This window comes from endosymbiont of unidentified scaly snail isolate Monju (assembly GCF_000801295.1).
GTDB lineage: Bacteria > Pseudomonadota > Gammaproteobacteria > Chromatiales > Chromatiaceae > MONJU.
Genome location: NZ_AP012978.1, coordinates 2,380,240 through 2,493,962 on the forward strand (window position 1 = coordinate 2,380,240; position 113,723 = coordinate 2,493,962).

The following is a 113,723-nucleotide window of genomic DNA, read 5'->3' on the forward strand; positions in this document are numbered from 1 at the left end:
CCTCGAGGACCAGGCCGAGGCCCAGCGCTATACCCGGGTCAAGCAGGTCTGGCTGGAGATCGGTACACTGGCCGGCGTCGAGATCGAGGCCATGCGCTTCAGCTTCGACGTGGTCACCCGGGGCACTCTGGCCGAACACGCGCAATTGCACATCATCGAGACACCGGGACAGGGTTGGTGCCCGCCCTGTGCCAAGACCATCAGCATCTCCCAACGCCACGATCCCTGCCCCGACTGCGGCAGCTACCAGATCCAGGTCACAGGCGGCGACGAGATGCGCATCAAGGAACTGGAGGTGGAATAACCATGTGTACTGTCTGCGGCTGCGGCGACGGCGAAACCCGGATCGAGGGCGAGGAGCATCGCCACGACGAAGGTCACGACCACGCCCATCAACATTCCCATGCCCACGACCACGCTCACGCTCATGATCACGGGCACGACCACCATCACTACGGGCAGGGGCCGGCGCGCGCGCACGCCCCCGGACTCAGCCAGGCACGCATGGTGCAGATCGAGCAGGACATCCTGTCCAAGAACGACCGCTACGCCGCGGCCAACCGCGGCTGGCTGGCCGCGCGCGGGGTATTGGCGCTCAACCTGGTCTCCAGTCCCGGCGCGGGCAAGACCAGCCTGCTCACCCGCACCCTCGAGGATCTGCGCGAAGAGATCCCCATGAGCGTGATCGAGGGCGACCAGGAAACCGCCAATGACGCCGAGCGCATCCGTGCCACCGGCGCGCGCGCCATCCAGATCAACACCGGCAAGGGTTGCCACCTGGATGCCCACCAGGTGGGACATGCACTCGAGCACCTCGACCCCGAAGCCGGCTCGGTGCTGTTCATCGAGAACGTCGGCAACCTGGTCTGTCCCGCCGCCTTCGACCTGGGCGAGGCGCACAAGGTCGCCATCCTCTCGGTCACGGAGGGCGAGGACAAACCGATCAAGTATCCCGACATGTTCGCCGCCGCCGGGCTGCTGCTGCTCAACAAGATCGACCTGCTCCCGCATCTCGACTTCGACGTGGCGCGCTGCATCGAATACGCACGGCGCATCAACCCCGGCATCCAGGTCCTCCAGGTCTCGGCGCGCAGCGGCGAAGGCCTGGACGACTGGTACCGCTGGCTGCGCCTGCAACGCGAGGCGCGACAGATCGGCCATGCGCCGACGGGAAGCGCAGCCTGAGATGGAAACCCTGCCCACCATCCTGGTGATCGACGACGAACCGCGCTCGGTCGAGGCGCTCGAGCGCATCCTCGAAGAGGAGTTCGACGTCTTCACCGCCACCACGGTGAGCCAGGCACGGCAGATCCTCGAGCGCGAATGGGTGCAGGTGGTGCTGTGCGACCAGCGCATGCCGGAGATGAGCGGCGTGGAATTCCTCGCCCAGGTGCGCGAGGAATGGCCTGAGGTGATCCGCATGATCATCTCCGGCTACGCCGACAGCGGCGACATCATCGACTCGATCAACGAGAGCGGGATCTACCAGTACATCAGCAAACCCTGGCACCCCGAGGATCTGCTGCTCAAGCTGCGCAACGCGGTGGACATGTTCAACCTGCAACGCCAGAACGAGCAACTGGCCATCGAGCTGCGGGTCAAACCCAGCACGCTGGCGCGCGCCATCGAGGACAAGCGACGCGTACTGCAATCCCGCTTCGCCGATGTGCAGGGCATCGTGCGCAGCGCCGACAGCTGCCTCAACGCGGTGTGCGAGAAGATCCGCACCGTCGCCCCCTATGACGTCAACGTACTGATCACCGGCGAGTCCGGCACCGGCAAGGAATTGTGCGCACGGGCCCTGCACTACAACAGCCTGCGTCGCGACCACCCCTTCGTGGTGGAGAACTGCGGCGCCATCCCGGACGACCTGCTCGAGTCCGAGTTGTTCGGCCACAAGCGCGGCGCCTTCACCGGCGCGGTGGAAGACCGGGTCGGCCTGCTCGAGCGCGCCAACGGCGGCACCATCTTCCTCGACGAGATCGGCGAGATCAGCCCGGCCTTCCAGGTCAAGCTGCTGCGCGTGTTGCAGGAAGGCGAAATCCGTCCTGTCGGCAGCAGCACCCGGCGCAAGATCGACGTACGCGTGATCGCCGCGACCAACCGCAATCTCGAGGAAGAAGTCCGCGCCGGCCGCTTCCGCCAGGACCTCTACTACCGCATCGCCACCTTCACCATCGAGATGCCGCCGCTGCGCGAACATCCGCAAGACATCCCGCTGCTCGCCGACCACATCCTCGCCGAGGCCATGGAGCAACTCGGCAAGCAGGTCAAGGGCTTCACCGACGAGGCCCCGTCCTGCCTCCAGGCCTACCACTGGCCGGGCAATGTGCGCGAGCTGCAGAACGAGATCAAGCGCATGCTGGTGCTCGGACGCGACGACTGGCTGGGCGCCGAACTCATCTCGCCGCACGTGCTGCGCGCCACCCCCGAGGAGGCCGCCTCCGACATGGCACTGCTTACCAGCATGCAGGGCACGCTCAAGGAACGCATCGAGTGCCTGGAAGCCATGATCCTCAAGGAAACCCTGATCCGTCACCGCTGGAACAAGACCCGTGCCGCCCAGGAACTGGGACTGTCGCGGGTAGGCCTGCGCAGCAAGCTCGAGCGCTACGGCCTGCAGAAGGTCGAACAACTCGACGCCGTTACCGAACAGACCCCGCGCAAGGAAGCAGGTGAACCCTGATGCACCGCAGCGAACCAGTCAATGACAGCACCACCTTCACCGAACTGGCCGACCAGGCCCTGTCCTCGGGCGGCCTGGGCGAAGAGGCCTGGGCGAAGAGGCCTGGGTCGAGGTCATCCGCCGCATGGACACCATCTATGCCGACCTGGTGCACTACCAGGTCGAACTCGAGCACAAGAACGAGGAGCTCGAGGAGGCCCAGCACTTCATCGACTCGGTACTCTCGGCCATGTCCGACGTGCTGGTGGTGGCCGACATCAACGGCCGCATCCAGCGCGTCAACCAGGCCATGCTGGACATGACCGGCAAGCGCGCAGAGGAACTGCTCGAGCGGGACATCACCATCCTGTTCACCGGCGACTCGGTGAATATGGTGCGCGAGTTTCCGCAGAGGGTGCGCGACCATGCCATCACCGACTGCGAGGCCGAGATGCTCGGCGCCGATGGCGAGGCAGTGCCCATCGCCATCAACTGCAGCCCACGCTACGACAGCAACGGCGTGCTCTCCGGCATGGTCATCACCGGTCGTCAGCTCGGCGAGCTGCGCCGCGCCTACCGCGAGTTGCAGGACGCCCACCAGCGCCTCAAGGATGCCCAGCGCCAACTGGTGCAATCCGAGAAGATGGCCTCGCTCGGCCGCCTGGTGGCCGGGGTCGCGCACGAGCTGAACAACCCCATCAGTTTCGTCTTCGGCAACATGCACGCACTCAAGCGCTACGAAGGCCGCCTGCTCAAGGACATCGGCCCCCTGATCGACGGCTCGCTCGAGGGCGCCGAGCGGGTCAGCACCATCGTGCAGAACCTGCGCCGCTTCGCCACGCCCAATCACCAGGGGCAGAACTGGTTCGACCTGAGCCGGCTGGTCGAGAACGCCGTCACCTGGGTAGCCAAGACCACGCGCACCACACCCGAACTGTACTTCGACATGCCCGAAGAACTGCCGGTGCACGGCAGCGAGGGCCATGTGCATCAGATCCTGATCAACCTGGTGCAGAACGCCATCGACGCCATGGAGGACCTGCCGCAACCGCGGCTCGACATCCACGTGATCCGGCAGCCAAACCGCGTCGAGGTCCACATCCGCGACCACGGTCCCGGCATCCCCGAAGAACACCTGCTGCACATCTTCGATCCCTTCTTCACCACCAAGGAGATCGGCAAGGGCACCGGGCTGGGGCTGTACATCAGCTACGGCCTGGCCACCGAGCAGTGCGGCGGCGACCTGAGCGCAACCAACCATCCCGAAGGCGGCGCCGAGTTCGTGCTCTCCCTGCCGCTGGAACACGGAGGCACGAGCACATGAGCGAGCGCCTCACTCTGCTTTGGCTCCAATCCGGCGGTTGCGGCGGTTGCGGCGGTTGCGGCGGTTGCGGCGGTTGCGGCGGTTGCAGCATGTCGCTGCTCGATGCCGAGCACCCCGATCTCTACGGTGCACTCGAACTGTCGGACATCGAACTGCTCTGGCACCCTTCCTTGAGCGAGGCCAGTGCCGAGGAGTTTCTCGACCTGCTCGGACGCATCTCGCGCGGCGAACAACGCCTCGACATCCTCTGCCTCGAGGGCTCGGTGATGCAAGGCCCGGACGGCACCGGCCGCTTCCACCTGCTCGCCGGCAGCGGCCGCCCCATGCGCGACTGGCTTCGTGAACTGGCCGGGCTGGCGCGCCACGTGGTCGCCATCGGCAGTTGCGCGGCCTTCGGCGGCATCACCGCTGCCGGCGACAACCCCGGCGAGGCCTGTGGCCTGCAATACACGGGCGAACACCCCGGCGGCCTGCTTGGCGAGGACTGGCAGGCTGCCGGCGGCCTGCCGGTGATCAACATTGCCGGCTGCCCCATCCACCCCGGCTGGGTACTCGACTGCCTGGCACAGTTGGCGCTGGATGAACTGGACGAAGACGCACTCGACGAATACCACCGCCCGCGCAACTACACCGATCATCTGGTCCACCACGGCTGCCCGCGCAACGAGTACTACGAATTCAAGGCCAGCGCCGAGAAGCCCGGCGATCAGGGCTGCATGATGGAGCACATGGGCTGTCTGGGCACCCAGGCGCGCGCCGATTGCAATATCCGCCCCTGGAACGGCGGCGGCTCCTGCCTCAAGGGCGGCTATGCCTGCATCAACTGCACCGCACCGGCCTTCGAAACCCCCAATCACCCCTTCCAGGAGACGCCCAAGCTGGGGGGTATTCCGATCGGCCTGCCCAGCGATATGCCCAAGGCCTGGTTCGTGGCCCTGGCCTCGCTGGCCAAGGCCGCCATCCCCGAACGTCTGCGCCGCAACGCGGTGGCCGAACACATCGAGGTGCCGCCCACCGGCGGCCGGCGGAGGCGACCATGAGCCGGCGGCTATACGGTCCTTTCAACCGTGTCGAGGGCGATCTCGAGGTGCAGGTCGAGATCGAAGACGGCCGTATCAAAGCCGCCTGGGTCAACTCGCCCCTGTTCCGCGGCTTCGAACAGATCCTGCACGGCCGCGACCCACGCGACGCCCTGGTCTACACACCCCTCGCATCTGCGGCATCTGCTCGGTCTCGCAGTCGGTGGCCGCGGCCTCCGCGCTGCGCGAGGCCATGGGGCTCGAGATGCCCGACAACGGCCGCCTGGCGACCAACCTGGTGCTCGCCTGCGAGAACCTGGCCGATCACCTGACCCATTTCTACCTGTTCTTCATGCCCGATTTCGCGCGCGAGGCCTACGCCGATCACCCTTGGCACGCGGCCATTACGGAACGCTTTCGCGCGCAGACCGGACGCTGCGCACGCGAGGTGCTGCCTGCGCGTGCAGCCTTCCTGCACCTGACCGGCATCCTCGCCGGCAAGTGGCCGCACAGCCTGAGCATCCAGCCCGGCGGCTCGACCCGCCCGCTCGAGCCCCAGGAGCGCATCCGCCTGCGCCAGATCGTCGGCCAGTTCCGACAGTTCCTCGAGACCACCCTGTTCGGCGACGCACTCGAATCGGTCGCTGCGCTGGACTCCCCCGACGCGCTGGACGACTGGGCCGAACGTCACGCCGACAGCGACTTCGGGCGTTTCCTGCAGGTCGCCGGGGCGCTGGATCTCGCCACCATCGGCCGCGGCCCCGACCGCTTCCTGAGCTTCGGCGCCTACGCACAGGCCGATGGCCACCTGTTCGCGCGCGGCACCTGGGCAGATGGCGAACGCGGTGCGCTCGATCCCTCGGCCATCCGCGAGGACGTGAGCTGCAGCTGGATGCGGTCGCAGAACGGCCCGCGCCATCCACGCGAAGGCGCCACCCTGCCAGCCGCCGACAAGCCCGGGGCCTACAGCTGGTGCAAGGCGCCGCGCCTGGATGGCCAGGTGATGGAGACCGGCGCACTGGCTCGCCAGCTGATCGACGACCACCCGCTGATCCGCGCCCTGGTCGCCCAGAGCGGTGGCAATGTGCGCAACCGCGTGATCGCGCGCCTGCTGGAGCTGGCGCGCCTGGTGCCGGTAATGGAAGACTGGGTGTTGGAGCTGCGCCCGCGCGAGCCCTTCTGCCTCGACGCCCCGGTCCCCGACGAGGCCGAGGGTGCCGGGCTGGTGGAGGCCGCGCGCGGCAGCCTGGGCCACTGGCTGCGGATACGCAACGGGCGCATCCTCAACTACCAGATCATCGCCCCGACCACCTGGAACTTCTCGCCGCGCGACGCCGAAGGCACCCCTGGCGCGCTGGAGCAGGCGCTCGTCGGGTTGGCCGTCGGGCCAGACGGGCGCGACGCGGTGGCCATCCAGCACGTGGTGCGCTCCTTCGACCCCTGCATGGTCTGCACGGTGCACTGAGATGAACGCCCTGAGCCGCCTCGCCACCGACCAACCGACCACCTGGCGCATCCGTGTGCGTGGCATCGTGCAGGGCGTGGGCTTCCGCCCGGCGGTGTGGCGGCTGGCGCGCACGCTGGGCCTGTCCGGCGAGGTCCTCAACGATGGTGACGGCGTGGCGATCCGCCTGCACGGCCTGGCCGCCGAGATCGACGACTTCATGACCCGGCTGCGCCGCGATCCGCCCCCGCTGGCACGCATCGACACCCTCGAGACACTGCGCCAGCGCAAGCGGCGGCCGCGCAAGCCGCTGGCGCTGATGGCGCGCGACCTCGAGGTGATCGCACGCTACCGCACCCTCTCCACCACCGAGCAGCGCGCGCTGGAGGACCGCGCCGCCCCCATCGTGCTGCTCGAGCACCCCGGCCCCGAGCAACTGCCCGAGGCCGTCGCTCCCGGTAGCGGCGCACTGGGCTTCATGCTGCCCCATTCGCCACTGCATCACCTGCTGGCGCGGCATTTCGACACCCCGCTGGTCTTCACCTCGGGTAACGCCTCGGGCCGCCCCCAGTGCACCGACAACGACGAAGCACTCGCCAGACTGGGCGCGATCGCCGACGCCTTCCTGCTGCACGACCGCGCCATCGTCAACCGCGTGGACGACTCGGTGCTGCGCCTGATCGATGGCACACCCGCGCCCCTGCGCCGTGCACGCGGCTTCGCGCCCACGCCCCTGCCCCTGCCGCCGGGGCTGGAGGACGCCCCGCCGCTGCTCGCCCTCGGCGGCGAGCTGAAGAACACCTTCTGCCTGCTGCGCGAGGGGCAGGCCACCCTCTCGCAGCACATCGGAGACCTGGAGCAGGCCGACACCTGGCGCGACTGGCAGGACCAGCTCGAACGCTTTGCCAGGCTGTTCGCACACCGCCCCCAGGCCATCGCCATCGACGGCCATCCCGGCTACCGCAGCAGTGCCTGGGGCCGCGACCGGGCCACGCGCGAGGGCCTGCCGCTGATCACCGTGCAACATCATCACGCCCACCTGGCCGCCTGCCTGGCCGAGCACGGCGTGCCGGCGGATGCCGGTCCCTCGCTGGGTATCGTGCTCGACGGCATCGGCCACGGCGAGGACGGCAGCGGCTGGGGCGGTGAACTGCTGGTTGGCGACTACCGGGACTTCCGCCGAATCGCGCGGCTGCGTCCGGCGGCCCTGCCCGGCGGCGCGCAGGCCATGCGCGAACCTTGGCGCAACTTGGCCGCGCGGCTGCTGGCCGAGCAGCTCTGCGAGCGCCTGCGTGCGGCAGATCTGCAAGTACTTATTCACCGGCAGGTACCTGCCAACGATGGGGGGCTGGCGCTCGGCCAGGCCTGCATTGCGGCGGCGCGCCTGCGCGAGCAACGGAGGTAGGAATCATGTGTCTGGGCATTCCGGGACAGATCGTGGAGATCGTCGATCACGAAAACCTGCTGGCGCGGGTGGACGTCTCCGGCGTGCGCCGCGAGATCAACATCGCCTGCATCGTCGATGACGCGCACCCGCCCGAGGCCTGCGTCGGCGACTGGGTGCTGGTGCATGTCGGCTTCGCCATGAGCCGCATCGACGAGGCCGAGGCGCGCAAGACACTCGCGCTGCTCGACCAGCTCGGCGAGGTGGAGGCCGAACTCGCGACCATGCGCGCCAGCGAGGCGCCAGCATGAACGATACCCTCGACGCCCTCTACCCCTTTCTCGCCGGCGGCGCCAAGGACCCGCAGGCCGAGCAGGAGGCGCTGTGCGAGTCGGTGCGCCGCAAGGCCACGCACAGCGTGGAGGTCAAGCAGGACTTCTTCGCGCGCAACACCGAGGCGCTGATCGCCTGTGCCCGCGACCTGGCCGCACGCTACCGTGAAGGCGGGCGCCTGTTCACCATGGGCAACGGCGGCTCGAGCTGCGATGCGGCCCACCTGGCAGTGGAGTTCCAGCACCCGGTGACCACCGGGCGGCCCGCGCTGCCGGCGATGAACCTGGTCATGGACGCCGCCATGTGCTCGGCGGTGGCCAATGACGTGGGCGTGGAGCATGTCTTCGTGCGCCAACTCGAGGCCCATGCCCGCGCCGGCGACGCCCTGGCCGGCTTCTCCACCAGCGGCAATTCCGCCAACCTGATGCGTGCCTTCGCCCGTGCCCGCGAACTGGGCCTGTTGACCATCGGCTTCGCCGGAGGTGACGGCGGCGAGATGCGCGCCTCGGGCCTGCTGGACCACTGCCTGGTGGTCGAGACCGACTCCATCCACCGTGTGCAGGAAGTGCACGTGGCCTGTTACCACATCCTCTGGGATCTGACACACACACTGCTCGCCGACAGCCGCGGGCATGCGGGAGGGAAGACATCATGAAATTCGTCGACGAGTTCCGCGACCCGGACAAGGCACGCGCCCTGATCCGCGAGATCGAGACCCTGCTGCCGCACATTCCGCGCGCAGACGAGCGGCCGCTGCAAATCATGGAATTCTGCGGGGGACACACCCACACCATCTTCCGCTACGGCCTGGAGCAGATGCTGCCCGGGGCCATCGAGCTGGTGCACGGCCCCGGCTGCCCGGTGTGCGTGCTGCCGATGGGGCGGGTGGACGACTGCGTGGCGCTGGCCGAGCGTCCCGAGGTGATCTTCTTCGCACTCGGCTTCGAGACCACCATGCCCAGCACCGCGCTCACCGTGCTGGCGGCCGAGCGCGAGGGCATCGACAACTTCTCACTGTTCTGCAACCACATCACCACGGTGCCGACCATCAAGGCCATCCTCGATTCGCCGGACATGCAGATCGACGCCTTCCTCGCACCGGGACACGTGAGCATGGTGGTCGGTGAGGCGCCCTTCCGCTTCGTCGCCGAAGACTACGGCAAGCCCATCGTCATCACCGGCTTCGAGCCACTCGACATCCTGCAATCGCTGTGGATGGTGATCCGCCAGCTCGCCGAGGGCCGCTGCGAGGTCGAGAACCAGTACCGGCGCATCGTGCCGCCCGAGGGCAACAGCGCCGGCCTGGAAGCGGTGGCCAAGGTCTTCGAGCTGCGCGAGTTCTTCGAGTGGCGCGGCCTGGGCTCGATCGACCATTCGGGCGTGCGCATGCGCGAGGAATACGCGCACTTCGACGCCGAACGCAAGTTCCCGGTGCCCAGCCTGAAGATCGCCGATCCGCGCTCCTGCCAGTGCGGCGAGGTGCTCAAGGGCGTGATCCGCCCCTGGGAGTGCAAGGTCTACGGGCGCCAGTGCACCCCGCAGACACCGATGGGCGCGCTCATGGTCTCCTCCGAGGGAACCTGCGCCGCCTACTACCAGTACGGCCGCCTGGCCGTCGAGGCACAGCGAGGGCAGGCAGGATGAACGGAACCATCACCCTGGCGCACGGCGCCGGCGGGCGGGCGATGCGTGAGCTGATCGACACGCTGTTCGTCGGCGGCTATGGCAACGACCTGCTGGCCGCGCTCGAGGACCAGGCACGACTGGAACTCGATGCCCTGGTCGCGCGCGGCGACCGCCTGGCCTTCACCACCGACAGCTACGTCGTCGATCCGCTGTTCTTTCCCGGCGGCGACATCGGCAAGCTGGCGATCACCGGCACGGTCAACGACCTGGCCGTCGGCGGCGCCCGCCCACTGTACCTCTCCTGCGGGATGATCCTCGAGGAGGGCCTGCCGCTGGACACCCTGCGTCGGGTGGTCGCCTCCATGAAGGCCACCGCCGACGAGGCCGGGGTGCAGATCGTCACCGGCGACACCAAGGTCGTGCACCGGGGCGCGGCCGACAAGCTGTTCATCAACACCGCCGGCATCGGGGTCATCCCTGCCGGGGTGGACATCCGCGCGGCACGTGCCCGACCGGGTGACCGCATCCTGGTCAACGGCTGGATCGGCGATCACGGTGCGGCCATCGTCGATGCCCGGGGCGAGCTGGCGCTGGACAACCCGGTGGAGACCGACTGCCAGCCACTCGGTGGCCTGGTGGAGGCCATGCTCGCCGCCTGCCCCGACATCCACTGCCTGCGCGACGCCACCCGCGGGGGACTCGCCGGGGTACTCAACGAGTTCGCCACCGCCAGCAGCTGTGCGCTGCACATCGAGGAGACGGCCGTGCCGATCCGCGATACGGTGCGCGGGGTATGCGAGATCCTCGGCCTGGACCCGCTGTACCTGGCCAACGAGGGCAAGCTGGTGGCCATCGTCGCACCCGAGGACGCCGAGCCCGTGCTCGAGGCCATGCGCGCCCACCCGGCCGGGCGCGACGCCGCCATCATCGGCGAGGTGACCGAGTCGCCCGCCGGCAGCGTGATCCTGCACACCGGCTTCGGTGGCGAACGCATCGTCGATCTGCTGGTTGGCGAACAACTCCCGAGAATCTGCTGAGGACTCCCCATGACCATCCTGAGCGTCCTGTTGATGAGCCTGCTGATCGGCATGCGCCACGCCCTGGAGAGCGATCACCTCGCCGCCGTGGCCTCGCTGGCCACCCGTTCGCCTTCGCTGCGCCAGACCGTGCGCCTGGGCGCCACCTGGGGCCTGGGCCACACCCTCACCCTGTTCCTCTTCGGCTCGGTGGTACTGTGGATGGATACGGTGATGCCGGAGCGGCTGGCGCACTGGCTGGAGTTCGCCGTCGGCCTGATGCTGGTGGGGCTCGGCATCGACGTGCTGCGCCGCCTGTGGCGCGAGCGGGTGCACTTCCACGTGCATCGCCACAACGACGGCACCGTGCACTTCCATGCCCATTCCCACCAGGGACAACGCGCCCACGACACGGACGCACACCGGCACGAGCACCCGCAGGGCTTCCCGCTGCGCGCCCTGCTGGTCGGCCTGGTGCACGGCATGGCCGGCTCGGCCGCACTGATCCTGCTCACCCTGCAGACCCTGCACGACCCCTGGCTGGGCATGCTCTACATGCTGGTGTTCGGGATCGGCTCCATCCTCGGCATGGGCGCCGTCTCGGTGGTCATCGCCTGGCCGCTGAAGGCCACCGGCCGGCGCCTGACCTGGGCCCACAACGGCCTGCAGGCCACCATCGGCCTGTTCACCCTGGGCAGCGGGCTGTGGATCGCGTTGGAGAGTGCGCCGGTGTAACTCCTCGATGGGCACGCTACGCTTTGCCCATCCTACAGACCCTCCTGGATTTCATATCCATTCCGAGCACGTAGGATGGGCAAAGGCCGCAGCCCGTGCCCATCAGGGCCGACCACGATCCTTCAGACGATACTCCGCCGAGCGCGCATGCGCCTCCAGGCCCTCGCCGCGCGCCAGGGTGGACGCGGTGCGCCCCAAGGTGTCGGCACCCTCGGGCGAGACCAGGATCAGGCTGGAGCGTTTCTGGAAGTCATAGACACCCAGCGGCGAGCTGAAGCGCGCGGTGCGCGAGGTGGGCAGCACGTGGTTGGGGCCGGCGCAGTAGTCGCCCAGCGGCTCGGAGGTATGGCGGCCCATGAAGATGGCGCCGGCATGGCGAATCTTCTCCGCGTATTCGCGCGGGTTCTCCACTGACAGCTCCAGGTGCTCGGGCGCGATGTGGTTGGCCACCTCGGCGGCCTCGTCGAGGTCGCGCACGCGGATCAGGGCACCGCGGGTGCGCAGCGCCGTTTCGATGATCTCGCGCCGCTGCATGCCGGGCAGCAGGCGGTCGATGGCGGCCTCGACCTGGTCCAGGAATTCGCCGTCGGGACAGAGCAGGATGGATTGGGCGTCCTCGTCGTGCTCGGCCTGCGAGAACAGGTCCATGGCGATCCACTCCGGATCGGTCTTGCCGTCGCAGATCACCAGAATCTCGGAAGGGCCGGCGACCATGTCGATGCCGACCTGGCCGAACACGGTGCGCTTGGCGGTGGCCACATAGATGTTGCCGGGGCCGACGATCTTGTCCACCGCGGGCACCGACTCGGTGCCATAGGCCAGCGCGGCCACGGCCTGGGCGCCACCGACGCGGAACACCCGGTCCACGCCGCACTCGAAGGCCGCGGCCAGCACCAGCTCGTTGAACTCGCCGCCGGGAGTGGGCACCACCATGATCAGTTCACCCACGCCGGCAACCTTGGCCGGCAGGGCGTTCATCAGCACCGAGGAGGGATAGGCCGCCTTGCCTCCGGGCACGTACAGCCCGACCCGGTCGAGCGGGGTGACCTTCTGGCCGAGCAGGGTGCCGTCGGCCTCGGTGTACTCCCAGCCGGCGAGCTTCTGGTGTTCGGCATAGGCGCGCACCCGGTCGGCGGCGTGCTTGAGCGCCTGCTGCTGCTCGGCGGGGATGGCGTGCCACGCCTGCTCCAGGCGCGCCAGCGGCACCTCGAGATCGGCCGCGTCACCAGCCTGCCAGCCATCGAAGCGGTTGGTGTAGTCGATCAGCGCCGCGTCGCCGCGCGCGCGGATCTCGGCGATGACCTCCTGCACCACCTGGTTGACCCCGGCATCCGAGACCGAATCCCAGGCCAGCAGGGCATCGAGGCGCTGCATGAAGTCCCCGTCGGAGGAGTCGAGTTTGTGTATCTCGGCCATTGGCTCTTGCCTCAGTTCAATTCGGTTTCACCACCAAGACCACGAAGCACACAAGGTCTTCGACAGCTGCAATCCCGGTCACCCTCGGGAAACTGAACAAGTGCACCTTCTCCTCCCCCATGAGATGGGGAGGCTGGGAGGCCCCCCTCCCGACCTCCCCCGCTTGCGGGGGAGGAGCCTTGTCCGGCGTTTCCTTCGTGTCCTTCGTGCTCTTTGTGGTCGGTAAAAAATCAGTCCGCCGCTTCCACCGCCTCGCGCAGGCGCTCGACCAGGGCGTGACAGTCGGCGTGCTTCATCTTCCACGAGGCCTTGTTCACCACCAGCCGCGAGCTGATGTCGTGCATGTACTCGAGCGGCACCAGGCCGTTGGCCTTGAGGGTATTGCCGGACTCGACCAGGTCCACGATCAGGTCAGCGAGGCCGACGATGGGCGCCAGCTCCATCGAGCCGTAGAGCTTGATGGTCTCGACCTGCTGGCCGCGCGCGCCGAAAAAGTCACGCGCCGCGCGCACATACTTGGTGGCCACGCGCAGGCGTCGCGCGTGCACGTCGGCGCCGGGGAAACCGGCCACCCACATCTGGCAGCGGGCGATGCCCAGATCCAGCGGTTCGTACAACCCTTCGCCGCCGTGCTCCATGAGCACGTCCTTGCCGGTCACGCCGAAATCGGCCGCGCCCCACTGCACATAGGTGGGTACGTCGGTCGCCCGGATCAATACCAGCTTTACGTTCGGGTGATTGGTGTCCAGGATCAGCTTGCGGGTCTTGTCCGCGTCTTCGGCCGGCTCGATACCGGCACGCGCCAGCAGCGGCAGGGTGTCGCGGAAGATGCGGCCCTTGGACAGGGCGATGGTGATGGGGGCCTGGAAATTCATGGTCAGCGTCCCGGCACGCGGCGGATGTCGGCACCCAGGCCGCGCAGCTTCTCTTCGATGTTCTGATAGCCACGATCGACATGATAGATGCGATCGACCACGGTCTCGCCCTCGGCCACCACCCCGGCGAGCACCAGACTGGCCGAGGCGCGCAGGTCGGTGGCCATCACCGGCGCGCCGGTCAGGCGCTCGACCCCGGAGCAGATGGCGGTGTTGCCCTCGAGCTTGATGTTGGCGCCCATGCGTTGCAGCTCGAGCACGTGCATGAAGCGGTTCTCGAACACCGTCTCGGTGATGGTGCCCACACCTTCGGCCACTGCATTGAGAGCAGTGAACTGGGCCTGCATGTCGGTGGGGAAGGCCGGGTAGGGAGCGGTGTGAATGTCCACCGCGCGCGGCCGCTTGCCCTTCATATCCAGCTCGATCCAGTCCTCGCCGGTGGTGATCTCGGCGCCGGCCTCGCGCAGCTTGGCGAGCACCGCGTCGAGCAGTGCGGGGTCGGTATCGCGGGTACGCACCCGGCCGCAGCTCATGGCGCCGGCGACCAGGAAGGTACCGGTCTCGATACGGTCGGGCAGCACCTGGTATTCCACCCCCTGCAGGCGGTCCAGGCCCTCGATCTCGATGGTCGAACTGCCGGCACCGCGGATCCGCGCACCCATGGCGTTCAGGCAGTTGGCCAGGTCCACCACCTCGGGCTCGCGCGCGGCATTCTCGATAACGGTCACCCCGTCGGCCAGGGTGGCGGCCATCATCAGGTTCTCGGTGGCGGTAACGGTCACGATGTCCATCACCAGGCGCGCACCACGCAGACGCTCGGCGCGGGCACGGATGTAGCCGTTCTCGACACGGATCTCGGCACCCATGGCTTCGAGCCCGCGGATGTGCAGGTCAACCGGGCGCGAGCCGATGGCACAGCCGCCGGGAAGGGAGACATCGGCGCGTCCGCAGCGCGCCAGCAGGGGACCGAGCACCAGGATGGAGGCGCGCATGGTCTTGACCAGCTCGTAGGGGGCCACCGGGTGGGTGATCTCGCTGGCATCGGCCTCGATGCGCATCTTCTCGTCCACCAGCAGGCGCACCCCCATCTGCCCGAGCAGTTCCATGGTGGTGGTGATGTCGTGCAGGTGCGGAATGTTGCCCACGGTAATGGGCGTCTCGGCCAGCAGGGTGGCGGCGAGTATGGGCAGGGCGGCGTTCTTGGCCCCGGAGATGCGCACATCACCGGAAAGGGTACTGCCGCCGTTGATGATCAGTTTATCCACGCATCGGGCCCCAGGTTCAGGTCGAAACGGCACACTGGCCGCGAAAAGGGGGCAATGATAATGAAAAATCGCCGGAAAAGTCGTGTCCGCGCCTCAATCGAGGCCCAGTAGACCGCGCACGCCCGAAAGCTCGGCCAACTCGCGGAGGTTGTCGGGAACCGCCTCGAAGCGCAGTTCGCGGCCACAGGACTGCGCCCGCTCGCGCGCCTCCAGCAGCAGGGCCAGCGCCGCGCTGTTGGCCTGCTCGACCCCGGCGAGCGACAGCGACAGCGGATCGCCCGGCCCCAGGTGGGCGCGCAACGCCGGCCACAGCCGCGGCACGGAATCGAAGTCCAGCTCCCCGCTCAGTTCGAGGCGCCCTTCACCGTTCTGGCGTACCGCCGCCTCGTTCATCCCGCGCTCTGCTCCTTCTTCTGGCCCGAGGCGTCGTTCTTCGCCGAGAGGGTGGCGATCAGGTGATCAATGCCCACCTGCATGCGCTGCGCCGGATTCTTCGCCTTGCGCGCACCCTCGCGGATCAGCCGCGCAAAGCTGCTGCGATAGTTGGTCACCAGGCTGACGCTGTCGATGACCACATCATAGACCAACCACTCGCCGCGTTTCTCATCCCACTTCAGGCGGTAGTCGATGGGAATGGGCGGGCCACCGGCCGCGCGGATGCGGGTGGAGACCACCACCTTGCTGGCGTCTTCGGGATAACGCCCCGTTGGGTACTCGATGGTCTGCCCGGAATAGCCCAGCAGGGCCGTCGCGTAGGTGCGCACCAGCATCTCCTGAAACTCCGCGACCAGGCGCCGTTTCTGCTGTTCGGTGGCACGGCGCCAGAAGCGCCCCATGACCGAGCGGGTCATGGCGGTGAAATCGAAATGCGGCACCACGGTGTCCTTGACCAGACTGTAGAGCTGGGAGGGATCGGCCTCCAGCTCGGTCTTGCGCGCGGTCACCTCGGCGAGCACCTTTTCCGCAGTCTCGCGCACCACCTGTTGCGGATCGATCCGCGCCTCGGCCGCGGACGCCGCCATGGTCATCACCAGCAACATCCCTGTCAGCAAGCCATGCAATCGTTTCTTCATCATTCCGTTCCCGCTCCTTCCTGGCTCTTGCCAAAGATGAACTGGCCGATGACCTCCTCGAGTACCAGCACCGACTGGGTGATGCTGATCTCGCTGCCCTCCTTGAGCGTGTCCTCGCTGCCACCGGGGTCGATGCCAATGTACTGCTCACCGAGCAGGCCCGCCGTGAGGATCTTGGCAAAACTGTCGTCCGGGATCTTGCCCAGATACTGGCCCTGGATGCCCAGCACCACCACCGCGCGGAAGTCGTCCGGATCGTAGCGGATCTCCTGCACCCGCCCGACCTCGACGCCCGCGATGGTGACCGGCGCCTTCACCTTGAGACCGCCGATATTGTCGAAGCGTGCCGTCACGTGGAACAGTTCGCCCGAGTAGGCCGTACCCAGGTTGCTGATCTTCATGGCGAGCAGAAACAGCGCCGCGAAGCCGATCGCCATGAACACCCCGACCCATATTTCGATTTGTCTCTTGCGGTTCACATCAGTTCCTCTCAGGTCAACCGAACATCAGGGCGGTAAGCACGAAATCCAGGCCCAGCACAGCGAGCGAGGAGTGCACCACGGTGCGCGTGGTGGCACGGCTCACGCCCTCGGAGGTGGGCACGCAGTCATAGCCCTGGAAAATGGCGATCCAGGTGCACACGAAGCCGAACACCAGCGACTTGATCACGCCGTTGATGATGTCGTCATTGAAATCGATACCGTCCTGCATGCCGTTCCAGAACGCCGCCTGATCCACGCCCAGCAGGCCACCACCGACCATCCAGCCACCGAGCACCCCCAGGCAGCTGAACAGGGCCGCGAGCATCGGCACCGCGATCAGGCCGGCGAAGAAGCGCGGCGCCAGTACCCGGTGTTCCGGATTGACCGCCATCATCTCCAGCCCCGAGAGCTGCTCGGTGGCCTTCATCAGGCCGATCTCGGCGGTCAGTGCAGAACCCGCACGCCCGGCGAACAGCAGGGCGGTGAGCACCGGCCCCAGCTCGCGCACCAGCGAGGCGGCGACCATGAAGCCCAGCGCCGTCTCGCCACCGAAGCGCGACAGCACGTTGTATCCCTGCAGGGCCAGCACCATGCCCACGAACAGCCCGGCCACGCCGATGATGAGCAGCGTCAGCACCCCCACCGAGAACAACTGGTCCACCAGCAGGCGCGGGCGACGCAGAATCTCGATCAGCCCGCGAAACAGCGACAGCAGCAGCAGGTGCGCGCGCCCCAGCCGGGTCAGCGCCTGCAATCCCCAGGCCCCCAGATCCCCCAGCAGGTTCAGCATGCCGCCCCCTGCAACAGGTCGTCCGCCAGTGGCAGCGCCGGGTAGTGAAAGGGCACGGGCCCGTCGGGCAGGCCCTGGATGAACTGCCGGGTCCATTCGCCACCGCTCTCGGCCAGCTCGGCCGGGGAACCCGACTCGACCACCCGTCCGCCGGAAATGACGTACACCCTGTCCGCGATCTGCAGGGTCTCGGCCACGTCGTGCGAGACCAGGATGCTGGTCAGGTGCGCGGCATCGTTGAGCTGGCGGATCAACTGCACCAAGACCCCCATGGAGATGGGATCCTGGCCGGTAAACGGTTCGTCGTACATGATCATCATGGGATCGAGCGCGATGGCACGCGCCAGCGCCACGCGGCGTGCCATGCCGCCCGAGAGCTGGGCGGGCATCAGGTCGCGCGCACCGCGCAGGCCGACCGCCTCGAGCTTGAGCAGCACCAGTTTGCGGATCATGGACTCGGTCAGGCGCGTGTGTTCGCGCAGCGGAAAGGCGACATTGTCGAACACGCTCAGATCGGTGAGCAAGGCCCCGCTCTGGAACAGCATGCCCATGCGCATGCGCAGCCGATAGAGCTCGGCGGTGGACAGGGCATGGACGTTGTGCCCATCCACCTCGATGCTGCCCTCATCGGGCACCAGCTGGCCGCCGATCAACTTCAGCAGGGTGGTCTTGCCAGTGCCGGAAGGCCCCATGATGGCGGTGATGCCACCGCGCGGGATGTCGATGTCCAGGCCATCGAAGATCCAGCGCTCGCCCCGGCGAAAGCGCAGCCCGCGGATGCGCACCAGTGGTTCTTGCCGATTGTCTGCCGGAGACTGTTCCAAGGACACTTTCCCTCTGCCGTTTGCGATAGGCCCCTGTGGTGCACCCGCCACAATGGCTGGACGTTATATCAGAGGTTCCTGAACAAATGCTGAACCCGCATTCTGTTGAACCCACCCTGCCGGGTCAAGCAATGCCGAGCAGTTCCGCGAGGGTACGCAACTCGCCAAGCCGGGCCGGCGTCACGTCCTCGAGCACCAGTGCCCGGGCCTGTGCCGGCAACACCTGCAGGCGCCGACGCAGGCTGCGCAGGTCCTCGCCGGCAATACGCCAGCGCACCAGCTGCCGCCCGCCCGGGCCTCGCCATGCGTCCTCGCCGGTCGGCCGCCACACCGGCAGGCCCGCCGGGGGCTCATTGTCACTCTCAGCCAGCACCCCACCGAGATGGTCTCCAAACGCGGCCAGCCGCGCGTCGGCCGGATCGGCGCCGGCCGGCCACTCCAGCCAGAAGCGGAAGAAGGCCGGGGCATCCTCGCACCAGTCGGCGATCGTCTCGGCATCCAGCGCCAGCCAGTCGGCCGCCGGCAGCAACAGGCAACCCGCCTCGTTGGCATAATACGCAAAGCGCCAGTCTTCAGGCAGGTCCTCGGGAAACCAGGCATCCACCCATTCCGGGTGCGGCCAGCCCGCCATGCCCAGCAACAGGCGGGCGTCATCGGTATCATCGGTTTCCATATTCATATCGCACACCAGCAGTTCGAGATGGCCGATATCCTAACCTTCAAACGCCCCAAGGCCAGCGAACGCCACAAGGGCAAGAGCCTGTGCCGCCACGGCCATCACAAGTGGGTGGTGGACAAGGAGAGCGTGTTCGACAGCAAGCAGGGACGGCTGGTGACCCGCTACCGCTGCGCGCGCTGCGGCAAGATCCGCATCAAGGCCCTTTGAATGGCCGGTCTTGGACAGGCCCCCGCGCTTCGGCCAAAATGCGCCCCCGTATCATCCGTAGAGAGACCCCATGCTGCTAGCCTCCGGCGCCATCCTTGTCGGCTTCGTCGTGCTCATCTGGGGCGCGGACCGCTTCGTTATCGGCGCGGCTGCGCTGGCACGCAACCTGGGCGTCTCGCCACTGCTGATCGGGCTGACCGTGGTCGGCCTGGGCACCTCGGCACCGGAGATCCTGGTCTCCATCATGGCCGCCATGCAGGGCAACCCCGAGCTGGCAGTGGGCAATGCGGTCGGTTCGAACATCGCCAACATCGGCCTGATCCTGGGAGTGAGCGCCCTGGTCGCGCCACTCACGGTGAAGTCGCACGTGCTGTGGCGGGAGTACCCCCTGCTCGCCGGCGTCTCGCTGGCGGTCTACCTGATGCTCGCGGACGGGCATCTGGGACAGCTCGACGGCCTGCTGATGCTGACCGGGCTGGTCGGCGCCATGGTCTGGATCGTGCACCTGGGCCGGCAACGCGCCGCGGTGGAGCCGCTGGAAGACGAGTTCGCCGAGGAGATCCCCACCGACATGGGCACCGGCGCGGCTCTGGTCTGGACCTTCCTCGGTCTGCTGTTGCTGATCGCCAGCTCGCGCCTGCTGGTGTGGGGAGCGGTCGAGGTCGCCACCGCACTGGGGGTGAGCGACCTGGTGATCGGCCTGACCATCGTCGCCATTGGCACCAGCCTTCCGGAACTGGCCGCCAGCGTGGCCGCCACCCTCAAGGGCGAGGACGGCCTGGCGGTGGGCAACGTGATCGGCTCCAACCTGTTCAACATGCTCGCGGTGCTCAGCGTCCCCGGGCTGATCGCGCCGGCGGCGGTGAGCGCCTCGGTGCTCAGCCGCGACATGCCACTGATGCTGGCGCTGACCGCGGCACTCTTCTTCATGGGCCGGGGCGAGCACGGCCACGGCACCATCAACCGCCTGGAGGGTGGCCTGCTGCTGGCGGTTTTCCTCGCCTACCAGACCTGGCTGTATCTCTCCAGCCAGCCGACCCTTCCCGGAGCCTGAACCATGGTCAACGACAGTGAACGCATGATCGAACTCGGCCGCGAGGTGGTGGACATCGAGCGTAACGCGGTCGCCGCCCTGCACGAGCGCATCGGCGAGGCCTTCGCCCACGCCTGCGTACTGATGATGAACTGCGAGGGCCGGGTGGTGGTGACCGGCATGGGCAAATCCGGACACATCGGCAGCAAGATCGCGGCCACCCTGGCCAGCACCGGCACCCCCGCTTTCTTCGTGCACCCCGGCGAGGCCAGCCACGGCGACCTGGGCATGATCACCCCCGGCGACGTGGTGCTGGCGCTGTCCAATTCGGGCGAGACCGGCGAGGTGCTGACCATCCTGCCCCTGCTCAAGCGCATGGGCGTGCCGCTGATCGCACTCACCGGCAATGCCGGATCCACCCTGGCACGCGAAGCCGAGGTACACCTGGACGTGGGCGTCGAGAAGGAAGCCTGCCCGCTGGACCTGGCACCCACCGCCAGCACCACCGCCGCGCTGGTGATGGGCGACGCCCTGGCCATCGCCCTGTTGCAGGCGCGCGGCTTCACCCACGAGGACTTCGCCCTGTCACACCCCGGTGGCAGCCTGGGCAAGCGCCTGCTGCTGCGGGTCTCCGACCTGATGCACGAGGGCGAGCGCCTGCCGGTGGTGCGCGAGTCCGACCCGCTGCGCGAGGCCCTGCTGGAGATGACCGCCAAGGGCCTGGGCATGACCGCCATCCTCGACGCCAGCGACACCTTGATCGGCGTCTTCACCGACGGCGATCTGCGGCGCTGTTTCGATGCCCGCCACGACCTGCACGACGCGCGAGTGGGTGACGTCATGACCCGCGGCGGGGTGCGTATCCAGGCCGACCGCCTGGCTGCCGAGGCATTGAAACTCATGCAGGACCGCCAGATCAATGCCCTGCTGGTCGTCGACAGCGAAGACCGCCTGGTCGGCGCGCTCAACATGCACGATCTGCTGCGCGCGGGCGTGGTCTGAGACGAGGGAGGAAGCGAGATGCAGGACCTACAGGCACGAGCCCGCCAGATCGAACTGGTGATCTTCGACGTGGACGGGGTACTCACCGACGGCAGCCTGTTCCTGGGCGACGACGGCCAGGAATACAAGGCCTTCAATTCCAAGGACGGCCACGGCATGAAGATGCTGCAACAGGCCGGCGTGAAGATCGCCATCATCACCGGCCGCACCTCCGAGGTGGTGCGCATCCGCATGCAGAGCCTGGGGATAGAGCACGTCTTCCAGGGCATCGAGAACAAGCTCGAGGCCTACGAGGAACTGAAACGGCGCCTGCGGCTGGACGACGCACAGATCGCCTACGTCGGCGACGACGTGGTGGACTTGCCGGTGATGACCCGGGTCGGCCTGGCCATCTGTGTGGCCGACGGTCACGCCCTGGTGCGGCGGCATGCACACTGGACCACCAGCCACGCCGGTGGCCGCGGCGCCGCGCGCGAAGTCTGCGAGCTGCTGATGGACGCCCAGGGCAAGCTCGCCGCCGCCCTCGACGCCTACCTGGCCTGAGCCCATGCGCCACCCCCTGTTCGTGTGGACCCTGGTGGCGCTGCTCGCCGGCCTGAGCTGGTGGCTGGCCGAACGCCCCGCCCCCCCGCGCGAGCAGGCGACCGTGCACGCCGACGTACGCCGGGTGGACTATTACCTGCGCGAACTGGGCGTCACCACCATGGGCAGGGACGGCCGACCGGCACGCACCCTGCGCGCCGCCGAGCTGCGCCACTACAGTGACGACGACACCACCGGGGTGCGCACCCTCCGCCTCACCCTCCACTCGCGCGATGCCCCACCGTGGGAGATCCGCGCGGACACCGGCTGGGTCTCGGCGTCAGGCGACCTCGTCCTGCTCGACGGCGAGGTGCACATCACCCGCGAAGGGGCGGAAGGTGTCCGCCCGATGCGCATCGACACCCGCAACCTGCGCATCCAGCCGGAACAGGGCTATGCGGAGACCGACGAACGGGTTAGGGTACGCTCGAGGCGGGACCGACTGGATGCCAGCGGCATGCAGGCCTGGTTCCACCATCCGGCACGCATCAAGTTTCTAGCCGACGTAAAGGGATACTATGCGCCACCTTGAACACTTCCTGCTCGCCCTGCTGCTGACCTGGAGCAGCCTGAGTACGGCACTGGACAGCGACCGCCGCCAGCCTGTGGACCTGGCCGCCGACAGCGTGGACATCGACGAGGGCCGCCAGGTCGCCATCTACAAGGGCAACGTCGAACTGCGGCAGGGCAGCATGCACCTGCGCGCCGACCGCGTCACCATCCACCACCGCCAGCGCAAGCCCGACCGCATCGTCGCCGAGGGCCGGCCGGTGCGCTTCGAACAGGATACTGGTCGCGGTCGCATCAAGGCGCGCGCGCGCAAGGCCGAATACGTGGTGAACAGCGAGATCCTCTACCTCATCGGCGACGCGGTACTGGTACAGAACGGCAACACCATGAAGAGCGACCGCATCGTCTACGACCGGGTGAAACACAAGGTGCGGGCCGGCGCCGCCGCCAAGGGCAAGCAACGGGTGCGCATCACCATCCAGCCCGGCCAGTGAGCCCGTGTCCCGCCTCGCCGCCCAGGGCCTGATCAAGCGCTATCGCGGCCGCGACGTGGTCGCCGGCGCCTCGCTGCACCTCGATGCCGGCGAGGTGGTGGGCCTGCTCGGCCCCAACGGCGCGGGCAAGACCACCTGCTTCTACATGCTGGTGGGGCTGATCCCGCCGGACGCGGGCCAGGTGCTGCTCGGCGAACAGGAGGTCACCGATGCCCCCATGCACGCGCGGGCGCGCCTGGGCCTGGGCTACCTGGCACAGGAGCCCTCGGTGTTCCGCGGTCTGAGCGTGGCCGAGAACGTGCTCGCCATCCTCGAGTTGCGGCGCGAACTGGGCCGTGCGCAGCGGCGCGAGGAATGCGACCGCCTGCTGCACGAGTTCGGGCTGCGCCACCTTGCAGACAATCCGGCCGCCGGCCTGTCGGGAGGCGAGCGCCGGCGCCTGGAGATCGCCCGCGCGCTGGCCGCCGAGCCCCGTTTCCTGCTGCTCGACGAACCCTTCGCTGGCGTGGACCCTATCTCGGTGGTGGATATCCAGCGCATCATCGGCCAACTCAGCGAGGCCGGCATCGGCATCCTCATCACCGACCACAACGTGCGCGAAACCCTGGGTATCTGTCAGCGTGCCTACATCATGAACCGCGGCGCCATCCTCGCCCAGGGCGCCCCCGACGAGATCCTCGCCGACCCCGAGGTGCGCTCGGTGTACCTGGGCGAACACTTCCGCCTCTGAGAATCCTCCCAAACCGCCGGCGCCTGCTACGCTTGGGAGTCCAGGAACGGTGGAGACAGGGCCATGGTCGCGAATATCGGTGTCATCGGGCTCGGCGTGATGGGCAGCAACATCGCACTGAACATCGCCGATCATGGCTACCGGGTCGCGGTGTACAACCACCACGTGGAACGGGTACACCACTTCGTCGAGCAGGCCAGCCCCGGCGAACAGTTCATCGGCTGCGAAGACTACGCCGGGCTGTGCGCCACCCTGCACACACCGCGCCTGATCCTGATGATGGTCTACCGCCGGCCCGGTGGTAGACCAGGTAATCGAACAGCTGCTGCCGCACCTGCAACCCGGCGACGTGCTCATCGACGGCGGCAATTCCTTCTACCGCGACACCGAGCGACGCCTGGCCGAACTGGCCGCACACGACATCCGTTACGTTGGCATGGGCATCTCCGGCGGCGAGGAAGGTGCGCGTCACGGTCCATCCATCATGCCCGGCGGAGATGCCGAGGCCTGGCCGCTGATCCGTGACATCTTCCGCGCCATTGCCGCGCGCGCCGAGGACGGTGAACCCTGCTGCCGTTGGGTCGGCAGCGGCGGCGCCGGGCACTACGTGAAGATGGTGCACAACGGCATCGAATACGGCGACATGCAGCTGATCGCCGAGGCCTGGGACCTGCTGTACCGCGGGCTCGGGCTGGACACCGAACGTCTGGCCGCACTGTTCGCCGAGTGGAACCAGGGGCGGCTGTCCTCCTACCTGGTCGAGATCACCGCCGAGATCCTGCACGTGCGCGATCCCGACGGCACGCCGCGGGTATTGCGCATCCTCGACGACGCCGGGCAGAAGGGCACCGGGCGCTGGACCGTGACCGAGGCCCTGGAACTGGGCGTGCCGCTCACCCTGATCGCCGAGGCGGTATTCGCGCGCGCACTCTCTGCGCGCAAGGCCGAGCGCAAACGCGCCGCCGCGCTGCACGGGGCCGCCCCGGCGAGCTTCGAGGGCGACATCGAGGCGGCTATCGCAGCCATCGGTGATGCCCTGTATGCTGCCAAGATCGTCTCCTACGCCCAGGGCTTCATGCAGCTGCGCGACGCCTCCGAGAACCACAGCTGGAACCTGGCCTTCGGTGACATCGCCCTGCTGTGGCGTGCCGGGTGCATCATCCGCAGCCGTTTCCTGAACGATATCGCCGCTGCCTTCGCACACACCCCCGACCTGCCCAACCTGCTGTTCGACGACTTCTTCGGCCGTGCAGTGCAAGAGGCCGTCCCGGGCTGGCGCGAAACGGTACGCCTGGGCGTGCAGCTCGGCATCCCGCTACCCGCGCTGTCCGCCGCGCTCGCCTTCTACGACGGCTGGCGCAGCGAGAACCTGCCAGCCAACCTGTTGCAGGCCCAGCGCGACTACTTCGGTGCGCACAGCTACCGGCGCCTCGACCGCGAGGGCGTCTTCCATACGCACTGGACAACGGATGCACGCGAGGAATGTCTCGATGAGTGATGATTGCAGCCTGGTCATCTTCGGCGCCACCGGCAATCTGGCGCAGCGCAAGCTGTTCCCGGCGCTCTACCACCTGGACGCCTCGGGACTGCTGCCGGCCGGTCTGAAGATCCTGGGCAACGGACGCAGCGAACACAGCCGCGAGAGCTGGCAGCAACATGTGCGCGGCGCCCTCGAGGCGCACGCACGGGACCCGCTGGTCCCCGAGACCTGGCAACGTTTTGCATCGCGGCTGTACTACCTGCGCGGCGACCTTTCCGCGCCCGACACCTACCACCAGCTGGGGCAGACACTGCACGGCAGCGACTGGCCGGACAACCGGGTGTTCTACGTGGCCCTGCCACCGGCGCGCTATGGCAGCATCATCGAATCACTGGGCGAGGCCGAGCTGCTGAACGAGAACGACGGGCACTGGCGCCGGGTGGTGATCGAAAAGCCCTTCGGGGCCGACCTGGAGAGCGCGCGCAGCCTGCAAAGCAAGCTCTCGCGCTACCTGAACGAGCACCAGACCTACCGCATCGACCACTACATGGGCAAGGCGATGGTGCAGAACATCCTGGTCTCCCGTTTCGCCAACCTGCTGTTCGAGCCCCTGTGGAACCGCACCCACATCGAGCAGGTGCAGATCACCCGTACCGAGACCCTGGGCGTGGGCTCACGCGCCAGTTTCTACGAGCACACCGGGGCGCTGCGCGACATGCTGCAGAGCCACCTGATGCAACTGATGTCGCTGATCGCCATGGAACCGCCGGTATCCATGCACAGCGACGACCTGCGCGACGAAAAAGTGAAGGTGCTGAAATCCATTCGCCCCATCCATCCCTCGGCGGTCAACGCGTGCGCCTTCCGCGCCCAGTACACCACCGGCCGCAACGGCGGCGAGACCGTGCCTGGCTACCTGGAAGAGCCGGGCGTCGACCCCCACAGCGTCACCGAGACCTATGCCGCGCTCAAGCTCTACGTGGACAACTGGCGCTGGCGCGACGTGCCCTTCTACCTGCGCACCGGCAAGCGCATGGCCGAAGCGCTGTCCACCATCGCCATCAGCTTCCGCCAGCCACCCAAGCACTTCTTTCGCAGGGCGCACATCGAGCGCCCGCCGCCCAACTGGATGATCATGAGCATGTCGCCCGAGGAGTCACTGCGCATCGAGATCACGGTCAAGCGGCCAGGCATGACCATGTCCACCCGACAAATCAGCCTGGATGCTCCCTTCCGCTGCGAATACCATGCCCAGACCGGCGCCTACGAGGGCCTGCTGCTCGACGTGCTCGAGGGCGACAACTCGCTGTTCCTGCGCTACGACGAGGTGGAATGGGCCTGGCGGGTGGTCGATCCGGTGCTGCATGCCTGGGCCACCGAGCGCGACTACATCGCCAGCTACCCCGCAGGCAACTGGGAACCGGCCGAGGTGGGGCGTATCTTCGACCGACCGCATCACCACTGGCGCAATCATCTGGATCCCGAGTCATGACCACCTGGATCGGCTGCGAGGACGCGGACGCCCTGGCCACCGAGGCAGCGCGCCTGATCCGTGCCGCGGCGGCCGAAGCGATCGCCCGCCATGGGCACTTCCGGCTGGTACTGGCAGGCGGCACTACCCCGCTGGCCACCTATCGGCTGCTCACCGAACAACCCGAGGGGCTGGCCGACTGGCACCTGTACTACGGCGACGAGCGCTGCCTGCCGGCGGACGATCCACAACGCAACGCCAGCCTGGTCGCAGAGACCGGCCTGCCGACACACGCCAGTCGCCACCATCCCATTCCCGCCGAGGCCTGCCCCGAGGGCGCGGCTGTGCGTTACACCGCCACCATCACCCCTGCCCTGCCCTTCGACCTGGTGTTGCTGGGCATGGGCGAGGACGGCCACACTGCCAGCCTGTTCCCCGGTCACCATTGGCCCGACCAGCCGGTGATCCCGGTCGAGAACGCCCCCAAGCCACCGTCACGACGGGTCAGCCTGGGCCCCACCAGCCTGCGCGCCTGCCGGCAGATGCTGGTGCTGGTCAGCGGCGAGGGCAAGGAAGAGGCGCTACGCGCCTGGCGCGCCGGTGAAGACCTGCCGGTGACACGCGTCGCCGACCTGCCGCAGGCGCGGGTGCTGGTCGAGCGCAACCTGCTGGAGACCGCGCCATGAGCCGACTGGCCGCCGATGTCGGAGGCACCTGGACCCGTCTGGCGCTGCTCGACGGCGGGGAGACCCGTACCCGGCACTATCGCAATGCCGGCTTTTCCGACCTCTATCAGATCATCGAACGTTTCCTGCTCGACGAACAGGTGGCAGCGACCACCATCAAGTACATGGTACTGGCCCTGCCGGGCCCGGTGGGCGAGGCGCCGATGCACCTCACCAACCTCGGCTGGGTAGTGAAGCACGAGGGCCTGCACGCCTGCTGCCCACGGGCGCACATCCGCCTGCTCAACGACTTCCAGGGCGCCGCGGTGGGGGCACTGCACGCCAGTGAGGGACGCTGGCTCAACCCACATGCCGCGGCACCGGCAAGCCGGGGCCCGGCGGTGGTCACCGGCCCCGGGACCGGCCTGGGCCTGGCCTGGTACGCGGACATTACCGAGGCCGCGCTGCCCCGGGCCAGCGAAGGCGGGCATGCCGATTTCGCGCCGGCCGAAGCACGGCAGCGCGCCTTGCACGCCTGGCTGGCACAGCGCCATGGTCACGTCTCCTGGGAGCGGGTGCTGTCCGGGCCGGGACTGGGCGAACTGCATGCCTTTCTCGCCGCGGCAGAAGACCCTTTGCCCCCAGAGCAGGTCCAGCAACACGCCGAGACCGGCGATGCGACAAGCCGCGAGGCGATTGCACTGTTCCTGCGCATCCTCGGCAACTGGGTCAGCAACCTGGCCCTGCTGTTCCGTCCTGCGGCCGGGATCTGGCTGTGTGGCGGCGTGGTCCAGCACCTGGCACGCTGGTTTGCGGGCGATGCCTTCCTCGAAGGTTTCCTGGCCCGCGGGCGCATGCAGGCCGTGGCACGCGAGACCCCGGTACGCCTGGTCGAGCAGGCCGATGTCGGTCTCGCGGGGGTCATTCATCTGGCAAGAGGTCTGACGCCATGAAGGATGAGAACCAACAACAGAAACTCTATCGCTACTATGTCGAACCCCGCATGGTCAGCGATCTCACGCGCAACACCCTCGTGCTGGTGCTCGCCGGTGGCGTGGGCTCGCGCCTGAAGAACCTCACCAAGTGGCGCGCCAAGCCGGCGGTACCCTTCGGCGCCAAATACCGCATCATCGACTTCCCGCTGTCGAACTGCGTCAACTCCGGCCTGCGGCGCATCGGCGTGCTCACCCAGTACAAGTCGCACTCGCTGATCCGCCACCTGCAACGCGCCTGGAGCTTCATGCGCCCGGAGATCGGTGAGTTCGTGGAGATCATCCCCGCCCAGCAGCGCCTGCGCCAGGAGTGGTACCAGGGCACTGCCGACGCCATCTACCAGAACCTGGACATCATCTATCGGCACAACCCGAAATACGTGCTGGTACTCGGCGGCGACCACATCTACACCATGGACTACAGCCGCATGCTCCAGCATCACGTGAAACACCGCGCGGACCTCACCGTGGGCTGCATCGAGGTGCCGCTGAGCGAGGCCAGCGCCTTCGGCGTGATGTCGGTGGACGAGAACCTCGAGATCACCCGCTTCACCGAAAAGCCGGCACACCCCGAACCCATACCGCAACACCCTGACGTGGCGCTGGCCTCGATGGGGATCTATATCTTTTCCATGGGGTTCCTCGCCGACATCCTGATCCGCGACGCCGAGGAGCCGACATCCGAACACGACTTCAGCAAGGACATCATTCCCAAGGCGATCCGCGACGCACGCGCGGTGGCCTACCCCTTCGTGGACGAGCGTGGCCACCCTGCCTACTGGCGCGACGTGGGCTCCCTGTACTCCTACTGGAAGGCCAACATCGAGCTATGCGATATCGAACCGGAACTCAACCTGTACCGGCGCGACTGGCCTATCTGGACCTACCAGACACAGAGTCCGTCCGCCAAGTTCGCCTTCGACGACGAGGACCGGCGCGGCATGGCGGTGGACTCGCTGGTGGCCGGCGGCTGCATCATCTCGGGCGCCCTGGTGCGGCATTCGGTGATCTCCTTCAACACCACGATCGAGACCGGCAGCCTGATCGAGGACAGCGTGATCCTGCCCAAGGTGAGCATCGGCAGGAACTGCACCATCCGCCGAGCCATCATCGACAAGGGCACCCTGATCCCCGACGGCATGCAGATCGGCGTGGACCTCGAGAAGGACCGCCAGCGCTTCCTGGTCACCGAAGAGGGCATCGTGCTGGTCACTCCCGGACAGATGGGCCAGCGTCTGCACTTCGAGCGCGAGTGAGATGAGCACACCACGCCTGCGCTTCGTACTCTGCTGGCACATGCACCAGCCCTGGTACCGCGAGACCCTTGACGGCGACCACGCCCTGCCCTGGGTCTACCTGCATGCGCTCAAGGACTACAGCGACATGGCGGCACATCTCGAGGCGCACCCGGCAATGCGTGTGGTGGTCAACTTTACCCCGGTACTGCTCGAACAGCTCGCACACTATGCCGAGCGGCTGCGGGCCTGGCTGAACCACGGCAGCAGCATCCCCGACCCGCTGCTCGAACTGCTCGCCGGGCTGCGCCCCGTGCCCGAAGACCCGGACCAGCGCCGGGAGTTGCTGCGCTGTTGCCTGCGCGCCCACGCCCCGCGCATGATCGACCCCCACCCGGGATTCCGTGAGCTGCTTGTCCCCCTGGGCTATCCCGAGATCCCCGAGGACGACCTCCCCCTCCTGGACTACCTCGACGACCAGTATTTCATCGATCTGCTGGTGTGGTATCACCTGGCCTGGCTGGGCCATTCCCTGCGCGCACATCCCACCGTACAAGGTCTGATGCACAAGGCCCGCCTTTTCGATCTCGCCGACCGGCGTGCCCTGCTGTCCCTGTTCGCCGAGATCATCGAGGGCCTGCCCGGCCGCTACCGTACGCTGGCCGAGAGCGGGCAGATCGAACTGTCGGCCACCCCCTGGAGCCACCCCATCGTGCCGTTGCTGCTCGACTTCGAGAGTGCGCACTGTGCCCTGCCTGGCTGCTCACTGCCCGTACACCCCGGCTACCCCGGCGGCGAGGCGCGCGCGGAATGGCAACTCGCGCACGGCCTGGCGGTGTTCGAACGCTTCTTCGGCCGCCGCCCGCAGGGGGTCTGGCTCTCCGAGGGCAGCGTCAGCGAGCAGGCAGTGGCACTGCTCGCCCGCTTCGGTATCACCTGGACTGCTTCGGGCGAGGGGGTATGGCACAACAGCCGGCGCCTCTCGGGACTGCCCCATGACACTCCCGAGGCGCGCCACGCCCTGTTCGTGCCGCACCGCATGCCCCAGGAGACCACCCGCCTGTTCTTCCGCGACGACGGCCTGTCCGACCGCATCGGCTTCGAGTACCAGCACTGGAACAACGAAGATGCGGTGACCGATTTTCTCCATCACCTGCACAACATCCGCAACTACCTGGGAAAGCACGCGGGCGAACGGGTGGTGAGCGTGATCCTCGACGGCGAGAACGCCTGGGAATACTACCCCGACAACGCCTGGCACTTCCTCGGCGAGCTGTACCAGCGCCTGGCCACCGACCCGCTGATCGAGGTCACCACCTTCGGCGAAGCACAAAGCCAGGTGCCGGAGCTGGAGCTGCCGCGGCTGTGCGCCGGCAGCTGGGTGCACGGCTCCTTCTCCACCTGGATCGGCGAGCCCGCCAAGAACCGTGCCTGGGACCTGCTGGTGGAGGCCAAGCGTGCCTACGACGAAGTGCTCGCCAGCGGCCGGCTCGATACCCACCGCCGGCTCGATACCCACCGCCGGCTCGATACCCACCGCCGGCTCGAGGCCGGCCTGCAACTGGCCGTGTGCGAGGGCTCGGACTGGTTCTGGTGGTTCAGCGACGACAACCCGGCCGACAGCGTGCAGTCCTTCGACCGCCTCTATCGACAGCAACTGGCACACCTCTACGAACTGCTCGGCAAGCCGCCCCCCGATGCGCTGGCCCGCCCGCTCGCCCATGGTGGCGGTCACGCGGCCAACGCCGGCACCATGCGCCGCGCGCCATGAATGAGCGCACAGGCGAACACCAGGCCGGGATCCTGCTGCACCCCACCTCGCTACCTTCCGGGCGGCTGGACGGTGACGTGGAGCGCTGGCTGGACTGCCTGTGCCGCGCTGGCGCCCGGGTCTGGCAGATGCTCCCGCCGGGCATCCCCGATACCACCGGCTCGCCCTACCAGAGCTGTTCGGCATTCGCCGCAAACCCGGCACTGCTCGCACCCGATCCCACCCTGCCGCTGGCCGAGTTGACCCGCGAAGACTTTGTGGCGCGCGAACGCGACTGGCTGATCGACTTTGCGCGCTTTCGCGTGCTCAAGCAACGTCACGACCAGCGCCCCTGGCAGGACTGGGCGGCCCCGCTGCGCGACCGAGAACCGGCAGCGCTGGCTCGCCTCGACCAGGAGGCACAGGCCGAGATCGACCGCGAGATCGACTGCCAACACCTGCCGCAACGGCGCTGGCTGGCGATCCGTGCCGAATGCGCACGCCGTGGCCTGCACCTGTTCGGCGACCTGCCACTGTTCGTGGCTCTGGACAGCGCCGAAGTCTGGGCGGCACGCGAACTGTTCCTGCTCGACGAGCACGGCCAGCCGATCTATGTGGCCGGCGTCCCGCCGGACTATTTTTCCGAGATCGGGCAACGCTGGGGCAACCCGCACTACGACTGGCAGGCCATGCAGGCCGACGGCTTCCGCTGGTGGCGGCGACGCCTGCGCCGCACCCTGGACTGGTTCGACCTGGTACGCCTGGATCATTTTCGCGGCCTGGTGGCGAGCTGGATGATCCCGGCCGACAGCGCCACCGCCGCCGAGGGTTTCTGGCAACCGGTACCCGGCGCCGCCCTGCTCGAGGCCCTGCACGGCGAGTTCCCCGAGCTGCCGCTGGTCGCCGAGGACCTGGGCATCATCACCCCCGAGGTACTCACCTTGCGCCAGCGCTTCGAGCTGCCCGGCATGGCGGTGCTGCAGTTCGCCTTCGACGGCCACGAGGACAATCCGCACAAACCCGCCAATATCGGGCCGGATACCGTGGTCTATACCGGTACCCACGACAACGACACGGTTCACGGCTGGTTCGCGGCACAGGACCCGGCTACTCGGGAGTTCGTCTATCACCTGCTCGGCGGGCAGGCCGAGGATGACGTGGCAGACCTGCTGATCCAGGCCGCGCTGGCGAGCCGCGCCTGGCTGGCGGTGCTGCCACTGCAAGACCTGCTGCGCATGGGCAGCGAGGCACGCATGAACACCCCCGGCACCACCGAGGGCAACTGGCGCTGGCGCGTCACCTGGGAACAAATCGATCCGGCACGTCTGGACTGGCTGCGCGGGCGCCTGCGCGAGACGGGACGCGACCATGAGTGTTGAAACCCTGCTCGAACGCCTGCACCAGGGCCACCTGCACGACCCCTTCCTGGTGCTGGGCCGGCACCGGGACGCCAAGGGCGAGGTAGTCCGCGCCTTCCTCCCGCAGGCCCGCCAGGCCTGGCTGGACGAACTGGGGCAAATGGAACGTGTCAGCGCGGACGGCCTGTTCGAATACCGCCTGAGCCCGGCACAGGCCACACAGTTGCCGCCCCATTACCACATCGCCTGGAGCGAACCGGGCGACGATCGCCGGCACCGGGTCGTCAGCCCCTGGAGCTTCGGTCCGCAGCTCGGCGACGGCGACCTGCACCTGTTCGGCGAAGGGCGCCACCACCATGCCTATCGCTTCCTCGGCGCGCGCCCCTGGCGCATCGACGACATCGACGGCGTGCTGTTCGCGGTCTGGGCGCCGGGGGCACGACGGGTCAGCGTGGTCGGCGACTTCAACGGCTGGCACGGCCTGCGTCACCCCATGCGCCTGCGCGGCGACGGCGGTGTGTGGGAGTTGTTCGTGCCCGGCCTGCACCCCGGCGATCCCTACAAGTACGAGATCCTGGGGCCGGCCGGCCAGCTGGTGCTCAAGGCCGATCCCTATGCGCGCCGCACCGGTCTGCGCCCCGAGACCGTCAGCCGGGTGCCCGACGACACGCCCTTCGCCTGGTCCGACCACGACTGGTTGCTCGCGCGCGAACGCTGGGACTGGCAACACCAGCCAATGTCCATCTACGAGCTGCACCTGGGCTCCTGGCAGCGGCGTGCCGACGGCGGCTTCCTGAACTACCGCGAGATTGCCAAGCGCCTGGTGCCCTATGTACGCGACCTGGGCTTCACCCACGTCGAACTGCTGCCGGTCATGGAGCACCCGCTGGACGAGTCCTGGGGCTACCAGGTCACCGGCTTCTACGCGCCCACCGCCCGCTATGGCGAGCCGGACGACCTGCGCTGGCTGATCGACCACTGCCATCGCCACGGCATCGGCGTCATCCTCGACTGGGTGCCGGGCCACTTCCCGCGCGACGAGTTTGCCCTGGCGCGCTTCCTCGGCGAACCGTTGTACGAACACCCCGACCCGCGCCGCGGCGAACACCGCGACTGGGGCACCCTGATCTTCGACTACGGGCGCAACGAGGTGCGCAATTTCCTGCTTGCCAACGCGGTGTACTGGCTGGAGGAGTTCCACGCCGACGGCCTGCGCGTGGACGCGGTCGCCTCCATGCTCTATCTCGACTATTCGCGCGAACCCGGCGACTGGCTGCCCAACATCCACGGCGGGCGCGAGAACCTGGATGCCATCGCCTTCCTGCGCGAGACCAACGAGGTGCTGCACGGGCGTTTTCCGGGGGCACTGAGCATCGCCGAGGAATCCACCGCCTGGCCCATGGTCTCACGCCCCACCTGGATGGGCGGCCTCGGTTTCAGCATGAAATGGAACATGGGCTGGATGAACGACACCCTGAGCTATTTCCGCGAAGACCCGCTGCACCGCAAGCATCACCACGGCCGGCTGACCTTCGGGCAGCTCTACGCCTACCACGAGAATTTCGTGCTGCCGCTGTCGCACGACGAGGTAGTGCACATGAAGGGCAGTCTGCTCGGCAAGATGCCGGGAGACGACTGGCAACAGTTCGCCAACCTGCGCCTGCTGCTGTGCTGGCAGTTCGCCCACCCCGGCAAGCAGCTCCTGTTCATGGGCGGCGAATTCGCCCAGCGCGTCGAATGGAGCGAGGCGCGCGAACTGGACTGGCACCTGCTGGAACACGACGCACACCGCGGCACCCAGGCCCTGGTGCGCGACCTCAACCGGCTGCACGCCCAGTATCCCGCCCTGCACCGCCATGACTTCGAGTCCGAGGGCTTCACCTGGCTGGACTGCGAGGACGCCAACCATTCCGTGCTGGCCTTCACCCGAGAGGGCGACGGCCAGGTACTGGTGTGCGTGCTCAACTTCACCCCGGTTCTGCGCGAGGGTTACCGGGTGCCCCTGCCCGGCCCCGGGCAGTATCATGAGATCTTCAATTCCGACTCGGCCCACTACGGTGGCACCAACTGCGGCAACGAGCCGGTGGCGGCGGAACCCCTGCCCTGGCGCGGGCAGGACTGGTCCGCGGCATTGACCCTGCCGCCGCTGGGCATGCTGATCCTCGAACCCGAACCCGAACCCTGAGGGAGACGCACCATGCCAGCCACCATGACCCGCTCCGCCCGCCCCCTCCGGGTACTGTATGCCGCCAGCGAGGCCTGGCCGTTGATCAAGACCGGCGGCCTGGGCGACGTGGCGCACGCCTTGCCCAACGCCCTGCACACCCTGGGGGCGGACCTGCGCCTGGTACTGCCCGCCTACCGCGAGGTGCTGCGCCAGGTCGAGGACCTGCAGATCCTCGGCTGGCTGGACCTGGGTGACGGCAGCGAAGCACGCATCGTGCAGGCCTGGCACCCGGCCTTCGAGATGCCCCTTTGGCTGGTGGACATCGGCGAGTTGTTCGACCGCGAAGGCAACCCCTATGTCGACCCCGACGGCCACGACTGGCCCGACAACCCGCAACGCTTCACCCGCTTCTCACGCGCCGTGGCGCTGCTCGGCGTGGATACCCTGGAAACCGGCTGGCGACCCGACATCGTGCATGCCAACGACTGGCAGACCGGTCCCGTGGCCGCCTTCCTGCACGAGATGCCGCAGGCGCCGCGCAGCCTCTATACCATCCACAACATTGCCTACGATGGCCAGTTCGACCATGCCACCTTCGAGGCCTTGCATCTGCCTGCCAGGTGGTGGTCCATCGACGGCGCCGAGTTCCATGGCCGCTTCTCGCCCATGAAGGCCGGGCTGATGTTCTCCGACCGCATCAACACGGTCAGCCCCACCTATGCGCGCGAAATCCAGACACCTGAACATGGCTACGGTTATGCTGGCATACTGCAGCATCTGCGGCACAAGCTCAGCGGCATCCTCAACGGCATCGACACCCGGGTATGGGACCCGGCGAACGACCCGCACATCGCCGCCAACTACGATTGCGACAGCGACCTGGAGGAGGTCCGCCACCTCAACCGCAAGGCACTGCTCGAAGCCCTGGGCGCAGAACCCCAGGCCGCGGCCGCCCGCGCACCGGTGATCGGTTTCGTCGGCCGCCTGGTCCACCAGAAGGGCATCGACCTGCTGATCGAGGCAATCCCCAAACTGGTGCGCCAGACCACTGTGCGCTTCGCCATCGTGGGCAGCGGCGAACGGCGCTACCAGGCTCGCCTGGAACAGCTCCGCCAGCGCCTCCCGGCTCGGGTGTTCTGCTACATCGGCTATTCCGAGCCCCTGGCCCACCAGCTCGAGGCCGGCGCGGACATCTTTGCCATGCCCTCGCGCTACGAACCCTGCGGGCTGAACCAGCTCTACAGCCTGCGCTACGGCACCCCGCCGGTGGTGCGCCGCACCGGCGGCCTGGCCGACACCGTGGAACATGCCAGCCCCCGCGCCCTGGCTGACGGCAGCGCTACCGGCTTCGTGTTCGATGCCCCCACCGCCCCGGCCCTGGCACAGGCCCTGCGCCAGGCCTTGCGCACACGCCAGGATCCGGTCCTCTGGCGTCAGCTGCAATGCGCTGGCATGCAGCGCCCGCTGGGCTGGGAACAGAGTGCGCGACGCTATCTCGAACTGTACCGAACCATCCTGCAGGACAAACGACCATGAACAACGAACTGGGTGAAGAACTCTGCCTGCTGCAACCGATCGACCCGCTGCCAGCCGACGCCGACACCATTGCGCAGGATTTCCGGCGCTATCTCGACTATCACCTGGGCCGCTTTCTCGGCTGCGACACGGTATACCTGTACCACGCCCTGGCCTATGTCACGCGCGATCACCTGATGGCCGACTGGCGCAATACCTGGTTACACTACCAGGACCCCCAACTGCGGCGCGCCCACTACCTGTCGATGGAATATCTCATCGGCCGCTCGCTGGGCAACAACCTGCTCAATTGCGAACTGGCCGAACCGATGCGCGAGGCCATGGAACGCTTCTCCATCCGTCTCGAGGACGTGGAGGCCAAGGAGCCCGACGCCGGCCTGGGAAACGGCGGCCTGGGCCGACTGGCCGCCTGCTTCCTCGACAGTTGCGCCACCCTCGGCCTGCCGGTGATCGGCTACGGCCTGCGCTACGAATACGGCATGTTCCACCAGCACATCGAGAACGGGCACCAGGTCGAGGACCCCGACCACTGGCTGCGCGACGGCCATCCCTGGGAAATCGAGCGTCCCGAGTTCGCGCAAACGGTGCACTTCGGCGGACGGGTGGAACACTTCACCGACGCGCAGGGCCACGAGGGCGCGCGCTGGACGGACACCGAGGACGTGGTGGCCGTGCCCTACGACATCCCCATCGCCGGCTATCGCAACAAGGTGGTCAACACCCTGCGCCTGTGGAACGCCTCGGCCACCAGCGAATTCAACCTGATGGAATTCAATGCCGGCGACTATGCCGAGGCGGTGGCGCTGAAGAACCAGGCCGAAAACATCACCATGGTGCTCTACCCCAACGACGCCACCGAGAACGGGAAGGAGCTGCGCCTGCGCCAGCAGTACTTCCTCACCTCGGCCAGCCTGCAGGATGTGCTGCGCCAGTGGGACGGGCGGCCGATCGAGGATTTCGCGAAGTTCAACGTCTTCCAGCTCAACGACACCCATCCCAGCATCGCGGTGGCCGAGCTGATGCGCCTGCTGGTGGACGAGAAGCGCCTGCCCTGGGAGCAGGCCTGGGAGATCAGCCGCTCGTGCATGGCCTATACCAACCACACCCTGCTGCCCGAGGCGCTGGAGCGCTGGCCGGTGAACCTGTTCGAGTCGCTGCTGCCACGCCTGCTGGAGATCATCTACCGCATCAATGCCGAGTTCCTGGCCGAGGTGCGCGCGCGCTGGCCAGGCGACATGGAGCGGGTCCGCCGGATGTCCCTGATCGAAGAAGGTCCGGTGCGCCAGGTGCGCATGGCCTGGCTGGCCATCGTCGGCAGCTTCTCGATCAACGGCGTGGCCGAACTGCACTCCTCGCTGCTGCGCCAGGGCCTGTTCCGCGACTTCTACGAGATGTGGCCCGAGCGCTTCAACAACAAGACCAACGGTGTCACCCCGCGGCGCTGGCTGGCGCATGCCAACCCCCACCTGGCCGGCCTGCTCACCGACACCCTGGGCGACGGCTGGCAGGCCGATCTCGCACGCCTGGAAGGCCTGCGCCCCCTGGCTGACGACGCCGGCTTCCGCGAACGCTGGTGCGAGATCCGTCACTACAACAAGCAGCGCCTGGCCGACCTGGTCGCACACTACGCGGGCGTGCGCTTCGACCCCTCGGCGCTGTTCGACGTGCAGGTCAAGCGCATCCACGAGTACAAGCGGCAACTGCTCAACATCCTGCACATCATCCACCTGTACAACTGTATCCATTCCGGTGACGAGGAGCGGGTGCCGCGTTGCGTGCTGATCGGCGGCAAGGCCGCACCCGGTTACGTGCGCGCCAAGGAGATCGTCAAGCTGGCCAACAACGTGGCCGCGGTGGTCAACAGCGACCCGCTGGTGGGCGAGCGCCTGAAGGTGGCCTTCATCCCCAACTACAACGTCTCCAAGATGGAGGTGATCTGCACCGGCACCGACCTGTCAGAGCAGATCTCCACCGCAAGCAAGGAGGCATCGGGCACCGGCAACATGAAATTCATGATGAACGGCGCGGTGACCATCGGCACCTACGATGGAGCCAACATCGAGATCCTGCAGGCGGTGGGCGAGGACAACTTCTTCCTGTTCGGCCTGCACGCCGACGAAGTGGCCGCGTTGCGCCCCCAGTACGAGCCCCAGCAGTACATCGATGCCGACCCCGACCTGGCCGCGGTGCTGCAACTGCTCGAGAGCGGCCATTTCAATGCCGTGGAACCCGGCATCTTCGACGGCCTGATCGGTTCGCTGAAGAGCCCGCACGACCCCTGGATGACACTGGCCGACTTCCGCAGCTACATCGATACCCAGCAGCGGGTGGAGCAGGCCTGGCACGACACCGAGCGCTGGAGTCGCATGAGCATCCTCAATACCGCGGCCAGCGGCATGTTCTCCACCGACCGCACCATCGCCGAGTACAATGCCGAGATCTGGCGTCTGAAGGCCATCGGTTGAGACCGGATTCACCGTGCGGGAATGTTTTGCACCAGATCAGCCCACCCCGGGCTCGCGGCGGTACAATTGGACTCAGCGTCAATATTGCACCCGGGCGCAATATTGGAGCTAGAATGAACATAAAAGCCACAGGCGCAGTATCCATTGGCAGTTTCAGCTGAATGAAACCCACGCTTCAACTCCGCATTGGTCAGCACCTGACCATGACCCCGCAACTGCAGCAGGCGATAAAGCTGCTGCAGTTGTCTACACTGGACCTGAAGCAGGAGATCCAGGAGGCGCTCGAGTCCAACCTGATGCTCGAGACCGAGGAGGAAGGCGCACAGAAGGAATCCGCCGATTCCATGCCCGAGGCTCTCGAATCCGCGGCGGGCGACAGTCCGGCCAACGACATCAACAACGAGCGGGAGATCCAGATCGAGACCGCCACCATCCCCGAGGAACTGCCGGCCGATACCAGCTGGGACGACCTTTACGACAACATCACCCTGCCGACCACGAGTAACGTCAACGACATGCTAGCCCAGCGCAGCGCCGACGAGTCGCTGCACGATCACCTCACCTGGCAGATGGAGTTGACCCACTTCAGCCCGCTGGATCTGCGTATCGCCGAGCCCATCATCGACAGCATCGGTGACGACGGCTACCTGCACGCCAGCCTGGAAGACATCGCCGCCAGCGTCCCCGACGCCAGTCCCGGGCTGGACGAGGTGGAGGCCGTGCTGCACCGCATCCAGGCCTTCGACCCGCCAGGCGTGGGCGCGCGCGACCCGCGCGAGGCCCTGCTCATCCAGGCGCGCCAGCTCAGTGACGAATACGATTCGCGCGAACTGGCGCTCGAAATCCTCGAACACCACTTCAAGCTGCTCACCGAGGGTCGCCAGGAAGTCCTGCTGCGCAAGCTCAAGGTCTCGCCCGAGGAGCTGGCCGAGGCGGTAGCCCTCATCCGCTCGCTCAACCCGCACCCGGGCAGCGCCATTCCCGGTCCGCCCCCCACCTACGTGGAACCGGACGTGTTCGTGTTCAAGCGCGAGGGACGCTGGATGGAGGAACTCAACCCCGACGCTTCGCCGCGCCTGCGCGTCAACCCCACCTATGCCGCGATGATCCGTCGCGCCGACAACAGCGACGACAATATCGTGCTCAAGAACCACCTGCAGGAGGCGCGCTGGTTCATCAAGAGCCTGCAGAGCCGCAACGAGACCCTGCTCAAGGTGGCGCGCGCCATCGTCGAGCACCAGCAGGCGTTCTTCGAGTACGGCGAAGAAGCCATGAAGCCGCTGGTGTTGCGCGACATCGCCGAAAAGGTCGAGATGCACGAATCGACCATCTCGCGGGTCACCACCCAGAAATACATGTACACCCCGCGCGGCACCCTGGAGTTCAAGTACTTCTTCTCCAGCCACGTGAGTACCGACAGCGGCGGCGAGGCCTCGGCCACTGCCATTCGCGCGGTCATCAAGAAGCTGATCGCCGCCGAGCCACCGGGCAAGCCGTTGTCGGACAACAAGATCGCCAACCTGCTGGCCGAACAGGACATCAAGGTGGCACGGCGCACCGTCGCCAAGTATCGGGAGTCGATGGGCATTCCCCCGTCGAACGAACGCAAGCGCCTGGCCTAGGCGCCTCAACAAAGGAGAGGAACATGCAACTGAACCTGACCGGTCACCATGTCGATATCACCGACTCCATGCGCAACTATGTCAACGAAAAACTGGCGAGACTCACCCGCCACTTCGACCATGTGACCAATGTGCACGTGATCCTCAGTGTGGAAAAGCTGGAACAGAAGGCCGAGGCCACCCTGCACGTGTCGGGCAACGACATCTTTGCCGAGGCCGTCAACGAAGACATGTACGCCGCCATCGACGCCCTGGTGGACAAGCTCGACCGACAGGTGATCAAGCACAAGGAAAAGCTCAAGAGCCACCGCAGCAACGGCCAGCAGCCGCCCCTGGAGGCCACCGAGATTCCGAACTGACGACGAGACACCACGCGGACGGTCAGCCCATGCCCACCACGGACATCCTCGGCATCGAGTCCATACGCCTGGACGACACCTCGCCGAGCAAGAAACGGGTGCTCGAGCAGGCGGCGCACCTGCTCGCACCCCACGACGCGGAACTGAGCGAACGCATCTTCGGGCGCCTGCTCGAACGCGAACGCCTGGGCAGTACCGGGCTGGCCGGCGGCGTGGCCCTGCCGCACGCACGCATGCCCGACATCACCCAGACCCGCGGCGCATTCCTGCGGCTGGCCTCCCCGGTGGACTTCGACAGCTTCGACGGCCGCCCGGTAGACCTGGTGTTCGCACTGCTGGTCCCCGAGGAGGCCACCGAGGCCCACCTGCAACTGCTGGCCGAACTGGCCCGCACCTTCAACGACCCGACCTTGCGCGCCCAGTTGCGGCGCGCCACCCCCGCGCAGGCGCTCGACCTGCTGACCCGCCGCCTCGCCCACGAGGCCGCATAAGGTCCGCGTCCGCGATCTCTACGAGGCGCTGCGCGACAAGCTGCGGCTGCAACTGATCGCAGGAGAACCCGGACTCGACCGCGCCCTGCTGGACGATACCCTGGACCCCGCCAGCTACCTGGTGGCCGGGCCGCTGAGCGACATCCACCCCAACCGTATACAGGTCATCGGTCACGCCGAGCAACGATATCTCGAAGCCCTGGGAGACGACCGCGAGCCGATGCTCGAGCGCCTGTTCCACAGTCCCACCCGGGTGGTGGTGCTGGTCGACGGGCTATCGGCGGACCCAATCCTGCTCGCACATGCCGAACAGGCCGGGGTGGTGGTGCTGGCCAGCCCGCTGTCGATACGCACCGTGCTCGACCATCTCCAGTATTTCGCCACCCTGCGCCTGTCGGACAAGACCACCCTGCACGGCGTGTTCATGGAAGTACTGGGCATGGGCGTGCTGATCACCGGCGACCCGGCGGTGGGCAAGAGCGAACTGGCACTGGAACTGGTCAGCCGCGGCAACCGCCTGGTCGCCGATGACGCCCCGGAGTTCACCCGCATCGCGCCAGACATCATCAGTGGCAGCTGCCCCCCCTGCTGCGCGATTTCCTCGAAGTTCGCGGCCTGGGCGTGCTCAACATCCGCGCCATGTTCGGCGACAACGCCATCAAGCACGACAAGTACCTGCGCCTGATCGTGCACCTGCAACCCATGACCGATCAGGAACTGGCCACCATGGAGCGGCTGGCTGCCCGCCAGGAGATCCGCGAGGTGCTCGGCGTACCCATCCCGCAGGTCACCATCCCGGACGCAACCTGGCCATCCTGGTGGAGGCTGCGGTGCGCGCTCACCTGCTGGCCCTGCAAGGCTACGATGCCACCGAGGAATTCATCGAGCGCCAGCAGCAGGCCCTGACCAACGCCGACTGATCGCGCCTGCCGGATGTTTCACCGGCACCGAACCCCTATAATCTCCACCATGAGCGCCAGCACCCCCAAGCTGATCGTTGTCTCGGGCCTGTCGGGCTCGGGCAAGAACATCGCGCTCAACGTACTGGAAGATGCCGGCTACAACTGCATCGACAACCTGCCGCTGCACCTGTTCGAGACCCTGGCGCACGACATGGTGCGCCAGGAAGGCCGGCTTCCGCCGCTCACCGCGGTGGGGATCGACGCACGCAGCCCGTGCCGGCAACTGATGGCCCTGCCGCGGCTGCTCGCCGACCTGCGCGAGAACGGCATCGTCTGCGAGCTCGTGTTTCTCGAGGCCGACAACGAGATCCTCATCCAACGCTTCAGCGAGACCCGTCGCCGCCACCCACTGAGCAACGAATACGACGACCTGGAAGGCGCCATCGAAAAGGAGCGGCAACTGCTCGCTCCATTGCGCGAGGCCGCCGATCTGAGGGTCGACACCAGCCGCACCACCCTGCACCAGCTGCGCGACATCATCCGTGCGCGGGTCGCCAAACGCCCGGCCGGCGCACTGTCGATCCTGCTCAAGTCCTTCGGCTTCAAACACGGTCTGCCACGCAATGCCAATTTCGTGTTCGACGTACGCTGCCTGCCCAATCCCCACTGGCATCCGGAGCTGCGTCCGCTCACCGGTCGTGATCCGGCGGTAGCCACCTTTCTCGAGGAGAGCCCCGAGGTCGATCGCATGTTCTACGACATCAACGACTTCATCCAGCGCTGGATCCCCAGCTTCGAGGCCGAAGGCCGTGCCTACCTGACCATCGCCATCGGCTGCACCGGCGGCCAGCACCGTTCGGTGTACTTGGTCGAACGGCTCTGTCGCAGCCTGGAAAAGCTGGGCCGCCACGTACAGTGCCGGCATCGGGAACTGGCATGAGCACCGGCATCCTCCTCATCACCCACCCCGGGATCGGCAACGCCATGCTTTCCAGCGCACGCCGCATCCTGCCCGACTGCCCATTGCGCATCCGCTGTCTCGAGGTGCCCAACGATGCGGCCCCCGAACGCCTGCAACGCGAGGCCGCCGATCTGCTCGCCCGCCTCGACCAGGGCGAGGGCGTGCTGATCCTCACCGACATCTTCGGCGCCACTCCCAACAATATCGCGCGCCGCCTGGCCGAGCCCGGTCGGGTGAGCGTGCTCGCCGGCCTCAGCCTGCCCATGCTGGTACGCCTGTTCAACTACCCCAACGAAGACCTCAACGGCCTGTGCGAAGCCGCCATCCAGGGCGCGATGCGCGGTATCGGCCAATACAATGGAGCCTGACATGCTGGAGAAGGAAGTGACCATCCCCAACAAGCTTGGCCTGCACGCGCGTGCCGCGGCCAAGCTGGTCAACGTGGCCAGTGCGCACGCCGCCGAAGTGACGCTGCTCAAGGACGGACAGGAGGTCAACGGCAAGAGCATCATGGGCGTGATGATGCTGGCCGCCAGCCAGGGTACCACCATCCACCTGCGTACCAGCGGCCCGGACGAGCAGGCGGCCATGGACGCCCTGCTGGCCCTGATCGCCGATCGCTTCGGGGAGGCCGAGTGATCGTCGGCTGCGTCGGCATCGGCGTCGGCGCCGGCGCACGCATCGCCATCGGCGAGGCCTTCGTCCTGTGTCGCGGACCGATCTGCGTCTCCCCGGCCTGGGTCCGCCCGCACCAGGTCGAAGACGAGGTCCGGCGCTTCGAGGCAGCTGTCGGGATTGCCTCGCAGCAGCTCCAGGCGATCCGCGACGAGATCCCCCCGGATACCCCGGGTGAGATCAGCGAATTCATCGACAGCCACCTGCTGATGATCGAGGACCGTGCCCTGAGCTCCGGCGTGGCCAGCCTGATCCGCCAGCGCCTGGCCAGCGCCGAATGGGCCCTGCAACAACACTGTGACGCCCTGGTCGAGGTGTTCGAGCAGATGCAGGACGCCTATCTGCGCACCCGGCGCGACGACCTGATCCACGTGGTGCAACGCATCCTGAAGGTGTTGACGGCGCGCCACGACAGCGAGCCCGACGACCTGCAGGGACAGATCGTGCTCGCCGAGGACCTGTCGCCGGCCGACGTCATCCTGCTGCACAACCGGCAGGTGGCGGGCTTCGTCACCGAGCACGGCGGCCCCATGTCACATACCGCCATCCTCGCGCGCAGTCTGGGCATCCCCGCAGTGATCGGCGCGCACGGCGCCGGCGCCTGCCTGAAACATGGCGAACTGCTGGTACTGGACACCGACAACGGCTGCGTGCTGCCCAACTGCGACCCGGCCCTGATCAGCCATTTCCAGGACCGGCGCGAATACGATTTCCAGCGCACCGCCCTGCTGCGCCAGGAGAGCCACCGCCCCGCCACGACCCGCGACGGCCTGCACGTGCGCTTGCTGGCCAACATCGAACTGGCCGGCGACGTTGCCGAAGCGGTGCGCAACGGCGCCGACGGCATCGGCCTGTACCGCACCGAATTCCTGTTCATGAACCGCAACGACCTGCCCGACGAGGAAGAACACTTCGCTGCCTACCGCGAGGTGATCGAGGGCATGCCCGAACGCGCGATCGTGATCCGCACCCTGGACCTTGGCGCCGACAAGCCGCTCGCCGGCACCCGCGACGGCGAAAGCGGCAGCAACCCCGCGCTGGGCCTGCGCGCCATCCGCCTGTGCCTCAAGGAACCGGAACTGTTCAAGCCCCAGCTGCGCGCCATCCTGCGTGCCTCGGCGCTCGGCGATGTGAGCATCATGCTGCCCATGCTCACCAACCTGTGGGAAGTGGAGCAGACCCACAAACTGATCCGCCACTGCATGCACGAGCTCGATATCGAGGGCACACCCTACAACCGAAACATCCCCGTCGGCGGCATGATCGAGGTCCCCGCCGCCGCACTGGCCACCCCGCTGTTCGCCCGCGCGCTCGACTTCCTTTCCATCGGCACCAACGACCTGATCCAGTACACCCTGGCCATCGACCGCGTGGACAACGAGGTCAACTACCTCTACGACCCCCTGCACCCGGCCATACTGCAACTGATCGCGCGCGTCATCGAGGCCGGCAGGCAGGCCGGTATCCCGGTGAGCATGTGCGGCGAGATGGCGGGTGACCCACGCTTCATCCCCCTGCTCATCGGCATGGGCCTGCACGAACTGAGCATGCAGCCGGCCGCCCTGCTCGATGCCCGGCAACTGATCCGCGAACTCGATGCCGGGGAACTGGTCGAACGCACCCGCGACTTCTTCGAACACATCGACACCGCCGACCCCCTCAGCCTGCTCAGTCACTGGCAATGAGGCCAAACGTTCGCGGCGGGGACGCCGCTCCCACATGTCCTCGGGCCGAGCCGTCGCGGCTGGGCGGTCGTCTGGCTTCCCTGCTAGAATGATGTGTTTCCCCGGAGTCTGCACACCATGAGCGCCGCCATCGACAATTCGGAAGATCTGCGCATGGCGCGCCTGCAGGAGATCCTCGAGTCCGGGGCCATGCGCTCGGCACAGCGCCTGCTCAAGACGCTCACCCCTGCCGAGATCGCGCATCTGCTCGAATCCCTGCCGCAGGCCAAGCGCGACATCCTCTGGAGCTTGATCGACCCGACCATCGAGGGCGAGGTGCTGGTCAGCCTCAGCGACGAGGTGAAGGCCGAGCTGGTCAAGGACATGGACGCCGCGAGTTGGCTGGCGGCGACCGAGAACCTCGACCTCGACGACCTCACCGACCTGGTCCAGGACATGCCGGAAACGGTGGTGGACGAGGTGATGAGCGCACTCGACGATCAGCACCGCCACCGCCTGGAAGCCATGCTCTCCTACCCGGAGGACACCGCTGGCGGCCTGATGAACACCGACACGGTGACCGTCCGTCCGGAGGTCACCCTGGACGTGGTGCTGCGTTACCTGCGCCGCCTGGGCGAGGACATGCCATCGGACACCGATGCCCTGTTCGTGGTCAACCGCGACGACGAGTACCTGGGCGTGCTGCCGCTGTGGAAGCTGGTCTCAGGCAACCCCGAGGACACCGTGGCCGAGGTCATGACCCTGGCACTCAGCCCCCTGCCGGTGGACATGCCTGCCTCCGAGGTGGCGCGCTACTTCGAGACCCACGACATCTCCTCGGCACCGGTGGTGGACGACCGCGGGCGCCTGCTCGGCCGGATCACGGTCGACGACGTGGTGGACGTGATCCGCGAAGAGGGCGAGCACCAGTTCATGGGCCAGGCCGGCCTGTCCGAGGAAGAAGACATGTTCGCCCCGGTGCTGGCCAGCACCCGGCGCCGCGCGGTCTGGCTGGGGGTCAACCTGCTCACTGCCTTCCTCGCGTCCTGGGTGATCGGCCTGTTCGAGGAGACCCTGTCGAAATACGTCGCGCTGGCCGTGCTGATGCCGATCGTCGCCAGCATGGGAGGCATCGCCGGCAGCCAGACCCTCACACTGGCCATCCGCGGTATCGCACTCGGCCAGCTCACGGGCAAGAACGCCCGTCATCTGCTGCTCAAGGAGCTGGCCGTGGGCATCCTCAACGGCATCATCTGGGCGATAGTGGTCGGTATCATCGCCGGCGTCTGGTTCGACAACCCCCGCCTGGCGGTGCTCATCGCCATGGCCATCGTCATCAACCTGCTGTTCGCCGCCTTCTCCGGCGCGGTGCTGCCGCTCGCGCTCAAGCGCTTCGGCATCGACCCGGCGCTCGCCGGCTCGGTCCTGCTGACCACCGTCACCGACGTGGTGGGCTTCTTTGCCTTCCTGGGCCTCGCCAGCCTGTTCCTGGTGTAAACCCAAGGGAGAAACACCCTGACAGGGCCGGGAGACCCTGTCAGGGTGCCGCGGGCGACAGCGACATCATTCCTCTGTCTTGTCCTCGGGATGCACCGCCAGCACCGCGCTGGGGTCGTCCTCGGACATGTCGGGCAACTGGTGGGCGATGCCCTTGTGGCAATCGATGCAGGTCTTGCCCGCGTCCAGACCTTCCTGGTGCTCGCGCCGCGCACGCCGTCCCTGGGCCATGTAGTCCATCGAACCGTACTCGTGGCAATTGCGGCACTCGCGCGAGTCGGTCTCCTTCATGGTCTTCCAGACATGGCGGGCCAGTTCCAGGCGCTTGGCCTCGAACTTCTCGCGCGTGTCGATCGAGCCCATCACCTTGTGATACAGCTCGTTGGAGGCCTGGATCTTGCGCTTGATCTTGTAGATCCATTCCTTGGGCACATGGCAGTCGGGACAGGTGGCACGCACGCCGGTGCGGTTGAGGTCATGGATGCGCCCCTTGTACTCGGCATACACGTTGTCACGCATCTCGTGGCAGGAGATGCAGAACTGCTCGTTGTTGGTCAGCTCCATGGCCCAGTTGAATCCCCCCCAGAAGATCACCCCCAGGACCATTCCGACCAGCAGGGTGCCGATGGCTATGTTGCGTTTGGCCATGTTCAGGCTCCTTCGTGTCTCGTGTTTACCAGCTGCTCACGCTCTCGACCGGCTTGAATGTGTTGTCCACCAGCGGCAGGGCGTTGGTCTGCGGCACGTGGCACTGCAGGCAGAAGTAGCGGCGCGCCGAGACATTGGCCAGCACCACGCCATCACGGCTCTGGAAGTGCGTCTGGCTGATCTTGGTCGCATGGTGCCGGCGGTAGTTCTTCCAGCTGTGGCAACTCAGGCACTTGTTGTGCTTGATCGTCACCTCGTAGCCGTCGATCTTGTGGGGGATCAGCGGCGGCTGCAGCACGTAGTTGCGCGGCAGCGGCTGGCCGTCCTTGTTGTAGCGCTTGACCTCCGGTACCTCGGTGGTCTCGTCGATGGCGTTTTCGCCGCGCAGGGACTGGATCTCGACCGCCAGCACGGACTGCCCCAGCAGCAGGGCGCACAGGCCGAAGGCGGCGAGAAGGGGCTTCTTCGCAGTTTGGTTCTTCATGGCGAAACCTCACTCTGATGGGTCGATCCGGCGGTCGCCGGTCGAACGTGATTGTCGAAACGTTGGGTGAATCGGAACACGTCCCTGGCGCAGACATCGATGCAGCGCCCGCAGTTGGTGCACAGGCCGGAGTCGATCACCGGACCGTGCCCCTTCGCCTCGCCCTTGAGGGCGGGGGCTATGACCTGCTTCTCGGGGCAGACGGCGAAGCAGTCCATGCAGTCGTCGCAGGCGGCGCGATTGACCGCCGAGACCCGCAGCAGAGACCAGCGCCCGAGCAGTCCGTAGAAGGCGCCTACGGGGCAAAGGTGCCCGCACCAGGCACGCCGCGCGATCAGCAGGTCGAGCAGGAAGATCCCCAGCACCACGGCCCAGGCCAGGCCCATGCCGAAGATCAGCCCCCGGTGCATCATCGACACAGGGTTGATCAGTTCCCAGGTCAGGGCGCCGGTGACCGCGGGCATCAGCAGCACCAGTCCCAGCATCCACCAGCGCAGGCGCCGCGACAGGCTGGCCCCGCCCTTGAGGTTGAGGCGCATGCGCAGCCATTCGGCGGCATCGGTGACCATGTTCACCGGGCACACCCAACTGCAGTACACCCGCCCCCCGACCAGCAGGTAGAAAGCGAGCACGATGAGCGCACCGACGGCGGCGATGGTCTCGGGCAGGTGACCCGACATCAGCACCTGCAGCAGCAGCAGCGGATCGGTCAGCGGCAGCACGTCCAGAGTCAGGCTGGAAGAGAGGTTGCCCTTGACGATCCACCCCCCGAACCAGGGACCGACCAGGAACAGCAGGAGGATGGCCAACTGGGTGAGACGGCGCGCCAGCAGCCAACGGTTGGCCGCCAGCCAGCCCTTTTCGCGCCGCACCGCCAGACCCGGCATCTCGCCCGCTTTCATCACAGGCCTCCCTTGCGGTTGAGGGTGTCGAGGGGATTGTCCGAAAAGGGCGAGTCGGCCGGCTGTTCACGGATCAGGCCCTCGCCCTCGTAGTCGTAGCGCATGCCCTCGGGCAGGTTGTACTGGTGCGGCGCGTCGGGGGTCACCAGGGCGCCGCCGGCCTTTTCCTTCTCCTTCCAGCCGAGGCGGTAGTGGCGCCCCAGCCTGCCCTTGACCAGGCGGATGGGCAGCACCTTGATCGCCGCCTCCTCGAGGATGCAGACCTCCTCGCACTTGCCACAGCCGGTGCAGTCCGAGGAGTGCACCACCGGGATGAAGCGGGCGTGCTTGCCGCTGCGCCGGTTGTGCTGCAGCTCCAGGGTGATGGCCTTGCCACGCACCGGGCAGACGTTGAAACACACCTCGCAGCGGAGACCCTGAAAGGCGATGCAGTCCTCCTGGTCGGTGATCAGGGCCACCCCCATGCGCGCCTGGGTGATGTCGGCGAGCGAATGGTCCAGGGCGCCCGTGGGACAGGCCGCGACGCAGGGGATGTCCTCGCACATCTCGCAGGGCACCTTGCGCGCCTCGAACCAGGGCGTGCCCAGAGCCACGCCGGCGGCGCTGCGCAGCCCCTCGGTCAGGAGGCGCCGCCGCACCGGATCGAACCCCTTGTCACGCCTGCCGCTCATCATGCCCTCGTGCGCTCGGCGGCCGCTCAGGCCTTGACCACCTTGACCGCGTTCTTCTTGAAGTCGGTCTCCTTCGACAGCGGGTCGGTGGCGTCCAGGGTGAGCTTGTTGACCAGGCGGCTGGCATCGAACCAGGGGATGAATACCAGCCCGCGCGGCGGCCGGTTGCGCCCCCGGGTCTCCACCCGCAGGGTGATCTCGCCGGTGCGGCTGATCACCCGCACCGGCATGCCACGGCGCAGGCCACGCGCCTTGGCATCATCCGGGTTCATGAACACCAGCGCGTCGGGCATGGCGCGGTACAGCTCGGGCACCCGCCGGGTCATGGAACCCGAGTGCCAGTGCTCCAGCACCCGCCCGGTGGCCAGCCACAGGTCGTACTCGTCGTCCGGCGACTCGTGCGGCGGCTCGTAGGGCGCGGCGATGATGTTCGCCCGGCCATCGGGCTTGCCGTAGAAGTAGATCTCCTGTCCTTCCTTGACGAAGGGATCGTAGCCCTCGCGGTAGCGCCACAGGGTCTCCTTGCCGTTCACCACCGGCCAGCGCAGGCCACGCGCCTTGTGATAGGCATCGAACTCGGCCAGGTTGTGGCCCTTCTTCGGCCCCTCGACCCCGAAGCGACGGTACTCTTCGAACAGCCCCTTCTGCAGGTAGAAGCCGAAGTGCTCGGACTCGTCGTTGTCGTAGACGTTGCCACGGTCGTCCTTCACGGTGCCCGGCGTATAGGGGAACTGGTCCACGAAGCCGTTGCGATAGAGCACCTCGTAGAGGGTCCTGCCGCGATATTCCGGTTTCCTGGCAAGCAGTTCCTCGGGCCAGACGTCCTCGACCTTGAAGTACTTGGAGAACTCCACCAGCTGCCAGAGGTCGGAACGCGCTTCGCCCGGCGCCTTGACCTGCTGGCGCCAGAACTGGGTACGCCGCTCGGCGTTGCCGTAGGCGCCCTCCTTCTCGGTCCACATGGCCGTCGGCAGGATCAGGTCGGCGGCCATCGCCGAGACCGTGGGATAGGGATCGGAGACCACCACGAAGTTCTCGGGATTGCGCCAGCCGGGATAGACCTCGTTGTTGATGTTCGGCCCGGCCTGCATGTTGTTGTTGCACATCACCCAGTAGCAGTTGAGCTTCCCGTCCTTGAGCATGCGGCTCTACAGTACCGCGTGATATCCGGGCTTGCCGGGGATGGTGCCCTCGGGCAGTTTCCAGACCTTCTCGGCGAAATCGCGGTGCGCCTTCTTCTTGACCACCAGGTCGGCCGGCAGGCGATGGGCGAAGGTGCCCACCTCACGCGCGGTGCCACAGGCCGAGGGCTGGCCGGTGAGCGAGAAGGGACCGCAACCCGGCTTGGAGATCTTGCCGCTTAGCAGGTGCACGTTGTAGCACAGGCCGTTCACCCACACGCCCCGGGTGTGCTGGTTGAAGCCCATGGTCCAGAAGGACACGACCTTCTTGTCCGGGTCGGCATACAACTTCGCCAGTCGCTCCAGTTTCTCGGCGGGCACGCCGGAGAGTTCGGAGACGTACTCCAGGGTGTAGGGCTCGAGCAGCTTCTTGTATTCCTCGAAGCTGATCTTGCTCAGCTTGCCCTTGGCGCGGTTCTTCGCCTTCTTCTCGCGCGGATCGTCGGGACGCAGGCCATAGCCGATGTCGGTCGGGGTCTTGGTGAAGTTGACGTGCTTGTTGACGAAGTCCCAGTTCACCGCGTCGTTCTGCACGATGTAATTGGCGATGTAGTTGAGGATCGCCAGATCGGTCTGCGGCTTGAAGACCATGCCGTTGTCGGCCAGCTCGAAGCTGCGGTGGGTGTAGGTGGAGAGCACGTGCACCTCGCAACCGGGCTTGGTGAGCCGGGTGTCGGTCAGGCGCGACCAGAGGATGGGGTGCATCTCGGCCATGTTCGAGCCCCAGAGCACGAAGGCGTCGGCATGCTCCAGGTCGTCGTAGCAGCCCATGGGCTCGTCGGCACCAAAGGCGCGGATGAAGGCCCCCACCGCCGAGGCCATGCAATGCCGGGCGTTGGGGCGATGTTGTTGGAACGGAAGCCTGCCTTGTACAGCTTGGAGGCGGCATAGCCCTCCCAGACGGTCCACTGGCCGGAGCCGAACATGCCCACGCTGGAGGTAATCTTCTCCGGCGGCAGGCCCTTGTTGCGCTCCATGTCGCGCTTGATCGCGGCCTTCCATTTTTCGGCCATGATGGAGAAGGCCTCGTCCCAGGAGATCGGCTCGAACTCGCCATCCTTGTCGTACTCCCCGTTCTTCTTGCGCAGCAACGGCGTGGTCAGGCGGTCCTTGCCGTACATGATCTTGGACAGGAAATAGCCCTTGATGCAGTTGAGCCCCTTGTTCACCGGGGCATCGGGGTCGCCCTGGGTGGCCACCACCCGGCCGTTGCGGGTGCCCACCAGCACCGAGCAGCCGGTGCCGCAGAAGCGGCAGGCCGCCTTGTCCCAGCGGATGGTTGCCTTGTCGTAGCCGCCATGGGCAGCGAGCGCCTGGCGGGCCCCGGGAACGGCGACCCCGGCCGCGGCGGCGATGGCGTTGTTCTTGATGAATTCACGACGAGTCTGTTTCATTGGGCCAACTCCTGTTGGGGTTCATAGGCTTCGGATTCGGTGTCGATCTCGTGGTAGACCAGCGAGGTGGAGACGACCCCATCGACCAGCGCCAGCTGCGTGATGGTGTCGGCGCACTCGCGTCCGAACGGCCCCTCGACAGTCACCACCAGCTTGCCGCCCTCGCCACGGGCGTGCACCTCCACGCCGGGAAGCGCCTCCAGGTCCTGCTCCACCCGGGGCAGACACTCGGGACGCGCCATCACCAGCACACCGCAGACGTTGTATTCACTCATGCCGCCTCCTCCATCATCAGCACATCCACAGGACAGGCCGCGACGCAGGCGCCGCAGCCCGTACAGGCATCGATGTCGATTCGCAGAATGGCGCGACCGCCGAGCTGAGGCTGGAAGCGGATTGCCGCGGCCTCGCAGACATCCTCGCAGGCACGACAGACCACTCCACGCGCCGCCAGACAGCCATCGGCCAGCCGCGGCCGCAGTGTCCAGAGGGAGCAGTCGCAAAGGGAACATCGAAGGCCTCGCGCTCGCAGACCTCCACGCAGGCTGTGCAGAAGTGGCAACCCGCGCGCGTGAAGTCGATGCGGGGGAAACCGCCGTCACCACGCACCAGCACCCCGGTCTCGCAGGCATGGAGCAGGCATCGCAACGATCACAACGCTCGGTGAAATCGACCGCCGACCAGGGAGGGAAGGGCAGCGCGGCTTCCCTTCCACGCAACAGCCCTCTTCGTTCAGGATCGGCCCCGCTCATGGCGCCACCTCTATCAACGTATCGTTGAATACTGAAACTAGTGCAAAAGCGCCTGGCCGCACTTGACATCTGTCAAGTGGACGCAACAAAGCCGAGCGGAACATTGATCCAAATAAACAAGCCGGCACCTGCCATGCGAAATGCCGTTTTGCGGTATCCTTACGGCCAATTTCGTCATCCCGAACTCCGACCCATGCAAGCCTCGTATCAACCGCAGGAAATCGAACGCGACGCCCAGGAATACTGGGCACGCCACCAGACCTTCAAGGCCGTCGAGGACCCGAACCGCGAGAAGTTCTACTGCCTCTCGATGTTCCCCTACCCCTCGGGACGGCTGCACATGGGGCATGTGCGCAACTACACCATCGGCGATGTGATCGCCCGCTATCAGCGCATGCTCGGCAAGAACGTGCTCCAGCCCATGGGCTGGGACGCCTTCGGCCTGCCGGCCGAGAACGCCGCCATAAAAAATGGTGTACCGCCGGCAAAGTGGACCCGCGAGAACATCGCCTACATGAAGGGCCAGCTGCAGCGCCTGGGCTTCGGCTACGACTGGGACCGCGAGCTGGCCACCTGCGACCCCGACTATTACCGGTGGGAACAATGGCTGTTCACCCGCCTGATGGAGAAGGGCCTGGTCTACCGCAAGACCGCCACGGTCAACTGGGACCCGGTGGACCAGACGGTGCTGGCCAACGAGCAGGTGATCGACGGCCGCGGCTGGCGCTCGGGCGCCCTGGTGGAGAAACGCGACATCGAGCAATGGTTCCTGCGCATCACCGACTATGCCCAGGAACTGCTCGACGGGCTGGACGGCCTGAAGGGCGGTTGGCCCGAGGCAGTGATCACCCAGCAACGCAACTGGATCGGCCGTTCCGAGGGCGTGCGCGCGGTGTTCGGCATTGCCGACTCCGACGAGACCCTGGAGATCTTCACTACCCGCCCCGACACCATCATGGGTGTGACCTACATGGCGGTGGCCGCCGAGCACCCGCTGGCGAAGCGGGCGGCCGAGAACGACCCGCAACTGGCCGCCTTCATCGAGGAATGCCGCCGCGGCGGAGTCTCCGAGGCCGAGCTGGAGACCATGGAGAAGAAGGGCCACCCGCTGGGCATCGACGCGGTGCACCCGATCAGCGGTGAGCGCGTTCCGGTGTATGCCGCCAACTTCGTGCTCATGAGCTATGGCACCGGCGCGGTGATGGCCGTGCCCGCGCACGACCAGCGCGACTGGGAGTTCGCGGAGAAATACGGCATCCCCAAGAAACAGGTGATCTTCTGCCCCAACGGACAGGACTGCGGCATCGAGGAGGCCGCCTATGTCGAGAAGGGCGTGCTCGCCGACTCGTCGCCCTTCGACGGACTGACCTCCGAAGCGGCCTTCGACGCGGTCGCCGCCTGGCTGGAACAGCACGGCAAGGGCGGCCGGCAGATCAACTACCGGCTGCGCGACTGGGGCGTGTCGCGCCAGCGCTACTGGGGCTGCCCCATCCCGGTGATCCGCAAGGCCGACGGCTCGGTGGCACCGGCCACCGAGCTGCCGGTACGCCTGCCCGAAGACGTGATCGTGGACGGCTCGGGCTCGCCGCTGAAGAAGATGCCCGAGTTCTACGAACTGCCGGGCGGCGACCGGCGCGAAACCGACACCTTCGACACCTTCGTCGAATCGAGCTGGTACTACGCCCGCTACTGCTGCGCCGACAACGACCAGGCCATGCTCGACGAGCGCGCGAAGTACTGGCTGCCGGTGGACCAGTACATTGGCGGCATCGAGCACGCCATCCTGCACCTGCTCTATGCCCGCTTCTTCAACAAGCTGATGCGCGACGAGGGACTGGTCGACAACGACGAGCCCTTCACCCGTCTGCTCACCCAGGGCATGGTGGTGGCAGAGACCTGGTACCGCGAGAACCCCGACGGCTCAAAGGAATGGTTCAACCCGGCCGACGTCGAGGTCGAGCGCGACGAACGGGGCCGGGTGGTGCGCGCGGTGCTCAAGGCCGACGGCCAGCCGGTCACCCCCGGCGGGGTCGAGAAGATGTCCAAGTCCAAGAACAATGGCGTGGACCCGCAGGCACTGATCGACCGCTACGGCGCCGACACGGTACGTCTCTACACCATGTTCACCGCCCCGCCGGAACAGTCGCTGGAATGGTCCGACGCCGGCGTGGAGGGCGCACACCGCTTCCTCAAGCGACTGTGGAACCTGGCCTCACGCCTGGCCGGCGCTGGCGAGCCCGGCACGCCCGATGACACGGTGCGCGAAGCACGCCTGGAGCTGCACCGGCAACTGCAGAAGGCCCTGTTCGACTACGAGCGTCACCAGTTCAACACCGTGGTCTCGGCCTGCATGAGCATGGTCAACGTGCTCAACAAGCTGGACGACACCCCGGCCGGCAACGCCGTGCTGCGCGAGGGTATCGGCATCGTGCTGCGCCTGCTCGCACCGATCGCACCGCACATCACCCACCACCTGTGGCGCGAACTGGGTTATGGCGAGGACATCCTCGGCGCCGGCTGGCCGCAGGTGGACGAGGAGGCGCTGGCCTGTGACACCATCGAGCTGGTGGTGCAGGTCAACGGCAAGGTGCGCGGCCGCGTGCAGGTACCGGCCGAGGCCGACCGCGAGCGCATCGAGGCAGCGGCGCAGGCCAACGAGAACGTCGCCCGCTTCATCGAAGGCAAGACGGTGCGCAAGGTCATCGTGGTGCCCGGCAAGCTGGTCAACATCGTCGCCAACTAGGGGCCCGCCATGATCCTTCCCGCCTCTCGCCTGTCGCTGCTGCTGGTGCTGGCCCTGCTGTTGACCGCCTGCGGCTTCCAGCCGCGCGGCGCTCGCACCGACCTGGGCCACCTGCCCCAACCGTTGCAGCTCGTCGGGGTGGACCCCTACTCGGATCTGGGACGCAAACTGCGCCGCCAACTGCGCGAGGCCGGCGTGCGCCTGGATGAGCGCGCGGACGGCGCGGGCAGCGTGTTGCGCATCGCCGATGCGCGCAGCGAGCGCCGTCTGCTCAGCCTGGACGCACGCAACCGCGCCGCCGAGTACGAACTGAGCGAGATGCTGCGCTATTCACTGCGCAGTGGCGGCCAGACCACACCCCAACAGACCCTGCGGGTCACCCGCATCCTGCTGCAACCGGGCAACGAGCTGCTGGCGCGCCAGCGTGAGGAACGCCGCCTGCGCGAAGCGATGCGCCGCGAGCTGTTACGGCAACTGATCCGGCAGCTTGCCGCCCGTTGAGACGCCATGCGCCTGCGGCTCGAACAGCTCGAGAGCCACCTGCGCAAGCCCCTGCTGCCGGTCTACCTGGTCACCGGCGACGAACCGCTGCAGAGCGGCGAGGCAGCCGATGCCATCCGCGCCGCCGCACGCGCCGCCGGCTTCGCCCAGCGCGAGGTGATCGAGGCCGGCCCCGGCTTCGACTGGAACGGGCTCACTGCCGAAGCGGCCAGCTTCTCGCTGTTCGCCGAGAAAAAGCTCATCGACCTGCGCCTGCCCTCGGGCAAGCCGGGGCGCGAGGGCGGCAAGGCGCTCGCCGACTACTGCGCCGATCCGCCGCCCGACACCCTGTTGCTGCTCACCCTGCCCAGGCTCGATCGCCAGCAGCAATCCGCCAAGTGGTTCAAGGCGATCGAAAAACTCGGCGCGGTGGTGCAGATCTGGCCGATCGGTCCACGCGAGCTGCCGCGCTGGATCGAACAACGCCTGCGCACTGCCGGCCTGCAGCCGACCCGCGAAGCGGTGCAGCTGCTGGCCGACCGCGTCGAGGGCAACCTGCTCGCCGCCCGCCAGGAGATCGACAAGCTGCTGCTGTTGCACGGCCCGGGACCGCTCGATGCCGAGGCCCTGCTCGGCGCGGTCGCCGACAGCGCCCGCTACGACGTATTCGAACTGGTCGATACCGCGCTGCGCGGCGAAACCGGGCGTGCCCTGCGTATCCTCGAAGGGCTGCGCGGCGAAGGCACTGCCGCTGCCGTGGTGCTGTGGGCCCTGCATCGCGAGATCGCCCAGCTCGCCGGGATCGCCATCGCCGCTGCCCGGGGCGTGAGCATCGACCATGCCCTGACCCGCGCCAAGGTCTGGGACAAGCGCAAGCCACTGCTGCGCCGCGCGGTATCCCGCCTGCGGCCCGCACAATGGCTGGCCCTGCTCAGCGACTGCCAGCAGGCCGATTGCGCGGTCAAGGGCGCCGATCCGCTCGACCCCTGGCTGCAACTGGAACGCATCACCGCACGCATCGCCCATGCCTGAGGCCATGCCGCCACTGGTTCCGGTCAGCCTGCCGGTGGTCCGCCAACCCGGCTTCTGGCGCTGCACCTTCGCCTGGCTCAGCACACGCCGCCGCTGGCGTCTCGAACAGGACTGGACCTATACCCTGCCCGACGGCACGTCCATCGTACTGCCGGCCGGCTTCGTCACCGACGGCGCCTCGGCACCGCGCCTGCTCTGGCCACTGATCCCGCCCTCCGGCCCCCTGCTGGTGCCCAGCCTGGTCCACGACTTCGCCTACCGCCACGGCTACCTGCCCAGCCCGGACGGCAACGGCGGCCTGCGCCGTCTGCACGAAGGCGCGCCGCGCAGGCACTGGGACTGGCTGTTCCACGAGCTGGCACGCATCGAGGCCGGGCACAACCTGTTCACCCTGCTCGCCGGCCCGGTGATGCGCCTGTTCGGCTGGCACGCCTGGCGGCGTCACCGGCACCAGCGTCGCCCGGGGACCTCTGATCAAGCACCTCCCCATGACCAGGGAAGCGAGGAAAACACCGTTTCATAGGGCACCCGGCCCTGGCCGCTGGTGACGCAAGGGAGCGACAGGCGACCGGCTGACACCACGCCGAGGCCTTTGGCAGAATCCATCTCATGCCGATGCCGGAAGGCCTGATCATGATCCGTTTCCTGCTCCCTTTCCTGCTGGTCGCCGCCCTGCTCGGCGGTTGCCAGACCCTGCCCGAACAGCGCGTCAACGAACGCGTGCTCGATCACCCCGAGCTGGTCACTGGCGGCGGCCGGGTCCTGTTGCTGCCAATCGATGTCGAGATCAAGGAGATGAGTGCCTCCGGACTCAGCGAAGTGGTCCCGGCATGGACTGATACCGCGCGCGGCCTGTTGCGGCAGCAACTGCTGGCGCGCGGCGCCACACTGTTGAGGGCACGCGAACTCCAGCCCCTGCCCACTGATCTCGACCCGGAGCTGGCGCAGCAGGTCGAAGAACACAACAAGCTCGCCAAGCTGGTCTGGGCCGACGCCTTCCTGATGAACCGGCTCGGCGGCCCGGCCTGGGCACACAAGGCCCGGCACTTCGACTACAGCCTGGGGCCCGGGCTGGCGCCCCTGGCCGAGCACACCGGTGCCGACCGCGCCCTGCTGGTCCTCGGCGAGGACGTGCACACCACTGCCGGGCGCAAGGCACTGATGATCGGCCTGGCCGCGCTCGGCGTGGCCGTGCCGCTGGGGCATACCTTCGTCTCGGTGGCGCTGGTCGACCTGCACAGCGGCGATCTGCTGTGGATGAACACCTACCTGCGCGGTGACGACACCTCGTTGCTCGAGGCAGAAGACGTTCGCAAGGTGCTCGACACCCTGTTCGCCGGCTATCCCGGCATCGAGGCCTACCGCCAGTTCGCGCGGAGCGAATGATGCCTCGCGCGCCTAGCCCGAATATTTCACCGGTCGAACAACGCTCTAGCCCTAAGAGGCTGAATGATCAAGCAAAAATGGCAAAAAGGGAGGCCAGCCGCCGGTTACAGTTTGTCCCCCGCGTTGTTCTATCCCGATTCCGGCGGTTTCTCGCTCGCTGTGGCTTGGTTTTCACTCAAGCGATAGCGCAGGCTATCGCTTGAGTGAAAACCAAGCCACAGCGGCTGCGAATTCCGCCGGCTCTCGGGATCCCGGTGCAACATTCGGGCTAGCCTGTTGCCGTTGATCGCCCTGCTCGCCGCCTGCAACAGCGGGCCGGTACGCGACCTGCGGGGCGCGGCCGACACCCGCCAGCTCAGCGACGCCCAGCAACGACGCTGGCACGAGGCCGCACAGATCGACCGCTCGCTGCGCAACAAGGGGCTGCTGCTCGAGGATGCCGAGACCCAGGCCTATGTGCAATCGATCATGGACCGCCTGTTCCCCGAGTTTCGCGGCACCCTGCACGTACACATCGCGCGCTCCTCGGCACTCAACGCCTTCGCCCTGCCCAACGGCAGCATCTACATCAATCTGGGCCTGCTGGCACGCATGCGCAACGAGGCACAGCTGGCCATGGTGCTCGGCCACGAGGCCACCCACTTCATCGAGCAGCACAGCCTGCGCCAGCGCGAGAACATCGACACCCTGGCCGTGGCCGGCATTGCCACCACGGTACTCACCGGCATCCCCTTTTCAGGGCAACTGCTGATGCTCGGCGCCATGTCGGGCTATTCGCAGGACCTGGAACGCGCCGCCGATCAGGGCGGCTTCCGGCGTCTGACCGAGGCCGGTTACGACCCGCACCAGGCGCCCGAGGTCTTTCGCCTGATGCGCGAGGAGGTCGATGCCCTGGATATCGACCAACCCTTCCTGTATTCCAGCCACCCGCGCCTGAGCGAGCGCATCGAGACCCTGAACCGACTGGCCGAACCGGTCACCGACGGCGGCGAGATCGGCGAGTCTGCGTTCGCCCGGCACATCGCGCGCCTGCGCGGGCTCCTGCTGGCGCAATACCTCGACGAAGCCGATTACAAGCGCCTGATCCTGATACTGGAAGACCCGCAACGCCGCAGCGACTATCCACCCGAGGCCGATTTCCACCTCGGCGAGGCCTACCGCCTGCGCGGAGAAGACGGCGACGAGAAAAAGGCGCTCGCCGCCTGGCAGCGCTGCCTGGAGAAAGCCCCCGACTTCGCCCCCGTGCATCGTGCGCTGGGCCTGCATGCCATGCGCAACCAACAGCCCGCCGAGGCGATCATCCACCTGCGCCGCTACCTGGCGCTGGCCCCGCAGGCCCGTGATCGCGCCTACATCCGGTCCTATCTCGAACGACTCGAAGGCAAGAAGCCATGAAACGACTCGGCCTCATCACCCTTTTCCTGCTGCTCGCCGGCTGTGCCGGTCAATGGGTCCACATCCGTGACAACGGGCAACGGCAGATCAGCAGCAGCCGCTACGACGTGGCCCTGCCGCTCGACTGGGTCAGGCGCGAGACCCCCGATGGCCTGATCGTCTCGCGTGACGGCCCCGACCTGCAGAAGATCCTGCTGCGCGCGGTACCCCACGACAAGGCCTTCCCCACCATCGAACAGACATCGCGCCCCGACATGCTGCCTTCGGACCTGGGCGCCCGGTTCATCGCCGAGCTGCGTGCCGGCGACAGCGATGGCCTGCCCAGCCTGGAGATCGAAGAAGAAGGCCCGGCCAGCCTGGACGGCCACGAGGCCTTCCGCCTGCGGGCCAACTACCGCAATGCCGACGGCATCCGCTTCCGCCTGCTGGCCTATGGCACGGTCACCGACAAGGGCTATGTCGAGCTGGTCTACGTGGCGCCGGCCATCTACTACTTCGCGCGCAACCTGGACGACTTCGAGGCGGTGCGCGCCAGCCTGAAACTGCATTGAGCGCTATAATGCGTGCTTTCGTGCCGTCTCACGGGAGCCGCAGATGCCACAGACCCAGCCCATCGACGACATCGACGCCTACCTGCGCGATCTGGGCGAGCGTGCCCGCGCCGCCTCGCGCGTGCTCGCCGCGGCCGACACCGGGGCCAAGAACCGCGCGCTCGAGGCCATCGCCGGCGACCTGGACGCCCACCGCGACGCGCTCGCCGAGGCCAACCGGAAAGACCTCGAGGCCGGTCGCGCCAAGGGACTGGACGCCGCCCTGCTCGATCGCCTGGAACTGACAGAAGCCCGTATCGACGCCATGATCGAGGGCCTGCGCCAGATCGCCGCCCTGCCCGACCCGGTCGGCGAGATCTTCGACATGAACTACCGGCCCTCCGGCATCCAGGTCGGACGCATGCGCGTACCGCTGGGCGTGGTCGGCATCATCTACGAGTCGCGCCCCAACGTCACCGCCGATGCCGCCGCCCTGTGCCTCAAGGCCGGCAATGCCACGGTGCTGCGCGGCGGCTCCGAGGCCTTTCATTCCAACCAGGCGATCGCCGCGAGTATCGCCCGCGGCCTGGGCGCGGCCGGCCTGCCGGAAGATGCCGTGCAGGTCATCGCCACCACCGATCGTGCCGCGGTCGGTGCCATGATCACCCTGCCCGAGTACATCGACGTCATCATCCCGCGCGGCGGCAAGGGCCTGATCGAGCGCATCTCGCGCGAGGCCCGGGTGCCGGTGATCAAGCACCTCGACGGCATCTGCCACGTCTACATCGACGACGAGGCCGACCCGCAGAAGGCCTTCGACGTGGCGCTCAACGCCAAGACCCAGCGCTACGGCACCTGCAACACCATGGAAACGCTGCTGGTGAATGCCACCGTGGCAGACGACATCCTGCCCTCGCTGGCCGAGGCCTACCGCGAGAAGGGCGTGGAACTGCGCGGCTGCCCGGCCACCTGCGCCATTCTCGGCGAGGCCTGCGTGCCGGCCACCGATGCCGACTGGGACACCGAGTACCTCGCCCCCATCCTGTCAATCCGCGTGGTCGAAGACCTGGATGCCGCCATCGCGCACATCAACACCCACGGCTCGCAGCACACCGACAGCATCATCACCGAGAACATCACCAAGGCGCGGCGTTTCCTGCGCGAGGTGGACTCCAGCTCGGTCATGATCAACGCCTCGACCCGCTTCGCCGACGGCTTCGAATACGGCCTGGGCGCCGAAATCGGCATCTCCACCGACAAGTTCCACGCCCGCGGCCCGGTCGGGCTGGAAGGGCTCACCTCGGTGAAATGGGTAGTGGTGGGCGACGGCCACATTCGTACCTGAGCATCGCGCCGTGATCGGCATCCTCGGCGGGACCTTCGACCCAGTTCACCACGGACATCTGCGCATCGCGCTGGACGCAGCCGAGGTGCTGGGGCTGCGCGAGGTGCGCCTGCTGCCGCTGGGCCAGGCAGTTCACCGCGAACAACCCCGGGCCACGGCACAGCAACGGCTGGCCATGCTGCGCCTCGCCGTCGAAGGGCACCCGCAGTTCATCGTCGATGACCGCGAAATCGCACGGGGCGGCCCTTCCTACATGGTGGACACCCTCGCCTCGCTGCGCGCAGAACACCCCGACACTCCCCTGTGCCTGCTGCTGGGCGGCGATGCCTTTGCGGGTTTCGCGCGCTGGCGCGACCCGGAGCGCATCCTGCAACTGGCCCACCTGGCAGTCCTCACCCGCCCGGGCGAGCCGTTGAGCGACGACCCCGTACTGGCCGCCCTGACCGCCGATCGCCTGCGCCCCCCGGAGGCGCTGGCGGCATACCCGCATGGCGGGCTGACACGCATCGAGGCCACCCAGCTCGCCATTGCCTCCAGTGACATCCGCGCGCGCATTGCCACCGGTCGCGACCCCTCCTTCCTGCTGCCCGACCCGGTGCTGGGCTACATACGCGAACAGGGCCTCTACCGAGTGGTTTAGAATGTGTGCAGACACAACTCCATCGAGTACGAAATGCAGGTAGAAGCACTGCGCGACCTGGTGGTCGCCACCCTCGAAGACATGAAGGCCCACGACATCGTGGTCATCGACGTGCGCGGACGCACCGTGATCGCCGATTACCTGGTGATCGCCTCGGGCAACTCCGACCGCCACGTCAAGTCCGCCGCCGAAGCCGTCGCCTTCCGTGCCAAGCAGGCCGGCGAGCCACCGCTGGGTGAAGAGGGCGTGCAGGAAGGCGAATGGGCGCTGATCGACCTCAACGGCGTCATCGTGCACGTGATGCAGCCACGGGTGAGGGATTACTACCAGCTCGAAAAGCTCTGGGAGCTCGACCCCGGCGCAGCAGAAAAACTGATGCGCGAACACGAATAGAGGAACCCCCCGCGCAGCGATGGACCGCTTCGACCGCATCTACCAGCTCCACCACCTGCTCGATGCCGCGCGCCGACCGCGCCCGCTGCGTCGCCTGGCCGAGGACATGGAGTGCTCGGAACGCACCGTCAAGCGCACCATCAGCTACCTGCGGCTCTACCTGCACGCGCCCATCGAATATGACCGCGCGCACAACGGCTACTACTACGACACACGCAGCGGCGAGTTCGAACTACCTGGCCTCTGGTTCAACGCCAGCGAACTGCAAGCCCTGTTGCTGATGCAGCAACAGCTGGAACAGGTCGAGCCCGGCCTGCTCGAGCCCCAGCTCGCCCCGCTGCGAAGTCGCATCGACGAGCTGCTCGCCCGTCAGCACCTCGCCGGAAATGAACTGAACCGGCGCATCCGCCTGATCGCCACCGCCACCCGCGACCCCGGCCACCGCCTTACCCACATCGCCGAGGCCCTGCTCGCCCGCCAGCGCCTGCGCATCCGCTACCACGATCGCTCCCGCGACCACAGCACCGAGCGCGAAATCAGCCCGCAACGGCTCACCCGCTACCGCGACAACTGGTACCTCGAAGCCTGGTGCCACCTGCGCAAGGCTCTACGTCTGTTCGCCATCGAGCGCATCGAACAACTGGAACCCGTCGACAGCCCCGCCAACGAGATCTCACCCGAACGCCTCGACGCCACCTTCGACGCCGGCTACGGCATCTTCGCCGGCCCCGCCCGCCACACCGCCGTGCTCGCCTTCAGCCCGCAACGCGCCCGCTGGGTGGAACAGGAACGCTGGCACCCCGAACAACAGACCCGCTGGCGCGAAGACGGCCGCTTCGAACTGCGCCTTCCCTACAGCAACCCCACCGAGCTGATCATGGACATCCTGCGCCACGGTCCGCATGTCGAGGTACTGGCCCCCGACAGCCTTCGACAGGCCGTGCACCAACAACTGAGCGAGGCATTGTCCCTCTACGACAGGGACACGGAATGACCCGGTAGGGGATGCAGAATAACCAGGTCATCAAGGAGGACGCCAAATGGAACACCCCGGATTCATGCTGTTGCTGATCATTGCTCTGTTCGCCCTGTGTTGGTGGGTGGTGAGCCGCCTGAGCAATGCCTGCTTCAACATTCCAAGCCGGACTGTCTGGAGATCTGAATGACACGGACAACCGCATCGCTTCTCCAGGACACCGGCGCAATCGCACATGTCCAACAAAAAGCCAATGGTGCCTGGGAGGTACACCCTCTCAAAGATCACTTGACGGCTGTTGCGCAAATCGCTGGCCGGCTGGCCGGGGCTTTCGGCGCGGGCGACTGGGCTGGCACTGCAGGCCTGTGGCACGACCTCGGCAAGTACCGCCCGGCCTTCCAGCGTTACATCCGGGATGTTTCGGGGTTCGATGCGGAGCAGGCCCATGTGGAAGCAGAAGGCAGTGGCCGGGTCGATCACTCCACCGCGGGCGCCATCCATGCGGTACGTCAATGGGGCGTCCATGGAAGGGTGCTGGCCTACCTGATCGCCGGCCATCATGCGGGACTGCCTGACTGGTCGAAGCTGGAGGCCGGCGGCAGTCTGAAGGAACGCTTGGCCCGCGAACAACTCCTGGATGAAGCACTGGCCCAGGCCCCTCATCAACTGCTCGACACCGGCCGGCCGGATTTCCAGGTGCCCGGCGGGCGGGCGGGTTTCGCGTTCTGGGTACGCATGCTGTTCTCCTGCCTGGTGGATGCCGACTTTCTCGACACCGAGGCCTTCATGGATGGTGGAAAGGCGGCCCTGCGCGGTGGTTACCCTGCGCTGGCCAAACTGCGCAGTGCCTTCGATGACCACATGGAGGCGCTGATGCGCATGGCGCCGGACACCCCGGTCAACCGTCTGCGCCGGCAGATTCTGGAAGACTGCCGGAATGCGGCCAGGCAGACCCCCGGTTTCTTTTCGCTCACCGTGCCCACTGGTGGCGGAAAGACACTCTCGGGCATGGCCTTCGCTCTGGATCATGCCATCGCGCACGGCAAGCGACGCGTGATCCATGTGATTCCCTATACCAGCATCATCGAGCAGACCGCCGACATCTTCCGCAACATCTTCGGCGAGGCGGTGATCGAGCATCACAGCAGCCTCGACCCGGAAAGGGAAACGGCGCGCTCCCGCCTGGCCGCCGAGAACTGGGATGCGCCGGTGATCGCCACTACCACGGTCCAGTTCTTCGAATCCCTGTTCGCCGCCCGTCCCGGCCGCTGCCGCAAACTGCACAACCTCATCGACAGCGTCATCGTGCTGGACGAGGCTCAGCTGCTGCCACCGAAGTTCCTGCAACCTATTCTCGACGTGCTGAACCTGCTGGTGGACCACTACAAAGTAACGGTGGTGCTCTCCACCGCCACCCAACCGGCACTGCACAGCCGGAACCGCCTGCCCGGCGAGCCCCCCTTGCGGGGTATCGACAACTTGCGTGAGATCATCCCCAACCCCGATGCGCTCTATCAACAACTGGACCGGGTGCAAGTCATCCTGCCCGACGATCTGAATGCCGGTCGTGGCTGGGAAGCGATTGCCCATGAGATCCGCCGGCACGAATCGGTGCTGGCCGTCGTCAACACCCGGCGTCATGCCCGGGAACTGCATGCCTTGCTACCCAGAGGCACCCTCCACCTCTCGGCCCTGATGTGCGGCCAGCACCGCGCCGACCTGATCGCCAGCATCAAGCAGCAGTTGCAACAAGGGTTGCCGGTGCGGGTAGTGAGCACCCAACTGGTGGAGGCCGGTGTCGATCTGGACTTTCCCGTGGTCTATCGCGCCCTGGCCGGGCTGGACTCCATTGCCCAGGCCGCCGGTCGCTGCAATCGGGAAGGACGGCTCGAAAAGGGCAAGGTGGTGGTCTTCGTGCCGCCGGAGCCGCCCCCTCCGGGTGTGATGCAACGTGCCGCCGCCAAAACGATCTCTGTCTTGAGCGCCCATGGTGAACGCCCGCTGGATCGCGCCAATTTCACCCGATTTTTCCAGTTGTTCTATGACGACAGCGATCTGGACGAAAAAGCCATCACTGACTGCCTCACCCCCAAGGGAGAGAGAAGCGATACCCTCCAGGTACAGTTCCGCACCGCGGCCCGGCGCTTTCGGTTGATCGAAGAGACCGGAGAACAAATCCTGGTGCGCTACCACGCGCATGAAGAGGACGAAGCCATCGACCGATTGCTCGGCACCTTGCGCAAGAAAGGACCCAGCCGCTACCAACGCAAAACCGCTGATCCCCAGTCCGGCCTGCCGCCTTTCGGTTTCGAGTGGAAGGAGATCCCCTTCATCGTCGAAATCGACATGCGGGGCAAGCTGATTCAGATCGAGGACACCCGCGAGGGAAGCGGCAGAAAAAAAAAAGGCGCGGGCCTATCTACTCCCACGGGCGGTCAAAAGAGCCTCGGGCATTGCGGCCAACCTGCTGTGGGACAACACCGAATACGCTCTGGGCATTCCCCGCAAGGTCAAGCCGGGTCAGAAAAAACCGGACCCACAACGCGTGGCGGAACAACAAGCGACATTTTGCCGGCGGATACGAGCGCTGCCCGAGGAAGCACAATCCGACCCCGGCATCCAGGCCATCCTTGCCTTTTTCGACCAACTGGAATGCCGCGCATTGATTCGACAGCCCGCATGGACAGCATTGCGAACCAATCCGAACGTCAGCTTTCGCCTGGCCGGTGACAGTGTGCTCATCTGCCAGCGCCCGGCCGTGCAGGCAGCCATAGAACGACTGGCAGAATCGACCGCCGACAACAGCGACTCGGGCATCTGCCTCATTACCGGAGACCGGCGCGGAATCGCCCGCCTGCATCCGGCTATCAAGGGTGTTTGGGGTGCCCAAAGTACTGGGTCAAACATCGTCTCGGTCAATAACAAAGTTTCCGGAACAAATAACGCTGGCCCGACACCTGCCTTTGCTTCATTCCGAAAACAGCAAGGATATAACTCTCCTGTTGGGGAACGCCCGGCTTTCGCCTACACCACCGCCCTCAACCACCTGCTGCGCAAAGATTCGCCCCAGCGCCTGCAGGTGGGCGACAGCTCCACCGTGTTCTGGGCGGAAGAACCCACCTCGATGGAAACCGACGTGGTGGATATCTTCGGTGAGCCGACCAGGGACGACCCTGATCGAAACACCGAAAAAATCCGCGAATTGTTCCACTCGGTGCATGCCGGCCGCTGGACCGACGACGAGGACAAGACCCGTTTCTACGTGCTGGGCCTGGCCCCCAATGCCGCTCGCATTGCCGTGCGCTTCTGGCAGGTCACCACCGTGGGCGAACTCGCCGAGCGGATCGTCCGGTACTTTGCCGATATCCGCATCGTTCACCACCCCGAGCAGCCAGAGTATCTGCCGCTGTTTCGCCTGCTGGTGACCACGGCCACCCAAGGCAAGGCCGACAACATCCCACCCAACTCGCCGGCGATTTTCTGCGCGCCATCTGAACCGCCCCGGATATTCCGGAGACTGTTTTGTTTGAGTCAGGCCGCCTTGGCAGACTCTTTCTGTTGGCGATAATACGCCGCTTCCAACTCCGCCGGTGGCACGTTGCCAATAGGCTCCAGCAGCCGCCGGTGGTTGAACCAGTCCACCCACTCCAAAGTGGCATATTCGACCGCCTCCCTATGCTTCCAGGGGCCTCGCCGGTAGATAACCTCGGCCTTGTACAGACCGTTGATCGTCTCTGCCAGAGCGTTGTCATAGGAGTCCCCTCGGCTACCGACCGAGGCATCAATGCCGGCCCCGGCCAGGCGCTCCGTGTAGCGCACCGACAGGTACTGACAGCCTCGGTCACTGTGGTGCACCAGGCCCTCTGTGTCCTGGCGCGACCATAGCGCCTGCTCCAGCGCATCCAGCACCAGGTCGGTCTTCAGCGACCGGGAGACACGCCAGCCCACGATCCGTCGGGCATAGACGTCCACGACAAACGCCACATAGACAAACCCTGTCCAAGTCGCCACGTAGGTAATGTCCGCCACCCACAACTGATTCGGGCGGGTGGCAGTAAACTGCCGCTTCACCCGGTCCAGTGGTCGTTCCGCCGTCGTGTCGCCGATCGTTGTCCGGCAACGGCGGCCTCGCACCACACCCCGCAACCCCATGACACGCATCAGGCGTTCCACCGTGCAGCGGGCTACCTCGATGCCTTCCCGGTTGAGCTGCCGCCATACCTTCCTGGCACCGTACACCTGGAAGTTCTCTTCCCAGATCCGTCGAATCTCGTCTGACAGGGCGCGATCCCGCTGCAATCGCCGCGGCAGTCGCTGTGGATCGGCCTCACGGGCCTTGTGCTCATAGTAGGTGGACGGGGCGATCGGCAGCACCGCTGCAGATCGGCTCGACCCCGTAACGATCCCTGTGATCGTCGATGTACGCGATCATCTCTTCAGTTTGCGGTCGAGCTCCGCCTGGGCAAAAAAAGCCGACGCCGTCTTCAGAATCTCGTTGGCCCGCCTCAGCTCCCGGTTCTCCCGTTCCAAGGCCTTGAGCCGCTCGCGCTCCGACGTCGTCAGACCCTCACGCAGTCCTTGATCACGCTCGGCCTGTCTCACCCATTTGCGCAGCGTCTCCGGCGTACAGCCGATCTTGGCCGCGATGGAGGTCATCGCCGCCCATTGGGAATCATGCTCGCCCTGATGATCAAACACCATGCGAACCGCCCGTTCCCGGACCTCAGGGGAATATCTCTTGCTCGTATCCATAGACTCTATCCTCTCAAGAAATGGAGTCTCCGGAATATCCGGGGCGGTTCACTCGCGGGCCAACCCTACCCCCGAACCTTGCTGGCGGCAGCCGTGCAACGCATCCGCGCCGAACGAGAGGTCACCTATCCCCGCGCCGCACTCATCAAGGGCTGCATCAACCGCGCCACCCGTTATTCGAACCCGGACAGAAAGGAGGAACTGACCGTGTCACTGGACCCTGACAACACGAACCCCGGCTACCGGCTGGGCCGGCTTTTCGCCGTGCTGGAGAAGATTCAGGAAGAAGCCAACCCCGGCATCAATGCCACCATTCGCGACCGCTACTATGGCTCGGCATCGAGCACACCGGTGGCGGTCTTCCCGACGCTGATCAAGCTGTCCAAGCACCACCTGGGGAAACTGGAGCACAAGGGGCGGGAGGTGCAGTTCGAGCGCCTGCTGGGCGAGATCATCGACGGCATCGGCGACTTTCCCGCCCATCTCTCACTGGAAGACCAGGGCCGCTTCGCCATTGGCTACTACCACCAGCGGCAGGATTCTTTCAAGAAACGCAACGCTGAATCCCAAACAGAAAATCAAGGAGAAGACCAATGAGCCTGGAAAACCGTTACGACTTCGTGCTGCTGTTCGATGTCAAGGAAGGCAATCCCAACGGAGACCCCGATGCCGGCAACCTCCCGCGCGTGGATGCCGAGACCGGACAGGGGCTGGTGACCGATGTCAGTCTGAAACGCAAGGTGCGCAATTATGTCGGACTCGTGAAAGAGGAGCAGCCGCCTTATGAAATTTACGTGAAGGAGAAAGCTGTCCTCAATTTGACGCATGTTCGTGCCTACAAAGGAGTGGAGGCCGAAGATCAACTGGAACAAGACAAGAAAGGGCACTGGAAATCCAAGGGGAAAGGAAGCAATGAAGATGCAAAAAAATGGCTCTGTAATAACTTTTATGACATTCGCACCTTTGGTGCTGTGATGTCTTTAGGTGTGAACTGCGGCCAGGTTCGGGGCCCAGTGCAGCTCACCTTTGCCCGTTCCATCGATCCGATCTTCAGTCAGGAGCACTCCATCACCCGCATGGCGGTGGCGACCGAGGCCGAAGCCGAAGCCGAAGCCGAAGCCGAAGCCGAAGCCGAAGCCGAAGCCGAAGCCGAAGCCGAAGCCGAAGCCGAAGCCGAAGCCGAAGCCGAAGCCGAAGCCGAAGCCGAAGCCGAAGCCGAAGCCGAAGCCGAAGCCGAAGCCGAAGCCGAAGCCGAAGCCGAAGCCGAAGCCGAAGCCGAAGCCGAAGCCGAAGCCGAAAAACAGGATGGCGACAACCGCACCATGGGCCGCAAGCACACCGTCCCCTATGGCCTCTATCGCGCTCACGGCTTCGTCTCCGCACCGCTGGCCTGCCAGACCGGCTTCTCGGAAGAAGACCTGAAGCTGCTCTGGGAAGCGCTGTGCAACATGTTCGAACACGATCACTCCGCCGCCCGTGGCGAGATGGCCACACGCGGGCTCTATGTGTTCAAGCACAACAGCAAGCTGGGCAACGCCCATGCCCACGATCTGTTCGACCGGATACAGGTGGGGCGCAAGGAAGACGTGGCCGTGCCACACCAGTTCTCTGACTACGTAGTATCCATCGATGACAGCAACCTGCCCGAAGGCGTGGAGTTGATTCAAATGTCTTGACCAGGAGCCGGACCGGACATGGCGGAACGCCATGTCCGGCGCAAGCAACATGGAAGAGGAACGCCTGATCCCCATCTCTGCCCTGCAACACCTGGCCTACTGCCCCAGACAGTTCGCCCTGATCCACCTGGAGCAGGCCTGGGAAGAAAACCGCTTCACTGCGGAAGGACGGCTGTTGCATCGGGTGGTGGACGCCGGCGCCAGCGAAACCCGCCATGACCTGCATATCGCCCGTGGTGTGCACCTCATCTGCCATGCCCTCGGGCTGGTGGGCAAGGCCGATGTGGTGGAATTCCACCGCGCGGAATCCGGTTGCACCCTGCCCGATCGGGAAGGATTTTGGCGACCCTGCCCCGTGGAATACAAAAGGGGGCGCTCCAAACAGGCCGACTGGGACCGAATCCAATTGTGCGCCCAGGCGCTGGCGTTGGAGGAGCAATTCGACCTTGCCATTGAAGAAGGCGCTCTGTTCTATGGCAAACAGCGCCGACACGAGCGCGTGACATTCGATAACAGGCTCCGGGAACAGACCTGCCAGCTCGCCCGCCAAGCTCACGCCCTGCTGAAAGAGGCCACATTACCTCCGCCTGAACCCGGCACGAAATGCATGCACTGCTCTCTGGAAGCGATCTGTCTCCCCGAGCGCAAGGACGCACAGGCCTATCTCGACCGGGTACTCACACCATGAAACGTCTGCTCAACACCCTCTACCTCACCACCCAGGGAGCCTGGCTGAGCCGGGAGCGGGAGACTCTGGTCGTCAAGGTCGACCATGAAATCCGGCTGCGGCTGCCCATTCACCACATCGACAGCATCGTGGCCTTAGGCCAGGTCAATGCCACGGCGCCCCTGCTGGGATTCTGCGCAGCGCGGGGTGTGCGCATGGCCTTCTTCACGGAACAGGGTCGCTTTCTGGCCCGCGTGGAAGGTCCTGTATCGGGCAACGTGCTGTTGCGCAAGGCCCAGTACCAATGGCATGAGTCCACGGAACAGAGCGCGCGAATCGCAGGCACCCTGATCGCCGCCAAGATCGTCAACAGCCGCACCGTATTGCAGCGGCATCTACGCGACCGCCCCGACTGCCCCTACCGCGCCGACATCGAACAGGCGATCCAACACCTGGTTACCCTGCTGCGCCGTGTGCGCACCGAAACCGATCTGGACACCCTTCGCGGTTACGAAGGGGCTGCGGCACGTGCCTATTTCGACTGTTTCGACCACCTCATTCTGCATGACGATCCGGGGTTTCGTTTTGCAGGCCGCAATCGCAGGCCCCCCACCGATCCCGTCAACGCCCTTCTCTCTTTCGTCTATACCCTGTTGCGCCATGACGTGGCCTCGGCACTGGAAGGTGTGGGCCTGGACCCGGCCATCGGTTTTCTGCATCGCGCCCGTCCAGGCAGGCCGGCACTCGCGCTGGATCTCATGGAAGAACTGCGCCCCCAACTGGCCGATCGCCTGGTGCTTTCGCTCATCAACCGCAGGCAGTTACGTGCGTCTGGATTCAACACCACCGAAACCGGTGAAGTCCGCATGACCGAGGCCACTCGCAGGCAGGTGCTTACCGCCTGGCAGGAACGCAAACGAGAAACACTCAAACATCCCTATCTGGAAGAGACCGTGGAAATCGGCCTGATTCCGTACTTGCAAGCCCGTTTGCTGGCAAGCTATCTGAGAAACGACCTGAATGCCTACCCCGCCTTCGTCTGGTGCTGAGGAAAGACATCATGATGGTACTGATCACCTATGATGTGAATACAGAAAGCCCCGGAGGAGCCCGCCGGTTGAGACGCATCGCCAAGGCCTGTCAGGACTACGGGCAGCGCGTGCAATTTTCCGTGTTCGAATGCCTCGTCGAACCGGCCCAGTGGACCCAGCTCAAGCAGACCCTGATCGAGGAAATGGACCCCGAGCGTGACAGCCTGCGTTTCTATTACCTGGGCACCAACTGGCGCCGACGCGTGGAACATGTCGGAGCAAAACCGGCCTACGATCCTGAAGGCACGCTCATCCTTTGATCAGAATATCGCGAACCACCAGCCCACACCCATTATGCGGCAGGTTCGCGATGCTCTTTCACAATTCAAATCAATCACTTGCAAGAGACGCTTTCAATCTGTAACGAGAAAATGGCCGTGACCAGAACAGGTTCGCGCATCTTGTCCCGTTCCGGCAGCGCATGTCTGCACTTACAATAACGCGGTCGCCCCCATCACGGGGGCGTGGATTGAAACTTCAGGTTTGCTCCAAGTCGATGCCGAGGTCGGCGGTCGCCCCCATCACGGGGGCGTGGATTGAAACCCGCCAATCGACGACGGCAGCGCCAACCTGCCAATGTCAGGCCCAGCCAAACACTTTCTGATATGGCACTGCCAGATCGCACCTCATCCCCGACAGATCCAGCTGCAATCATTCCCTCCCTCGGCCGGTCATATTTTGACCAGCAACAAGGAAGGCCACACACAGAGGAGAGGTTTCATGAAGCTATCCACAACTTCGGCCGGCATGGTCCTGGCCGTGGCGGCAGCCGGCATGCTCGGCGGGTGCTCGGAATACGGCACCCGCTACAGCAGCATGGCCGCCACCGAGCAAACGGTTCACTGTTACGGGGTGAACAAGTGCAAGGGCTACAACGATTGCAAGACGGCCAGCAATGCCTGCAAGGGCAAGGCCTCATGCAAGGGGCAGGGCTTCGTGAACATGTCGGAGAAGGCCTGCACCGAGGTGGGCGGAACCGTCGGTTCCTGAGCCCGATTCCATACAAAGGAGGATACGCAATGAAGATATCGAAGAGGACGGCCGGTATCGGGCTCGGCGCCGCGCTGGCGATGGCGGCCGCCGGAATGACAGGCGTTGCCAGCACGGCAATGGCCTCGAGCAGCGGCAAGGTGCACTGCTATGGCGTCAACAAGTGCAAGGGATACAACGACTGCAAGAGTGCCAGCAATGCCTGCAAGGGCAAGGTCTCCTGCCAGGGCCAGGGTTTCGTGCTCATGTCGAAACATGCCTGCGATGCCATCGGGGGCAAGGCCAAGAAGGAGTAATCCACCCGGCCACCGTTCCTGCGGGATGGTGGCCTTTCGGGAGAACACGCCATGTCCCGCCCCTTTCTCGGCTTCGGCCTGGGCCTGCGCACTGACCATTACGCCTATATTGAAGAACACCGGCCAGATGTCGACTGGTTCGAGATCCTGTCCGAGAACTACATGGTGCCTGGCGGCAAGCCACTGGCCCACCTCGACCGGATTCGTGCCGACTACCCGATGGTCATGCACGGTGTCTCGCTGTCGATCGGCAGCACCGACCCACTCGATCTCGACTACCTCGCCCAGCTGAAGACGCTGGCCAAACGCGTGGAACCGCACTGGATCTCCGACCACCTGTGCTGGACCCGTGTCGATCACACCAACAGTCACGACCTGTTGCCGCTGCCCTACAACGAGACGGCCATTGCGCACATCGCCGAGCGCATCCGACAGGTGCAGGACTACCTGGGCCGGCAGATCCTCATCGAGAACCTGTCGAGCTATGTCACCTATCACGCTTCGGAAATGCCCGAGTGGGAATTCCTCGACGAGATCGCACGCCGTGCCGACTGCCTTGTCCTGCTCGACATCAACAACATCTACGTCAGCGCGCACAACCACCATTTCGACCCGGTGGACTATCTCGACGGCATGAGCCCTGAACGGGTGATGCAGTTTCACCTGGCCGGTCACTGCCATGATGGCCTCATGATCATCGACACTCACGACCACCCGGTCTGCGACCCGGTGTGGACCCTGTATGCAGACGCCCTGCGACGCTTCGGCGCAGTCAGCACCATGATCGAGCGCGACGACGACATCCCCGCCTTTCCCGAACTGCGCGCCGAACTGGCGATCGCCGAACGCATTGCCGGCGAGACCCTGCCTGTGCCTGCGTTGCAGACATCGCAAACGGCGCTGCGAGGCCTCGCCTGATGGACGGCCTGCGCGACCTGCAACAGGCCTTTCTGGGGCACCTGCTGGGCGAAGGCAGCCCCATCGCCGGGGCCATCGAATCCACTGCCGGCGCCTCGGCCGCCGAACGGCTCGGCATCTATGCCACCGGCTATCGCCTGCGCCTGAAAGAGGCTATGGAGACGGACTATCCCCGCCTGCATGCCTACCTCGGTGACACCCTCTTCGATCGCCTCGCCGACACCTACATCCACCGCTATCGTTCGCACGGCACCAGTCTGCGTGGCTACAGCCGCCACATGGGAGAGCTGCTGGACGAACTGCCGCCGTTCAGCGGCCTGCCGGTGCTTGGCGAGATCGAGCGCATCGAGCGCGCCTTCAACCACAGCTTCGACGCCGCCGACCGCCCGCTGCCCGGCCCCGCTCTGCTTGAACGGATTCCTCCCGCAGCCTGGCCCGACATGCGTCCGGTCCTGCACCCCTCGGTCACCCTGCTGCCGCTGCGCTACAACAGCTTTGCCATCTGGCGGGCGCTGGCGGACGAGACCCAGCCCCCCGAGCCGACCGAGGCTCCCGCCATCTGGCTGATATGGCGCCGCGACCTGGTCAGCCGTTACCGGGCCCTGCCGGCACACGAGGCCGAGGCGCTGAACGCCATCCGCAACGGCGAGCCCTTCGGCGCCGTGTGCGAGCACCTGCTCCAACACTTTGCTCCCGAGGCGGTTCCCCGGGAGGCGGTCCAGCTGTTGCAGTCCTGGCTCATCGAGCAGGTCATCGCCACGCTTGACTGGGAGGCCACACCACCCAGCTGATAGAATCCCCGGCCGGCTATCAGGGACAGAATTCATGGCAGGCTCCAGCACCAAGGTTATCCTCGCCGCGCTGGCGGGCAACACCGCCATCGCCATCACCAAGTTCGCCGCCGCGGTCTTTACCGGCAGTTCGGCCATGCTCTCCGAGGGCATCCACTCGCTGGTGGATACCGGCAACCAGGGACTGCTGCTCTACGGCATGCGCCGCGCCAAGCGTCCGCCAGACGCCCGCTTTCCCTTCGGACACGGCAAGGAGATCTACTTCTGGAGCTTCGTGGTGGCCATCCTCATCTTCGCGGTCGGCGCCGGAGTATCCATCTACGAAGGCATCCACAACATGCTCGACCCCCGGCCGATCACCAATCCGCTGGTCAACTACATCGTGCTCGGGCTGTCCCTCGTCTTCGAGGGCGGGGCCTGGTGGTTCGCGCTGCGCGAGTTCGGCAAGACCAAGGGAAAGATGGGCTATATCGAAGCCGTGCAACGCGGCAAGGACCCGTCGATGTTCGTGGTGCTGTTCGAAGACTCGGCCGCCCTGTTGGGGCTGCTGGTGGCAATGGCCGGCATCGCCACCGCACAGTTCACTGGCATCCTCTGGTTCGACGGCCTGGCCTCAGTGGTCATCGGCCTGATCCTGGGCGCCACCGCCATCTGGCTGGCGATCGAGACCAAGGGCCTGCTGATCGGCGAGAGCGCCAACCGCGAGGTGGTCGCCGGTATCCGCGAGCTGGTCTCGGCCGAGCCGGCGATCGAAGCCATCAAGGAACTGCTGACCATGCACATGGGACCGGATTTCGTGCTGGTGACCATGGCGGCCGACTTCCGCGACGATCTGGATGCCGGCACCATCGAGCACACCATCGCGCGCCTCGACCGCGCCATCAAGGCACGCTGGCCCGAGGTGAAGAAGGTGTTCATCGAGGCCGAGTCCCTTGTCCCGCGCGTCGAGCACCCCGCCCCCGCATGAAGATCCACCTGATCGCGGTCGGCGAGCGCATGCCCCGCTGGGTGCAGGAGGGCTATGCCGAGTACGCCCGTCGCCTGCCACGCGAATGCACCCTGCAGCTGGTCGAGATCGCCCCGGGCCGGCGCGGCAAGGGCGCCGATACCGCGCGCGCGGTGCGCGAGGAGGGCGAGCGCCTGCTGGCGGCCATCCCCAGGGGCGCGCGAGTGATCGCCCTGGAGGTGAACGGCCGGCCCTGGTCCACCGAGCAACTGGCCGGCCAGCTCGAGAAATGGCTGGCCGGGGGCAGTGACGTGGCCCTGCTGGTCGGTGGCCCCGAGGGGCTGTCGGAGGCCGCCCGCAAGGCGGCTGCACAGCAGTGGTCGCTCTCGCCGCTGACCCTGCCGCACCCCCTGGTGCGGGTGATCGTCGCCGAGCAGCTCTACCGCGCCTGGAGCATTCTCGCCAACCATCCCTATCATCGCGCCTGATGTTGATCCTTGCCTCGCAATCACCCCGCCGCGCCGAGCTGCTGCGCCAGATCGGCGTCGATTTCCGTGTCGCGCCCGCGCACATCGACGAGACCCCGCAACCGGGCGAGCCCCCCGCCGACTACGTGGCCCGCATGGCGCGGGAGAAGGCCCGCGCAACGGCGGTCCAGCACCCGGGAGCCCTGGTACTGGGCGCGGATACCTCGGTGATCCTCGACGGGCACATCCTCGGCAAGCCCGCCGACCGCGAAGAAGGCATCGCCATGCTGCTGGCGCTGGGCGGACGGGAACACCAGGTGCTGACCGCCGTGGCCCTGGCCGGCCCCCACGAGGATCAGGCCCTCTCGGCAAGCCGGGTGCGCTTCCGCCCCGTCGGGCGCGAGGAGGCCGCGCGCTACTGGGCCACGGGCGAGCCGGCGGACAAGGCCGGCGGCTACGCCATCCAGGGGCTGGGCGCGGTGTTCGTCGAACACATCGAGGGCAGCTACTCGGGCATCATGGGGCTGCCCCTGTTCGAGACCGCTCAGCTGCTGGCCGACGCCGGCCTGCCCCGCCCCTGAATCGCGGGCACTCCCGGCCTGCCCGACGGTCACAGGGAGGTAAACCCCGGTTTCACCTGACACCCTGACAGCCCCCTGAAGACCCTGTCGGGGTGGTGGCGAGGACACACCGCCCCGGGCGAGGGAACGGGAGCATCGGCGATTTCCCGAGACGGGGTGTGATTCCCGGCGCCACGTACCTGCTTGGCGTTAACCCGGATGTTTCACCGGCATCCCGAGAGCCGGCGGAGTTCGCAGCCGCTGTGACGCCGGTTTGGAGCGAAAGCGATAGCTGTCGCTATCGCTTGAGTGAAAACCAAGCCACAGCGAGCGAGAAACCGCCGGAATCGGGATAGAACAACGCGGGACACAAACGGTAACCGGCGACTGGCCTCCCTTTGGTTTCCATTTTTGCTCGTTATTCAGCTTCTTAGGAAGAGAGCGTTGGTCGGCCGGTGAAATATTCGGGTTAAACTGAACTCATGAACGAAGAAATCCTGATCAACGTCACCCCACCCGAGACCCGTGTCGCCGTGATCGAAAACGGCGTGGTACAGGAGATCATAATCGAGCGCACCGCGCGCCGTGGCCTGGTGGGCAACATCTACAAGGGCAAGGTGTGCCGGGTACTTCCGGGCATGCAGGCGGCCTTCGTCGATGTCGGCCTGGAGCGCGCGGCCTTTCTGCACGCCTCCGACATCTATTGCACCTCGGGACGCGAGCAGCCGATCACCGAACTGGTGCGCGAGGGCGGCGAGATCGTGGTGCAGGTGGTCAAGGACCCGCTGGGCAGCAAGGGCGCGCGCCTGACCACCAACGTCTCCATCCCTTCGCGTTACATGGTGTTCATGCCCAACATGCGCAGCGTGGGGGTCTCGCAGAAGATCGAGGACGAGGACGAACGCGTGCGCCTGCGCGAAATCCTGGCCCGCTTCGCCGCCGAGTCGGAACTGCCTGCCGGCTTCATCGCGCGCACCGCCGCCGAGGGCATCGGCGAGGAGGCCCTGCGCCAGGACATGCTCTACCTGCAGCGCCTGTGGCAATCCATCAAGGAGAAGGCGCGTAACGTCAAGGCGGTCGAAGTACTGCACGAAGACCTGCCACTGGGCCTGCGTGCGCTGCGCGACCTGGTCGGCCCCGAAGTCGAACGGGTGCGCATCGACTCGCGTTCCACCTTCGAGAAGGCGCGCCAGTTCGCCCACAAGTTCCTGCCCGACGCCGACACCCAGATCGAGTACTACCCCGGCGAGCGTCCCATCTTCGATCTCTACGGCGTGGAGGACGAGATCCAGAAGGCCCTGCGCCGCACTGTCGAGCTCAAGTCCGGCGGTCACCTGGTGATCGATCAGACCGAGGCAATGACCACCATCGATGTCAACACCGGGGCCTTCGTCGGCCATCGGACCCTCGAGGAGACCATCTTCAAGACCAACCTCGAAGCCGCACAGGCCATCTGCCGCCAGCTGCGGCTGCGCAACCTGGGGGGGATCATCATCATCGACTTCATCGACATGACCGATCTCGATCACAAGCGCCAGGTGATCCGTGCGCTCGAACGCTGCCTGGCACGTGATCACGCCAAGACCCACATCTCCGAGGTCTCCTCGCTGGGCCTGGTGGAGATGACCCGCAAGCGCACCCGCGAATCGCTCGAGCATGTGCTGTGCGAGACCTGCCCCACCTGCCGCGGCCGGGGGTCGATCAAGACCGCCGAGACCACCTGCTACGAGATCTTCCGCGAGATCCTGCGCGAGGCGCGCCAGTTCGACGTCGAACAGCTGCTGGTGCTCGCCGCGCCCGACGTGATCGACCGCCTGCTCGACGAGGAATCGCAGAACCTCGCCGAGCTGGAGCAGTTCATCGGCAAGCCCATCAAGTTGCAGGCCGAGGCGCTCTACACCCAGGAGCAGTACGACGTCGTGCTGGTCTGACACACGGAACCGGCAATGAAAGGGCTCCTTCGACTGACCCGCCGCTTCCTCATCGTCCTGATCCTGGGCTGGGGCCTGCTGGCCCTGCTGGTGCGCCTGTCCACCCCCCTGCTGGAACACGCGCGCGAACCCCTGGCCCGCTGGCTGAGCGAACAAGCCGGCATGCCAGTGCAGATCACGCGCCTGGAGGCGAGCTGGTGGGGACTCGGGCCCCGGCTCGATCTCTACGATGTGCGCCTTGGCGAGGGCGCGGCCGGCATCCACCTGCGCGAGGTCGAACTCGACCTCAACCACACCAACCTGCTGCGCGGCAACCTCTTCGACGCCCTGCGGCTGACCATCGAAGGATTGCAACTCAACCTGGTCCTCGAAGCCGACGGCCAGTTGCACGTCGAGGGCTTCCCGGTACGCGATGGCGGCCAGCCGGCCATCGCCCTGCCGCGCTATCTGCGTCTGCGCAACACCCGGCTGACCTGGGAAGACCGCCGGTACGGCGCGCCGCCGATCACCATCGACCCCCTGTACCTGGACGTGGCGAGGGACGGCCAGCACCTGCATCTCAACGGTGGATTGGACAGTTCCTTCGGCAAGCTGCACTTCGCCGCCGACATCCACGGCTACCCGGCCGGGCGGCACTGGCGCGGCACCAGCTACCTGAAAGGCGAGGCACTGGCGCTGCCGCCCCTGCTCGGCCGTTACCTGCCCGCCCCCTACCACTTGCTGGGCGGCAGGCTCGATCTCGAGCTCTGGCAGGTCTGGGAGAATGCCCGCGAAATCGCCGCCCGTGGACACGTGGAAGCGCACCGCCTGCGTTTCGGCAACCGCGAACAACCGGGCCGGGAGTTCAGCCTGCACCGGGCGAGCGCAGATCTCGACTTCGCCGAGGCCACCGACGGCGAATGGCGCATCCTCTCCGACGCCCTCACGCTACAGACCGGACCCGACGATCCGCCGCTGACCACCGCACTGGCCATTCGTCATCGCCCCGACCCACGGGGCACCCTCGACATCGCCGCCACCCGCCTGCCGGTCGCCCTGCTCGTCCAGGCACTGCATCTGCGCCCGACCGACCCGGCGCTGGACGAGGCCCTGGCAGCGCTGGCCCCGCGCGGCGAACTGCAGGCACTTCGGCTGCACATCGCCCCCGGCCAGGCCGACAGCTGGGCGCTGGACACCCGCCTGCGCAACATCGCTGCCAAGCCCTGGCAGGGCTTCCCCGGCTTCCAGGGACTCGACGGCCGCCTCACTGCCACCGCCGAACGGGCGCGGCTGGCGCTGGACTCGAAGGCCCTGCCACTGGACTACCGGGAACTGTTCCGCGCCCCGCACCGGCTGGAGCAACTGAGCGGCGTGCTGCACTGGCAACGCGAGACCGACGGCTGGCGCCTGTTCACCGACGACCTGCGCCTGGCCACGCCCGACCTGCGTGGCGCCCTCTGGCTCGATCTGCAACAACACCAGGGACAGACACCTCGGCTGGCGCTGCGCGCGCGGATCGAAGACGGCGCGGTGGAGGCCACCGGCCGCTACCTCCCCACGGCCATCATGAGCGACGAGCTGGTGGACTGGCTGGACCACGCCCTGCAGGGCGGCCGAATGGAGCGCGCCGACCTGCTGCTGGTCGGCCCCCTGGCCGACTTCCCGTTCAACGAGCACGCCAACGGGGTGTTCGAGGTCGATGCCCGGCTCGCCGACGTGGACCTGGACTATCGCAGCGGCTGGCCGGCGCTGCACCAGGTCGCCGCGCGGCTGTTCTTTCACCAGAACAGCCTGGACATCGACCTGCCGGAAGGCCGGGTCTACGACAGCCGCCTGCTCGACACCCACGTCCGCCTGGCCACCCTGAACCCGGCCAGCCCCCTCCAGGTAACAGCGCGCATCGAGGGACCACTGGCCGATGAACTGCGCCTGTTGCGCGAACCCGCCCTGCGCGGGCGTTTCGGAGACATCGCGAAACAGATGCAGGCCGAGGGACCGACTCGCCTCGACCTGGACTTCCAGCTCCCGCTGGGCGCCCACGGGGCTCGACTGGCGCTGGATGGCCGGCTGTACCTGCGCGGGAACCGGCTGCACCTGCCCAAATGGCAGGTCGCCCTCGAACAGCTCAAGGGCGAGATTGCTTTCGACCTTCACAGCCTGCGCGCACGGAACCTGCGGGGTCAGGCCTTCGGCGCGCCATTGCGCCTGGACATCGAGCCGGTGGCCGAGGGCACCCGCATCCGCGCCCGCGCCCGCTGGGGCAGCACCCTGTTGCAGCAACGCTTCCCCGCGTTGCCCCTGCACCTGGCGTCGGGCGCCAGCGACTTCACCCTCGAACTCGACTTCCCCGCGCAGCGGCAGGGCAAACGCCCGGTGCTGCTCAGCCTGCGCAGCGACCTCAAGGGCATGCGGCTGGACTTGCCCGCTCCGCTGGGCAAGCAGGCGGCGCAGGCGCGGCCACTGGCCATCACCCTGCCGCTGGGCCAGCCCCCCGGTCCGCTGCACCTGCGCTACGACAAGGCCCTCGACGCCCGCTTCAGCCTGGACGGCCACCGTGGCGAGCTCCGCTATGCCCGTGGTCAGGCGCAACTGCCTCGCAAGAACGGTTTCCGCGTGCTGGCCCGGGTGAAGACGCTGGATATCGGCGCCTGGCGGGAGCTGTTCGCCAGCCTCGCCCGGGACGGTCGGCAGCCTCCTCCCTGGTCGGTCGAACTCGAGGCCAAACGCCTGCGCGTCGGCGAACTGGCTATCGACAAGGCCCGGCTACAGGCCCAGCACGAGAGCGGCGGCATCATCGACGGTCGGCTGGAGGCGCCGCTGGTCACGGGCGACCTGCACTACGAACCAGGCGAGCGCGGGCAGCTGCACCTCAACCTCGAACAGCTGCACATCCGTTTCGATCCGGAAACCGCCTCAGCGCCGCCGCCCGACCCGGCCAGCGGCCCCGATCCGCGGACCCTGCCCCGGCTCGTCTTCAACTGTGCCGACCTGCGCATCAACCAGGCCGACCTCGGCGTCGCCCATCTGGCACTGCAACCGGCAACCGACGGCGCCGACATCACCGAACTCGACTTCAAGGGCCCGGCAGGCACCCTCGAGGCGCGGGGCCGCTGGGCCTGGCGGAAGGGCCGTGCTCACACCTATCTGGGCGGGCGTTTCCAGAGCAAGGATCTGGGGGCCTTTCTCGCCGGGCTGGGCTATCCCCGACAGATGATCGATGCCCGTGCCGACATCCGCTTCGATCTCGACTGGCCGGGTCACCCGGCACAGATCCACCGCGCCGCCCTGCACGGCCAGGGCAAGATCGACATCCGCGACGGCCGCCTGGCGGACGTGGATCCCGGTATCGCGCGCGTGCTCGGCCTGCTCAGTCTCGACGCCCTGAGCCGGCGCCTCCGCCTCGACTTCGGCGACGTGCTCAAGAAGGGATACACCTTCGACAGCATCGTCGGCAGTTTCCAGCTCGGCGACGGTCAGGCGATCACCCGCGACCTGGTGGTAGACGGCCCCTCCGGCCGTATCGAGATCGGCGGACGCATCGGACTGGTGGCGCGCGACTTCGACCAGGTGGTGCAGGTCACTCCCAAACTGGATACCACTCTGGCCATCGCCGGGACCATCGCCGGCGGGCCAGTGGCCGGGCTGGCCACCCTGATCGCCCAACGCCTGCTGTCCGACGAAATCGATCAGATCAACCGCTTCGAGTACAGCGTCACCGGCAGCTGGGACGACCCCAAGCTCACCCCGCTGGAGTCCGGCGGTCCCATCTCCCGCCTCTTCAACACCCTGGGCGGCAAGGACACCCAGCGCAAGACCGAGGCCCAGGAGAAGGCCATCGACGAGAACAAGACCCGTCCCAGGCGCAATGTCCTGCAAAAGCTGCTGGGCACCGGGAAGACCCCACCCTCGAAACAGCCCTCCCCCGCGGAGACCCCACCTGCGGACGAAGGCGCCTTTCCCCAATAAAGCAATGTTCGCGGCGGGGACGCCACTCCTACCGTCCCCGGGCCGAACCTTCACAAGCCATGCCCATCGCCTGGCCTGATAAACTGGGCGTCCCTCCGGCAGCTCGCTGCCGGCACACACACTGGACAGAACGAAGCAACATCCCCTGACATGAGCGTAACCTCCTCTCCCCTCAAGGCCGCCGCCATCCAGATGGCCTCCGGTACCAATGTCAACGCCAACCTGCTCACCATCGAGAAACTGCTCGAGGAGGCCGCTCGCCAGGGTGCGACACTGGCCGTATTGCCCGAGAACTTCGCCTATCTGGGCGCCTCGGGGCGCGACGTGCTGCCCTACCGCGAGGTGCAGGGTGATGGCCCCTTGCAACACTTCCTGTCGCAGATCGCGGCCCGGCTGGGGATCTGGATCGTCGGCGGCACCATCCCGCTGGAAGGCGAGGACGCCGGTCGCTGGCGCGCCGCCTCCCTGGTATTCGATGCCGAGGGCCGCGAGGTGGCCCGTTACGACAAGCAGCACCTGTTCGACGTCACCCTGCCCGATTCCGACGAGCACTACAGTGAGTCGGACGCTATCGAGCCGGGCAACGAGGTGGTGGTCGTCGACAGCCCCATCGGCCGACTCGGCCTCGCGGTGTGCTACGACCTGCGCTTCCCCGAGCTGTTTCGCGCCATGGTCGATCGTGGCGCAGAAGTCTTTGCCCTGCCGGCGGCCTTCACCGCGGTAACCGGCCGCGCGCACTGGGAAGTGCTGGTACGCGCCCGCGCCATCGAAAACCTCGCCTGGGTGATCGCCGGCGCCCAGGGCGGCTTCCACGTCGGTGGACGCGAGACCTGGGGCCACAGCATGGTGGTCGACCCCTGGGGCAGCGTGCTCGCGTGCCAGGAGCGCGGCAACGGCATCGCCATTGCCACCATCGATCCCGCGTTCCAGCGCGCCACCCGGCGCAGCTTCCCCTGCCTGGACCACCGGCGCCTGCAATGCGCTGCCGACGAGACCGAGTGAGCGCAGGCAACACGCCCGGTCGAAACGCCACAGCCCCATCGTCCCTTCACCTGTCGCGACATCTTCGGCCCTGAAGACGGACCCACCCGTGGGGGCGGCGTTCCCGTCGCGAACCTTCGGCCCGAGGACGGGCCTCCTACAGGCAGGAGCGACATCCCGTCGCGAACATGCGGCCCGAAGACGGGCCTCCTGCGGTAGGAGCGACGTCCTCGTCGCGAACCTTCGGCCCGGGTCGGGCCTCCTGCAGGTGGCGTACCATTCCATCTGACAGGGGCCGAATCCCCCTTCGTCGCAGTGTTGCATTGCGTCCCCACGCCCCCTATCTTCGCTCAACACTCCCAAAGGAAGTACGCACGCATGACCGACTCCCTCGATATCGCCCGTGCCACTCTGCTCGACGCCTCCGGGCTGGGCGAGCAGGCCCTGACACAGGTCATGGACCGGCTGCTCAGCCGGCAGATCGACACCGCCGATATCTATCTGCAGTACTCGCGGCTGGAATCCTGGGTGCTCGAAGACGGCATCGTGCGCGAGGGCAGCCACAGCATCGAGCAGGGCGCGGGCCTGCGCGCGGTGGCCGGGGACAAGACCGGCTTCGCCTACACCGAGGACATCGACCTGCCGCAATTGCTGGAGGCGGCCGGGACGGCGCGCGCCATCGCCCGCGCCGGACAGAGCGGCCGGCAGGCCATCGCCTCGCGGCGCGACCTGCCGCAACTCTACGCCCCGCTCAACCCCATCGACTCGCTGGACGAGGCCGCCAAGCTGGCGCTGATGCGCGAACTCGACGAGGCGGCACGCGCCGCCGATCCGCGCGTGCAGCAGGTGATCGTGAGCCTGGTCGCGGCCCAGGACACGGTGCTGGTGATCGACGACCAGGGGCGGCTGGCGGGCGATGTGCGGCCGCTGGTACGCATCAACGTCAGCATCATCGTCGAGCAGGACGGGCGGCGCGAACAGGGCAGCGCCGGCGGCGGCGCACGGCGCGGACTGGACTATTTTCTCGAGGACGAGCGCGCCCTGGGCTATGCCCGCGAGGCGGTGCGCCAGGCGCTGGTCAACCTGGAGGCGACCGATGCCCCGGCCGGCCTGCTGCCGGTGGTGCTCGGCCCCGGCTGGCCCGGGGTGCTGCTGCACGAGGCGGTGGGCCACGGCCTGGAAGGCGACTTCAACCGCAAGGGCACCTCGGCCTTCTCCGGGCGTATCGGCGAGCAGGTGGCCTCGCCGGCCTGCACCGTGGTGGACGACGGCACCCTGCCCGAGCGGCGCGGCTCGCTCAGCATCGACGACGAAGGCACCCCTACCCAGCAGACGGTGCTGATCGAGAACGGCATCCTCAAGGGCTACATGCAGGACCGCATGAACGCGCGCCTGATGGGCGTGGCCCCCACCGGCAACGGGCGGCGCGAGTCCTATGCCCACCTGCCCATGCCGCGCATGACCAACACCTACATGCTGCCCGGCGAACACGATCCGCAGGAGATCATCGCCTCGGTCGAACACGGCCTGTACGCGGTCAACTTCGGCGGCGGCCAGGTGGACATCACCTCCGGCAAGTTCGTGTTCTCGGCCAGCGAGGCCTACCTGATTGAAAACGGCAAGGTGACCCGCCCGATGAAGGGTGCCACCCTGATCGGAAGTGGCCCCGAGGTGATGACCCGCATCAGCCTCGTCGGCAACGACCTGCAACTCGACAGCGGCGTGGGCACCTGCGGCAAGGACGGCCAGAGCGTGCCGGTGGGCGTGGGCCAGCCGACGCTCAAGATCGACGAGCTGACCGTTGGGGGGACTGCCGCATGAGCCACGACATCGCCACGCTGGAGAACATCGTCGCGCAACTGCTCGAGGAGGCACGCCAACAGGGCGCTACCCAGGCCGAGGCCGGGGTACACGTACGCCAGGGGCTGGACCTCACGGTGCGCCTGGGCGAAACCGAGACCATCGAGCACACCCGTGACCAGGGCCTGGGCGTGACTGTCTATTTCGGACAGCGCAAGGGCTCGGCCAACACCACCGACCTGCGCCCCGAGGCAATCCGCGAGACGGTCGCCGCGGCCTGCCGTATTGCCCGGCATACCGCAGAGGACCCGGCAGCCGGCCTGGCCGACGCGGCGCTGATGGCGCGCGAGATCCCGGACCTGGATCTCGACCACCCCTGGGAGATCGACCCCGCCGAGGCGGCGGCCATCGCCCGCCGCTGCGAAGACGCGGCACGCGGTCACGACCCGCGCATCCGCAACTCCGAGGGCGCTACCCTGCACACCGGACGCGGCCTGTTCGTCTATGGCAACAGCCACGGCTTTCTCGGCGGCTACCCCACCACCCGGCACAGCCTGAGCTGCGCCATCCTTGCCGAGCAGGACGGCGAGATGCAACGCGACTACTGGTTCAGCAGCGCGCGCGCCGCCGAGGACCTGCAGGCACCCGAGACGATCGGGGAGATCGCGGCACGCCGCGCGGTGGCCCGTCTGGGGGCCCGCAAGATCGACACCACCGAATGCCCGGTGATCTTCCATGCCGAGCTGGCACCCAGCCTGCTCTACGCCCTGTTCAACGCCATCCGCGGCCCGTCCCTGTACCGCAAGGCCAGCTTCCTGCTCGATGCCCTGGGCGAGTCGATATTTCCCGACTGGGTGCGCATCAGCGAAGACCCGCACAAGCCGCGTGGCCTGGCCAGCGCGCCCTTCGACAACGAGGGCGTGGCCACCCATGCGCGCGACCTCGTGGCCGGCGGCGTGTTGCAAGGCTATATCCTCGACAGCTACTCGGCACGCAAGCTGGGCATGCAGACCACCGGCAATGCCGGCGGGGTGCGCAATACGCGCATCGACAGCTCGGGCGAGACCTTCGAGCAGTTGCTCGAGCGCATGCAGCGCGGGCTGGTGGTCACCGAGTTGATGGGACAGGGCAGCAACACCGTCACCGGCGACTACTCGCGCGGTGCGGCCGGCTTCTGGGTGGAGGACGGGCAGATCGCCTATCCGGTGGCCGAGATCACCGTTGCCGGCAACCTGCGGCAGATGTTCGAGGGCCTGCTGGCGGTCGGCTGCGACAACGACATCCCCGGCGCGGTCGATACCGGCTCCTGGCTGATCGAGCGCATGACCGTGGCCGGCAACTGAGGCCGGCTACCGGGGCGGCCGCGCACGACCGCCCCGCGACGAAGGTGTCAGGCGGCCGTTTCGCTGTCGGCCTCGGCGTGGTAGGCCACCACGCGCTCCACCTCGTTCTTCGAGCCGAGGATCACCGGCACGCGCTGGTGCAGCGCCTTTGGCTGGATCTCCATGATGCGCTCGCGCCCGGTGCTGGAGGCCCCGCCGGCCTGCTCGACGATGAAGCTCATGGGGTTGGCCTCGTACATCAGGCGCAGCTTGCCCTCGGTGCCCTTGGCCTTCATCTTGCTGTCGATGGGGTACATGAAGATGCCGCCACGGGTGAGGATGCGGTGCACCTCGGCTACCATCGAGGCGATCCAGCGCATGTTGAAGTCCTCGCCACGCGGGCCCTCGGCACCGGCCAGGCACTCGTCCACGTAGCGCTTAACCGGCGCCTCCCAGAAACGCATGTTCGAGGCATTGATGGCGAACTCGCGAGTGTCCTCGGGGATGGTCATGTCGGGATGGGTGAGGATGAACTCACCGATATCCTGGTCCAGCGTGAAGCCGTTCACCCCATTGCGGTGGTCAGCACCATCATGGTGGAAGGACCGTACAGGGCATAGCCGGCGGCCACCTGCTGGGTGCCCGGCTGCAGGAAGGCGTCACGATTGGGGCAGACACGCTCCCCGGGGCAGCGCAGGATGGAGAAGATGGTGCCCACCGAGACGTTGACGTCGGTGTTCGAGGAACCGTCCAGCGGGTCGAAGGTGAGCAGGTACTTGCCGCGCGGGTACCGGGAGGGGATCTCGTAGATGTCCTCCATCTCCTCGGAGGCCATCGCCGAGAGGTGGCCAGCCCACTCGTTGGAGCGCAGGAACACCTCGTTGGTGAGAATATCGAGCTTCTTCTGGGTCTCGCCCTGCACGTTCTCGGAGCCGGCGGTACCCAGCACGCCGATCAGCTCGCCCTTGTTGACCATGTTGGAGATCACCTTGCAGGCGGTGACGATGTCGTTGAGCAGCGAGGTGAAATCGCCGGTGGCGCCTTCGATCTTGCGCTGCTCCTCGATGATGAACTGGGTGATGGTGGTGCCGTTGTGCATGGCGCGCTCCTGAAAATCCGGTTGCAGACTGACAGGCTCCGGCCTGCCGCGACAAAAATTGGCCGGGCAGTATATTAGAATGTCCGGGTATATCAAGATTTTATGGCGGATTGTAGGGATTCTATGGTCCGCGCATCCTCCTTCGCGGCGGGGACGCCGCTCCCACAGGCGATGTAGGAGGTCCGTCCCCGGGCCGAACCATTCGCGACGGGGACGTCGCTTGTATGTTTCCTCTCGATGGGTCAGAAAGGACCTGTCGGGGCGGAGGGACGAACGCCGCATCTGACCTTTGACCTTGAGTACAGACAGTAGGAGAAATCGTCCCGCCCTCACCCCAGCGCCAATAAGGGATCTATCGGCCAATACGGACCGACAATTTTCGCAAGCCAGCGCCTTGGGTGAACCCCGACAAATCCTGCTCTCTACACTAGTCGGGAGGAAACATCATGGCAATGCCTGTGCAACCCCTGCTGATCGGTATCGATGTCAGCAAACAGGGCCTGGATATCTGTGATGACAGCAACGGCCCCGTCCAGTCGATTTCCAATGACCGTCAGTCCATTGCCGCCTGGCTCGATTCGCTGCCACCGGGTCCGGTCGAAATCGCCCTCGAGGCCACCAGCACCTTTCACCTCCTGGTGTGCGAACTCGCCTTCAAGGCCCGCCATACGATCTATCTCATTGATGGTTTCCGCTTGAGTCGCTATCGGGACAGCGTGGGCATCCGGGCCAAGAACGACACCTCCGATGCTCGCCTGCTGCGCCGTTACCTGGTCAATGAGCACGACAGCCTGCGCCCTTGGAGCCCGCCTCCCAAGGCCTATACCACCTTGCTGGGATTGCTCAACCGGCGTGCCGTCATCGTCCAGGCCAAGACCAAACTGCGGCAAAGCCTGGCTGATCTGCCAAGCATCAAGCCACAGACTCAGGTGCTCTTCGATCACTTCAAGACACTTGAAAGAAAGATCGATCAGCAGATCCAGAAATGGCTCGAGAAAGCTGCCTGGAAAGACAGGGCCTTGCGTGTGCAGGCCATCGAGGGCATTTGGCCCCCTCACCGCCGCCGCCCTGGTCACCGCCTTTCAGCGCGGCTCATTCCGCTCCTCCGACGCCTTTATCGCCTTCCTGGGTATGGATGTGCGCGTGCATGATTCCGGTCAGATGCGTGGGCGACGAAAGCTCACCAAGAAAGGCAACGCCGAGTTGCGACGCCTGCTCTACCTTGCTGCCATGCGCGCGTGTCGAACGCCGGCCTGGCGAGATTTCTACCAGCGGTATCTCGACCGCGGCCTGGCGCCGGTCCAGGCCTTGGTCATCCTCGGCAGAAAGCTCGCCAGGGTCGCTTTTGCCATCTTGCGAAATGAAACCGAATATCGGCCAAGAAATCGTTGCATGCAGACATAGGATCTCCTACGGGTAGGAGGTCCGTCCCCGGGCCGAACCCTTACCCGGCCGAAGTCAGCCAGGCCTGCAACCCCGGGATCACCTCGTCGAAATCGACCACTGCGGGAAATTCGTCGATCTCGCGCACCGGCTGGCTGCGGTCGGGATGGCGAATCGCCAGCAACTGACCGATGCCGGCCTGACGCGCGGCGCGCAACACCGGCAGGCTGTCGTCCACGAACAGGGTGCGCGCGGGATCGAAGGGCTCGCGCTCGCGCAGGCGCGGCCAGAACCCCGAATCCTCCTTGGCCAGGCCGATCTCGTGCGAACTGATCAGGGCATCGAGCCGGTGGTGCAGGGCAGTGCGATCCATCTTCAGCGCGAGGGACTTGTGGTGCGCATTGGTCACCAGCACCCGACGCTTGCCGGCACGGCCCAGCAGGTCGAGAAACTCGGTCACGTAGGGGAGCACCGCGATGAGATGGTCCACCTCCTGCTTGAGCTGGACGATGTCCAGTCCCAGCTGCTCGGTCCAGTGGTCGATGCAGTACCAGTCGAGGGTGCCGGCCACCTGCTCGTAGCGCTGCTGACATTCGGCCTTTGCCTGCTCGAAGCTCAAACCATGGCGCGCGGCATAACGCGCCGGCACGTGCTCCAACCAGAAGTGGTTGTCGAAATGCAGATCCAGCAGGGTACCGTCCATGTCCAGCAGGACGGTATCGATGCGTTCCCAATCGGGCATGGCGCGTCTCCGGTTGCAGTCGCCGCTACTCTATCCCACACTCCCAATTGATTCGAACCCCGCGGGAAGCAGGAACGCATGAACATCGATCTGGAACGTATCGTCGCTATCGCCAGCCGGGCCGGCGAGGCCATCATGGACATCTACACGCGCGAGTTCGCGGTGGAGAAGAAGGCCGACAATTCACCACTGACCGAGGCCGACCTGGCGGCCCACCGCCTGATCGTACAGGAACTGTCGCAACTCGAGCCCCGCCTGCCGGTGCTGTCCGAGGAGTCCGCCAAGATCCCCTGGGACGAGCGCTCGCGCTGGCTGCGCTACTGGCTGGTCGATCCGCTCGACGGCACCCGCGAGTTCATCAAGCGCAACGGCGAGTTCACGGTCAACATCGCGCTGGTGGAATCGGGACGCGCCACCTGCGGGGTGGTGCACGTCCCGGTCACCCGCACCAGCTATTACGGCTGCCTGGAACGGGGCGCCTGGAAGAAGGAAGGAGATGAGCCGGCCCGTCCCATCCGCGCCGCCGCGCAACGCCGCTATCCGCTGCGCGTGGCCGGCAGCCGCTCGCACGCCGGCGACAGCCTCAAGCGTTTTCTCGAGGGGGTCGGCCCGCACGAGATCATGAGCATGGGCAGCTCGCTCAAGCTCTGCCTGGTGGCCGAGGGCGAGGCCGACATCTACCCTCGGCTCGGTCCCACCTCGGAATGGGACACCGCCGCGGCACAGGCCGTCGTCGAGGCCGCCGGCGGCTTTGTCACCGATCTCGAGGGCCGCCCCCTGCGCTACAACCGCAAGGACTCCCTGCTCAACCCCCATTTCCTGGTGTTCGGCGACGAAAACGAGGACTGGTGCAGTTACCTGTAGTACACGATGTCATTCCGCCTGTTCATTCTCATCCTGCTCCTGCCCGCGCTGGTTCTCGGCAGCAACGGTGATGAATTCAGCTTCGACGACACTCCGCTCGAAGAGGTCATCGTTCATCCCGACTGGTTCAAGGAGAGCTTTCTCGACCTGCAGGACGACCTGCGCGAGGCAGTGGATGCCGGCAAGGCCGGCATCATCGTGTATTTCGGCCAGCAACGCTGCGCCTACTGCAAGAAGCTGATGGACACGGGCTTCAGCGAGCCGGACATCGTCGAGTACATCCGCCGTCATTTCGACGTGATCGCCATCGACATCTGGAGCCCCGAGGAGGTCACCCTGCCCGACGGGCGCAGCATGAGCCAGCGCGACTACGCTATCGCCCTGGACACCAACTTCACGCCATCACTGGTGTTCTACGACGAGAACGGGCGCATCGCCCTGCGCCTGCGTGGCTATTATCCGCCCTACCAGCTGCGCGCCGCACTGGAGTACGTGGCCGACGATCACTACCTGAAAGAGCGCTTCCCCGACTACCTGGCACGTGGCGATTCCACCCTGCGCTTCGAGGGCGAACCCCTGATCGAAGAGCCCTTCTTCGACCCACCGCCCTACAACCTGGATCGCAGCCGGTTTCCCGCGGCGATGCCACTGGTGGTGTTCTTCGAGCAGGGCGACTGCCACGCCTGCGACGTGCTGCACACCGAGCCACTGAAGCGTCAGGTGGTGCTCGATGCCCTCGCCCCCTTCCAGGTCGTCCAGCTCGACATGCGTGCCGACACGGCGGTGGTTACTCCCCAGGGAAAGGCCACCACCGCGCGCGAGTGGGCACGCGAACTCGGGCTGTTCTACGCCCCGACCCTGATCTTCTTCGACGAACAGGGCCGCGAGATCATCCGCATCGACTCGGTAATACAGTTCGTGCGCCTGCGCAATGTACTCAACTACGTGGCCAGCAAGGGCTATCTCCAGGAACCCAACTTCCTGCAATGGGCCGCGCGCACCCGCCGACTGCCCCCTGCAGAGCCGGCTCAGTCGCAGAAGCGGAACAGGTAGTCCTCCAGTCGTCGCGCCTCGTGGCGCAGACGATCGCCCTCCAGCGGCCGGTAGCCCCGGCGCAGGTGCCGACGCACCGCCTCCAGACGCTGACGCCGCTGCCAGCAGCGGCGCGCGGGGCACGGTGTTCCATCGGCACCCGTTCGCCAGCCCCCGTGCAGGGGCGATCCTGGTAGACCGGACCGACCGGCCCCGCGCAACGATAGATGTCGGCCGATGCCGGCGACAACGCGCCGCACAGAACCAGCCAAAAGATGCGTTTCATGATGCCTCCCTCCCTGGATGCCGCTTTTCCGATACCCGCCGGAAAACCGAAGGTGCGGCCCGAGGACGGACCTCCGATCGCGGGGGCGCCCCCGCCGCGAGTACTCCCCTAAAGTCCGGCGGACCACTGCCGATTATAGGGTCATGGCCATGCCCGCATACCCCATGGACCGCGCCGACGAACTCGAGGCCGAAAACCAGGCCCTGCGCCAGCTGCTGCACACCCTCACCTCGGATGCCGCCTACAACGAGGGGGTGATGCGCCGCTTCCAGGAACGTGAACTGGCGCTGCTCGGCGCCCAGGATCTGCCGGATCTCATCGAGCGCCTCACCATCGGCCTGCGCAGTTCGTTCAACCTGGAGAGCGTGCGCCTGGTGCTGTTCGATCCCTACGGTGTGCTCGAGGAACTGCTCGCCGCGCTGGGTGCGCCGGCCTGCAACATCCCGCACCTGTTCATCGAACGCGAGGTACAGCAGGCACTCGATCGCTATCCCGACCTGCACCGTCCGTGGCTTGGCCCCTGGGTACGTCGCCACCAGCCGTTTCCCGCACCGGCCAACCTGCGCAGCGAGGCCCTGCTGCCGCTGCGCCAGCCCGACGGGCTCTCGGGCTTTCTGCATCTGGGCGCGAGCGACCCCCGCCGGTTCCACGCGGGCCAGGGCACCGACTTTCTCGACCACCTGGCGCGTCTCGCCGCGGTGTGCCTGGAGAACGCGGTGAACCGCGAACGCCTGCGCCTGAGCGGCCTCACCGACGGGTTGACCGGCCTCTACAATCGCCGCCACCTGGATACCCGCCTGGCCGAGGAAGTGAGCCGCGCACGTCGCCATCGCCTGGCCCTGTCCTGCCTGTTCATCGATGCCGACCATTTCAAGCGCATCAACGACGAGCACGGTCATGCCGCCGGCGACCAGGTGCTGATCGCCCTGGCCAAGCGCATCCGCGCCGCCGTCACCGCCAAACCCGTTGTCACCACCGACGGCGTGGCCATACCGGTCACCGTCTCCATCGGCGTCGCCAGGCTGCGCGGCGATACCGGAACGCACCCGGAGACCGCGGCGACACGCCTGATCGAAGAGGCCGATGCCCAGGCCTACCGCGCCAAGACCGCCGGGCGTGACCGGGTCTGCGCTGCCGACGCGCCGCTCTGAACCCGCGCGCCATTGCAAAGCGCCGGGCAGGCAGCATATTCAGTACAGGCCCGAACGAAACGCGGAGGCGCATATGTTTCTCAAGGAAAAAGATTCCGGCGAGCTGGTCGAGGTACTCTCGCTGCGCGACCTGACCGACCCCTTCCACAAGACCCTGATCGGACGTTACAACGCCGGCGAGGAACTGCCCGACCCGAAGAAATTTTCCAAGGTAAACCTGTTGTTCCCCTCGGGCGAGCCCCTGCCCCGCTGCTGGAACGACCCGGACTTCCGCGCCGCTGAACTGCTGCGCTGAAGGCAGGTCCCGCTCCTTCCGGACCCCGCTTCCCGATCAACCCCATCCCCTACACGCCGGGAAGGTGTCGGACGACATCCCATAATGCCCCCGTCGCCGTTGGGACATCGGTTACCCGGTGCCCCCTGAACGCAAAAACGCCCCGGGATCTCCGGGGCGCTGTTTCGGCAAGCCTGTAGTTGTATGGTGCCCAGGGACAGAATCGAACTGCCGACACGGGGATTTTCAATCCCCTGCTCTACCAACTGAGCTACCTGGGCGAAGCCGCGACCTCTGCGGTCGCAAGGCGGCGTATTTAACCGGCTCTGTCAGGCTGCGTCAAGCAAGTGCCTAAAGTTCCCCCGCCTCCCGCCGTTAATTCCTACGCCAATCGACACCAAGCCGGTGAGTATGGAGGGTCCTACTTTGTTCAAACGGTTGCGATCGGCGCGGCAAGAGACATCCTGCTACGCGGGTATCAGCCTGCACCACGACGGCGCGCGCGGGGCGCTGTTGCGCGCACTGCCTGGCGACGGGGTGCGCATCGAGGCGCTGGCCGAGGCCAGGGGTGGCGATACGCGCGGCGAGCAGATCGCGGCGGTACTGCGCGACCTGGGAGCCAGGCGGCGTACGCCCCTGACCGTGGTACTGGATCGAGGCGACTACGCCCTGTTGCAGATCGAGCCACCCGAGCTGCCGCCCGAGGAGCTGACCGAAGCCCTGCGCTGGCGCATTCGCGATATGGTGGATTTTCCCGTGGACGAGGCGGTGATCGACCAGTTCGAACTGCCTCCCAGCCAGCGCGCCGGCTCACCGCGCCTGAGCTGCGTGGTCGCCGCACCACCACAGCGTCTCGACGAGATCGCCATGGCTGCCAATGGCACCGAGTCGCGCGCCATCGACATCCCCGAAATGGCGCTGCGCGACCTGGTGATGCACGCCCAGGACGACCATCCCCACGCCTGGCTGTACCTGGCTCCACGCATGGCGCTGATCGAGATCCTGACCGGCGACCGCATCTGGCTGAGCCGGCAGATCGAGCTCACCGCCGGCCTGTTCCAGGGCGGGGAGCCCGCCGCACAGGACATGGATGATCTGTTGCTCGAGGTGCAACGTTCCCTCGACTACTACCAGAGCCTCTATGCGACCGGCCCGGTGGACAGCCTGCAGGTACTCGGAATGTCGCCAGCGGTGGAAGCCGCCTTCGTGCTTTCTGCTGCGGTGTACCTGTCGGTGCCGGTGGCGCGCTTCGAACTCGACAGGATCGAGGGCCTGGATGGCCATGACGAACAGCAACAACGCCAGTCGCTGCTCGCCATGGGCGCCGCGCTCAGGGAAATGCCATGCGCTGCGTGAATCCTCCTGAACAGCGCATCAATCTGTACCGCCCGACAGTAGCGGTACGCCACCCCCTCAACGCCACGGTGCTGGCCACGGCCGCCGTGCTGGGCGTGCTGGCGATCCTCGGTGGCTGGGGCTGGCTGAGTTGGCAGACCTGGTCCCTGCAACAACAGCTCCGCCCGTTACAGGCGCAGGTGCAGGCACGCCAGCAGCAGCTGGCTGAATTACAGGCCAGACTCCCCTCCAACCGGCCCGACCCCACCCTGCAGGCACGGGTGCAACAGCTGGAGAAGCGCTGGACCACCCTGCAGCAGACCATCGCCCTGCTCGACGCCCGCCAGGCGCCTGCGCCGGCGCCTGGCGCAGCTGCGCCGTGACCTGGCTGCCTCGCAGGCCCGGCTCGACCACCTGTCGCAACGGCTGATCACTCCCGAGGAGATGGCCGTACTGCTGCAAAAGATGCTGGCGCACCAGCCCGGGCTCGAGTTGATCCGCCTCGAGACACTGGGCGCACGCCCGCTGGGCGACGACAAGCAGAAACTGCAGATCCCGCTGTTCGCGCACGACCTCGTGCTGGAATTCCGTGGCAGCTATTTGGACATCCTGCGCTACCTGGAACGGCTGGAGTCACTCTCGGGCGGCATCCACTGGGACGGCTTCCACCTGGAGACCGAGGACTGGCCCACCAACCGGGTGCGCCTGGAACTGCATACCCTGAGCCTTTCGGAGGACTGGATCGGTGTCTAGCAAGCGCATGACAACCTTGCTGATCGCACTCGCCACCCCTGCCCTGACCGGCGCCCAGGCCCTGTTCGACCCGACCCGTCCACCGCAACCGGCCGCCGCCATGGACACCACCACGCCGGCGCGGCAGGCACTGCCCCCCTTGCAGGCGCTGATCGCCCGCGGCGCACACTACAGCGCCCTGATCGGCGGTCGCCGCTTCGGCGTCGGCGACCGCATCGGCAGCTGGCGTATCACCGCCATCGACCGCAGCGGGGTCGCACTCGAAGGCCCGCAGGGGCCGCAACGCCTGTATCTGCGCCAGACCGCCTTCAAGCGCGCGGCAGAGGAGAACACCCGATGAGACGACTGTCGATCACCCTGATCACCCTGCTGCTGGCGGCCTGCCAGACCCCGGCCCCGCGCCAGCAGGCCACCCTGCCCGATATCCGTCAGGCCCTGAAAGAAGGCGAGACGGCGGCCCGGTCCAGGCCGCCGACGCCGCCCCCGGAGATCACCGCCGCGCTGATCCCGCCGCTGAAGGTCGAGCTGGGTCAGCCGGAAGAGCAGGAAAGACGCTTCGACATCCAGGTGGTCGATGCCCCCGCGCGCGAGTTCTTCATGGGCCTGGTGGCCGGCACCCCATGGAACATGGTGGTGCACCCCGATGTCGGCGGCAAGATCTCGCTCGATCTCAAGAACGTGACCATCGGCGAGGTGATGGAAACCCTGCGCAATGTCTATGGCTACGAATACGAGCAGACCGCCTCGGGCTTCCACGTGCTGCCGATGCGCCTGCAATCGCGTATCTATCAGATCAACTACCTGAACGTGAAACGCAACGGCAACTCCGAGATGCGTGTCAGTTCGGGACAGATGACCCAGAACGGGGGAGGCGGCGATACCGGCGACAACGGCGGCAACACCGAGACCCTGCCCTCGTCCAAGGTGATCACCAAGAGCGCCAGCGACTTCTGGAGCGAACTGCGCGCCGGGCTGCGCACCCTGGTCGGCGACGGCGAGGGCCGCTCGGTCGTGGTCTCGCCGCAGTCCGGCATCGTGGTGGTACGCGCCATGCCCGCCGAGCAACGCGAGGTCGCGGCCTACCTGCGCTCGCTGCAATCGACCCTGCAACGCCAGGTGATCATCGAGGCCAAGATCATCGAGGTGCAGCTCGACGACGGTTACCGCTCAGGCATCGACTGGGGCAAGCTGGCCGGCCTGCCCAACAACGGCCTGCTGACCATCGGCCAGACCGGTGGCGGCAGCGTGCTCGATTCGGGCAGCAGCGGCATCAGCGGCAATCCCGGCAACCTCGACCCGGCTGCCTACACCGCCATCAGCGGCCTGGCGGCACAGGCCTTCGGCGGGGTGTTCAGCGCGGCGATCAAGACCGGCAGCTTCGCCGCCTTCATCGAACTGCTGAAGTCGCAGGGACAGGTCCAGGTGCTGTCCAGCCCGCGCGTGGCCACGCTGAACAACCAGAAAGCGGTCATCAAGGTGGGACAGGACGACTTCTTCGTCACCGACGTGTCCACCACCACGGTGACCGGGGCCACCACCACCTCGACGCCCGACGTGACGCTCACGCCTTTCTTCTCGGGCATCGCCCTGGACGTGACCCCGCAGATCGATACCCGTGGCGGTGTCACCCTGCACATCCACCCCTCGGTCAGCGAAGTCACCGACCAATCCAAGACCTTCACCATCGACAACAAGACCCAGACCCTGCCGCTGGCGCAATCGCGGGTACGCGAATCCGACAGCATCGTCTATGCGCGCAGCGGCGAGATCGTGGTGATCGGGGAACTGATGCAGGAGAGCCGCCGCAACCAGCGCGCTTCGGTACCCGGCGCCGGGGAGCTGCCGCTGCTCGGCTCGTTGTTCGGCCACCGTCGCGAACAGGCCAGCAAGAGCGAGCTGGTGATCCTGCTGCGCCCCCTGGTGATCGACGGCCCGGCAGCCTGGCGCCAGGACATCTCGGCCACTGCGCGACGCATCGACAGACTGGGCCGCGCCCCGGACGGCAAGGAGGTGTTCTGATGTACGAAGACTTCTTCGGCCTGCGCGAGCCCCCCTTCTCGCTGACCCCGGATACCAGCTACTTCTATGCCGACAGCGGTCATCTGGAGGCACTGGAGACCCTGCTCACCGCCCTGCAACTGGGCGAGGGCTTCATCAAGCTCAGCGGCGAGGTGGGCACCGGCAAGACCCTGCTCTGCCGCATGCTGCTCGACGCCCTGGAGGCCGACGAGCGCTTCGTCACGGCCTACATCCCCAACCCGGCGATCACCCCGGCGGCACTGCGGCATGCCCTGGCCGCCGAACTGGGGCTCGGGCTGCCGCGCAACGTCGGCCAGCATCACCTGATCGAGGCGATCAACCGGCACCTGCTCGAACAACACCGGGCCGGCCGCCAGGTGGTACTTATCGTCGACGAAGCCCAGGCCCTGTCGCATGACTGCCTCGAGGCCCTGCGCCTGCTCGGCAACCTGGAGACCGGCAAGCACAAGTTGCTGCAGGTGGTGTTGCTGGGCCAACCGGAGCTCGATGCCCGCCTGACTCGTCCCGAACTGCGGCAACTGGCGCAACGCATCACCTTCCATTACCGGCTCGAAGCGCTGGATGCGGACGCGGTGGCCGGCTACCTGGCGCACCGCCTCGCGGTCTCGGGCCACGAGGGCAAGTCCCTGTTCAGCCCGGGCCTGGCGCGCCGCCTGCACCGGGTCAGCGGCGGCATCCCCCGGCTGGTCAACATCCTGGCCCACAAGACCCTGCTCGCCGCCTATGGCGAAGGATGCCGGCGACCACGCCGCCGTCACCTGCGACGCGCCATCGCCGACACCGAGTGCCTGGCTCGGCGCACGCCCTGGGCACGGGCGCGTGGCTGGGCCGCGGCACTCGGCGCCTCGCTGGCCATGGCCGGCCTGCTCTGGACCACGGGGATCGGCTGATGAGCCTGCTCAACCAGGTACTGCGCGACTTGGAGAACCGGCCCCTGCCCGATGCGGCACGGCCGGCCCTGCGTCTGGCGACCGCCTCCCCGGCAGCGGCAGCCGGGGGTGGCCGACGGCGTCTGGCTGCCTGGCTCACCGTCGGCGGGCTGATAGTCGCCGGCGGGCTGGCGTTCTGGTGGTGGACCCAGGCCCGGCAGGCCCCTGCCCCGGTACAGGTGCTGCGCCCGACCGAGCCACCAGCACCGGTTCAGGCAGCGGCAGCGGAACCCGCGCCCTCCCCGGCCCCGGTCGCTAGTCCCCGCCAAACACCATCGGCGAACAGCCCGTCCAGCACACCGAAGATGGCAAGGACCAAGGCACCCGAAAAGGCGCCTGCGCCAGCGGCACCGGAAGCGCCCTCGGCCGACTATCTGCCGTTGCGCATCAGCGAGGCGGAGACACCGCCCCCGACCCGGCCGGCCCACCGCCCCGCGCCGAGGAAGGCAAAGGCGGCTTCCCGCCTGCCGACGCGGCTGCGCAAGACCCCGGCGCCCGCCCCCCTGGCGCAGATCCGCCGGCTGATCGCACAGGGCGAACTCAGCCTCGCCGAGGAACGCCTGCGCCAGCGGCTGCGCGCGGCCCCGTCCGACCGCGCGGCGCACCAGTTGCTGGTGGGGCTGTTGCTGCGCGGCGAGCACCGCGACGAGGCACTTGCGCAGATCGAGCGCAGCCTCGCCCGCCTCGGGAACGACGACAAGCTGGTCCTGCTGCGTGCTCGCCTGCTGGTCGATCAGGGCCAGGCAAAAGCCGCCTTGCGTGACCTCGAGACCCTGCTCGCGCGTCACCCTGATGACCGCGCAGCAATGCGCCTGGCCGCGGCCCTCTATCGGCAACAGGGCGAGACCCGTCGCGCCGGCCGCCTGTATCAGCGCCTCACGGCGCTGCCTGGTGCCGAGGCCCGCGACTGGCTGGGCCTGGCACTGAGCCTGGATGAATATGACCCCGCACTGGCACGTGTCGCCTGGCAGCGTGTGCTGACAGCCCCGGGACTGACTGCTGCGGTACGCGACTATGCGCGCCAACGCCTGGAGGACCGCCCATGACCACACAGGCACCGGCCGGCGCCAGCCCCCTGCGCAAGATGCGCCTGGGCGACTTGCTGGTGCGCCACGGGGTGATCACCGAGGAGCAGTTGCAGGACGCGCTGAGTGCGCAGAAGCGCAGTGGACGCAAGCTGGGGGCAACCCTCGTCGAGCTGGGCCTCCTGACCGAGCAGCGCCTGCTCGAATTCCTCTCGCGCCAGCTGCAGATCCCCCTGCTCGACCTCTCGAAACAGCAGGTCGACCCCGAGATCGCGCGCAAGCTGCCCGAGACCATCGCCCGCCGCTACCGGGTACTGCTGCTCGAAGAAGGCGAGCGCGACGTCCTGCTGGCCATGGCCGATCCCACCGACCTGTTCGCTCAGGACGAGGTAGCGCGCCTGCTGCACAAGCGGGTGCGCCAGGCCGTGGTCCGCGAATCCCAGCTCATCGAGGCACTGGACCGACTCTATCGGGGCGATAGCGACCTGAGCGATCTGGCTGGCGAGCTGCACGAAGAGCTGAGCCAGGCCGATGTCGATCTCGACGAAATGCTGCAATCGTCCGACGTGGACGAAGCCCCGGTGTTCCGCCTGTTGCAGCGCCTGTTCGAGGACGCCCTGCACGCCAAGGCCTCGGACATCCACATCGAGCCCGAGGAGAAGCTGCTGCGCATCCGCATGCGCATCGACGGCGTGCTCCAGGAACAGGTCATGAACGAGGTGCGCGTCGGCCACCGGCACCTGGATGTACGCCTCTCGACCATGCCGGTGGCCGCCGGCGAGTCGGTGGTGATGCGTCTGCTCGACCAGAGCGGCGGCATCCTCTCGCTGGAGCAGCTGGGCATGCCTGCCGAGGTGGGCGAGCGGGTGCGCAAACTGATCCGCACGCCGCACGGCCTGCTGCTGGTCACCGGCCCCACCGGCAGCGGCAAGACCACCACCCTGTATGCCGCACTCAACGAGCTGAACACCCCGCAGACCAAGATTATCACCGTCGAGGACCCCATCGAATACCGCCTGCCGCGCGTCAACCAGGTTCAGGTGCACGAACAGATCGGCCTGACCTTCGCACGCGTGCTGCGCACCGCCCTGCGCCAGGACCCGGACGTGATCCTGGTCGGCGAGATGCGCGATCTCGAGACCGCTCAGATCGGCCTGCGCGCAGCCATCACCGGCCACTTCGTGCTCTCCACCCTGCATACCAACAGCTCGGTGGACACCATCAGCCGCCTGCTCGACATGGGCGCACCGGGCTACCTGATGGCCACTGCCCTGCAAGCGGTGCTGGCACAGCGCCTGGTACGCCGGGTCTGCCCGGACTGCGCCGTACCCTGTACACCCGACGAGCACGAACAGGCCTGGCTGGCGGCCAATCACCCACAAGCGGACCTCTCCGGCCTGCGTCGCGGCGAGGGCTGCAACCATTGCAACCACACCGGCTATCGCGGGCGGGTGGGCGTCTATGAACTGCTGGAGATCCGCGGAAGCCTGCTCGAGGCCCTGCGCCGCCAGGACATCGACGGCTTTGCGCGCGCTGCACGCGAGACACCGGGCTTTGTCACCCTGTCGCAGCGCGCCCTGCAACTGGCCACGCAGGGCATCACCAGCCTGCCCGAGGTGATGCGCATCAGCAGCGTCCAGGAGCACTGAGATGGCGCTGTTCGAGCGACCGCAACGGTGAGAAGGTCCGGCGGCAGCCTCGAGGCCGACTCGGCCGGCGAGGCCGCTGCCCTGCTCGGTGAACGCGGCCTGATCCCCATCCGCATCGAGGCCGGAAACGGCCCCCGAGTGGACGTGCTGCAACAGCTCCGCGGCCTGCTGGAGCCCCCTGTGCGCGCCGAGGAGATCATCATGTTCTGCCGCCAGCTGCGCACACTGCTCAAGGCCGGCGTACCCATTCTGCGCGCGCTCAAGGGGCTGGCAGAGACCGCACGCAACCCGCGTCTCAAGCAGGCGCTCTCATGCGTGCTGGCGCAATTGCAGGAAGGCCTGGAACTGAACATGGCGCTGGCCCAGCACCCCGCCCTGTTCAGCCCGCTGTTCATTGCCATGGTGCGCGTGGGCGAGAGCACCGGGCGACTCGAAGAGGCCTTCGCCCACCTGGCCGACCACCTGGAGATGGAAAAGCAGACCCGCGAACGGGTGCGCACCGCCCTGCGCTATCCACTGATCGTGCTCGGCGCCATCGCGGTGGCAGTGGTGATCATCAATATCTGGGTGATCCCGGCCTTTGCCAATGCCTTTGCGCGCTACGACGCCGAGTTGCCGCTGATGACCCGAATATTGATCGCCACCTCGGACTTCTTCCGTACCCAGTGGCCGCTGCTGTTGTTCGGCAGCATCGGCGCCCTGGTGGCGGTGCGCCAGTGGCTGTCCACTGCACAGGGCCGCCGCCTCGGCGCACGCTGGCTGCTGCGCATGCCACTGATCGGCCCCATCGTGCACAAGGCGGTGATGGGTCGCTTCGCGCAGTCGCTGAGCATGACCCTGAGCGCCGGGGTGCCGTTGGTGCAGGCGCTGAAGGTGGTCGCCGGCGTGGTGGACAACGTGCATGTCGCCGAGCGCATCCAGGAGATGCGCAAGGGCATCGAGAAGGGCGAGAGCATCACCCGCACCGCCGCGGCCACCGGCCTGTTCACCCCCCTGGTATTGCAGATGCTGGCGGTCGGCGAGGAATCCGGCGCGGTGGACGAGCTGCTCGCCGAGACCGCACGCCACTACCAGGCCGAGGTCGAGTTCGATCTCAAGCGCCTGTCCGATGCCATCGAACCCATCGTGATCGTCATCATCGGCATCATGGTCACGGTGCTGGCACTGGGCGTGTTCCTGCCCCTGTGGGACCTGTCCTCCGCCGCACGACCCTGACGTCCGGCCCGGATTTCATCTGACACGGGCCGGAGGTTCGCGGCGAGGACGCCGCTGCTACCTGTAGGAAGCCCGTCCCCGGGCCGAACCCTTCGCGGCGAGGATGCCCATTGACGGGCAGAGGCCCGAAGGGCCGTGCCCATCGATAGCCTGAATTCTGTCGCCCCCCGGACCTTGCCCTATTGTTTGTGAGCCATCCAGGCCAGCCTCATTGCTGCCGCAGGTAGATGATGTCCGAGCTGCTGCCGCGGATGCCGAAGTTGATCAGCGCCGCGGGATCCGCGTCACCTACTCCGCTCCAGTCGTATCGCAGCCAGGCCGGGGCCACCATGCGCAGGCGCAGCACACCGGTGTGGTTCACACCCGGCGGCGCGAGGTGCAGGTTGAAGTCCGCCTGGTCGGGCGTGGCGCGCAACTGCCAGGCGGACTCGCCGGGATCGGCACAGGCTGCCGCACCGCTCAGGCCCGCGCTGTCCCACACGCAGGTGTCGGCCGGAGCCAGGCTGTCGCCGGCATCGACCTCTTCGATCACCATGCTGCCGACCGGCGTGCAATGGTCGTCGACATTGGCCAGAAAGCCCAGCGCGCTGCCGGCAAAGTATTCAACGCGTGCCGGCACCGCCAGAGTCTGTAGCTCCGAGCCCTCGGCATTGCCCAGTGCCAGGCGGCCGTAGCGCAGCGGCACCCCGGTCGGTGCAATCGCCAGATCGATGCGGCCCGAGGTCGCCCCGTCGGTGTCGGTGACCGATTGCAGGACCAGGCGAATATCACTGGTAAAGGGCGCGATCTGCGCCAGGGCGTCGTGGGCGTAGGTGAAGCGGTCCCCCACCAGCGACAAGGTCAGGCTGCCGTCGCCGTTGTCCACCAGCACCCGCGAACCGGCCTGCATGGCCAGCGCCAGCGGCGTGCTGCCATCCGCCCCGATCGCCGAGGCGTCGGCCACGGGATCGACGAAGGACAGCCCGGTGGTATCCAGTTTCATGTAGTCGCCGGTGTAGTTGCGGGTGATCGTCCCGGCGCGGTTGCGCGCCTCGATGCGCAGGCTGGGCGGCAGGTCGTAACCGATGGCCTGGCCGATGTAACTGAAGCTGCCGCAGCTGTTCGCCAGGCGCCCCGGGTCGCTCACCGAGACGACAAAGCTCGCCGGCACGAAGCGCCCGATCCAGGCCGAGGGATCGGCATTGGCGATATCGCAACCAATGCGCCCGGTGGCGTCCGCCTGGGTGGTACTGCTGCCGACCAGGCAGTCCCCGCCCGAATCCACGGCGGTGAAACCGCTGTCGCGGATGGCGCCGGAGCGGAAACGGAAGGCCCCTACCTCGTCGTAACGGAAGTTGCTGCCGGAGGCGGTCGCGTTGTTCAACGTCGGGGAGTCCAGGACGAAGCCCCTCGGGCGCACGGCAAAGCGGTCGGCCGAACAGGCGACCACCGGGGCGTCACCGCTGTCGTCGCGCACCCGGCAGCGCACCGAGCGCCAGGCGCGATCCACCCGGAAGGCATGGCTGCGCACACGTCCGCCGTCGGCCGCGCGGAACACCAGTGTCTGCGCGCTACCGGTGATCGTCGGCAAACTCGAACAGGCGCCGCCGGACGAGGCGTCCACCAGTTCCACGCGCACGCTGCGATCTCCCTCTGCGGCATAGTCGCTGGCCACCGCATCGGCCAAGCCGTCACCGTCGCTGTCGCGCAAGGCAATCACGTCCAGGGAGAAATCGCTGCCTGCCAGCCGCGTGAACAGGCGCCCGGCCAGGGCATCCTGACCCGGCTGTACGCAGTTGAAGCCATCGGCCCCGTCGGACGGCGGGGTACTGCCACCGGTGCAGATCCCGGGCACGTCCAGATCGGCCAGGGCCGAGGCGTCGTAACTCACCTGGCCCTTCACCTTGATGTCGTCCTGTGCCGAGATGGCACCGAACCACTGTACCTGCTTGTCCAGTTTGACCTTGTCTCCCCCGTGCAGGAAGGCCGACACCGTGACCCGCTCCTCGAGTTCGATCTTGTTGTAGGCAAGGATGAACAGGCGCGCCGGATCACCCCCGCTAGCGGCCGAGGGGGAGTTGATCAGCACGTCCTTTTCGAGTGTCAGCTTGTCGCGCACGTACAGGCGGGCCGTGCCCTCTCCCTCCACCAGGATACGTGCCTTCTCCCTGGCATCCAGCTCCTCGATCCAGTAATCCACTCCGGCACGCAGAACCAGTACCGACTCCTTTTCCAGCTTGAGCTTGCGGATGCGGTACCGGGTGAAAGACGCGTCGACATCCAGGCGGGCACGCTTGTCGACCATCACCTCCTTGTAGTCGACGTAGCCGTCGCTGCCGAGCCGGAAGCTGCCGTCGTCAGGCACGTTGATCTTGCGCTTGCTGCTGCTGCGCTGAAAGGCAGCGGCCGCCGGGGCCGGCGCCAGACTGCCCGAAGCCTGGCAATCGGTGTTGCCGCAACTGGGTACATTGCCCTTGTTCTTTACTTTCCCTGTGTCCAGCAATCCATCGGGATCGCCGAGCAACTGGCCCTGGTCCTTGAATTCGATCTTCCCCTCGTCACTGGTGTTCTGCAGGCCGCTGGGCCAGAGCAGAGCACAACTCCCGGCATCGGCCTGGGCCAGCCGCAACGACAATGACAGGAAGCACAACAATCCCAGGAGACAAGTCTTCATGGGCCCTCCAGAATGGCACGCAGGGTGCGCGAGACATGGTCGACATGGCCGAAGGCATTACGCTCGGCGGTGACCGTGACGTCATAGACGGTATAGTTCAGGGCACCCTCGGTCACCGGCCAGGCCTCACAGCGCACGATGTGCACGCTGAAACCCTCGATGGCCAGCGGTGCCGCCAGCACGGGACAGGCGTCGTCGTGGCGCAGGCGATACGCCAGCCATTCCAGCCCGCTGTGCGCAGCATATTGCGCACGCAAGCCCTGCGCCGACATCGCCACCTCGAGGTGCTGGGCACTGCCGATCTGCACCATGTAGGCGCCGAGCAGGCTGACCACCACCAGCACGAACAAGGTGCCGATCAGCGAAAAGCCCCCTTGTCGCCGCCTGTTGTTCATGGCCGGTTCACCACCTGCACCTGCTGGCTGAGCGCGACGCGCTCGCCGTCCTGTTCGATCACCAGGTACAGCTGCAACACGCCGTTGCGCGCGGCCGCCCCCGGCCGGTAGTCGAAGCGACAGTCGGTAACATGATCGGCGAGCAGGGCCGGCTCCGCCGGGTTGTCCAGGGCAACCAGCTCGGCGGCGCTGTCCACTGCCGTCTCGTCGGCCACGATGGAGTAACCGGCATAGCGGGTGAGAGTCCCCGCCGACAGGTCGCACAGGAACTTCAGGGGGCCGTCCAGCAGGAAGAACCGACGCCGGGGCGAGGGTGCGGGAAAGGCGCGCTGCCCCCCGGCGAAGCCGCCATTGTCGAAGCGGATGTGCAACGGCGCGGTCTCGATGGCCCGCAAGGTAGCGATGTTGTCGCCGGCCCATGCGTTACCCCCGCGAAAACCAGTGTTGTAGATGGCGACGCAGGCCGCGCGCCCGGCGCGGCAATCGGTCGGATCGGTACCGGTGAGCGGAGGCTCGGCCGGGTCCAGTGGACCGATCACCGCGAAACGCTGATCCGCATCGGCAGGATTGAAGGACAAAACATCGCCCGGCGGCGCACTGCGGTAACGGCCCCCCGCCACCACGTGCAGCAACTCGACGCAACGCCCGCCACAGCCGATGCGCAGGCTGTTGGGCAGGGCCTGGGCCACGTCGCGCGCCAGACGCGTCATGGCGATTTCCGCTATACCGACCAACTCGGCGCGCCGGTTCACCGCCACGTAGGCCTCGATGGGCGCGGTGATGAAGCGCGAGGCCAGCCCGGCGAGGATGCCGGTGAGCACCAGCACGACCACCAGCTCGACCAGGGTGAAGCCCTTTTGCCCTTGCCGCCGTACCATGCCCCACCTCATTCGAACCGCCAGGCCGCCAGGCTCAGGGTGAAATCGGCGTCGGCTGCATGTCCCACCCGCACCTCGATGCGCTGCCCGTTCACGCCTTCGAGCGTGCCGGGGCGCACCGAGACGTTCACCCGCCAGGCTGCCAGGCCGGCCACCGCCTGACCGTTCTGGTCGATCACGCCCTGGTCCGAGAGACCGTCATAGTCGTTGACATCGTCGTAGGTGGCGCGCTGCTCGCCCGCCTCGGGCCCGCCGGTATCATCGCCCGAGGGATCGGTAGGTGCACGTGAAAGGATCTCTTCCATGTAGGCCTGGGCGATGGCATTGGCCTGGGTCAGGCGCATGGGGTCGGCGCTGTGCCGCACGGTCTGCGCGATGACCATCAGGATGCCGGTAATGCCCACCGACAGCACCACCACCGAGACCACCAGCTCGACCAGGGTGACGCCACGCATCCGCCAACGGGGAGAGAAGGCGCCCCTCATCGGTGAGCAAACCCGGTGACCGGTTCCACCCGCAGCACCTGATCACCGATGGTGACCGTCTGCACACTGCGCAACGGCTTGCCGGTGGCCGTCTGCCAAGGCCGCCCGGCACTGTCGAAATACAGATCCAGCGCGCCGCTGGATACCCCGGCCGGCGTGCTGCCCGACCAGTGTTCGCCACCGGGCCGGAGCAGTGCCCTGGTGAAATCACCTGCGGTACAGCTCGTGGCGCGCTGCCAGAGATCGAAGCCATCAGCGCCCACGCGAATGCGGGTATCGCAGCCGGTGGTCACCGCGGTGCGCTGCGCAAAACGCAACGCCGAGAGCACCGCGTCGGCGTGTCCCATGGCGGCGAAACGATCGGTGGCGAAGAAACGGGGCAGGGCCACGGCGGCCAGCACCCCCAGTATCGACAGGGTCACGACCAGCTCCACCAGGGTGAACCCCCGGTGGACACCCGTCGCGTACTTGTCCCCGCCGCCAGCCATGGTGGCACCGCCTCGGGAAAGGATGATCAGGGATTGGTGACGGTCACGCTGCCGTCATTTGCGTCGTACACGAATTTTTTGGTGGTCGTCGTATCGCCACGGTAGGTATAGGTACAGGTCTGGCTTGTTGTATTCGCCTTGGCCCAGTAGTCCGGTGCGCCGACACCATCGGCTTCGACCGACGGAGGGTTCTGCATCAGTCCTTTCCATACCCCCACGCAATCCGTGTCTGCTCCCAATTGGGAGAAGTTCCGGGTAGCAACGGGCCAACCCGAAGCGTTGGTATACACATCGCCAGATCCGAAACCGGCAAGGTTTTTCGCCCCCACGCCGCCTTCCGCGACCCACTGAGCATGGGCCATGGCAACACCGGACGTGAAACTACCAGCCACACCAGCCACCGCGGCCTGATGGGCCTGATCCTGCACGTTCATGAACTTGGGCAGTGCCGTGGCGGCCAGAATGCCCAGGATGATGATGACCACCACCAGTTCAATGAGGGTAAAGCCAACCTGTCTTTTCATATCCTCGACCTCACAACAGGGTACACAAGACCGACGACCGCGCAGGCGCGGTCGTCACCTGCTGCCGGTAGCGGCAGGGAATGCAAGGACTTTAGGGGGCCGTTCGGCCCGGGGGCGGGCCTTCTGCATGTCAGCAAACATTCGGCCCGGGGACGGGCCTCCTGCAGGCAGGAGCGGCGTCCTCGCCGCGAATGGTTCGGCCCGGGGAGGCTTCTATTGCGGACGAAAATCCGGCGGAGTATCGGCGCCATCACCGAAGAAGTATTTCTCCATCTGCTCCTCCAGGAACTTGCGCGCCTTGGGGTCGATGGGACTCAGGCGGTACTGCATGGTCTGGTGCCGCAGCCATTCCTGCCAGGCCTGCTTGGAGACGTTCTCGAAGATGCGCTTGCCCAGCTCGCCCGGGTAGGGCTGGCGGTCGAGGCCCTCGGCCTCGCGCTTGAGTTTCACGCAGTTGACGACTCTACCCATGGTGTTTCCCCTGTCTCTGGTTGTTCGATCTCGCGCAGCAGGCGGGCAACCGGCGCGGCCAGTCCCAGCGCCGCCAACTCGCGGGAATGATACCAGCGCAGTCTATCGTCATCGGCCACCCGGCATCCCGCTTTCTCGAGGCGGATTTCGCGCGGCAGGATCTCGAGATGAAAATGACTGAAGGTGTGGTGCCGTGACGGCAGTGCGCGTACCGCATCGATCGGCTGGTGACCCTGGTCCCGGCACCAGGCCAGGGGATCGGCATCCGCGGGCAGCTCGGGCAGGCCCCAGAGACCGCCCCAGATTCCTGCCGCAGGACGCCGCTCCAGCAGCACCCGGCCCTCGGGATCGCGCAGCAGCAGCATCTGCACCGTACGCTCCGGCAGGGCGCGGCGCGACTTGCGACCAGGGAAATCGGCCTGGCGTCCCTGCTGGCGGGCCTCGCAGTCGGCGGCCAGCGGGCAACGCTCGCACGCCGGTCGGCTACGGGTGCAGACCGTGGCTCCCAGATCCATCATCGCCTGGTTGTACTCAGCCACCCGTTCATGAGGCGTGTGTGCCTCGGCCAAGGTCCAGAGCGTGCGCGCCACCGCGGCCTGCCCCGGCCAGCCCGGAACAGCATGGTGCCGGGCCAGCACCCGCTTGACGTTGCCGTCGAGAATGGCATGCCGCTGGCCCAGCGCCAGCGACAGGATGGCCCCGGCGGTAGAGCGTCCGATGCCGGGCAGGGCCTGCAAGGTGTCGATGTCTTCGGGCAGGCGACCATCGTATTCGGCCATCGCCAGGCGCGCGGCGCGGTGCAGATTGCGCGCACGCGCGTAGTAACCCAGCCCCGACCAGTGCGCCAGCACCTCGTCCTCGGATGCCGCGGCCAGGCTGGCCAGGTCGGGGAAGCGCGTCATGAAACGCTGGTAATAGGGTATCACCGTGGTCACCTGGGTCTGCTGCAGCATGATCTCGGAGACCCACACCGCGTAGGGATCACCGGGTCGCTGCCAGGGCAGGTCGTGGCGGCCGTGCACATCGAACCAGGCCAGCAGGCGCGCGGCGAAATCGTTCATGCCGATCGGCCCCGCCCACAGTGCCAACACAGATCGAAGCCGGCCTCCACCTCGGTACCGCAGGTGCAACGCCAGGGCGCCCCCGGGTGGGAGCCGGCGCGGCGCAAAAGGAATTCCTCGAGCAGCTGCCGTGCTCGCTGCAGGTCGTCGTCCTCCAGCACCCAGACCACCGGGAACTGCAGGGCCGGCAGCTCGCCGGCAGCCGCCGACTGGTAACGACCCAGTATGGTCGCGCGGATGCGCGAGGCCCCCAGCCAGTCGCAAAGCAACTGGGCCTCGATCTCGTCTGTTGCCTGGTAGAGTGCCTGCATACAAACAGTGTAACCTGTCCCGGAGCCCTTCCTGGCGCAGGGAATAAACCCGGCGCCCGCTCGTCTTTGCGCACATGAGAGAGAAAAATACTCCTTCCCTGCTGGAACGACTGGGCCGCACCCGCCGCCTGCGCCACGCCATCTGCGAAGAGCGCGAGCGCTTGTACCGGCTGGCCTGGTCCTGGTCGCACGATCAGCACATGCCCGAAGACCTGGTCCAGGAGACCCTGGCCCGGGCGCTGGACAAGCTGGACAGCCTGCGCGACGAGACGCGTCTGGCCGCGTGGCTGACCCGGATCATGGCCAACCTGTTCCGTGACCAGTTCCGACGGCAGCGCGAGGATACCGGCCAGGATGCCGAACCTGTCACCGAGGAAACCCCGGAGGAGGCCGCGGATCGTTCGCAGCTGGTGCAGCACACCCGCGAAGCGATCGCCGCCCTCAACGATGATCACCGTCAGATCATCACGTTGGTGGATCTCGCCGGCTTCAGCTATGCCGACGCCGCACAGATCCTGGATGTCCCGGTCGGGACCGTGATGAGCCGCCTCTCGCGCGCCCGTGGGCGCCTGCGCGAGCTGCTCGCCCAGGTCCATCTCAACGACCGGGTCGTGGTCCCCCTCAGGAAAAGGTACTCGTCATGACCAGGAACAGTGATATTGATCTCAACGCCTACGTCGACGGCGAACTGACCTCGCAGGAAAGAGTACGGGTGCTCGAGGCCATCCAGCAGTATCGGGCGCTGGCGCGCGAGGTATGTGAACTCAACAACTTGAAGAGCCAACTCCAGCTGGCCTACGCCAACCCACCGGGTATTGCCGCCTGCAAGGTCGCGCGAGCAAGCCGACACTGGCTGATGCTGGCTGTGGGCCTGCTGGGCGGCTGGCTGGTGGGCAACGAGAGCCAGAGGCGCAGGACCGGCTGGTGGTACTCGACCCGGAGGGACGCGGCCAGGCACCGGCTTCGGCTGACAGCGAGGAGACGCGCATCGTCTTCCACCTGACCACGCCCGACCAGACCGCTGCCGGCGAACTGCTCGACGACGTGGAACAGATGCTGGCCGCCTACGAGGCCGATGGCAAGCCGCTGCGGGTCGAGATCGTGAGCAACGGTGAAGGCCTGGCCTTCCTGCGCGAGCGCCTCAGCCACTACAAGGAGCGCATCCACCACCTGGCCCAGCGTTACAAGAACCTGACCTTCGTCGCCTGCAAGAACACCATCCAGCGTTTGGAGGTCAAGCAGGGCATCGAGGTCGAGATCCTGCCCGAGGCCGAGATCATCGACTCCGGCGTCAGCCACGTGGTCAAGCGCCAGAAGGAAGGCTGGAGCTACATCCGGGTCTGAAGCCGATGCTCAAGCTGCCCCGACTGCTGCCCTGGCTGTTGCTGCTGCTCCCGGCGCTGAGTGCGGCGAATGCCGCCGCCGGCGACCGCCTGCGCGTGGTCTATCACATCAACGACAGCGACCCGGCACACCAGGCCTATGCCCTGCGTACCGTGCAGAATCACATCGAGGCCGAGGGCGCCGACCACCTGGACATCCGCGTGGTACTGCACGGCAACGGGCTCTCCATGCTCCTGCTGCCCGAGGCGCTCGGCCACCTGAAGAGCTTCCGACGCGCCAATGCCGACGGCCAGATGGCCGCCCGGGTGGATACCCTCAAGGACCAGGGCGTGCGCTTCGAGGTCTGCGGCGCCACCCTGCGCCGACGCGGGGTCGATGCCGACAGTGATCTCTACGGCGTCGAGCCAAACGACATCGTGGACAGTGGCGTGGCCGAGCTGGCTCGCCTTCAGCAGCAAGGCTATATCTACATCAAGCCCTGAGACTATCGTTTCACCTCCAAGGTCGTGGACCCGCCTCCGGCGGGTCTTTTTTTCTTCCCCCATATCAAGCCAGCCATGTACGCAGGCCTCTCGACCTCGACATTAACCGTGTCGGTTGTCCTCGACGCTAAAGCCGATATGATTCTTGCCGTTAACCACTGGGCAGCCACCTTCCCCACGTGGCTCCATTCTGTCCTCAGGCCCTTCACCCGCCTCCCACAGGTTGCCATTTCTCTCTGGCATCAGTACCAACACCACAGCATTTCTGGTGGGACATGAAGAACTTGGACCAAGAAACACCTCTAACCTCTTACGCGCCAGATATTAGCGACGCCGAAATCGATGCGCATAAAGAAAGCCTGGAATTCTCTACGGATGACGAACGACGCCTGCAAGAACTGAAAGAAGAACTGCGTGGCTTGGCGCCCCATTTCATAGCCGATCTATATGACTTCTTCCGACGCTTCGAGCCTACGAGGCACCTGCTGGCAGATCAGGAACAGATCGACACACTCTTAGAAAAACAACTCGAATACTTCAATGGATTGACGAACGGCAACTACGGTCCACAATACGTCACCCATCGACTCATGGTAGGAGTGGCGCATGCAAGAGCGGGCCTGCACCCGAAATGGTACATCGCCGCATACAGAAGATATCTAAGGGCTTTGGTCCCCCATTTATATAGAAATCGCCATGAATACCGCGGCCAATTCGAAGACTATGTCGACTCGTTAATAAAAATCATATTCTTCGACATGGATCTAGCCATGGAAGCGTACCATCACACAGACAGAATTCTACGACAGCAGCAGGAAAGAATTCTACAACGCATCATGGACAAACTCCCGAGCGGAGTTTTCATCGTAGCTCCCAACGGATCCATCAAGTCAGCCAATCCTGCAGCAAAAACCATCTTTGGCCTAGGCTCCAATATAACGAAAAAATCCCTCAAGGAGTTGCTGCCTAGGTCTGACGTGGACGACATGCTTGCCATCGCTATAAACGACAGAAAATATCACGGGGAAGCGACACTTAGCGTAAATGGAACAGAAAGATTTCTTGCAATACATTTATCTATACTGAATACCGACTCGCAAGTCTCCGATACTCCCAACATCCTATTGACCGTCGAGGACTTCACCGATCTACGGCGCATGGAAGAAGAAAGCCTCCGCCTTGCCACCAGTGACATCCTGACCGGACTGGCAAACAGGCTTCAACTCATGGAGCGTCTCACCCAAGGGATATCTTCGGCCAAAAGAAAACACAGCAGGCTTGGGGTATTGTTTCTCGACCTCGACAACTTCAAGAACATCAATGATACCCTGGGTCATGCAGCTGGAGACCAGCTGTTACAACAAATGGCCGCCCGCCTCAAATCGAAAGTCCGTAGCACCGATACGCTTGCTCGATTCGGAGGAGACGAATTCGTGCTGGTCGCAAACGACATCCAATCACGATATGACTGTGAACGAATCATCGACCATATACTCGAGATATTCGAAAACCCTTTCGATCTCGACGGACGAGAGTATCGCTTGAAAGGAAGTATCGGCGCCTCTCTCTACCCCGATGATGCCGAAGATCCGCATTCACTATTGAAATATGCAGACTCTGCCATGTATCAGGCAAAAGCAGATGTAAGCAGGCGCTACAGCTTTTTCAACCGCAACGAACATCGGCACTTCACTGACCGCCTCAACTTGGAGCAATCGTTGAGACTGGCTGTAGAACGTGATCAGCTTGTCATAAAATACCAACCCATTATCTCTCTCGACGATCTCAGCGTGATCGGCTTCGAAGCTCTTCTGCGATGGGAGGATCCAGAGCTCGCCTCCATTCCCCCCTCTCGTTTCGTTCCGTTACTCGAAGAGAACGGACTCATACACACCGTAGGAGAGTGGGTTCTCAAGAAGGTATGTGCAATGTCCGCATCGCACCCCCGATTCTGTTTCTCCGTCAACGTGG

At 66.3% G+C, this 113,723-nt stretch carries 106 protein-coding genes, 1 tRNA gene, 9 pseudogenes and 1 other annotated feature (2 of these 117 only partly in view); of the genes and pseudogenes, 87 read left to right on the forward strand and 29 right to left on the reverse strand.

What is annotated here, in order from left to right; genetic code table 11:
* From hypA to EBS_RS11555, 12 genes and pseudogenes are all read left to right on the forward strand, one after another.
* Positions 1–304 carry the 3' portion of a hydrogenase maturation nickel metallochaperone HypA gene (hypA, locus tag EBS_RS11500; RefSeq protein ID WP_043108812.1) on the forward strand. The gene continues 38 nt to the left of window position 1, outside the view, so the window shows 304 of its 342 coding nt (coding positions 39–342); its start codon lies off the left edge, out of view; its stop codon occupies positions 302–304.
* Positions 305–306: 2 nt separating this feature from the next.
* Positions 307–1,185 carry a hydrogenase nickel incorporation protein HypB gene (hypB, locus tag EBS_RS11505; protein ID WP_043108814.1) on the forward strand — a complete coding sequence of 293 codons (879 nt, stop codon included), beginning with the start codon at positions 307–309 and terminating at the stop codon, positions 1,183–1,185.
* Between the two features lies 1 nt (position 1,186).
* The gene (locus EBS_RS11510; protein ID WP_043108815.1) at positions 1,187–2,686 is read left to right on the forward strand and encodes a sigma-54-dependent transcriptional regulator; all 1,500 of its coding nucleotides are present in this window, start codon (positions 1,187–1,189) and stop codon (positions 2,684–2,686) included.
* Between the two features lie 124 nt (positions 2,687–2,810).
* Positions 2,811–3,989 (forward strand): sensor histidine kinase, encoded by a 1,179-nt coding sequence (locus EBS_RS11515; protein ID WP_081999956.1) that lies wholly within the window; start codon positions 2,811–2,813, stop codon positions 3,987–3,989.
* Positions 3,986–5,029: an NADH-quinone oxidoreductase subunit B family protein gene (locus tag EBS_RS11520; protein ID WP_043108817.1), complete on the forward strand. Its 1,044-nt coding sequence runs from the start codon at positions 3,986–3,988 to the stop codon at positions 5,027–5,029. Before EBS_RS11515 ends, EBS_RS11520 begins: the two co-directional genes overlap by 4 nt.
* Positions 5,026–6,473, forward strand: a pseudogene (locus tag EBS_RS11525) (nickel-dependent hydrogenase large subunit). The gene EBS_RS11520 and the pseudogene EBS_RS11525 overlap by 4 nt, the downstream one beginning before the upstream one ends.
* Before the next feature lies 1 nt (position 6,474).
* Positions 6,475–7,857 (forward strand): Sua5/YciO/YrdC/YwlC family protein, encoded by a 1,383-nt coding sequence (locus EBS_RS11530; protein WP_052199553.1) that lies wholly within the window; start codon positions 6,475–6,477, stop codon positions 7,855–7,857.
* 5 nt (positions 7,858–7,862) lie between these two features.
* A complete protein-coding gene (locus EBS_RS11535; RefSeq protein ID WP_043108819.1) occupies positions 7,863–8,147 on the forward strand; it encodes a HypC/HybG/HupF family hydrogenase formation chaperone in 285 nt (94 codons plus the stop codon).
* Entirely contained in the window at positions 8,144–8,824 is a 681-nt protein-coding gene (locus EBS_RS11540) for a D-sedoheptulose-7-phosphate isomerase (RefSeq protein WP_043108820.1), read from the forward strand. Before EBS_RS11535 ends, EBS_RS11540 begins: the two co-directional genes overlap by 4 nt.
* Positions 8,821–9,813 carry a hydrogenase formation protein HypD gene (gene hypD / locus EBS_RS11545; RefSeq protein WP_043108821.1) on the forward strand — a complete coding sequence of 331 codons (993 nt, stop codon included), beginning with the start codon at positions 8,821–8,823 and terminating at the stop codon, positions 9,811–9,813. Before EBS_RS11540 ends, hypD begins: the two co-directional genes overlap by 4 nt.
* Positions 9,810–10,832, forward strand: a complete 1,023-nt coding sequence (gene hypE / locus EBS_RS11550) for a hydrogenase expression/formation protein HypE (RefSeq protein ID WP_043108822.1) — start codon at positions 9,810–9,812, stop codon at positions 10,830–10,832. Before hypD ends, hypE begins: the two co-directional genes overlap by 4 nt.
* 15 nt (positions 10,833–10,847) lie before the next feature.
* Entirely contained in the window at positions 10,848–11,546 is a 699-nt protein-coding gene (locus tag EBS_RS11555) for a sulfite exporter TauE/SafE family protein (protein WP_043109787.1), read from the forward strand.
* Positions 11,547–11,648: 102 nt separating this feature from the next.
* Here the strand turns inward: EBS_RS11555 and hisD are convergent, their stop codons facing one another.
* The 9 genes from hisD to EBS_RS13180 all read right to left on the reverse strand — a co-directional run bounded on the left by hisD (position 11,649) and on the right by EBS_RS13180 (position 18,950).
* On the reverse strand, positions 11,649–12,962 hold the full coding sequence (hisD, locus tag EBS_RS11560; RefSeq protein WP_043108823.1) for a histidinol dehydrogenase: 1,314 nt from the start codon (positions 12,960–12,962) through the stop codon (positions 11,649–11,651).
* 230 nt (positions 12,963–13,192) lie between these two features.
* The gene (gene hisG, locus EBS_RS11565; protein WP_043108825.1) at positions 13,193–13,837 is read right to left on the reverse strand and encodes an ATP phosphoribosyltransferase; all 645 of its coding nucleotides are present in this window, start codon (positions 13,835–13,837) and stop codon (positions 13,193–13,195) included.
* A 2-nt stretch (positions 13,838–13,839) separates the two neighbouring features.
* Positions 13,840–15,102, reverse strand: coding sequence for a UDP-N-acetylglucosamine 1-carboxyvinyltransferase (gene murA / locus EBS_RS11570; RefSeq protein ID WP_043108826.1), 1,263 nt, complete (start codon positions 15,100–15,102; stop codon positions 13,840–13,842).
* A 93-nt stretch (positions 15,103–15,195) separates the two neighbouring features.
* Positions 15,196–15,495: an STAS domain-containing protein gene (locus tag EBS_RS11575; RefSeq protein ID WP_043108827.1), complete on the reverse strand. Its 300-nt coding sequence runs from the start codon at positions 15,493–15,495 to the stop codon at positions 15,196–15,198.
* Positions 15,492–16,178: an MlaC/ttg2D family ABC transporter substrate-binding protein gene (locus EBS_RS11580; protein WP_043108828.1), complete on the reverse strand. Its 687-nt coding sequence runs from the start codon at positions 16,176–16,178 to the stop codon at positions 15,492–15,494. The genes EBS_RS11575 and EBS_RS11580 overlap by 4 nt, the downstream gene beginning before the upstream one ends.
* Entirely contained in the window at positions 16,175–16,654 is a 480-nt protein-coding gene (mlaD, locus tag EBS_RS11585; RefSeq protein WP_043108829.1) for an outer membrane lipid asymmetry maintenance protein MlaD, read from the reverse strand. Before mlaD ends, EBS_RS11580 begins: the two co-directional genes overlap by 4 nt.
* A gap of 16 nt (positions 16,655–16,670) precedes the next feature.
* On the reverse strand, positions 16,671–17,447 hold the full coding sequence (gene mlaE / locus EBS_RS11590; RefSeq protein WP_043108830.1) for a lipid asymmetry maintenance ABC transporter permease subunit MlaE: 777 nt from the start codon (positions 17,445–17,447) through the stop codon (positions 16,671–16,673).
* Positions 17,441–18,271: an ABC transporter ATP-binding protein gene (locus EBS_RS11595; protein ID WP_081999957.1), complete on the reverse strand. Its 831-nt coding sequence runs from the start codon at positions 18,269–18,271 to the stop codon at positions 17,441–17,443. The genes mlaE and EBS_RS11595 overlap by 7 nt, the downstream gene beginning before the upstream one ends.
* 124 nt (positions 18,272–18,395) lie before the next feature.
* Positions 18,396–18,950: a DUF72 domain-containing protein gene (locus EBS_RS13180; protein WP_148307752.1), complete on the reverse strand. Its 555-nt coding sequence runs from the start codon at positions 18,948–18,950 to the stop codon at positions 18,396–18,398.
* Between the two features lie 21 nt (positions 18,951–18,971).
* Here EBS_RS13180 and EBS_RS11605 point away from each other — a divergent pair, with 21 nt between their 5' ends.
* The 26 genes and pseudogenes from EBS_RS11605 to mgtE all read left to right on the forward strand — a co-directional run bounded on the left by EBS_RS11605 (position 18,972) and on the right by mgtE (position 46,798).
* Positions 18,972–19,157 (forward strand): hypothetical protein, encoded by a 186-nt coding sequence (locus tag EBS_RS11605; protein ID WP_043108831.1) that lies wholly within the window; start codon positions 18,972–18,974, stop codon positions 19,155–19,157.
* A 70-nt stretch (positions 19,158–19,227) separates the two neighbouring features.
* Entirely contained in the window at positions 19,228–20,211 is a 984-nt protein-coding gene (locus EBS_RS11610) for a calcium/sodium antiporter (RefSeq protein WP_043108832.1), read from the forward strand.
* Between the two features lie 3 nt (positions 20,212–20,214).
* Positions 20,215–21,192: a KpsF/GutQ family sugar-phosphate isomerase gene (locus tag EBS_RS11615; protein ID WP_043108834.1), complete on the forward strand. Its 978-nt coding sequence runs from the start codon at positions 20,215–20,217 to the stop codon at positions 21,190–21,192.
* Positions 21,193–21,210: 18 nt separating this feature from the next.
* Positions 21,211–21,735, forward strand: coding sequence for a 3-deoxy-manno-octulosonate-8-phosphatase KdsC (kdsC, locus tag EBS_RS11620; protein ID WP_043108835.1), 525 nt, complete (start codon positions 21,211–21,213; stop codon positions 21,733–21,735).
* Positions 21,736–21,739: 4 nt separating this feature from the next.
* Complete coding sequence (lptC, locus tag EBS_RS11625) at positions 21,740–22,306, forward strand: LPS export ABC transporter periplasmic protein LptC (RefSeq protein ID WP_052199558.1); 567 nt, start codon at positions 21,740–21,742, stop codon at positions 22,304–22,306.
* On the forward strand, positions 22,293–22,778 hold the full coding sequence (gene lptA / locus EBS_RS11630; protein WP_043108836.1) for a lipopolysaccharide transport periplasmic protein LptA: 486 nt from the start codon (positions 22,293–22,295) through the stop codon (positions 22,776–22,778). Before lptC ends, lptA begins: the two co-directional genes overlap by 14 nt.
* A gap of 4 nt (positions 22,779–22,782) precedes the next feature.
* Complete coding sequence (lptB, locus tag EBS_RS11635) at positions 22,783–23,508, forward strand: LPS export ABC transporter ATP-binding protein (protein WP_043108837.1); 726 nt, start codon at positions 22,783–22,785, stop codon at positions 23,506–23,508.
* 63 nt (positions 23,509–23,571) lie between these two features.
* Positions 23,572–25,006, forward strand: a pseudogene (gene gnd, locus EBS_RS11640) (decarboxylating NADP(+)-dependent phosphogluconate dehydrogenase).
* Positions 24,999–26,480: a glucose-6-phosphate dehydrogenase gene (zwf, locus tag EBS_RS11645; RefSeq protein WP_043108839.1), complete on the forward strand. Its 1,482-nt coding sequence runs from the start codon at positions 24,999–25,001 to the stop codon at positions 26,478–26,480. The pseudogene gnd and the gene zwf overlap by 8 nt, the downstream one beginning before the upstream one ends.
* Positions 26,477–27,145, forward strand: a complete 669-nt coding sequence (pgl, locus tag EBS_RS11650) for a 6-phosphogluconolactonase (RefSeq protein ID WP_043108840.1) — start codon at positions 26,477–26,479, stop codon at positions 27,143–27,145. The genes zwf and pgl overlap by 4 nt, the downstream gene beginning before the upstream one ends.
* Entirely contained in the window at positions 27,142–28,077 is a 936-nt protein-coding gene (locus EBS_RS11655; protein ID WP_052199559.1) for a glucokinase, read from the forward strand. The genes pgl and EBS_RS11655 overlap by 4 nt, the downstream gene beginning before the upstream one ends.
* Positions 28,074–29,372 (forward strand): glucose-1-phosphate adenylyltransferase, encoded by a 1,299-nt coding sequence (glgC, locus tag EBS_RS11660; protein WP_043108841.1) that lies wholly within the window; start codon positions 28,074–28,076, stop codon positions 29,370–29,372. Before EBS_RS11655 ends, glgC begins: the two co-directional genes overlap by 4 nt.
* 1 nt (position 29,373) lies before the next feature.
* Positions 29,374–31,122: a glycoside hydrolase family 57 protein gene (locus EBS_RS11665; protein ID WP_043108842.1), complete on the forward strand. Its 1,749-nt coding sequence runs from the start codon at positions 29,374–29,376 to the stop codon at positions 31,120–31,122.
* Positions 31,119–32,480: a 4-alpha-glucanotransferase gene (gene malQ, locus EBS_RS11670; RefSeq protein WP_043108843.1), complete on the forward strand. Its 1,362-nt coding sequence runs from the start codon at positions 31,119–31,121 to the stop codon at positions 32,478–32,480. The genes EBS_RS11665 and malQ overlap by 4 nt, the downstream gene beginning before the upstream one ends.
* Positions 32,470–34,644: a 1,4-alpha-glucan branching protein GlgB gene (gene glgB, locus EBS_RS11675; RefSeq protein WP_052199560.1), complete on the forward strand. Its 2,175-nt coding sequence runs from the start codon at positions 32,470–32,472 to the stop codon at positions 34,642–34,644. Before malQ ends, glgB begins: the two co-directional genes overlap by 11 nt.
* A gap of 12 nt (positions 34,645–34,656) precedes the next feature.
* The gene (glgA, locus tag EBS_RS11680; protein WP_231892812.1) at positions 34,657–36,162 is read left to right on the forward strand and encodes a glycogen synthase GlgA; all 1,506 of its coding nucleotides are present in this window, start codon (positions 34,657–34,659) and stop codon (positions 36,160–36,162) included.
* Positions 36,159–38,627 (forward strand): glycogen/starch/alpha-glucan phosphorylase, encoded by a 2,469-nt coding sequence (locus EBS_RS11685; protein WP_043108846.1) that lies wholly within the window; start codon positions 36,159–36,161, stop codon positions 38,625–38,627. Before glgA ends, EBS_RS11685 begins: the two co-directional genes overlap by 4 nt.
* 161 nt (positions 38,628–38,788) lie before the next feature.
* On the forward strand, positions 38,789–40,249 hold the full coding sequence (locus EBS_RS11690; RefSeq protein ID WP_043108847.1) for an RNA polymerase factor sigma-54: 1,461 nt from the start codon (positions 38,789–38,791) through the stop codon (positions 40,247–40,249).
* A gap of 23 nt (positions 40,250–40,272) precedes the next feature.
* Positions 40,273–40,608 carry a ribosome hibernation-promoting factor, HPF/YfiA family gene (gene hpf / locus EBS_RS11695; RefSeq protein ID WP_043108848.1) on the forward strand — a complete coding sequence of 112 codons (336 nt, stop codon included), beginning with the start codon at positions 40,273–40,275 and terminating at the stop codon, positions 40,606–40,608.
* 29 nt (positions 40,609–40,637) lie between these two features.
* On the forward strand, positions 40,638–41,099 hold the full coding sequence (locus EBS_RS11700) for a PTS sugar transporter subunit IIA (RefSeq protein WP_043108849.1): 462 nt from the start codon (positions 40,638–40,640) through the stop codon (positions 41,097–41,099).
* A gap of 55 nt (positions 41,100–41,154) precedes the next feature.
* A pseudogene (locus EBS_RS14105) lies at positions 41,155–41,837 on the forward strand (HPr(Ser) kinase/phosphatase); the annotation flags it as partial.
* A 231-nt stretch (positions 41,838–42,068) separates the two neighbouring features.
* Entirely contained in the window at positions 42,069–42,941 is an 873-nt protein-coding gene (rapZ, locus tag EBS_RS11710) for an RNase adapter RapZ (RefSeq protein ID WP_043108850.1), read from the forward strand.
* Complete coding sequence (locus EBS_RS11715) at positions 42,938–43,330, forward strand: PTS sugar transporter subunit IIA (RefSeq protein WP_043108852.1); 393 nt, start codon at positions 42,938–42,940, stop codon at positions 43,328–43,330. The genes rapZ and EBS_RS11715 overlap by 4 nt, the downstream gene beginning before the upstream one ends.
* A 1-nt stretch (position 43,331) precedes the next feature.
* Positions 43,332–43,601: an HPr family phosphocarrier protein gene (locus EBS_RS11720; RefSeq protein WP_043108853.1), complete on the forward strand. Its 270-nt coding sequence runs from the start codon at positions 43,332–43,334 to the stop codon at positions 43,599–43,601.
* Positions 43,598–45,322 carry a phosphoenolpyruvate--protein phosphotransferase gene (gene ptsP, locus EBS_RS11725; RefSeq protein ID WP_043108854.1) on the forward strand — a complete coding sequence of 575 codons (1,725 nt, stop codon included), beginning with the start codon at positions 43,598–43,600 and terminating at the stop codon, positions 45,320–45,322. The genes EBS_RS11720 and ptsP overlap by 4 nt, the downstream gene beginning before the upstream one ends.
* Positions 45,323–45,439: 117 nt before the next feature.
* On the forward strand, positions 45,440–46,798 hold the full coding sequence (gene mgtE, locus EBS_RS11730; protein ID WP_043108856.1) for a magnesium transporter: 1,359 nt from the start codon (positions 45,440–45,442) through the stop codon (positions 46,796–46,798).
* A 66-nt stretch (positions 46,799–46,864) separates the two neighbouring features.
* Here the strand turns inward: mgtE and EBS_RS11735 are convergent, their stop codons facing one another.
* The 7 genes and pseudogenes from EBS_RS11735 to EBS_RS14675 all read right to left on the reverse strand — a co-directional run bounded on the left by EBS_RS11735 (position 46,865) and on the right by EBS_RS14675 (position 52,517).
* Positions 46,865–47,446, reverse strand: a complete 582-nt coding sequence (locus EBS_RS11735) for a NapC/NirT family cytochrome c (RefSeq protein ID WP_052199561.1) — start codon at positions 47,444–47,446, stop codon at positions 46,865–46,867.
* A gap of 25 nt (positions 47,447–47,471) precedes the next feature.
* On the reverse strand, positions 47,472–47,930 hold the full coding sequence (locus EBS_RS11740; protein WP_043108858.1) for a nitrate reductase cytochrome c-type subunit: 459 nt from the start codon (positions 47,928–47,930) through the stop codon (positions 47,472–47,474).
* Positions 47,927–48,832 (reverse strand): quinol dehydrogenase ferredoxin subunit NapH, encoded by a 906-nt coding sequence (gene napH / locus EBS_RS11745; protein ID WP_052199562.1) that lies wholly within the window; start codon positions 48,830–48,832, stop codon positions 47,927–47,929. Before napH ends, EBS_RS11740 begins: the two co-directional genes overlap by 4 nt.
* Entirely contained in the window at positions 48,832–49,503 is a 672-nt protein-coding gene (locus EBS_RS11750; protein ID WP_081999958.1) for a 4Fe-4S dicluster domain-containing protein, read from the reverse strand. The genes napH and EBS_RS11750 overlap by 1 nt, the downstream gene beginning before the upstream one ends.
* A gap of 26 nt (positions 49,504–49,529) precedes the next feature.
* Positions 49,530–52,078: pseudogene (napA, locus tag EBS_RS14405) on the reverse strand (nitrate reductase catalytic subunit NapA).
* Positions 52,075–52,353, reverse strand: a complete 279-nt coding sequence (locus EBS_RS11760) for a chaperone NapD (RefSeq protein WP_043108859.1) — start codon at positions 52,351–52,353, stop codon at positions 52,075–52,077. Before EBS_RS11760 ends, napA begins: the two are co-directional and overlap by 4 nt.
* Positions 52,350–52,517 carry a 4Fe-4S dicluster domain-containing protein gene (locus tag EBS_RS14675; protein WP_231892813.1) on the reverse strand — a complete coding sequence of 56 codons (168 nt, stop codon included), beginning with the start codon at positions 52,515–52,517 and terminating at the stop codon, positions 52,350–52,352. Before EBS_RS14675 ends, EBS_RS11760 begins: the two co-directional genes overlap by 4 nt.
* A gap of 506 nt (positions 52,518–53,023) precedes the next feature.
* Here EBS_RS14675 and leuS point away from each other — a divergent pair.
* The 13 genes and pseudogenes from leuS to cas8c (EBS_RS13765) form a co-directional block, all read left to right on the forward strand.
* On the forward strand, positions 53,024–55,573 hold the full coding sequence (gene leuS / locus EBS_RS11770) for a leucine--tRNA ligase (protein ID WP_043108860.1): 2,550 nt from the start codon (positions 53,024–53,026) through the stop codon (positions 55,571–55,573).
* Between the two features lie 9 nt (positions 55,574–55,582).
* Complete coding sequence (locus tag EBS_RS11775; protein ID WP_043108861.1) at positions 55,583–56,074, forward strand: LPS-assembly lipoprotein LptE; 492 nt, start codon at positions 55,583–55,585, stop codon at positions 56,072–56,074.
* A gap of 6 nt (positions 56,075–56,080) precedes the next feature.
* Positions 56,081–57,085: a DNA polymerase III subunit delta gene (gene holA, locus EBS_RS11780; protein ID WP_043108863.1), complete on the forward strand. Its 1,005-nt coding sequence runs from the start codon at positions 56,081–56,083 to the stop codon at positions 57,083–57,085.
* Complete coding sequence (locus EBS_RS11785; protein WP_052199563.1) at positions 57,078–57,608, forward strand: DUF1353 domain-containing protein; 531 nt, start codon at positions 57,078–57,080, stop codon at positions 57,606–57,608. The genes holA and EBS_RS11785 overlap by 8 nt, the downstream gene beginning before the upstream one ends.
* Before the next feature lie 86 nt (positions 57,609–57,694).
* A complete protein-coding gene (locus EBS_RS13185) occupies positions 57,695–58,471 on the forward strand; it encodes a hypothetical protein (protein ID WP_052199564.1) in 777 nt (258 codons plus the stop codon).
* A gap of 276 nt (positions 58,472–58,747) precedes the next feature.
* A complete protein-coding gene (locus tag EBS_RS11795; protein ID WP_148307755.1) occupies positions 58,748–59,866 on the forward strand; it encodes a M48 family metallopeptidase in 1,119 nt (372 codons plus the stop codon).
* On the forward strand, positions 59,863–60,417 hold the full coding sequence (locus EBS_RS11800; RefSeq protein ID WP_043108865.1) for a hypothetical protein: 555 nt from the start codon (positions 59,863–59,865) through the stop codon (positions 60,415–60,417). Before EBS_RS11795 ends, EBS_RS11800 begins: the two co-directional genes overlap by 4 nt.
* 43 nt (positions 60,418–60,460) lie before the next feature.
* Positions 60,461–61,741 (forward strand): glutamate-5-semialdehyde dehydrogenase, encoded by a 1,281-nt coding sequence (locus EBS_RS11805; RefSeq protein ID WP_043108866.1) that lies wholly within the window; start codon positions 60,461–60,463, stop codon positions 61,739–61,741.
* Positions 61,742–61,751: 10 nt separating this feature from the next.
* On the forward strand, positions 61,752–62,381 hold the full coding sequence (gene nadD / locus EBS_RS11810) for a nicotinate-nucleotide adenylyltransferase (RefSeq protein ID WP_043108867.1): 630 nt from the start codon (positions 61,752–61,754) through the stop codon (positions 62,379–62,381).
* 33 nt (positions 62,382–62,414) lie between these two features.
* Positions 62,415–62,774, forward strand: coding sequence for a ribosome silencing factor (rsfS, locus tag EBS_RS11815; RefSeq protein ID WP_043108868.1), 360 nt, complete (start codon positions 62,415–62,417; stop codon positions 62,772–62,774).
* Between the two features lie 19 nt (positions 62,775–62,793).
* Complete coding sequence (locus tag EBS_RS11820) at positions 62,794–63,768, forward strand: helix-turn-helix transcriptional regulator (protein ID WP_043108870.1); 975 nt, start codon at positions 62,794–62,796, stop codon at positions 63,766–63,768.
* Positions 63,769–63,936: 168 nt separating this feature from the next.
* A pseudogene (locus EBS_RS14680) lies at positions 63,937–65,622 on the forward strand (CRISPR-associated endonuclease Cas3''); the annotation flags it as partial.
* A 568-nt stretch (positions 65,623–66,190) separates the two neighbouring features.
* Positions 66,191–67,318: pseudogene (gene cas8c / locus EBS_RS13765) on the forward strand (type I-C CRISPR-associated protein Cas8c/Csd1); the annotation flags it as partial.
* On the opposite strand, the pseudogene EBS_RS11835 reads toward cas8c (EBS_RS13765), so the two are convergent.
* Positions 67,282–68,502 (reverse strand): annotated as a pseudogene (locus tag EBS_RS11835) (IS3 family transposase). The pseudogenes cas8c (EBS_RS13765) and EBS_RS11835 overlap by 37 nt on opposite strands.
* Positions 68,107–68,224: a sequence feature (AL1L pseudoknot), on the reverse strand. Its footprint overlaps the pseudogene before it by 118 nt.
* Here EBS_RS11835 and cas8c (EBS_RS11845) point away from each other — a divergent pair.
* The 17 genes from cas8c (EBS_RS11845) to pmbA all read left to right on the forward strand — a co-directional run bounded on the left by cas8c (EBS_RS11845) (position 68,437) and on the right by pmbA (position 86,904).
* The gene (gene cas8c / locus EBS_RS11845) at positions 68,437–69,099 is read left to right on the forward strand and encodes a type I-C CRISPR-associated protein Cas8c/Csd1 (RefSeq protein ID WP_408065672.1); all 663 of its coding nucleotides are present in this window, start codon (positions 68,437–68,439) and stop codon (positions 69,097–69,099) included. The pseudogene EBS_RS11835 and the gene cas8c (EBS_RS11845) overlap by 66 nt on opposite strands.
* Complete coding sequence (gene cas7c / locus EBS_RS13325) at positions 69,096–70,178, forward strand: type I-C CRISPR-associated protein Cas7/Csd2 (protein WP_043108873.1); 1,083 nt, start codon at positions 69,096–69,098, stop codon at positions 70,176–70,178. Before cas8c (EBS_RS11845) ends, cas7c begins: the two co-directional genes overlap by 4 nt.
* A 31-nt stretch (positions 70,179–70,209) precedes the next feature.
* A complete protein-coding gene (cas4, locus tag EBS_RS11855; RefSeq protein ID WP_231892814.1) occupies positions 70,210–70,866 on the forward strand; it encodes a CRISPR-associated protein Cas4 in 657 nt (218 codons plus the stop codon).
* Complete coding sequence (gene cas1c / locus EBS_RS11860) at positions 70,863–71,894, forward strand: type I-C CRISPR-associated endonuclease Cas1c (RefSeq protein WP_043108874.1); 1,032 nt, start codon at positions 70,863–70,865, stop codon at positions 71,892–71,894. Before cas4 ends, cas1c begins: the two co-directional genes overlap by 4 nt.
* A gap of 11 nt (positions 71,895–71,905) precedes the next feature.
* The gene (gene cas2, locus EBS_RS11865; RefSeq protein WP_043108875.1) at positions 71,906–72,196 is read left to right on the forward strand and encodes a CRISPR-associated endonuclease Cas2; all 291 of its coding nucleotides are present in this window, start codon (positions 71,906–71,908) and stop codon (positions 72,194–72,196) included.
* A gap of 460 nt (positions 72,197–72,656) precedes the next feature.
* Positions 72,657–72,926 carry a BufA2 family periplasmic bufferin-type metallophore gene (gene bufA2 / locus EBS_RS11870; RefSeq protein WP_043108876.1) on the forward strand — a complete coding sequence of 90 codons (270 nt, stop codon included), beginning with the start codon at positions 72,657–72,659 and terminating at the stop codon, positions 72,924–72,926.
* Between the two features lie 29 nt (positions 72,927–72,955).
* Complete coding sequence (gene bufA2 / locus EBS_RS11875; protein WP_052199567.1) at positions 72,956–73,222, forward strand: BufA2 family periplasmic bufferin-type metallophore; 267 nt, start codon at positions 72,956–72,958, stop codon at positions 73,220–73,222.
* 51 nt (positions 73,223–73,273) lie between these two features.
* Entirely contained in the window at positions 73,274–74,140 is an 867-nt protein-coding gene (gene bufB / locus EBS_RS11880; protein WP_052199568.1) for an MNIO family bufferin maturase, read from the forward strand.
* Positions 74,140–74,931 carry an HvfC/BufC N-terminal domain-containing protein gene (locus EBS_RS11885; RefSeq protein WP_043108877.1) on the forward strand — a complete coding sequence of 264 codons (792 nt, stop codon included), beginning with the start codon at positions 74,140–74,142 and terminating at the stop codon, positions 74,929–74,931. The genes bufB and EBS_RS11885 overlap by 1 nt, the downstream gene beginning before the upstream one ends.
* Before the next feature lie 34 nt (positions 74,932–74,965).
* The gene (locus EBS_RS11890) at positions 74,966–75,898 is read left to right on the forward strand and encodes a cation diffusion facilitator family transporter (protein ID WP_043108879.1); all 933 of its coding nucleotides are present in this window, start codon (positions 74,966–74,968) and stop codon (positions 75,896–75,898) included.
* The gene (rlmH, locus tag EBS_RS11895; RefSeq protein ID WP_043108880.1) at positions 75,895–76,365 is read left to right on the forward strand and encodes a 23S rRNA (pseudouridine(1915)-N(3))-methyltransferase RlmH; all 471 of its coding nucleotides are present in this window, start codon (positions 75,895–75,897) and stop codon (positions 76,363–76,365) included. Before EBS_RS11890 ends, rlmH begins: the two co-directional genes overlap by 4 nt.
* A complete protein-coding gene (locus EBS_RS11900) occupies positions 76,365–76,925 on the forward strand; it encodes a Maf family protein (protein WP_043108881.1) in 561 nt (186 codons plus the stop codon). Before rlmH ends, EBS_RS11900 begins: the two co-directional genes overlap by 1 nt.
* A 461-nt stretch (positions 76,926–77,386) precedes the next feature.
* Entirely contained in the window at positions 77,387–78,835 is a 1,449-nt protein-coding gene (rng, locus tag EBS_RS11905) for a ribonuclease G (protein WP_043108882.1), read from the forward strand.
* A 15-nt stretch (positions 78,836–78,850) separates the two neighbouring features.
* Positions 78,851–82,780 carry a YhdP family protein gene (locus EBS_RS11910; RefSeq protein ID WP_043108883.1) on the forward strand — a complete coding sequence of 1,310 codons (3,930 nt, stop codon included), beginning with the start codon at positions 78,851–78,853 and terminating at the stop codon, positions 82,778–82,780.
* Between the two features lie 150 nt (positions 82,781–82,930).
* Complete coding sequence (locus EBS_RS11915; protein WP_043108884.1) at positions 82,931–83,782, forward strand: carbon-nitrogen hydrolase family protein; 852 nt, start codon at positions 82,931–82,933, stop codon at positions 83,780–83,782.
* Between the two features lie 357 nt (positions 83,783–84,139).
* Positions 84,140–85,582, forward strand: a complete 1,443-nt coding sequence (tldD, locus tag EBS_RS11920) for a metalloprotease TldD (RefSeq protein WP_043108885.1) — start codon at positions 84,140–84,142, stop codon at positions 85,580–85,582.
* The gene (pmbA, locus tag EBS_RS11925; protein WP_043108886.1) at positions 85,579–86,904 is read left to right on the forward strand and encodes a metalloprotease PmbA; all 1,326 of its coding nucleotides are present in this window, start codon (positions 85,579–85,581) and stop codon (positions 86,902–86,904) included. Before tldD ends, pmbA begins: the two co-directional genes overlap by 4 nt.
* 47 nt (positions 86,905–86,951) lie before the next feature.
* On the opposite strand, the pseudogene EBS_RS11930 reads toward pmbA, so the two are convergent.
* Positions 86,952–87,982: pseudogene (locus EBS_RS11930) on the reverse strand (class 1 fructose-bisphosphatase).
* A gap of 452 nt (positions 87,983–88,434) precedes the next feature.
* Here EBS_RS11930 and EBS_RS11935 point away from each other — a divergent pair.
* A pseudogene (locus tag EBS_RS11935) lies at positions 88,435–89,386 on the forward strand (IS110 family RNA-guided transposase).
* Between the two features lie 40 nt (positions 89,387–89,426).
* Here the strand turns inward: EBS_RS11935 and yrfG are convergent.
* Positions 89,427–90,107 carry a GMP/IMP nucleotidase gene (gene yrfG, locus EBS_RS11940; RefSeq protein ID WP_043108887.1) on the reverse strand — a complete coding sequence of 227 codons (681 nt, stop codon included), beginning with the start codon at positions 90,105–90,107 and terminating at the stop codon, positions 89,427–89,429.
* A gap of 78 nt (positions 90,108–90,185) precedes the next feature.
* Between yrfG and cysQ the strand changes: the two genes are divergently transcribed.
* The 4 genes from cysQ to EBS_RS11960 all read left to right on the forward strand — a co-directional run bounded on the left by cysQ (position 90,186) and on the right by EBS_RS11960 (position 93,735).
* Positions 90,186–90,971, forward strand: coding sequence for a 3'(2'),5'-bisphosphate nucleotidase CysQ (cysQ, locus tag EBS_RS11945; protein WP_043108888.1), 786 nt, complete (start codon positions 90,186–90,188; stop codon positions 90,969–90,971).
* A gap of 6 nt (positions 90,972–90,977) precedes the next feature.
* Positions 90,978–92,024, forward strand: coding sequence for a thioredoxin family protein (locus EBS_RS11950; protein WP_052199569.1), 1,047 nt, complete (start codon positions 90,978–90,980; stop codon positions 92,022–92,024).
* A gap of 408 nt (positions 92,025–92,432) precedes the next feature.
* The gene (locus EBS_RS14800) at positions 92,433–93,440 is read left to right on the forward strand and encodes a GGDEF domain-containing protein (protein WP_052199570.1); all 1,008 of its coding nucleotides are present in this window, start codon (positions 92,433–92,435) and stop codon (positions 93,438–93,440) included.
* Positions 93,441–93,513: 73 nt separating this feature from the next.
* Positions 93,514–93,735 carry a hypothetical protein gene (locus EBS_RS11960; RefSeq protein ID WP_043108889.1) on the forward strand — a complete coding sequence of 74 codons (222 nt, stop codon included), beginning with the start codon at positions 93,514–93,516 and terminating at the stop codon, positions 93,733–93,735.
* Between the two features lie 184 nt (positions 93,736–93,919).
* Here EBS_RS11960 and EBS_RS11965 read toward each other — a convergent pair.
* Positions 93,920–93,995, reverse strand: a tRNA-Phe gene (locus EBS_RS11965).
* A gap of 145 nt (positions 93,996–94,140) precedes the next feature.
* Between EBS_RS11965 and EBS_RS11970 the strand changes: the two genes are divergently transcribed.
* From EBS_RS11970 to EBS_RS12010, 9 genes are all read left to right on the forward strand, one after another.
* Entirely contained in the window at positions 94,141–95,070 is a 930-nt protein-coding gene (locus EBS_RS11970) for a hypothetical protein (RefSeq protein ID WP_148307757.1), read from the forward strand.
* Positions 95,058–95,432 (forward strand): hypothetical protein, encoded by a 375-nt coding sequence (locus EBS_RS11975; RefSeq protein ID WP_043108891.1) that lies wholly within the window; start codon positions 95,058–95,060, stop codon positions 95,430–95,432. Before EBS_RS11970 ends, EBS_RS11975 begins: the two co-directional genes overlap by 13 nt.
* 61 nt (positions 95,433–95,493) lie before the next feature.
* Positions 95,494–95,802 carry a hypothetical protein gene (locus EBS_RS11980; RefSeq protein ID WP_043108892.1) on the forward strand — a complete coding sequence of 103 codons (309 nt, stop codon included), beginning with the start codon at positions 95,494–95,496 and terminating at the stop codon, positions 95,800–95,802.
* Positions 95,795–96,142, forward strand: coding sequence for a hypothetical protein (locus EBS_RS11985; RefSeq protein ID WP_148307758.1), 348 nt, complete (start codon positions 95,795–95,797; stop codon positions 96,140–96,142). The genes EBS_RS11980 and EBS_RS11985 overlap by 8 nt, the downstream gene beginning before the upstream one ends.
* A complete protein-coding gene (gene mshL / locus EBS_RS11990; RefSeq protein WP_043108894.1) occupies positions 96,139–97,821 on the forward strand; it encodes a pilus (MSHA type) biogenesis protein MshL in 1,683 nt (560 codons plus the stop codon). Before EBS_RS11985 ends, mshL begins: the two co-directional genes overlap by 4 nt.
* Positions 97,821–98,732, forward strand: coding sequence for an ExeA family protein (locus EBS_RS11995; protein WP_043108895.1), 912 nt, complete (start codon positions 97,821–97,823; stop codon positions 98,730–98,732). Before mshL ends, EBS_RS11995 begins: the two co-directional genes overlap by 1 nt.
* On the forward strand, positions 98,732–99,817 hold the full coding sequence (locus tag EBS_RS12000; RefSeq protein WP_148307759.1) for a tetratricopeptide repeat protein: 1,086 nt from the start codon (positions 98,732–98,734) through the stop codon (positions 99,815–99,817). The genes EBS_RS11995 and EBS_RS12000 overlap by 1 nt, the downstream gene beginning before the upstream one ends.
* On the forward strand, positions 99,814–101,445 hold the full coding sequence (locus EBS_RS12005; protein ID WP_043108897.1) for a GspE/PulE family protein: 1,632 nt from the start codon (positions 99,814–99,816) through the stop codon (positions 101,443–101,445). The genes EBS_RS12000 and EBS_RS12005 overlap by 4 nt, the downstream gene beginning before the upstream one ends.
* 27 nt (positions 101,446–101,472) lie before the next feature.
* Complete coding sequence (locus EBS_RS12010; RefSeq protein ID WP_043108898.1) at positions 101,473–102,660, forward strand: type II secretion system F family protein; 1,188 nt, start codon at positions 101,473–101,475, stop codon at positions 102,658–102,660.
* 208 nt (positions 102,661–102,868) lie between these two features.
* Here the strand turns inward: EBS_RS12010 and EBS_RS12015 are convergent, their stop codons facing one another.
* From EBS_RS12015 to EBS_RS12055, 9 genes are all read right to left on the reverse strand, one after another.
* On the reverse strand, positions 102,869–105,313 hold the full coding sequence (locus EBS_RS12015) for a DUF6701 domain-containing protein (protein ID WP_148307760.1): 2,445 nt from the start codon (positions 105,311–105,313) through the stop codon (positions 102,869–102,871).
* A complete protein-coding gene (locus EBS_RS12020) occupies positions 105,310–105,708 on the reverse strand; it encodes a hypothetical protein (RefSeq protein ID WP_043108900.1) in 399 nt (132 codons plus the stop codon). Before EBS_RS12020 ends, EBS_RS12015 begins: the two co-directional genes overlap by 4 nt.
* Positions 105,705–106,586 carry a prepilin-type N-terminal cleavage/methylation domain-containing protein gene (locus EBS_RS12025; RefSeq protein ID WP_171816250.1) on the reverse strand — a complete coding sequence of 294 codons (882 nt, stop codon included), beginning with the start codon at positions 106,584–106,586 and terminating at the stop codon, positions 105,705–105,707. The genes EBS_RS12020 and EBS_RS12025 overlap by 4 nt, the downstream gene beginning before the upstream one ends.
* 8 nt (positions 106,587–106,594) lie before the next feature.
* Positions 106,595–107,041 (reverse strand): hypothetical protein, encoded by a 447-nt coding sequence (locus EBS_RS12030; protein WP_043108902.1) that lies wholly within the window; start codon positions 107,039–107,041, stop codon positions 106,595–106,597.
* A 26-nt stretch (positions 107,042–107,067) separates the two neighbouring features.
* Entirely contained in the window at positions 107,068–107,559 is a 492-nt protein-coding gene (locus tag EBS_RS12035) for a pilus assembly FimT family protein (protein WP_052199571.1), read from the reverse strand.
* A gap of 26 nt (positions 107,560–107,585) precedes the next feature.
* Positions 107,586–108,083, reverse strand: a complete 498-nt coding sequence (locus EBS_RS14805; protein ID WP_043108903.1) for a type II secretion system protein — start codon at positions 108,081–108,083, stop codon at positions 107,586–107,588.
* 213 nt (positions 108,084–108,296) lie between these two features.
* A complete protein-coding gene (locus tag EBS_RS12045) occupies positions 108,297–108,554 on the reverse strand; it encodes an oxidative damage protection protein (RefSeq protein WP_043108904.1) in 258 nt (85 codons plus the stop codon).
* Positions 108,530–109,615: an A/G-specific adenine glycosylase gene (mutY, locus tag EBS_RS12050; RefSeq protein WP_043109816.1), complete on the reverse strand. Its 1,086-nt coding sequence runs from the start codon at positions 109,613–109,615 to the stop codon at positions 108,530–108,532. Before mutY ends, EBS_RS12045 begins: the two co-directional genes overlap by 25 nt.
* Positions 109,612–109,926, reverse strand: a complete 315-nt coding sequence (locus tag EBS_RS12055) for a putative signal transducing protein (RefSeq protein ID WP_043108905.1) — start codon at positions 109,924–109,926, stop codon at positions 109,612–109,614. The genes mutY and EBS_RS12055 overlap by 4 nt, the downstream gene beginning before the upstream one ends.
* A gap of 74 nt (positions 109,927–110,000) precedes the next feature.
* On the opposite strand from EBS_RS12055, the gene EBS_RS12060 reads away from it, so the two are divergent.
* The 5 genes from EBS_RS12060 to EBS_RS13205 all read left to right on the forward strand — a co-directional run.
* On the forward strand, positions 110,001–110,570 hold the full coding sequence (locus EBS_RS12060; RefSeq protein WP_052199572.1) for an RNA polymerase sigma factor: 570 nt from the start codon (positions 110,001–110,003) through the stop codon (positions 110,568–110,570).
* The gene (locus EBS_RS14370; protein ID WP_171816251.1) at positions 110,567–110,929 is read left to right on the forward strand and encodes an anti-sigma factor family protein; all 363 of its coding nucleotides are present in this window, start codon (positions 110,567–110,569) and stop codon (positions 110,927–110,929) included. Before EBS_RS12060 ends, EBS_RS14370 begins: the two co-directional genes overlap by 4 nt.
* Complete coding sequence (locus EBS_RS12065; protein WP_052199573.1) at positions 110,851–111,270, forward strand: DsrE family protein; 420 nt, start codon at positions 110,851–110,853, stop codon at positions 111,268–111,270. Before EBS_RS14370 ends, EBS_RS12065 begins: the two co-directional genes overlap by 79 nt.
* Positions 111,271–111,275: 5 nt before the next feature.
* On the forward strand, positions 111,276–111,752 hold the full coding sequence (locus tag EBS_RS12070; RefSeq protein ID WP_043108906.1) for a DsrE family protein: 477 nt from the start codon (positions 111,276–111,278) through the stop codon (positions 111,750–111,752).
* A gap of 275 nt (positions 111,753–112,027) precedes the next feature.
* A protein-coding gene (locus EBS_RS13205) for a putative bifunctional diguanylate cyclase/phosphodiesterase (RefSeq protein WP_052199574.1) crosses the window boundary here: on the forward strand, positions 112,028–113,723 show its 5' portion. 470 nt of this gene lie beyond the right edge of the window; the window shows 1,696 of its 2,166 coding nt (coding positions 1–1,696); the start codon lies at positions 112,028–112,030; its stop codon lies beyond the right edge, outside the window.

What these genes read in the sequence shown, in the direction of transcription:
- EBS_RS11980 (WP_043108892.1), top strand. Translation starts at nt 95,494, where the DNA reads ATGGCCGTACTGCTGCAAAAGATGCTGGCGCACCAGCCCGGGCTCGAG.
- yrfG (WP_043108887.1), bottom strand. Translation starts at nt 90,107, where the DNA reads ATGCCCGATTGGGAACGCATCGATACCGTCCTGCTGGACATGGACGGT.
- EBS_RS11975 (WP_043108891.1), top strand. Translation starts at nt 95,058, where the DNA reads ATGCGCTGCGTGAATCCTCCTGAACAGCGCATCAATCTGTACCGCCCG.
- malQ (WP_043108843.1), top strand. Translation starts at nt 31,119, where the DNA reads ATGAATGAGCGCACAGGCGAACACCAGGCCGGGATCCTGCTGCACCCC.
- EBS_RS11530 (WP_052199553.1), top strand. Translation starts at nt 6,475, where the DNA reads ATGAACGCCCTGAGCCGCCTCGCCACCGACCAACCGACCACCTGGCGC.
- mshL (WP_043108894.1), top strand. Translation starts at nt 96,139, where the DNA reads ATGAGACGACTGTCGATCACCCTGATCACCCTGCTGCTGGCGGCCTGC.
- bufA2 (WP_043108876.1), top strand. Translation starts at nt 72,657, where the DNA reads ATGAAGCTATCCACAACTTCGGCCGGCATGGTCCTGGCCGTGGCGGCA.
- EBS_RS11800 (WP_043108865.1), top strand. Translation starts at nt 59,863, where the DNA reads ATGAAACGACTCGGCCTCATCACCCTTTTCCTGCTGCTCGCCGGCTGT.
- EBS_RS12030 (WP_043108902.1), bottom strand. Translation starts at nt 107,041, where the DNA reads ATGCGTGGCGTCACCCTGGTCGAGCTGGTGGTCTCGGTGGTGGTGCTG.
- EBS_RS11995 (WP_043108895.1), top strand. Translation starts at nt 97,821, where the DNA reads ATGTACGAAGACTTCTTCGGCCTGCGCGAGCCCCCCTTCTCGCTGACC.
- EBS_RS11665 (WP_043108842.1), top strand. Translation starts at nt 29,374, where the DNA reads ATGAGCACACCACGCCTGCGCTTCGTACTCTGCTGGCACATGCACCAG.
- cysQ (WP_043108888.1), top strand. Translation starts at nt 90,186, where the DNA reads ATGAACATCGATCTGGAACGTATCGTCGCTATCGCCAGCCGGGCCGGC.
- EBS_RS11915 (WP_043108884.1), top strand. Translation starts at nt 82,931, where the DNA reads ATGAGCGTAACCTCCTCTCCCCTCAAGGCCGCCGCCATCCAGATGGCC.
- EBS_RS11510 (WP_043108815.1), top strand. Translation starts at nt 1,187, where the DNA reads ATGGAAACCCTGCCCACCATCCTGGTGATCGACGACGAACCGCGCTCG.
- holA (WP_043108863.1), top strand. Translation starts at nt 56,081, where the DNA reads ATGCGCCTGCGGCTCGAACAGCTCGAGAGCCACCTGCGCAAGCCCCTG.
- hypB (WP_043108814.1), top strand. Translation starts at nt 307, where the DNA reads ATGTGTACTGTCTGCGGCTGCGGCGACGGCGAAACCCGGATCGAGGGC.
- EBS_RS11960 (WP_043108889.1), top strand. Translation starts at nt 93,514, where the DNA reads ATGTTTCTCAAGGAAAAAGATTCCGGCGAGCTGGTCGAGGTACTCTCG.
- EBS_RS14805 (WP_043108903.1), bottom strand. Translation starts at nt 108,083, where the DNA reads ATGAAAAGACAGGTTGGCTTTACCCTCATTGAACTGGTGGTGGTCATC.
- EBS_RS12005 (WP_043108897.1), top strand. Translation starts at nt 99,814, where the DNA reads ATGACCACACAGGCACCGGCCGGCGCCAGCCCCCTGCGCAAGATGCGC.
- EBS_RS11760 (WP_043108859.1), bottom strand. Translation starts at nt 52,353, where the DNA reads ATGAGTGAATACAACGTCTGCGGTGTGCTGGTGATGGCGCGTCCCGAG.
- EBS_RS14370 (WP_171816251.1), top strand. Translation starts at nt 110,567, where the DNA reads ATGACCAGGAACAGTGATATTGATCTCAACGCCTACGTCGACGGCGAA.
- mutY (WP_043109816.1), bottom strand. Translation starts at nt 109,615, where the DNA reads ATGAACGATTTCGCCGCGCGCCTGCTGGCCTGGTTCGATGTGCACGGC.
- EBS_RS11910 (WP_043108883.1), top strand. Translation starts at nt 78,851, where the DNA reads ATGAAAGGGCTCCTTCGACTGACCCGCCGCTTCCTCATCGTCCTGATC.
- glgA (WP_231892812.1), top strand. Translation starts at nt 34,657, where the DNA reads ATGCCAGCCACCATGACCCGCTCCGCCCGCCCCCTCCGGGTACTGTAT.
- EBS_RS12000 (WP_148307759.1), top strand. Translation starts at nt 98,732, where the DNA reads ATGAGCCTGCTCAACCAGGTACTGCGCGACTTGGAGAACCGGCCCCTG.
- EBS_RS11575 (WP_043108827.1), bottom strand. Translation starts at nt 15,495, where the DNA reads ATGAACGAGGCGGCGGTACGCCAGAACGGTGAAGGGCGCCTCGAACTG.
- EBS_RS11655 (WP_052199559.1), top strand. Translation starts at nt 27,142, where the DNA reads ATGAGCCGACTGGCCGCCGATGTCGGAGGCACCTGGACCCGTCTGGCG.
- EBS_RS12025 (WP_171816250.1), bottom strand. Translation starts at nt 106,586, where the DNA reads ATGGTACGGCGGCAAGGGCAAAAGGGCTTCACCCTGGTCGAGCTGGTG.
- EBS_RS12035 (WP_052199571.1), bottom strand. Translation starts at nt 107,559, where the DNA reads ATGGCTGGCGGCGGGGACAAGTACGCGACGGGTGTCCACCGGGGGTTC.
- EBS_RS11515 (WP_081999956.1), top strand. Translation starts at nt 2,811, where the DNA reads ATGGACACCATCTATGCCGACCTGGTGCACTACCAGGTCGAACTCGAG.
- pmbA (WP_043108886.1), top strand. Translation starts at nt 85,579, where the DNA reads ATGAGCCACGACATCGCCACGCTGGAGAACATCGTCGCGCAACTGCTC.
- leuS (WP_043108860.1), top strand. Translation starts at nt 53,024, where the DNA reads ATGCAAGCCTCGTATCAACCGCAGGAAATCGAACGCGACGCCCAGGAA.
- kdsC (WP_043108835.1), top strand. Translation starts at nt 21,211, where the DNA reads ATGCAGGACCTACAGGCACGAGCCCGCCAGATCGAACTGGTGATCTTC.
- glgB (WP_052199560.1), top strand. Translation starts at nt 32,470, where the DNA reads ATGAGTGTTGAAACCCTGCTCGAACGCCTGCACCAGGGCCACCTGCAC.
- EBS_RS11715 (WP_043108852.1), top strand. Translation starts at nt 42,938, where the DNA reads ATGAGCACCGGCATCCTCCTCATCACCCACCCCGGGATCGGCAACGCC.
- EBS_RS11615 (WP_043108834.1), top strand. Translation starts at nt 20,215, where the DNA reads ATGGTCAACGACAGTGAACGCATGATCGAACTCGGCCGCGAGGTGGTG.
- EBS_RS11580 (WP_043108828.1), bottom strand. Translation starts at nt 16,178, where the DNA reads ATGATGAAGAAACGATTGCATGGCTTGCTGACAGGGATGTTGCTGGTG.
- EBS_RS11700 (WP_043108849.1), top strand. Translation starts at nt 40,638, where the DNA reads ATGCCCACCACGGACATCCTCGGCATCGAGTCCATACGCCTGGACGAC.
- cas1c (WP_043108874.1), top strand. Translation starts at nt 70,863, where the DNA reads ATGAAACGTCTGCTCAACACCCTCTACCTCACCACCCAGGGAGCCTGG.
- glgC (WP_043108841.1), top strand. Translation starts at nt 28,074, where the DNA reads ATGAAGGATGAGAACCAACAACAGAAACTCTATCGCTACTATGTCGAA.
- EBS_RS12060 (WP_052199572.1), top strand. Translation starts at nt 110,001, where the DNA reads ATGAGAGAGAAAAATACTCCTTCCCTGCTGGAACGACTGGGCCGCACC.
- EBS_RS11785 (WP_052199563.1), top strand. Translation starts at nt 57,078, where the DNA reads ATGCCTGAGGCCATGCCGCCACTGGTTCCGGTCAGCCTGCCGGTGGTC.
- tldD (WP_043108885.1), top strand. Translation starts at nt 84,140, where the DNA reads ATGACCGACTCCCTCGATATCGCCCGTGCCACTCTGCTCGACGCCTCC.
- EBS_RS11950 (WP_052199569.1), top strand. Translation starts at nt 90,978, where the DNA reads ATGTCATTCCGCCTGTTCATTCTCATCCTGCTCCTGCCCGCGCTGGTT.
- zwf (WP_043108839.1), top strand. Translation starts at nt 24,999, where the DNA reads ATGAGTGATGATTGCAGCCTGGTCATCTTCGGCGCCACCGGCAATCTG.
- EBS_RS11605 (WP_043108831.1), top strand. Translation starts at nt 18,972, where the DNA reads ATGGCCGATATCCTAACCTTCAAACGCCCCAAGGCCAGCGAACGCCAC.
- EBS_RS11885 (WP_043108877.1), top strand. Translation starts at nt 74,140, where the DNA reads ATGGACGGCCTGCGCGACCTGCAACAGGCCTTTCTGGGGCACCTGCTG.
- EBS_RS13185 (WP_052199564.1), top strand. Translation starts at nt 57,695, where the DNA reads ATGCCGATGCCGGAAGGCCTGATCATGATCCGTTTCCTGCTCCCTTTC.
- lptC (WP_052199558.1), top strand. Translation starts at nt 21,740, where the DNA reads ATGCGCCACCCCCTGTTCGTGTGGACCCTGGTGGCGCTGCTCGCCGGC.
- EBS_RS11775 (WP_043108861.1), top strand. Translation starts at nt 55,583, where the DNA reads ATGATCCTTCCCGCCTCTCGCCTGTCGCTGCTGCTGGTGCTGGCCCTG.
- rlmH (WP_043108880.1), top strand. Translation starts at nt 75,895, where the DNA reads ATGAAGATCCACCTGATCGCGGTCGGCGAGCGCATGCCCCGCTGGGTG.
- EBS_RS11610 (WP_043108832.1), top strand. Translation starts at nt 19,228, where the DNA reads ATGCTGCTAGCCTCCGGCGCCATCCTTGTCGGCTTCGTCGTGCTCATC.
- lptA (WP_043108836.1), top strand. Translation starts at nt 22,293, where the DNA reads ATGCGCCACCTTGAACACTTCCTGCTCGCCCTGCTGCTGACCTGGAGC.
- EBS_RS12045 (WP_043108904.1), bottom strand. Translation starts at nt 108,554, where the DNA reads ATGGGTAGAGTCGTCAACTGCGTGAAACTCAAGCGCGAGGCCGAGGGC.
- pgl (WP_043108840.1), top strand. Translation starts at nt 26,477, where the DNA reads ATGACCACCTGGATCGGCTGCGAGGACGCGGACGCCCTGGCCACCGAG.
- EBS_RS11720 (WP_043108853.1), top strand. Translation starts at nt 43,332, where the DNA reads ATGCTGGAGAAGGAAGTGACCATCCCCAACAAGCTTGGCCTGCACGCG.
- EBS_RS13180 (WP_148307752.1), bottom strand. Translation starts at nt 18,950, where the DNA reads ATGAATATGGAAACCGATGATACCGATGACGCCCGCCTGTTGCTGGGC.
- EBS_RS11690 (WP_043108847.1), top strand. Translation starts at nt 38,789, where the DNA reads ATGAAACCCACGCTTCAACTCCGCATTGGTCAGCACCTGACCATGACC.
- rapZ (WP_043108850.1), top strand. Translation starts at nt 42,069, where the DNA reads ATGAGCGCCAGCACCCCCAAGCTGATCGTTGTCTCGGGCCTGTCGGGC.
- EBS_RS11900 (WP_043108881.1), top strand. Translation starts at nt 76,365, where the DNA reads ATGTTGATCCTTGCCTCGCAATCACCCCGCCGCGCCGAGCTGCTGCGC.
- EBS_RS11750 (WP_081999958.1), bottom strand. Translation starts at nt 49,503, where the DNA reads ATGAGCGGCAGGCGTGACAAGGGGTTCGATCCGGTGCGGCGGCGCCTC.
- rng (WP_043108882.1), top strand. Translation starts at nt 77,387, where the DNA reads ATGAACGAAGAAATCCTGATCAACGTCACCCCACCCGAGACCCGTGTC.
- mgtE (WP_043108856.1), top strand. Translation starts at nt 45,440, where the DNA reads ATGAGCGCCGCCATCGACAATTCGGAAGATCTGCGCATGGCGCGCCTG.
- cas8c (WP_408065672.1), top strand. Translation starts at nt 68,437, where the DNA reads ATGATCAAACACCATGCGAACCGCCCGTTCCCGGACCTCAGGGGAATA.
- EBS_RS11805 (WP_043108866.1), top strand. Translation starts at nt 60,461, where the DNA reads ATGCCACAGACCCAGCCCATCGACGACATCGACGCCTACCTGCGCGAT.
- napH (WP_052199562.1), bottom strand. Translation starts at nt 48,832, where the DNA reads ATGAAAGCGGGCGAGATGCCGGGTCTGGCGGTGCGGCGCGAAAAGGGC.
- EBS_RS11740 (WP_043108858.1), bottom strand. Translation starts at nt 47,930, where the DNA reads ATGAAGAACCAAACTGCGAAGAAGCCCCTTCTCGCCGCCTTCGGCCTG.
- EBS_RS14800 (WP_052199570.1), top strand. Translation starts at nt 92,433, where the DNA reads ATGGCCATGCCCGCATACCCCATGGACCGCGCCGACGAACTCGAGGCC.
- hypD (WP_043108821.1), top strand. Translation starts at nt 8,821, where the DNA reads ATGAAATTCGTCGACGAGTTCCGCGACCCGGACAAGGCACGCGCCCTG.
- EBS_RS11685 (WP_043108846.1), top strand. Translation starts at nt 36,159, where the DNA reads ATGAACAACGAACTGGGTGAAGAACTCTGCCTGCTGCAACCGATCGAC.
- bufA2 (WP_052199567.1), top strand. Translation starts at nt 72,956, where the DNA reads ATGAAGATATCGAAGAGGACGGCCGGTATCGGGCTCGGCGCCGCGCTG.
- EBS_RS11535 (WP_043108819.1), top strand. Translation starts at nt 7,863, where the DNA reads ATGTGTCTGGGCATTCCGGGACAGATCGTGGAGATCGTCGATCACGAA.
- EBS_RS12020 (WP_043108900.1), bottom strand. Translation starts at nt 105,708, where the DNA reads ATGAACAACAGGCGGCGACAAGGGGGCTTTTCGCTGATCGGCACCTTG.
- cas2 (WP_043108875.1), top strand. Translation starts at nt 71,906, where the DNA reads ATGATGGTACTGATCACCTATGATGTGAATACAGAAAGCCCCGGAGGA.
- EBS_RS12055 (WP_043108905.1), bottom strand. Translation starts at nt 109,926, where the DNA reads ATGCAGGCACTCTACCAGGCAACAGACGAGATCGAGGCCCAGTTGCTT.
- EBS_RS11820 (WP_043108870.1), top strand. Translation starts at nt 62,794, where the DNA reads ATGGACCGCTTCGACCGCATCTACCAGCTCCACCACCTGCTCGATGCC.
- rsfS (WP_043108868.1), top strand. Translation starts at nt 62,415, where the DNA reads ATGCAGGTAGAAGCACTGCGCGACCTGGTGGTCGCCACCCTCGAAGAC.
- EBS_RS11890 (WP_043108879.1), top strand. Translation starts at nt 74,966, where the DNA reads ATGGCAGGCTCCAGCACCAAGGTTATCCTCGCCGCGCTGGCGGGCAAC.
- mlaE (WP_043108830.1), bottom strand. Translation starts at nt 17,447, where the DNA reads ATGCTGAACCTGCTGGGGGATCTGGGGGCCTGGGGATTGCAGGCGCTG.
- hpf (WP_043108848.1), top strand. Translation starts at nt 40,273, where the DNA reads ATGCAACTGAACCTGACCGGTCACCATGTCGATATCACCGACTCCATG.
- cas7c (WP_043108873.1), top strand. Translation starts at nt 69,096, where the DNA reads ATGAGCCTGGAAAACCGTTACGACTTCGTGCTGCTGTTCGATGTCAAG.
- cas4 (WP_231892814.1), top strand. Translation starts at nt 70,210, where the DNA reads ATGTCCGGCGCAAGCAACATGGAAGAGGAACGCCTGATCCCCATCTCT.
- bufB (WP_052199568.1), top strand. Translation starts at nt 73,274, where the DNA reads ATGTCCCGCCCCTTTCTCGGCTTCGGCCTGGGCCTGCGCACTGACCAT.
- EBS_RS12015 (WP_148307760.1), bottom strand. Translation starts at nt 105,313, where the DNA reads ATGAAGACTTGTCTCCTGGGATTGTTGTGCTTCCTGTCATTGTCGTTG.
- EBS_RS11520 (WP_043108817.1), top strand. Translation starts at nt 3,986, where the DNA reads ATGAGCGAGCGCCTCACTCTGCTTTGGCTCCAATCCGGCGGTTGCGGC.
- hisD (WP_043108823.1), bottom strand. Translation starts at nt 12,962, where the DNA reads ATGGCCGAGATACACAAACTCGACTCCTCCGACGGGGACTTCATGCAG.
- hypE (WP_043108822.1), top strand. Translation starts at nt 9,810, where the DNA reads ATGAACGGAACCATCACCCTGGCGCACGGCGCCGGCGGGCGGGCGATG.
- EBS_RS11735 (WP_052199561.1), bottom strand. Translation starts at nt 47,446, where the DNA reads ATGGCCAAACGCAACATAGCCATCGGCACCCTGCTGGTCGGAATGGTC.
- EBS_RS11540 (WP_043108820.1), top strand. Translation starts at nt 8,144, where the DNA reads ATGAACGATACCCTCGACGCCCTCTACCCCTTTCTCGCCGGCGGCGCC.
- hisG (WP_043108825.1), bottom strand. Translation starts at nt 13,837, where the DNA reads ATGAATTTCCAGGCCCCCATCACCATCGCCCTGTCCAAGGGCCGCATC.
- EBS_RS12070 (WP_043108906.1), top strand. Translation starts at nt 111,276, where the DNA reads ATGCTCAAGCTGCCCCGACTGCTGCCCTGGCTGTTGCTGCTGCTCCCG.